Genomic DNA, 108,703 nt, shown 5'->3' with positions numbered 1-108,703 from the left:
GCGTTCGGTTGGCATAAAGAATCCTTTGGTTGAGACAAAGGTGGACCTGCGTCATTGAACGCGCAAGATGTGTGACGGTGCCGTCACGGGAAGGTGAGGAAATGCTGAAGGTTCTGGGGCGGGTATTGGTCGTGATGGCGGCGCTGGTTTTGGCGGCGTCCTTTGCAGGGGATCTGCACGGGGTTGGCGACAGTCTGGCGGTGTTTCGATTGGCCATTCTTGTTGGGGCATTTGTTGTTGCGGCGTTGGTCTGGCGGTGGCGTGGCGCACAGGTTTTGGCCATCGCGTCCTTGGGCATTGGCGGGCTGCAGCTGGCAGACGGAGCGCTTGCGCGGGTGCCGGATGCGCCTGATTTCGTTCTTTATCAGAAAAATTTGCTGTACCTTGAGCGGGACCGGACAGAGTTCATTGCAGATGTTTTCGCATCAGGTGCGGATGCTGTGACCTTGCAAGAAGTTGGCCCCGCCAATGAAAAGGTGCTTGAGGCGTTGCGGGCGGAATATCCGCATCAATTGCTGTGCAATGCCCGTGGTATGCGCAGGATGGCGATTGTATCGCGCACCCCGTTTGAGGTTCAGGAATGTTTTGAGAGTTCTGGTGCTGCGCGGGTTGTAACGCAGGTTGGCGGGCGTTCGGTGCAGGTATATTCGCTACATTTGTATTGGCCTTATCCGTACCCGCAGGCCCGTCAGGTCGCGGGGTTCACTCCCATTTTTGAGGCGCAAGATGCAGCGTTTACGGTTGTGGGGGGCGATTTCAACATGGCCCCTTGGGGCCGTAGTGTCGCAGCGATTGAAGCGGCGACGGGAACCGAGCGGGTCGGGCGACCGGTTGCGACCTATTACCTGTATGGATATCCGCTGGCGATCGACCATGTTTTGGCAACCGGCGGCATGGGCAGCCTGGAAGCACGTGCGAAGATGGGGTCCGACCATCTGGGGCTGGTCGCGTCTATCGTGTTTCCCTAACGCCCCATTAGCGCATCGTCATGAGGGTAGGTGGTCAGGTTTTCATATCCATCTTCGGTAATGAGCACCTGATCCTCGAGCTTGATTGAGAAATCACCGCCTTCGGGGGAGACCAAAGCCTCAACGCAGATGACCATGCCGACTTCAAGTTCGTGGTCAAACGCGCCTTCAACCATTTTGTCGGGGTAGGCGACCATAGGCCATTCATCGCACAGGCCGACGCCGTGCATCAGGCAGCCGTATTTCTGTTTCTGGTACTTGTCGTGCAGCACGTGGGTGTTGCGGGACAGATCTTGGATATTCACGCCGGGTTTTAGCATTTGCATATTGGTTTCAATATGTTCCACGGCGTGCTTCATCGCCTCAATCATATCAGGGCGGGGTTTTTCGTCGCCGATCCACCACGTGCGCGAGATATCGATGCAGATGCCGTAGGACCCGATGAGGTCGGTATCAAAGGCGAGGATTTCGTTGGGTCGCGTGATGCGTGGACCGCATTCTTGGAACCACGGGTTGGTGCGCGGTCCAGAGGCGAGGAGACGGGTTTCGATCCATTCGCCGCCGCGTTTGATGTTTTCGGCGTGCAGGATGGCCCAGATGTCGTCCTCGGTGGTGGTGCCGTTGCCGGAGTGGGCACGCGCGAAGTCTTCCATCGATTTACAGGCCGTTTCGCAGGCGTGATTGGCGCAGCGCATGGCGAGGATTTCATCTGGCCCTTTCACCGATCGCGCGTGTTCGGTGACTTCTTCGCCTTCCTCAACCGTGAAACCGCGAGTTTCCAGCGCACGCAGGCCGTCGACCATGATTTTGTCCACGGCGAGGCGCATGTTGCTGCCAGCATGGGCGCGCATGAGATATTTTACTTCGTCGGCAAAGCTGGAGGCGGCTTGCAAGCCTTTGTTGCCGTTAGAAAAGTAGAACATCGATGCGCCGGACCGTTGTTCTGCGACGAGGGGATTGAATTCGCTCAGGAACGGGGAGTTCTTGTAGTCCCAGATCACCATATGGCCGTCGGCGCAGAGCAACACCGCGCGAAACGGGTTGTGGGTGTTCCACAGCTGCATATTGGTGCTATCCGTGGCGTAGCGGATGTTGAGCGGGTCAAACATCAACAATCCGCCCAAATCGCGATCAACGATGTGTTGGGTAAGGCGTTTCCAGCGGTATTCGCGCATGGCCTCAAGGTTGGGGAGGGTCAGGCCAGCGGCAGCCCATTCGTTGAAGGCCAGTTGGGTTGGGCCAATTTCGACACGGTTGTTGTCGTTCGGGCTACCGTCGCCAAGCGTAACTCCGCGTGTGGGATCAATCTTTCGCGTGTCGCTATATCTGGAATCCAAGGCCATGCTCCTCTGTATGAGGCAAGCGTGACGAGGCATTTCGCGGCTGTCAGGTCAAAAAGCGACATGTTTCAGCGTGGCGTCGCGTGGGAGAATTAAAAGACGTAAGTAATAACCGCCATGCAAATGATGCCTGCGGCGGCAATTTTGCGTGGTTTGGTGGCCAAAGCACGATGAAACGGTGTGCTCACGATCTCGGCAAAACTTTTGGCAGGCTCGCCGTGCTGGAAACCACCATTTTTAGTGGGAACACCACGGGTTTGCCATGCGGGCGGCATGGTGCTGGCGCCTGCGCGGATCGCGGAGGCGGGAACGTCCATCTGGCGGTGTGTGCCAAAACTCATCGTGGATGAATTGCGGTTGGACGATTGGGCGGGTGTATAAACATCTGTACTGATCATGAGGGCATTTATACCCCCGACTTAGTCAACTAGACGTTAACGTAAGGGTAATTTCAGGCCGGAACTCGGGCAGGAATATGGCGAAGGGGCCGGGTGCCTCCCCCCGAACGCCACCGGAAAACGAAAAAGGGCGCCCCTAAGGACGCCCTTTCAATTTAGCTAAGCTATTGAATTAGCAGCTGTAGTACAGCTTGAATTCAACTGGGTGTGGTGTGTGCTCGTATTCGTACACTTCTTCCCACTTCAGATCCATGTAGCCCTGAAGCTGGTCTTTGGTGAACACGTCGCCCTGCAACAGGAAGTCCATGTCTTTTTCCAGCTCTTCCAGTGCTTCACGCAGGGATCCACAAACTGTCGGGATTTCTGCGAGTTCTTCTGGTGGCAGATCGTAAAGGTCTTTGTCAGACGCAGGACCCGGGTCGATTTTGTTTTTGATGCCGTCAAGGCCAGCCATCATCAATGCCGCGAAGCAAAGGTATGGGTTGGCAGCCGGATCAGGGAAACGCGCTTCAACGCGCTTGGCTTTCGGGTTTTCAGTCCACGGAATGCGAACCGCACCGGAACGGTTGGACGCAGAGTACGCGCGCAGAACTGGTGCTTCAAAACCCGGGATCAAACGCTTGTAGGAGTTCGTGGATGGGTTTGTGATCGCGTTCAGGGCTTTCGCGTGCTTCAGGATACCACCGATGAAGTACAGAGCTTCCTGAGAAAGGTCAGCGTATTTGTCGCCTGCGAACAATGGCTTACCATCTTTCCAGATGGACATGTTCACGTGCATGCCTGTGCCGTTATCGCCCGCGATTGGCTTTGGCATGAATGTTGCGGACTTGCCGTAAGCCTGTGCCACGTTGTGAACGACGTACTTGTACTTTTGAAGCTCGTCGGCCTGTGTTGTCAGCGTACCGAAGATCAAGCCCAGCTCGTGCTGGCAGGACGCCACTTCGTGGTGGTGCTTGTCGACCTTCATGCCGAGACGCTTCATCGTAGAGAGCATTTCAGAACGGATGTCCTGAGCGTCGTCAATTGGATTCACAGGGAAGTAGCCGCCTTTGATGCCAGGACGGTGGCCTGTGTTGCCCATTTCGTACTGGGTGTCGGTGTTCCAGGACGCGTCGATTGCGTCGACTTCGTAGGACACTTTGTTGATGCCGACGTTGTAACGCACGTCGTCAAACAGGAAGAATTCCGCTTCTGGACCCCAGAAAGACGTATCACCAATGCCTGTGGATTTCAGGTATGCTTCGGCGCGCTCGGCTGTGCCGCGTGGGTCGCGCTCGTAGCCTTCGCCTGTGTCTGGCTCAACAACGGAACAGTGAATGCAGAGTGTTTTTTCAGCGTAGAAGGGGTCGATGTAGGCGCTGTTCGCGTCTGGCATCAATTTCATGTCGGATTCGTTGATCGCTTTCCAACCAGCGATGGAGGAGCCGTCAAACATGAAGCCTTCTTCAAGGAAGTCTTCGTCAACTTCGTCATTGATAAGGGTCACGTGCTGCAGCTTGCCGCGTGGATCAGTGAACCGGATATCGACGTACTCGATACCCTCGTCTTTGATCATTTTCACAACATCTTTGTTGGTTGTCATATCATCAGTCTTTCGCTTGGTAGGTTTGAATTAGAATAAACTTGGTGCTGGTTTACAGCGCTTCGTCGCCTTCTTCGCCGGTCCGAATACGGATCGCTTGGCTTACGTCGGAGACGAAAATTTTGCCGTCACCGATTTTGTCTGTTTTGGCTGCGGTAATGATGGCTTCGATTGCGCCATCTACTTGATCATCGGCCAAGACGACCTCGATCTTTACTTTTGGCAGAAAATCCACAACGTATTCGGCGCCGCGGTATAGCTCGGTGTGGCCTTTTTGGCGTCCGAACCCTTTGACTTCCACAACGCTCAGGCCTTGAATGCCGGCGTCTTGCAGCGCTTCTTTCACTTCGTCTAGTTTGAACGGCTTGATGATCGCTTCGATCTTCTTCATAGCTGCGACTCCTCATTGCAGACGTGGTCTTGCATGCACCAACCACTTTTGCGCCTTGGCTACAATTCCAGACGCTGGATTCACCCCGCGACAAAATGGATTCAAAACGCACTGCCTAAAAAATAGGCAAAGTGACGCAAGAGTGAGCAGAATTGAATCGCACTCGCTTGATGGATGGCGCAGGTCGTAAGTGAGAGCCCCAAAAGGCGCCAAAGTACGCAGCTGCGACCAAAAACGGCGCCATTCGGCGTTCTGACTTGGGGATTGGTTTGGGTGCAGCGCACTGGAAGTATGAGGTTGGCTATGAACTGAATGAGGCGAACCTATCGGAGGCGTATCCCCGAACAACTGCCAGCGGTGTTTCGCGCGCTGGGCATTTAGGAATTGGTGTTTTCAAAGCAAAACGCAGCCCAGAAAAGAGCTGCGTTTGAAATGGCTTAAGAGCGTGCCGAACTGAGCGACCAATAATCGAATGCGCGGTAGCGCTCGATTAGGTCAATTCAGACTGCTGAGCTGGCGACTTCGAGGCCGTCTGCGTAGACGATGTGCTGTTTGTCAAAGATCAACTCATAGACAGTCATTGTTTTTGCTTCGACTTCAGAAACAAACTCGCCGTCGATCAGGCGCTTGGCCTTAACTGTTGCAACATCTGCGCCAAATAGAGCATTCGCGCGCCAGTCACGGATGTGAACCAATGTGTCTGGGCCAACGATCATGTCGTCTTCTGGGCGTGTATGGCCCAAAGAGCCTGCCTTGATTTGAATAGATGCCACGTGGACTTTTTGGCTTTTGACCTCACGCAGGATCGCCATGCCGCTGTCGCGGGTGATGATCCGGTCGCCGGCGTTCAGCGCTTCAACGGCTTTTTCGCCGTCCAGCGTCATGATTGTAGTTCCCTGCGCAAGCCCAGCAACATTTGCGGGCAGGGTGGATACCGCAGCGCGGTCTTTAAATTCTTGTGTTGTTCCCAGATGCATGGCGTTTCTCGCTCTCAGCTATTTGTCTGCCTCAGTGTATTGCCCTGAAATATGGCAACAAAAAGTTACGGATGGGACAATATTCGTATCTTTGCGCGGCATCGCTGAGATGTGAGTCTTTTTCGTCACGCCAGCCGTCGTTTCAGCCGTTCGTATGAAAGCCCTAAAAAATAACGTCACTTACCTGCGAAAGAGGTGCGTTTTCCTCTCGCATCCTCCAGAACACTTTGCTAGGAAGCGCCCAACTTAAGGGGAGGGCTATGCCTTCCCTTTATAACGAAATGCGGGTGTGGCGGAATTGGTAGACGCACCAGATTTAGGTTCTGGCGCCGCAAGGCGTGGGGGTTCGAGTCCCTTCACCCGCACCATTACTTGTCCCTTCGGGACTTATTGAGATCAAAAGATCGCCCCCTAGGGCGTTGTTGAAAAGGAAATACCATGTCGGTCAAAGAGACCCTGAACGAAGGCCTGAAGCGCGGCTATGAGATCACAATCACCGCTGCTGAGCTTGAAGCGACAGTAGATGGCAAACTCAAAGAGGCGCAGCCTGAAGTTGAGATGAAGGGTTTCCGCAAAGGCAAAGTGCCTATGGCGATGATGAAAAAGCAGTTTGGCCCAAAGGTTCTGGGCGAAGCAATGCAGGAATCAGTTGATGGTGCGATGAACAAGCACCTCGAAGAATCCGGTGACCGCCCTGCGATGCAGCCAGAAATGAAAATGGCCAACGAAGACTGGAAAGAGGGCGACGATGTTGTCGTGACTGTTTCTTACGAAGCGCTCCCAGAAGTTCCAGAGGTCGATTTCTCAGGCATCAAGCTCGAGAAGATGGTTGTGAAGGCGGATGACGAATCTGTTGACGAAGCCCTGACATCCCTCGCGGCGACTGCGCAGAACTTTGAAGACCGCAAGAAGGGCTCCAAGGCAAAAGACGGCGACCAAGTTGTGTTCGACTTCCTTGGCAAAGTTGACGGCGAAGCATTTGAAGGCGGCGCGGCTGAAGGCCACGCACTTGTTCTTGGTTCCGGCCAGTTCATCCCAGGTTTCGAAGAAGGTCTTGTTGGCGTCAAAGCTGGCGATGAGATCAACGTCGACGTGACATTCCCTGAGCAGTACAACGCTGAGCACCTTGCGGGCAAAGCGGCTGTGTTTGAATGTAAAATTCACAACGTTCTTGAGCCTAAAGCGGCTGAGATCAACGACGAGATGGCAAAGCAGTTTGGCGCTGAGGACCTTGCAGGTTTGAAAGGTCAAATCTCCGAGAAGCTGGAAGAAGAATACGCAGGCGCGTCACGTGCTGTTACGAAGCGTGGTCTACTGGATGCGCTGGACAAGAAGGTCTCCTTCGAGCTGCCACCATCCCTTGTTGAAGCTGAGGCGGGCCAGATCGCCCACCAGCTGTGGCACGAAGATAACCCAGAAGTTGAAGGCCACGATCACCCTGAGATCGAAACAACAAAAGAGCACACCAAACTGGCCGAGCGCCGCGTGAAGCTGGGCCTGTTGTTGGCTGAAATCGGCCAGAAGGCTGAAGTTCAGGTTTCCGACGCTGAGTTCACACAGGCTGTGATGAACCAAGCGCGTCAATACGGCGATCAAGCGCGTCAGTTCTTTGAATTCGTTCAGCAGAACCCACAGATGCAGCAGCAGATCCGCGCACCTTTGTTTGAAGACAAGGTTGTGGACCACGTTCTTGAAGCCGCTTCTTTGAAAGAAAAAGAAGTGTCCAAGGATGATCTGCAAAAGGCAGTTGAAGCGCTCGAAGACGAGTAAGTTTCAGCATCCTCACGATAATTGGGCCGCTCCTTATAAGGGCGGCCTTTTTCGTTGTCTGACGTGAACCGTGTAGGTCTGGGATACCTGACCACGATGGAAGTCATTTAAGCTGGAACTACCTCAAAGATCGGCTTACCCTTACGTCACATTGTTAAAGGGGAACGATATGAGACTTTTATTAATTGCAGTGATTGGTTTTTTTGGTTTTGCAGGGACGGCACAGGCTTGCCCGGATTATAGAATTTGGGGCAACGAAAGTTACAACGCCAGCGGTTCACAGTTGCGCCGCCGTCAGGACTTCCGCGTGGTTGCTGGGGGTGAGAACTACATTTGGAGCTGTTCTGGCATCAATCCGGGGACGGATCAGGGGGCTGGGTATTTTACCACGACGCCTGATTTCTCGTTTGATCTAAGCAACATGGGTGGCCTGCAACTGGTCATTTCCGTCACCAGCCGTTGTGATGCTGCGTTGTTGATCAACACTGCGTCCGTGAACTGGTACTATGACGATGATGACAACGGTAACCTTGACCCGCGTATCGTTCTGACGCGGCCAGCTAACGGGATCATCGACATTTGGGTTGGGACCTACGATGGAGAGTATTGTGATGCTGTCTTGTCGCTGGAGACTTTCAGCCGCTAAGTTCTGCGCAATAGAGATTTCTAAGGCCGCCCGATACGGGGCGGCCTTTTTTATTTGGCTGACAGAATTGTGTAAAGCGCGTGGGCGGGTGTCGCGCTAGGTTTGGTCTATGATCAGATTGTCCGTCTTACTTGCCCTGTGTGGTGCACCTGCCTTAGCGCAATGTCCTGACCCTTCATTGGACGCTGTGCAGTATGATGCAAGCGGACCTGAACTAATCACGCCGCAAACATGGGAAGTGCAGGTGGGGGGCGCATTCTTAGCGCCATGCCCGCAATGGGCCGTAGCGGGTATTGATGTACAGGATTTGGATGGCTTCCTGCCCGCCGCGCCGACGGCCGTGTTCGGGTTGGACGCAATGGCGCCGCACATCTTGATGGTTATGGCGCAGGCTGAGTGTACGCCTGTTTTGGCTGTGCGCAGCGGTGATGGGCAGTGGTTTTTCGGGAGTGACGCTAATGGTCGTCAGGAAGTTACCCTTTGGGGGGCGCCAAACGGGCCGTTGCAAGTTTGGGTTGGGGCGGCAACCCCAGATGGCTGTGCGGGGACTGTGACCCTAGAGACGTTCGATCGTTGAAATGAAAAGGCCGCCCCGATTGGAGCGGCCTTTGATTGCGTAACCAACTGGTCGTCAGAGGCTGATGCGGAACAAAGCAAACCCAGTGTCGCTGTCACCTGCGGGTTCGATCGCGACTCCTGGAACACCGTTCGCATAAGCTGCGCCCGCTGGGCCAGTTTCAAACAGGACTGATGTGCCTTCCATCGGGGCAAAGGTCCAGTTGCCATCAGCGCGGGGGCTGACGGTTCCTTGCTCTACAATATAGCGCACAATGACATCGCGGTTCGAATCCGGGGCCTCGAACACGATTGTGTCGCCCAAAGCACCTGGGAAAGAGCCGCCACCGCTGGCGCGGTAGTTGTTCGTGGCGATGATGAATTCCTGCGCGGGATCAAGGGGTGCACCGTCAAACATCAGGTTCACGATGCGCTGGGTGTCCGGATTGATGACTTCGCCGTCGCGGTTGAACATGGCAGGCTGGGTGAGGTCGATCTGGTACGTGACGCCGTCGATGACATCGAAATTATAGGACGGGAAGTCTGGATTGAGCAGGACAGCATCCGTTGCCCCAGCTTCGATCTGGTTGAACATACCGGCCGAGCGTTCCAGCCAGCCTTGCACCTGTGCCCCTGTGACGCGAACCGCGCGCACTGTGTTGGGGTAGAGGTAAAGATCCGCCACGTTCTTGATCGCTACATCACCGACGGGAACATCGGTATAGTAGTCCGGTCCACCGCGACCACCGGCCTTAAACGGGGCAGCGGCGGAGAGAATCGGAAGGCCTTCGTGCTCAGAGCCGACAAGTTGTTGTTCGATATACCAACGCTGGGCGTTTGAAACGATCTGCACGGATGGATCATCGGCAACCAACGCAAAGTAGGAGTGCAGGGCCGCATCGGTTTTACCGACGGCGCGGCGCACGTAATCCAGCGTTTCTTGGTGTTCTTGCGCGACACTGTCGAGGATGGACTGGTCGTCTTCCACCAGTGGCGTTATGCTGCGGTCTTCCTCGCGTCGTGAAATGGGGCGTGCTTCTGAGGTGTGAGAAAGGACGCGCCAACCCGCGCCGTCGCGTTCAAGCATCAGGTCGATCAGCCCCATGTGGCTGCCCCAGAACCCACCCATGACCGCAGGTTTGCCGTGGATCGTGCCAGCATCCACGTCCAGCCCAGCGAAGTCCGCGTAGGTTGAAGACGGGAACACAAGGTGGGAGTGGCCTGTCAGGATCGCGTCGATCCCGTCAACTGCGGCAAGCGGGACAGAAGCGTTTTCCATGCCGTCTGTTTCGTCCGCACTGCCGATACCGGAGTGGGACAGGGCGATGACGATGTCGCATCCCGCTTCGCGCATTTGTGGAACCCACGCGCGGGCGGATTCAAGGATGTCACGGGCCATCACGTTGCCCTCTAGATGCTGACGGTCCCAGTTCATGACTTGTGGCGGGACGAAACCGATCAGGCCGATCTTGATCGGGTGTGCGTCGCCCGCGCCGTCTGTCAGTTCGCGATCTAGGATCACGTAGGGCGGCAGCAGGGTGTCGTCTTCGGTCGGGGAGGCGCCCATTGATTTAGCGATGTTGGCGCAGACCACTGGGAAGCCTGCACCGGCCAAAGATTTGGTCAGAAATTCAAGGCCATAGTTGAACTCGTGATTGCCGAGGGTCGAGGCGTCATAACCGAGTGCGTTCATCGCCTGAATGACGGGATGGCTGTCACCCTCGGCCATGCCGCGCTCATAGGCGATGTAATCGCCCATCGGGTTGCCTTGCAGGAAGTCGCCGTTGTCGAGCAACAAGGCGTTCGTAGCTTCCGCACGGATGCCGTTGATCAGGGTCGCGGTGCGGGAGAGACCAACGGTGTCGACGGGTTTGTCGGCGTAATAGTCGTAGGGATGAACATGTACGTGCAGGTCAGTGGTTTCCATGATCCGCAAGTGCGCTTGATTGGTTTGGGCGCGCACCGAATATGGGTGCATTGCGATAAGGCTGGCTGTTCCGCTCGCGAGGAAACCGCGACGTGAGAGTTTGAATGACATGATGTGCCCCTTTCAATGAAATTGAATCCAGTCGTAAGGAAGTAATGCAACCAGAGTGTAACACCACGAAGGAGGAGTCGAGTATGGGGGGGGGTAGGCAGAAAAAAACCGCCCAAAGCACGTAGGCTAGGGGCGGTTTCTATTTGTTTATGATGAAGATTTAGTCTTCGTCAGATGCTTCTTCTGCAGGTGCTTCAGCAGCAGGAGCTGCGTCGTCATCGCCAAAGTCTTCCATGCCAGCAGCGCCGAGATCGTCAAAGAGCTCCTGAATTTCGAATTCAGCAGCTGCTTCTTCTTCAGCAGCAAGTTCAGCAACGGATTTACCAGCAGCCTGAAGTTCAGCTTCTTCAGCTGAACGTGCAACGTTCAGCTTGATGGTTGCTGTGACTTCTGGGTGCAGCTTAACCAGAACTTCGTGGATGCCCAGTTCTTTGATCGGCTCGATCAAAGCAACCTGCTTTTTGTCCACAGTGAAGCCAGCTGCTGTTGCAGCTTCTGCGGCGTCGCGTGTTGTTACGGAACCGTAAAGGTTGCCGCCATCGGACGCAGAGCGAATCACGATGAATGTTTCGCCGTCCAGTTTAGCGGACAGAGCTTCGGCTTCTTTTTTGGTTTCGAGGTTCGTTGCTTCGAGCTGAGCTTTCTGTGCTTCGAACGTCGCCATGTTGGCCGCGTTGACGCGCAGTGCTTTGCCTTGTGGAAGCAGGAAGTTGCGTGCGTAGCCCTGTTTCACAGAGACGACGTCGCCCATCTGACCCAGCTTCGCAACGCGTTCTAGAAGGATGATATCCATGATGTCTGTCCTTTACTTAACGGCGTAAGGCAGCAGAGCGAGGAACCGGGCGCGTTTGATCGCACGTGCCAAAGCACGCTGGTTCTTTGCACCGACTGCGGTGATGCGGGATGGAACGATTTTGCCGCGCTCAGAGATGTAGCGCTGCAGTGTACGTGTGTCTTTGTAGTCGATCTTTGGAGCGTTCTCGCCCTCAAATGGATCGGACTTACGGCGACGGAAAAATGGTTTAGTAGCCATGACTTATGGTCCTTTCTTGATCTAAATGATTAGCGGCGTTCGCGGCGTTCTGGACGCTCGTCACGCTTTTGCATCTGCACGGAAGGACCTTCTTCGTGTGCATCAACTTTAATCGTAAGAACGCGCATGACGTCTTCGTGCAAACGCATCAGACGTTCCATTTCTTGCACGGCGGTCGCCGGTGCATCGGAACGCAAGAAGGCATAGTGGCCTTTGCGGTTCTTGTTGATCTTGTAGGCCATCGTCTTGACGCCCCAGTACTCAGACATTTCGACTTTACCGCCGTTGTCAGCCAGCACTGTGGAGAAGTGTTCGATGAGGGCTTCTGCTTGCGTGTTGGACAAGTCCTGACGCGCAATCATCACATGCTCATATAAAGGCATGGGAACTCCGTTCATAGTTATCGGCGCATTTCATAGGGCGGGGATTGAACCTTGCGCTCCCGCCCACGAGAGACTGCGCAGTTCATAAAAAGCTGCGCAAGGTTGGGGGCCTTATACTCACAGCGCGGGTTTGCGCAAGTGAAACAAGCGTCGGAGGTGGATCGTGGTACGCGTAAACAGCGCTTCCGGTTTTTCGCAATGGTTAACAAAGGTTAACAAAAAGTTAAGATTCCCCGTATTCACCACTTGCTTGCCCTGTTTGTGCCTCAGTCCGCCGTGAGGTTGTACTCAACAAATGGAGCACATAATGACAGCACAACCTAACATCTCGGACTTTGCAAACACCGCAGCACCCGCATCAAAACAACCCGTTTTTATGCGCGCAAATGTTACAGAGCATTTTTGGGGCTTTGAGGTGCGTCCGAATGAACAGATTTTTGATCTGGCAGTTTTGACGCGCGCCGTGGCCGGTTTTTTCGCAGGGGCGGGTTTTATCGCGTCGCTGGGATTTTGGCTGCTTCCTTCAATGGCGTTCGTCGCCACTGCATTCACGTCTAAACTGACGGTTTCAGTTTTGCTGATGGTTGTTGCTTCGTTACTTGCGCGGTTTGCAGCGCGTGGAACACAGGTGCGGGTACAGTTTGATACATCTGCCGGTGAGTTACGCGAAGTTGTTGATGGGGCATTTGGCAGTACTCTCATTTTGGCGACCTATGGGCTGGATGCTGTTGAAGCTGTTGAAGTTGTCGAATCCACCGAAAACCGCGGTTTCGGTCAGGTTCACATATGCATGCGAGGTACGCATACCATTGCATCCGGGGATGGCGCAGTTTCAGCACTGGCCACGTTGCGAAACCGGATTGCGAATGAATGTGGTCTGGAAACTTCCGGCCAAGCGCGAGAAGCGGTTTGGGGCGGGCCGCTGGCTGCGTAATCCCACATCAAGATAAGAATGCGAATAGGCGGCTCCTTTTGGGGGCCGTTTTGCGTTTTGGGTTGCGGTTGGATTGCTGATCCCTTGTGTGCATAGCGCGGTCGGGATAATCGTGTTCAAAGCAGAGAACAGGGGCATCCATGAGAGCATTCGTATTTCCAGGCCAAGGCGCACAAACCATCGGGATGGGGCAAGCATTGGCTGAGGCGTATCCTGCGGCGAAGGCCGTTTTTGATGAAGTTGACGACGCGTTGAGCGAGAAACTTTCCGATCTGATCTGGTCTGGTGATATTGCAGACCTGACACTGACCAAGAACGCACAGCCGGCACTGATGGCGACGTCTTTGGCTGCTATGAAAGCCCTTGAGGCTGAAGGTGTTGGCATTGAAGCGGCGTCATTTGTAGCAGGGCATTCATTGGGCGAATATTCCGCATTGGCTGCGGCGGGGGCGTTTAGCATTGCTGATACGGCACGCCTTTTGCGCATTCGTGGAGACGCTATGCAGTTGGCGGTTCCTGTTGGGATCGGCGCGATGGCGGTGCTTTTGGGTATGGATTTTGAGGCCGCACAGGCGGTTGCGGCTGAGGCTGCGCAAGGTGAAGTTTGCCAAGCGGCGAACGACAATGATCCGTCCCAAGTGGTTGTTTCGGGCCACAAGGCGGCTGTTGAGCGTGCGGTGGAAATCGCTAAGGCCAACGGCGCGAAACGCGCGATGTTGTTGCCGGTGTCTGCGCCGTTCCATTCGTCGTTGATGGCGCCAGCAGGGGATATCATGGCGGCGGCTTTGGCAGATGTGTCGATGAGTGCACCGAAGGTTCCGTTGATTGCGAACGTGCGCGCAGAGGCCGTGGACGCGAGTGATATCAAGGATTTGTTGATCGAACAGGTCACAGGGTCCGTACGCTGGCGTGAAAGCGTGATGTGGATGGCTGGTGCTGGTGTAACCGAGGCATGGGAGATTGGCGCGGGTAAAGCGTTGTCTGGCATGGTGAAGCGGGTGGATCGCGCCATTGCGACGCGTGCGGTCGGTACGCCTGATGATGTTAAGGCTGCGGCAGAAGCGTTGGCATGAAACGACGCTATTGGATGATAGGCTTTGCAGCCTTGGTTGGGGTCGGGGCCTGTTCATCAGGTCTTTGGCAAGTGCCTGCCATCGCTCTGATGAACCTCACCGAACGCACCGAGTTTACCGTGCAAGGCGATACACTGCTGATGAACGGTGAAATCAACAGCAAGACTTTGGATCAGTTTGAAGCGGTCATCGCGGCAAACCCCAATGTCACAACGCTGCGTGAAGGGATCGTTCCAGGGTCACTTGATGACGATACGATGATTGCTTTGGCGTATCGTGTGCGTGAACTGGGTTTGGATACCGAGCTTTTGGCCAACAGTGAGATTGCCTCTGGTGGTGTTGACCTGTTCTTGGCTGGGGTGGAACGGCGCGCCGAACGCGGTGCAATTGTTGGCGTACACTCGTGGTCTGATGGGATCAAAGATGCGGCGGATTACCCGCGAGAAGCACCAGAGCACGAACAAAATCGCAAATACATCGAAGACATGCTGGGTGAGGATGCGTTTTACTGGTTCACGATTTACGCGGCATCTGCTGATGATATTTACAACATGACCGATGAAGAAATCATCGAATACAAATTGCTGACAGAGCCCTTCGCGGCCGCTGGCAGCCTAGAATAGGACTTAGAGATGTTTGATCTTACAGGAAAAAATGCACTGATTACAGGCGCTTCTGGTGGTATTGGTGGCGAGATCGCCAAGACGCTTCATGCAGCTGGCGCGACTGTTGGACTGTCTGGAACGCGGGTCGAGCCGCTTGAAGCATTGGCTGCTGAACTGGGTGAGCGTGCGCATGTCCTGCCGTGCAACCTGAGCGATGGTGAAGCGGTTGATGCGTTGCCAAAGCAGGCGGCGGATGCAATGGGGTCTGTCGACATTCTGGTGAACAACGCCGGTATCACGCGTGACCAGATTTTCATGCGGATGAAAGACGATGAATGGGATGATGTCATTAACGTTAACCTGACCTCAACGATGCGCCTATGTCGCGGTGTTATGCGTGGCATGATGAAAGCGCGTTGGGGCCGTATTGTGAACGTCAGCTCGATTGTTGGGGCGACGGGAAATCCGGGGCAGGCGAACTATGCTGCAAGTAAGGCGGGTATGGTCGGGATGTCCAAATCCATCGCCTATGAGGTCGCAAGCCGTGGAATTACTGTGAATTGCGTCGCGCCGGGTTTCATTGCGACGGCGATGACGGACAAGCTGACGGACGAGCAAAAAGACAAGATCAACGTGCAAATTCCGGCAGGGCGCATGGGCACTCCGGAAGAAATTGCAGCCGCTACGCTGTATCTTGCTTCAGAGCAGGCGGGCTATGTCACAGGCGCGACTTTGCACGTCAACGGTGGTATGGCGATGCTGTAAACCCTATATTGGGCGTGTTCGAAAGCGTTTGCCAAGCGGAGAATCTCTGCTAAAGGGGGCGCAGAATTGAGGATTGTGACCCTACGTCGCGAAACTCGGGGGTCCTGAGCAGGACCAAACAATAGCCTTAACTGCGCATGCAGGGCGGGTAAACAACGGGCCAATAGCCCTGAACTATGTAAGGAATTTAACATGAGCGATGTCGCAGACCGCGTACGTAAGATCGTTGTAGAGCACCTTGGTGTTGAAGAAGATAAAGTTGTTGATGGCGCGTCCTTCATCGACGATCTGGGCGCTGACAGCCTCGACACAGTTGAGCTCGTGATGGCGTTCGAAGAGGAATTCGGTATCGAAATTCCTGACGATGCAGCTGAAACAATTCAGAGCTTTGGCGACGCAACAAAGTTTATCACTGCAGCTTCCTAAGAGAGCCTACAGTTTGATTTGAGGAGGGCGGTGCCAGAGATGGCGCCGCCCTTTTTTGCGTCTTGGAGGTGGTGGTCGGGCTTATGCCCACATTACTCAGCTCTAAACCTGCCGCTGAATCGATCAACTTCACCGGAGTTTTTCATTAAATTCCTTAGTTCGAAGCAGCATTCCTCGCGGTCTTTTCACCTAAACAAAAGTGTGCAAGTTTGCGCGAATGCCGCCGAATCTCACATATGCAAGTATCATGTTCCTCGCTGGTGTCGGTGTCCCGTTGTTGGCTAGCCTGAATGCAGCATTGGGACAAAAGATTGGAAGCCCCGCAGCGGCGGCGCTTTGCTTGTTCCTAATCGCATTTACTGTGACGGCTATTGTGACACTTGCGACCGGACCAGCGGCACTGAAGCTTTTGCCATTGCAGCCCAAGCATCTGTTTCTAGGCGGTGTTTTGGTCGCGTTCTATGTGCTCTCAATCACATATATCGCGCCGCATTTCGGGCTTGGGAATGCGGTGTTCTTCGTGCTTCTTGGTCAGTTGGCAGCGGCCGCTATTATCGATCACTTCGGTCTATTTGGGTCGCAAGTGACACCTCTGACTTTCACAAGAGCTGCGGGCATAGCTCTAATGGCTGCTGGGGTCGCTCTTACCCAAAAAAGCTAATCCGACGTCTGGATTAAACCCGCAGGAACCTGGCCGCGTTATAGTAATTCATCACCTCCCCAAAGGGGTCGGCCTTTTCACGCCACTCGCTCTTGCCCCTATCCCCTTACGCGCGGTATCAGGGCTTCAATAAATGCAAACGTGAGGGCAAAGCCATGCGCAGAGTAGTTGTCACCGGATTGGGGCTCGTTACGCCACTGGCAGACGGTGTAGAAAAAAGCTGGGAACGGATTTTGGATGCGCAGTCGGGCGCTGGGCCGATCACGCGGTTTGACCCCGAAGGGTTTGCAACCACCTATGCCTGTGAAGTTCCCTATGGCGATGGCAGCGATGGCACGTTCAACCCAGACACCTATATGTCTGCAAAAGATGCGCGAAAGGTTGATACGTTTATCCTTTTCGCGATGGCGGCGGCTGAACAGGCTGTGGCGGATGCAGGTTGGAAGCCGGAAGATGTTGCCGACCTTGAGCGCACAGGCGTTTTGACGGGGTCTGGTATTGGTGGGCTTCAGTCCATCGCCGAGACTGCGATTATGATGAAGGAAAAGGGGCCACGCCGTGTGTCGCCGTTCTTTGTACCTGGTGCGTTGATCAACCTGATTTCCGGTCAGATCGCGATTAAATATGGCTTTAAGGGCCCGAACCACGCGGTTGTGACTGCTTGTTCTACAGGTGCGCATGCGATTGGCGATGCGACCCAGCTGATTAAGGCGGGTCGTGCGGATGTGATGATTGCTGGTGGGGCGGAAGCGACGATTTGTGAAATCGGCATCGCGGGCTTTAATGCCTGTAAAGCGCTGTCCACCAAGCGTGCGGATGATCCCAAGGCGGCGAGCCGCCCTTATGACGCGGATCGTGATGGGTTCGTCATGGGTGAGGGCGCGGGCATGGTTGTGCTGGAAGACTACGACCACGCCGTCGCGCGTGGTGCGAAGATTTACGCTGAAGTTCTGGGCTACGGTCTGACGGGTGACGCGCACCACATCACGGCACCGTCTGAGGACGGCGAGGGCGGTGAGCGGTCTATGCGCATGGCGCTGGGCGATGCTGGGCTTGAGCCAGCGGATATTGATTACATCAACGCACATGGCACATCCACGATGGCCGACACGATTGAGCTTGGCGCGGTTGAGCGCATGATGGGCGATGCTGCATCCAAGGTGACGATGTCGTCTACCAAATCCGCAACAGGCCACCTGTTGGGGGCGGCTGGCGCGATCGAGGCGATTTTCAGCATTCTTGCGATCCGCGATCAGGTGGCACCGCCGACGATCAACCTCGACAATCCGGCGGTTGAAACGAAGGTCGATCTGGCCGCCAACAAGAAGGTTGAGCGTAAGATTGATGTGGCACTGTCCAACTCGTTCGGGTTTGGCGGCACAAACGCCTCCGTGCTGTTCGGGAAAGTTAAATAAATGTGGAAACATATCGCGGCGAATGCGCTGACGTTTCTTATTGTCGCGATGTTCCTTTTTGGTGGTGTGATTGTTTGGGGAACCAATCAATACAGCGCTGAAGGGCCATTAGAGCAGGCCATTTGTTTGCAGGTGAACCCCGGTTCCAACATGCGGATCGTGAGTGAGAGCCTTGATGAACAGCAGGCGATTTCGTCGCCGTCCATTTTCCGTATGGGAGTGGATTATTCGGGCAAGGCGTCCCAGCTGAAGGCGGGTAGCTTTTTGGTGCCTGAAGGGACATCGATGTCCGAGATCGTCGATATCGTGACGCAGGGCGGGCAAAGCACTTGTGGGACGGAAATCGTGTACCGCGTTGGTGTGACCCGCGTTGTGGCGCAGGTGCGTGAGCTGGATCCGGCAACGGGGCGCTTTGTTGAATTGACGAGTTTTGAGCCCGCTGAAGAAGAAGCACCCACGGAATATTCAGAGACACGCGAGGCGAATGACACGCAATACCGTGTGGTGATTTCTGAAGGCGTGACCAGCTGGCAAATCGTTCAGGCGTTGAATTCATTGGAATTTATGGACGGTTCTGTGTCTGAAATTCCACCGGAAGGAATGTTGGCACCAAATTCATACCAAGTTCGCCCTGGGGATTCGGTGGGGGAATTGCTGGCCGATATGCAAGCCGCGCAGGAGCGTATTCTGGCGACGGCATGGGCCGAACGCGCGGATGGGCTGCCGTTGGCGTCCCCCGAGGACGCGCTGATTCTGGCGTCTATCATTGAAAAAGAGGCGTCCACATCTGATGAGCGATTTGACGTGGCTTCGGTGTTTGTGAACCGTTTGAACCAAGGCATGCGCCTGCAAACTGACCCGACGGTTATTTACGGTGTGACTGAAGGTAAGGGCGTGCTTGGGCGTGGTTTGCGCCAGAGTGAGCTTCGCGCGGAAAACCCTTGGAATACTTATGTTATTGATGGGTTGCCTGCGACGCCGATTGCCAACCCCGGTGCGGATACTATTCACGCGGCGTTGAATCCGGCTGATACGGATTTCATCTTCTTCGTGGCGAAAACGTTGAACCCGCGGGACGGGCACAACTTTGCTGTCACGCTGGACGAACATAACGCTAATGTGGCGATTTATCGTGAGCTTGAGGCCGCGCGCGCGGCGTCGGAAGGCAACTGATAAGTTAACAAAATGTTCGCGCTGCGTGCGCTAACATCTTGGTAATATTTGGTAAAATTACACGTTTGGCGTATCCCTGATGCCGCTGGACGAAAGCACAAACGGGCTTTGGACACACATCCAAGGCCCGTTTTCGTTTTTGGTATTGGGCGGAGCAACCCTTGAGAAGGGAACTTCGCAATGAGCAAGCAAAACGGTGGGACAACCACCGATCAGAAACCGGCCGCTGAACGTATCGAGGAGGCTAAGCGGCTTTATGAAACCATTGGCGAAACATTAAGCACGGTGTTGGAGCTTGTGAAAGCAGGCGACTTCAAGGACATCGATTTGATGCCCAAACAGATGACCCGTCTGACCGATGCAATCGCCGAAGTCCGTAAACGGGAGGCGGAATTCAATGACAGACATGGAACGGGACTTAACGAAGGGGAAGTCGATTTCGATGACCTCAGGCGTGAGATCGGGTGCCGCCTTGGTCGCATCCGCAGATGTTGCAGATCGTAAGGCGTTTTTGCGCGGGCTTTCGGGGCCGCAATTGAAAGCGCTGCCCTATCTGTTTGATTTCTGGGCATTGGACCATCAGCTGGCACCGGAGGGTGACTGGCGGACATGGGTTATTTTGGGCGGCCGCGGCGCAGGCAAGACGCGCGCGGGGTCTGAATGGGTCAGGTCAATGGTGGAGGGATCGCGTCCGCGCGATCCCGGCGTAGCGAAGCGTGTGGGCCTAATCGGTGAGACGATGGAGCAGGCGCGAGAAGTGATGGTGTTTGGGGAAAGCGGGATTTTGGCGTGTTCGCCACCAGATCGTCGCCCCACGTGGATTTCAGGGCGACAGATGCTGGTTTGGCCCAACGGGGCAGAGGCGCGTTTGTATTCTGCGTTTGACCCTGAGCGGTTGCGCGGGCCGCAGTTTGACGCCGTATGGGCCGATGAATTTGCGAAATGGCCGAAGGCGCAAGAGACTTGGGACATGATGCAGTTTGGGTTGCGTTTGGGCAAGAAACCCCGCGCGTGTGTGACGACAACACCCAAAAATGTTGAGATATTGAAAGACCTTTTGGCACGGAAAAGCACGGTTCAGACCCATGCGACGACGCTAGATAACCGCGCCTATCTGGCGGACAGTTTCCTGGAAGAAGTGCAGGAACGCTATGCCGGAACGCGGTTGGGGCGGCAGGAGTTGGATGGTGTTTTACTGGCCGATGTTGACGGGGCGCTGTGGACATCGGCGCGACTAGAAGGGTGTCGCATCAATAAGGCGCCGAAACTAGACCGGATTGTTGTGGCTGTGGATCCGCCAGCGGGGGCGTCGGCGAAGTCAGATGCCTGCGGGATCGTTGTGGCGGGTATCGTTAGCCAGGGGCCGGTGAAAGACTGGAAGATATACGTGTTGGAAGATGCGTCCGTGCAGGGGGTGTCGCCAAACGAATGGGCCGCAGCCGCGATTGCGGCGATGGATCGGCATGGGGCGGATCGATTGGTAGCTGAGGTGAACCAAGGAGGCGCGATGGTTGAGACCATTGTGCGTTCTATTGACCCGTCGGTTTCTTATCGCGGGGTACATGCGACGCGCGGTAAGGCCATGCGGGCGGAACCTGTGGCGGCACTGTATGAGCAGGGGCGTGTGCGTCACACATTCGGGCTGGGCGCACTGGAAGATGAGATGTGTCAGATGACGGCCGAAGGTTACGCGGGGTCGGGGTCACCGGACCGTGTCGATGCGCTTGTGTGGGCGTTGACGGATTTGTTTTTGGAACCGGCGAAACGTTGGCGTGCGCCTCAGGTGCGCGCACTTTAGTTATATAAATAAGGGCGTGCGCAATGTGTTGCGCAACCATCGAACGGTGGGTTTTCACCTTCGTAAGACATTTAGTCGAAATTGCATCGTGTTGGATCGGACGCCACTGAACAGGCGGCACCAGAGGGGATTTGAATGTTTGATTTTCTGAAGCGGCAAGAAGCGGCACAGGCTGATGTGCCTGAAGTAAAAGCGTCTGCCACGGGTAAGGTTGCGGCGTGGGGGTCTGTTGGGCGCTCTGTTTGGGGCGCGCGGGACAGTGCGACGTTGACGCGGTCTGGCTTTACGTCAAACCCAGTGGGTTTTCGTGCGGTAAAGATCATTGCTGAGGCTGCGGCGGCTTTGCCGTTGGTTTTGCAAGATGCAGAGCGCCGTTATGACACGCATCCTGTGTTGGACTTGATCCAGCGCCCGAATGGGGCACAGGGGCGGGCGGAACTGTTTGAAGCGCTGTTCGGGCAGTTGCTGTTGACGGGGGACGGCTACATTGAGGCTGTGGGCGGTGAGGACACTCCGCTAGAGCTGCATGTGTTGCGGTCGGACCGGATGACGTTGGTGCCAGGTGCTGATGGCTGGCCAGTGGCCTATGATTATACGGTTGGCGGGCGCAAGCATCGCTTTGCTGTGGGTGAAGGGGCGTCGTCGATTTGTCATGTGAAGTCGTTCCACCCGCAAGACGACCATTACGGGTTGTCCCCGATGCATGCCGCAGCGACGGCGTTGGATGTTCATAACGCGGCTTCGCGGTGGTCTAAGGCGTTGCTCGACAATGCGGCGCGACCCAGTGGGGCGATTATTTACAAAGGCGCGGATGGCCAGAGCCAGCTAAGCACGGATCAATATGATCGCTTGTTGATGGAGATGGAGACGCAGCATCAAGGGGCCAAGAATGCGGGCCGTCCGATGTTGCTCGAAGGTGGGCTTGATTGGAAGCCTATGGGGTTCAGCCCGTCTGACATGGAATTCCAGAAAACCAAGGAAGCGGCTGCGCGTGAGATCGCGATTGCCTTTGGTGTGCCGCCGATGCTGTTGGGGATCACGGGGGATGCAACTTACGCGAATTATCAAGAGGCGAACCGTGCGTTTTACCGCTTAACGGTGTTGCCATTGGTGACCCGTGTGGCGGGAGCGATTGCGGATTGGCTGGGTGATTTCAGCGGAGAGCGGTTTGATTTGAAGCCGGATCTGGACCAAGTGGCCGCGCTTTCTGTTGAACGGGATGCCCAGTGGAAACGTGTCGCGGGCGCTGCGTTCCTGACGGACGCCGAAAAGCGCAACCTGCTTGGCTTGCCGAGCCTTGAGGTTGGCGATGGTTGAGGGGCGCGAGACATTTGAGTGCGCGCCGAGCCTGCGGATGGATGCCCATGAGAGGGTGGCGGCGATACAGTTTGCCCAACTCAACACGCAACTGGGCAAGATTGAAGTGATGATGGAACGGCTGGAACGGCGGTTGTGGTTGACGGTTTATGGCGTGGTGGGCGTGATTTTGGCCCAAGCGTTTCAATCCGTCCTGACCGTGTCGCCCTGAAAGGAACAAAGATGACTTTGGAACATAAATTTATCGCTCTTGGCGACAGTGTTGCTGTTGAAAATGGCATTGAGATCAGCGGGTATGCCTCGCTGTTTGGCAAGGCTGATCAAGGGGGCGATGTTGTTGAGACAGGCGCATATGCGGCGTCTTTGGAGCGTCTTTCCGGTAAGGGTGGCCGAGTGAAAATGCTGTGGCAGCATGATCCGGCGCAACCGATTGGCGTGTGGGACGAAGTGCGCGAGGACGCGGCGGGCCTATACGTAAAGGGCCGCATTTTGCGCGATGTTGAGAAGGGCCGCGAGGCCGCTGCGCTGATTGAAGCAGGCGCGATTGATGGCCTTTCTATCGGCTACCGCACGGTGCGGGCCACAAAGAATACTACGGGCGGACGCCTGTTGTCAGAGCTGGAGCTTTGGGAGGTGTCGCTGGTGACATTCCCGATGCTTCCGGATGCGCGGGTGGGGGCGAAAGGGGACAACCCTGTAGACCAAACCATGCGTGAATTGGCGGGGGCGTTTGAGGATGCCCGCGCTGTGCTGGGCCACCACTAAGGCGCGGCGTTTCCACCCATAGATCAAAAGGATCGAATTATGACCAAACCTGAGTGCAAGGCTCGGGACGGGGAAGGTGCGCCCTCTCCGGCCCATGAGTTGAAGTCCGCGATGGCGGGCTTTGTGAGCGATTTCAAAGACTTCACGACTGATATTCAAACCAAGCTGAAAGAGCAGGACGACCGTATGACCAAACTTGACCGTAAATCCATGATTTCTGGCGCACGCCCTGCGCTGGCCACTGCTGCCTCGGAAGAAGCACCACACCAAAAGGCGTTTGAAGCCTACCTGCGTTCCGGTGAGGACGATGGTCTGCGCGATCTGCCGATGGAAGGTAAATCTATGTCCACGGCTGTGGCGGCTGATGGTGGTTACCTTGTGGACCCGCAGACATCTGCGACGGTTCAATCCACGCTGGCAGCAACGGCATCTATCCGTGCGATTGCCAATGTGGTGAACGTTGAAGCCACGTCCTATGACGTGCTGATAGACCACACTGAAATGGGTGCGGGTTGGGCGACCGAGAATGACCCGACATCTGAAACAGGTACGCCGCAGATTGACCGCATCACGATTGCCCTGCACGAGCTGTCTGCGCTTCCAAAGGCGTCTCAGCGTTTGCTGGATGACAGCGCGTTCAACATTGATGAATGGCTGGCTGGCCGTATCGCGGACAAGTTCGCACGTTCCGAAGCAGCGGCGTTTGTGAATGGTAATGGTGTTGATAAGCCAACGGGTTTCCTGACAGCGCCACAGGTCGACAATGATGTGTGGGTTTGGGGCAACCTTGGCTACGTTGTCACTGGTGCGGATGGTGATTTTAACGGTGCCGATAGCCTGATCGACCTCGTTTATGGCCTGGGTGCTGAATACCGCGCAAATGGTACATTCGTGATGAACTCCAAAACAGCGGGCGCTGTGCGCAAGCTGAAAGACAATGACGGCCGTTTCTTGTGGTCTGATGGTCTGGTCGCGGGTGAGCCTGCACGTCTGCTGGGTTATCCAGTACTGATCGCTGAGGACATGCCTGACATTGGTACAGACGCGACTGCGATTGCGTTTGGTGACTTTGGTGCGGGTTACACCGTGGCTGAACGCCCTGATCTGCGCGTCCTTCGTGACCCGTTCAGTGCCAAGCCACATGTCTTGTTCTATGCGACCAAGCGCGTTGGTGGTGCGGTGTCTGACTTCGCTGCGATCAAGCTACTCAAGTTCGGCCTTTCCTAAGGGCTGAGGGGGACGGGCGCGGGGATACCCCTCGCGTCCGTGGTCCGGGCGCGTGCATGACGTGAGTTAACCCTCGCGTTGTCCAGCTGCTTCCTTCCGTCCGAGCAATGCGAGGGCTGGCACGTGTCCGGACATTTTGACGAATTTTCAAGCCGATTTCGGAGTTAATCCATGATGTTGATCGAAGAAACCACAGTGCCAACGGGCGCCTTGCCGGTTGCCTTTTTCAAAGAACACCTGCGCCTTGGATCGGGGTTTTCCGATGATGGATTGCAGGACGACCTATTAGAAAACTTCCTACGTTCGGCGCTGGCCGCGATTGAAGCGCGCACTGGTAAGGCATTGATTGAACGTACCTTTAGTTGGAGCGTGACCCAGTGGCGGAACGCTGCGGCGCAGGCTTTGCCGATTGCCCCTATCAGCGCGATTGTTGATGTCGTTTTGGTGGATCGCGGTGGGGCCGAGAGCCCAGTTGATCGCGAAGCGTATTACTTGCGTGCGGATATGCAGCGTCCTGTGATGGCGGCGGTTGGTGCATCATTGCCGAGCATCGGCCAGACGGGTAGCGCACGTATTCGCATGCTTGCGGGCTTTGGTCCTGACTGGAGCGATGTGCCTGCGGACCTGCGCCAAGCGGTATTGCTGCTGGCGGCGCATTACTACGAATACCGCCATGAAGTTCAGTATGACGGAGGCTGCATGCCGTTCGGTGTGAGCGCGCTAATTGAGCGCCACCGCACGTTGCGTCTGCTGGGTGGGGGTGCCAACTGATGGCCCCGCGATTGAACCGCCAATTGGTGCTCGAAGCCCCGACGCAAGCCAGCGATGGCGCGGGGGGCTACACCCAAGGATGGATCGCGCTGGGCACGTTATGGGCCAGCGTGACGGCTCGCAGTGGGCGCGAGGCGGCGGGCATTGCCGCACCGCTGAGCCGCGTTGCCTACCGAATTATTGTACGCGCGGCCCCGACGGGATCAGACGCGCGGCCCCAAGCAAACCAGAGGTTTCGCGATGGCGATCGCACCTTCGTGATTTTGGCCGTGGCCGAAGACGATGCAGATGCGCGTTACCTGAATTGCACAGCGCAAGAGGAGACAGTGGCATGAGTTACGGAGTTTCAGCGGCGTTGCAAACGGCAGTTTATCAGGCGTTGGTGGCGGACAGTGTTTTGGCCGGATTGGTCGGAACTGACATTTATGACGCTTTGCCAACAGGCACGCTGCCATCGCTCTACGTGGCCCTTGGGCCTGAGCTTGTGAAGGACATGTCCGACAAAACCGGTAACGGCGCGGTGCATGAATTCACGGTGTCAGTTGTTACGGACAACGCAGGCTTTGCAACGGCGAAACAGGCGGCAACGGCGGTGTCGGATGTACTGGTGGATGCCCCTTTGGCGCTTAGCCGCGGCACGTTGATTGCCCTGAATTTCTACCGCGCAAAGGCGGTGCGCGTTGGCACGGCGGACGAGCGGCGGATTGATCTGACGTTCAAGGCAATCGTGCAAGACGACTGACGGGTTTCCGTCAATACGACTTATTTTCAAATACTTACGGAGTAATTCTCATGGTAGCGCAAAATGGCAAGGATCTGTTGATCAAGATCGACATGACGGGTGGTGGCCTGTTTGAAACGGCAGCGGGGCTGCGGGCGACACGTATCAGTTTCAACGCGGAAACGGTTGATGTGACATCGCTGGAAAGCACGGGCGGCTGGCGCGAAGTGCTGGGTGGTGCAGGTGTAAAAACCGCGTCCATCAGCGGGTCTGGTGTGTTCAAGGACGACAGCACGGACGAACGTGTGCGTCAGATTTTCTTTGATGGTGAGACGCCTGATTTTCAGGTGATTGTGCCGGATTTTGGCACGATTGAGGGGCCGTTCTTGGTCAGCTCGATTGAATATGCAGGTTCGCACAACGGTGAGGCCACCTATGAGATGTCGCTGACATCTGCGGGCGAAATCACCTTTGTGGCCTTCCCATAATGGACGTGAACGCGCCGCATAATCCTTGGGCTGGGGAGGTTTCCTTGGTTGTCGATGGGCAGGTGTATGCGTGCAAATTGACGTTGGGGGCCTTGGCGGAGCTGGAGGCGGCGTTGGGGACGGACACGTTGGTTGAATTGGTCAAACGGTTCGAAAGCGGCGCGTTTTCCACCCGTGATGTGTTGGTACTGATCGTCGCGGGTTTGCGCGGCGGCGGCTGGCAAGGGTCGGCGCGGGACATGGTTGGAGCGCAAATTGAGGGGGGCGTTGTGCGCGCAGCTGAGGCTGCGGCGCAACTGCTTGCCCGTGCTTTTGCCGCCTCATGACCGGTTTGGACTGGCCCGGTTTGATGCGTGCAGGGATACACGGATTGGGGCTGAAACCCCATGAATTCTGGGCGCTTACACCGGCGGAACTGTGGCTGCTGTTGGGGCCAGAGGCGGGCGAAATGCCGATGAATCGCGGGCGGCTGGATGATCTAGCCTCGCGGTTCCCTGATCAAGAAAGTGGAGATGAGGATGGATGATATTGACGGTTTGGACGCGCTGGAATCCGAGGCCAAGGCGCTTGAGCAAACGTTAGGGTCGGTCACGGCGATGACGGATGCGTTTGACGCGCAACTGGGACGCATGAAAGCGACCTTAGGCGATACAACGCGCGATTTGGGGAATTTGGAGCGCGGGTTTTCGGGCGGATTGCGCAAGGCGTTTGACGGGTTGGTGTTTGACGGACGGTCGTTGTCGGACGCACTGGCGACAGTGGGCGAGGCGATGTCGCGCACGGTTTACAACAACGCGCTGAAACCAGTGACGGACCACTTTGGCGGGCTTCTTGCGGGGGGCGTGAATTCGCTTGTGTCCAGCATGATGCCGTTTGAGCAAGGCGGCGCGTTCAGCCAAGGCCGCGTGACACCATTTGCCAAGGGCGGTGTTGTGTCAGGGCCGATGAATTTCCCGATGCGCGGTGGCATGGGGTTGATGGGCGAAGCGGGGCCAGAGGCGATTATGCCCCTGACGCGCGGCGCTGACGGCAGCTTGGGCGTGAAGGCGCAAAGCGGGCAGGCCGTGAACGTCACGATGAATATCAGCACGCCGGATGCGGCGAGCTTTAAGCGCAGCCAAAGCCAGATTGCTGCGTCCATGAGCCGTGCTTTGGCCAGTGGCCAGCGCAACCGTTAGGAAGGATTTTGACGATGAGTTTTCACGAGGTTCGGTTTCCGACGAGTTTGAGTTTCGGCGCTTTGGGTGGTCCTGAGCGGCGCACGGAAGTGGTGACGTTGGCCAACGGTTTTGAAGAGCGCAACACGCCCTGGGCGCATTCGCGTCGCCGCTATGATGCGGGGATGGGGTTGCGATCTTTGGATGATGTCGAGGTGCTGGTAGCGTTCTTTGAAGCGCGACAGGGGCAGATGTTCGGGTTCCGCTGGAAGGACTGGTCAGACTTTAAATCGTCGGTTCCGAGCCGCGCGATCACGGGGGATGACCAGTTGATTGGCATGGGGGACGAGGAACAGACCGAGTTCCAAATCGTCAAGAATTATTCATCTGGAACAGCGACTTATCCGCGACCTATCTCCAAACCGGTCTTTGGAACGGTGTTGGTGTCTGTCAGTGGCGATCCGCAAGTTGAAGGTGTAGATTACAGCGTTGATGCCAACACCGGCATCGTGACGTTCACCCATCCGCCTGATCATCAAGCAGAGGTGACGGCGGGGTATGAATTCGACGTTCCGGTTCGTTTCGATGCTGATAGTATTGTGACGTCAATGGCGACATTCCAAGCGGGCGAAGTCCCGGATGTGCCTGTCGTTGAGGTGCGGATATGAGTGCGTTTCAGGATCATTTGGACACCGGTGTAACTACACTGGCGCGATGTTGGGCTGTGGTGCGCCGTGATGGGCAGGTTTTCGGGTTTACCGACCATGACCGCGCACTCAGCTTTGACGGGATGACGTTTAAGGCAGATGCGGGCATGACCGCGCGCGCGATTATGTCGGGCACGGGCCTGTCGGTTGATAACTCTGAGGCGATGGGCGCGTTGAGCGATGCGGCGATCACAGAGGCGGACATTGAGGCAGGTCGGTTTGATGGTGCCGAGGTTAAGGCGTGGCTGGTGAACTGGGCTGACGTTGAAACCCGCACACTGCGGTTTGCGGGTACGATTGGTGAATTGCGCCGTTCTGGTGGGGCGTTTCACGCGGAACTGCGTGGGCTTACTGAACTGCTCAACCAGCCGCAGGGGCGGGTTTATCAAACGCCGTGTTCGGCGATTTTGGGCGATAGGGCCTGTGGGTTTGACACGGATACGGACGGGTATTCGGTTGAAGTGCCTGTCGAAGCGCTGATCGAACAGCGTCGCTTCACCTTTGCAGATATGAACACATTTGAACCTGCGTGGTTTGAACGCGGGCGTTTGCGCGTGATGAGCGGTGCGGCTGAAGGGCTTGTTGGCGTGATCAAGCGGGACAGGTTTGTTGATGGCGTGCGCGAGGTTGAAGTTTGGGAAGCGTTTCGCACGAGCATTGAAGCGGGCGATACGATCCGTCTTGAGGCGGGGTGCGACAAGCGGTTTGAAACCTGTCGAGCCAAATTCAACAACTTGCTCAACTTTCAAGGTTTCCCTGACATCCCTGGGGATGATTGGCTGGTGAGTGCGCCGGTTAGCAGTGGTCAGAATGCAGGTGGTAGTCTGCGGCGTTGGAGGTGAACGTGGCGCGGATTGTCACCGCAGCGCGTGCGTGGATTGGCACGCCCTACGTTCACCAAGCGGCGCGGCGCGGGGCGGGTTGTGACTGCCTCGGCTTGTTGCGCGGTGTTATGGCCGAAGCGAGCGGCAAACCGTTGCAATCGGTGCCGGCCTACACGCCAGACTGGTCAGAGCCGCAGGGCCACGAGGTGCTTTGGACGGAGGCGGCAAAGCAGTTAATCGCCAAGCCGATCGAGGACGTTCAGGCAGGCGACGTGTTGTTGTTTCGAATGCGGCAGGGCGCGGTCGCCAAACACGTGGGAGTGCAGGCTGAAACAGGTCTGCGCCCGACATTTATTCATTCTTATCAGGGGCATGGTGTGTGTGAAAATGCATTTTCCACGCCATGGCAACGTCGCCTAGTTGCGCGGTTCGCCATTCCTGATTTCACCTAGAACAAAGGCTTTTCATCATGGCAACGATTGTACTTTCAGCGGCGGGTATGGCGCTTGGCGGAACTATGGGCGGCACCGTTTTGGGGCTTGGGATGGGCGTGATCGGACGTGCTGCGGGCGCCACATTAGGGCGCGTGATTGATCAACGCATCATGGGCGCGGGGAGCGAGACCGTTGAAACAGGTCGCGTTGATCGCTTTCGTTTGACGGGGGCCAGCGAGGGAGCGGGCATGTCACGCCTTTACGGGCGCATGCGCGTTGCGGGTCAGGTGATTTGGGCGACGGAATTTGTGGAGACAACCACGACAACGGGTGGTGGGAAAGGTGGTGCAAGCAAGCCTGCGACGAAAACGTACAGCTACTCTGTTTCTTTGGCGATTGCCCTGTGTGAGGGTGAGATTTCGCGCGTTGGTCGCGTATGGGCGGACGGAGTCGAGATCGCGCGTGATGATTTGAACATGCGCGTTTATTCCGGTGCGGACGACCAGCTGCCAGACCCGAAAATGGAAGCGGTTGAAGGGGCAGGTCAGATTCCGGCGTATCGTGGGACGGCCTATGTGGTGTTGGAAGATCTTGATCTTGGGCAATTTGGCAATCGTGTACCGCAGTTCTCGTTTGAGGTGATGCGGCCCGGGCAAGGGGACGACGCGCTGCATTCTGACCTCGCGTCTTTGGTGACGGGCGTGGCGTTGGTCCCCGGAACGGGGGAGTATTCGCTTGCGACGACGCCGGTGACGATTTCCAAAGGGTTCGGGCGGGTTGAATCAGCTAACGTTAACACGCCGTCCGGCAAGAGTGATTTTTCAGTAGCTGTTGAGACGTTAGAAGAAGAGCTACCCAATTGTGGGTCCGTCACGATGGTGGTGTCGTGGTTCGGCGATGATCTGCGCTGTGGAGATTGCACGATTAAGCCGAAGGTCGAGCAAACGGCGGCTGATGGCACGGAAATGGCGTGGTCGGTGTCTAGTATTGCGCGTGCGGCGGCCGAGGTTGTGCCGATGGAAGCTGATCGCCCGATTTATGGTGGTACGCCTGCGGATGACGCGGTTGTGGAAGCATTGCGCGACTTGTCTGCACGTGGGCAGAAGGCGGTGTTCTATCCGTTCATCCTCATGGAGCAACTCGATGGAAATACGTTGACCGATCCGTGGACCGGGAACGTAGGGCAGCCACGTCTGCCGTGGCGTGGGCGGATTACCACATCATTGGCAGCAGGTTTGGCGAACACGCCGGATCAAACCGCTACGGCGGATGCCGAAGTCACGGCGTTTTTTGGGGCGGCGCAGGTCAGTGATTTTGCGACAGTCGGCGACAAGGTTACGTATAGCGGTCCGAACGAGTGGTCCTATCGCCGCTTCATTTTACACTACGCGCATCTGTGCGCATTGGCGGGCGATGTGGACGGGTTTTGCATTGGGTCCGAGATGCGGTCATTGACCCAAATTCGCGGGGCATCGGGTTTTCCAGCGGTGCAGGCGATGATTGATCTTGCTGCAGATGTTCGCGCAATTTTGGGCCCAGATGTTAAGATCGGCTATGCGGCGGATTGGTCGGAATATCATGGCTATCAACCCAGTGGGACAGCAGACAAACTGTTCCATTTGGATGCGCTTTGGGCGGATCAAGATATTGATTTCATTGGTATTGATAATTACATGCCGCTGTCTGACTGGCGCGATGGCGAGGATCATTTGGATGCTGAGTATGGTTCTATCTATAACCTCGACTACCTTGGTGCGAATGTTGAAGGGGGTGAGGGCTATGATTGGTATTATCACTCGCCCGAAGCGGCCGAAGCGCAGTTTCGCACGCCAATTACGGACGGTGAAGGAGAGCCGTGGATCTGGCGTTATAAAGACATGCGCAACTGGTGGCTAAATGCGCACCATGAACGTATTGGCGGAGTTCGCGCAGCACTTCCGACGGCTTGGCAGCCCGGTTCAAAACCAATTTGGTTTACCGAGGTCGGTTGTGCAGCAGTTGACAAGGGCACCAACGAGCCCAACCGATTTGTTGACCTGAAGTCGTCAGAATCCGGCTTGCCTAGAGCATCAAACGGCATCCGTGATGATTACATTCAGATGCAATATTTGCGTGCGTTGTTTAGCCATTATTCTGACCCAACTTTGAACCCGACGTCCCCTGTGACGGGCCTGCAAATGGTTGACCCTGAACGTATCCATGTTTGGGCGTGGGATGCGCGGCCGTTTCCGGCGTTTCCAGGCAACGGGGCGCTTTGGTCTGACAATGTGAACTATTCACGTGGGCATTGGATCAACGGACGTGCGGCGTCGCGGCCTTTGTCGTCCGTTGTGGCGGAGATATGTGAAGATGCGGGTGTAACAACCTATGACGTAAGTGCGCTGCACGGCGTTGTGCGTGGCTACGGTGTTGAAGACGTCTCAACTGCGCGGTCTGCGCTGCAGCCGCTGATGGTGGCCTATGGCTTTGATGCGATCGAACGCGACGGTGTGTTGGTGTTCCGCAGCCGTGGTGCGCGACTGGACGCTGAGATTGATGCAGGGCAATTGGTGTATGAAGACGACGCCGAGGGCGCGATTGAGTTGACGCGCAGCCAAGAGGCCGAAGTGTCTGGGCGTGTGCGTGTGGGGTTTGTTGAGGCCGATGCGGATTACGAAGTTCGCAGTACAGAGGCCACATTCCCTGATGAAGAAGGGCAAACAACGTCCACATCCGAGCTTCCATTGGTTCTAACCAGCGCTGAAGGGCAACGCATTGCTGAACGCTGGCTGTCTGAAGCGCGTGTGGCGCGGGATACGGCTCGGTTCACGTTGCCGCCGTCCTTGATGAACGTTGGCGCGGGCGATGTTGTCCGACTACCGGATGAACATGGGGATGGGCTGTTTCGTGTCGATCAGTCAGACCAGACAGATCGTCAAGCGCTTGAGGCCGTTCGGATTGAGCCCGCAATCTATGAACCGCAAGACGTCACTGAACGAACCTTTGACCTTCGTAGTTTTGTTGCGCCTGTTCCGGTGGAGCTCATGTTGATGGAGCTGCCATTGCTGCGCGGGGACGAAGACCCTGTAGCGCCTTACGTCGCGGCCTCTGGTGTGCCGTGGCCGGGCAGTGTGGCGCTGTATTCTGCCACACAGGACGCCGGTTATGGGCTGAACCGTTTGGTGACATCGTCATCGACCATGGGGATAACGCAGACAGCGTTGCCTATGGCCTGTGCTGGGCTGTACGATCGTGGGCCTGCGTTGCGGGTTCAATTGATCCGCGGGGATTTGCAATCGGTTTCGGTTGAACAGCTTTTGGGCGGCGCAAACCTTGCTGCAATCGGGGATGGCAGCAGTGACAACTGGGAAGTGTTCCAGTTTGCAGAGGCCGAGATCGTTGATGAGAACACTTTCGAGGTACGAATGCGCCTGCGCGGGCAGGCGGGGACGAACGGGTTGATGCCAGATGAATGGCCGGTAGGTTCGGTGTTTGTGTTGCTCAATAGTACGCCCGAGCAGATCGAGCTGGCCAGTTCCGCACGAGGGGTCACGCAGCATTTCCGCTACGGACCCGGAACACGTCCGTTGAGCGATCCAAGCTATCAGCACCGCGTCGAGGCATTTTCAGGCGCTGGTTTGCGTCCCCTTAGCGTTGCACATTTGCGGGCAACGCCTGATGGCGGGGCGTTGGACATTTCATGGGTACGCAGGACACGCGTGGGTGGCGACAGTTGGGATGGTGATGATGTGCCGTTGTCTGAGGCGTTTGAACGCTACCGTGTTCGTGTGTTCAAAGATGGCGCGCAGGTGCGACAGGTAACGGTGAGCCAACCGAGCTGGACCTATTCTGCAACGCTGCAAGCACTGGATGGCGCGGGGGAAACTTATGTTGAGGTCGCTCAGATTTCGGAAACCTATGGGGAAGGGCTCTATAATGGTATTGCGCTGGTGGCGTGATGCGCAGTGTCGGGTTGAGTGATCTAGACATTGCAACACGGGTTCTCTTGGCTATGCCACGCGAACATTGGTTCCAAATCGCCGCGAAGTTGATCGAGGATGCACATACCGCAGACCTTTGGCGCAAGCGGCAGGGGTGTACCCACCCGAACGGTGGAACGGGCTCGCTTTATGCGCAGGCGAGCCTACATCAGAGAGCCGGAACACCCCGCAATAGTGCGCGTTACTGTGCCGCGTTAACCACGCTTTTGTGCGCGCTTGATGCGTGGCGCAATCGCGTTCATTCGGAAACGTGATGTTTCATTTCACGGGTTTATTCTTGGAGATTTCGCACTAAATAGCGTATGAGAAACATGAAAGTGAGGTGCGCTATGGCCCAGACGAACCCAAAATTGACGACAGTTGATCCCGTTTGGCAGCGTATTTGCACCGAAGCCGAGCAAGCGATTATTGACGAGCCGCTGATTGGTGGATTCGTTCACAGTTCCGTTTTGCACCACACGTCGCTTGAGAATGCGCTGGCGTATCGTATCTCTATGAAATTGGCGTCCTCGGAAATGTCCGACCAGATGCTGCGCGAAATTGCGGATCGTGCATATGATGCGGAACCTGCGCTTGCAGATGCTGCACGTGCGGACATCGTGGCAATCTATGACCGTGATCCTGCGTGCCTGCGGTTCTTGCAACCTTTGTTGTTTTTCAAGGGGTTCCAAGCGGTTCAGGCGTTCCGACTTGGTAATTTCCTCTGGAAGGAAGGCCGCAAGGATTTGGCCTATTACGTTCAAATGCGCGTGTCCGAGATTTTCGGCATCGATATTCACCCGGGCGCGAGCATCGGGAAAGGCCTGATGATCGACCATGCCCATTCTATCGTGATCGGCGAAACGGCTGTCGTGGGTGATAACGTATCGATGCTGCATTCCGTGACGCTGGGCGGTACCGGCAAGGAAGAAGAAGACCGCCACCCCAAGATCGGCGACGGTGTTCTAATCGGCGCTGGTGCGCACGTGTTGGGTAATATCAACATCGGCCATTGCAGCCGTATCGCTGCGGGTTCCGTGGTGCTGGCCGACGTTGAGCCGATGAAAACAGTCGCCGGTGTGCCAGCGAAAATCGTCGGAGAAGCCGGGTGTTCGCAGCCGTCGGTAACTATGGATCAACTGCTGGTAGGATGCGGCGGGAATAAGTAACGATCTGAAACCGTTCGAATAACCGCCGCGTTTTCGTTACGAAAGCTGGTCGTAGGCTTCCATTGCTTTTGCGCCATACATGTAGCCCGGGCCACCGTTCATCAACACAACAACGTTGACTGTTTCCGCGATTTCGTCGCGCGTTGCACCCGCACGAATGGCGGCTTTGACGTGAAAGCCGATGCAATCGTTGCACTGCTTTGAAATCCCAATTGCAAGCGCAATAAGTTCTTTATGTTTGGTTGAAACGGCACCCTCGGCGAGGGCTGCGTTGTGCAATGCTCCAAATCCTTTTGCTGTGTCTGCTTGTTCGGCGCGCATTGGCTTTAAAATGCTACCCGTGTGCGCGAGCGTTTCTTTCCAGTCCATTTTCGTCATCCTTTTGAATTTGATCCATTGTTTGATATTGTCGGTGGCGCCTTGGGGCTTTGCGTTGGATCAAAGAGACGCAAGGTCAGTATTGACGGAGGCCCGTCAGACCACTGGGATGGGCACAACCAAAGGGGGCAGTATGAGCGATTTGATTTGTGTAACCGGGGCTGAAGGGCCGATCGCAGAGGTGCGCATAAACCGCCCTGAAAAGAAAAACGCGGTGACGCTTGGAATGCTGGCGGAGTTGGTGAGCGCAGGTGAGGCGTTGAAAGGGCAGGTCTGGCAACAACTTGGCGTGCCAGTGATCGCAGCGATTGAAGGTGTTTGCTTTGGTGCTGGTCTGCAAATTGCTCTTGGCGCGGATTTTCGCATTGCAGCGCCTGATGCCAGTCTGTCAATCATGGAGGCGAAATGGGGCCTGATCCCGGATATGGGGATTTCGCTATCCTTGCCGAAGTTGATGCCTGTAGATCGCGCAAAGGCGTTGATCATGACCGGGCGGGTCTTGTCAGGGGGCGAAGCACTGGGTGAAGGGCTGGTGACGCGTGTTGAGGCCGATCCTTTGGCCGAGGCGAGAGTATTTGCAGAAGAGCTTTGTGGAAAAAGCCCAGACGCTATACGCGCAGGCAAGGCTTTGAGCGATGCGATCTGGGGTGGGGTCGAGGCCGAGGGCTTGAAGGTGGAAGCGGAGCTGCAAGCGCAACTGATGGGCGCACCGAACCAGATCGAAACTGTTATGGCACGGATGCAGAAACGGGCGCCAAAGTATTGATCCGTTTCGGATCGAATGGGCTGCGCCCATCCGATCCGCTGGAGGGCTAGCCCTCCAGACCTCCCAGAGTATTTTTCAGCCAAAGAAAAGGGGCGCGTCTAGGTGTGAAAAAGGCCGCCCAGTGCTTTGGCGGCCTTTTGTCTGTTCTACGGTTTGGATGCCCTAGGCGAGCATGCCAATCGGGTTTTCGAGATTGGCTTTGATCGCGTTCAACAGGTTCGCGCCCAGTGCTCCGTCGATCACGCGGTGATCCACGGAGAGCGTTGTCGACATCACTGTCGCCACGGTCAATTCGCCATCGGCCCCGACGACGGGCTTTTTCGTGCCTGCACCAACGGCCAAAATCGCGCCATGTGGCGGGTTGATGATCGCGTCGAAGTTGTCGATGCCGAACATACCCAAATTGGAGATCGCAAAGCTGCCGCCGACATACTCATGTGGTGCTAGTTTGCCATCACGGGCACGTCCAGCGAGGTCTTTCATCTGTGTGGACAACGCGGAAAGTGATTTCGTTTCAGCGTCTTGGAGGACTGGTGTGAACAAGCCACCTTCAACCGCAACTGCAACAGCCACGTCAGATGCCGAGAACTTCAGTGTGCGATCACCTGCCCAGACAGCGTTGGCCTCGGGCACCTCTTGCAGCGCCAAAGCGCAGGCTTTGATGATGAAGTCGTTCACCGACAGTTTGATCCCGCGCGGTTCAAGCGTCTTGTTGATTTGGCTGCGGAATTTCAGCAGCGCGTCCAGTTGGATGTCGCGGCGCAGGTAGAAGTGCGGCACGCTTTGCTTGGCTTCGGTCAGGCGGGCGGCAACTGTTTTGCGCATCCCGTTGAGTGAGACTTCCTCAAACTCACGGCCGTCATACATCTTGAGGACCTGATCGGTGCTTGGGCCGGAGGCGAGCGCGCCACCTTTAGCGGCTGGCGCAGAGGAAGCAGCAGCGGCGGCAGGCTGTGCAGTCGCATTTTCAACGTCGGCTTTGATGATACGACCATGCGGGCCTGAGCCCTTGATGGTCGAAAGGTCGAGGCCTTTGTCAGCCGCGATGCGGCGTGCCAATGGTGTTGCAAACAAGCGAGAGCCATCTGAAGCTGCGGGTGCGGCCGGGGCAGCAGGCGTTGCCACAGCTGGGGCGGGTGCCTCAGCCGGTGCTGCAGCAGCGGTAGCAGGGGCAGGCGCAGCGGATGCCGCGCTCATGTCTTCGCCTTCTTCACCGATAATCGCGATGGCTGTGTTAACCTTAACGCCCTCGGTGCCTTCAGCGACGAGAAGTTTCCCAACGACACCTTCGTCGACCGCTTCAAACTCCATCGTTGCTTTGTCTGTCTCGATCTCGGCCAGTAGGTCCCCGGACTGGACCGTGTCGCCCTCTTTGACGAGCCATTTTGCCAGCGTGCCTTCCTCCATTGTGGGGGACAGCGCGGGCATGAGAATTTCGATAGCCATAGTCTGTACTCCTTAACGGTAGGTGACTTGTTTAACAGCGGCGATCACTTCGTCAGTCGTGATTAGTGCGTGTTTTTCAAGGTTGGCAGCATAAGGCATTGGTACGTCTTTACCGGTGCAGTTGATGACCGGTGCATCGAGGTAATCAAACGCCTCTTGCATGATGGTCGCGCTCAGGTGGTTGCCGAGTGACCCGACAGGCCAGCCTTCTTCAACGGTGACACAACGGTTTGTTTTCTTTACAGATTCAAGGATCGTCGCGTAGTCAATCGGACGCAAGGAACGCAGGTTGATGACCTCGGCGGATATCCCATCCGCTGCCAGTTTTTCAGCCGCCTCAAACGCGTATTGCATGCCGATACCAAAGGACACGATTGTGACGTCAGAGCCGACGACTTCAACCTTGGCTTTGCCGAACGGAATGGTGAAATCATCCATGACAGGCACTTCGAATGACCGGCCATAAAGGATTTCGTTCTCAAGGAAGATAATCGGGTTGTTGTCACGAATGGCGGTCTTCATCAGACCTTTCGCATCAGCAGCCGAATAAGGCATCACGACCTTAAGGCCGGGAACCTGTGCATACCACGCGGCGTAACATTGCGAGTGCTGCGCACCCACGCGCGCGGCGGCACCGTTGGCGCCACGGAACACCATTGGTGCCCCCATCTGACCGCCGGACATATACAATGTCTTGGCCGCAGAGTTGATGATGTGATCAATCGCTTGCATCGCGAAGTTAAATGTCATGAATTCAACAATCGGGCGCAGACCACCGAAGGCCGCGCCAACTGCGATGCCGGTAAAGCCGTGTTCTGTAATGGGTGTATCGATGATGCGTTTGGAGCCGAACTTGTCCAGCATGCCTTGGGAAATCTTGTAGGCGCCTTGGTATTCGCCAACTTCTTCACCCATCAGGAAGACGTTTTCGTCGCGTTCCATTTCCTCGGTCATGGCCTCGTTCAAGGCTTCGCGGACCGTCATGGACTTCATTTCTGTGCCTGCGGGCCAGTCTGGGGAGGTGTCAGACGGTGCGAATTCAATCGCGCTGGCGGTTGCGACGGCTGGGGCGGCAGGTGCAGCCTCGGTCGGGGCCGCAGACGCAGACGCAGCAGCGGGGGCAGGGGCGGCGGACATGTCCTCGCCTTCTTCACCGATGATCGCAATAGGTGTGTTCACCTTGACGCCCTCAGTGCCTTCAGCGACCAGAATTTTGCCAACGATACCTTCGTCAACGGCTTCAAATTCCATTGTTGCTTTGTCAGTTTCAATCTCGGCGATGATGTCGCCGGATTTTACTTCGTCGCCTTCTTTGACGAGCCATTTTGCGAGTGTGCCTTCTTCCATCGTTGGAGAAAGCGCGGGCATGAGTAGTTCAGTCGCCATTATGCTGTCTCCTGCGATGTGTTTTCGGCGTAAATATCTGTCCAAAGCTCATCGAGATGCGGCTCAGGGCTTTCTTTCGCGAACTCGGCGCTCTCGTTGACGATTGCTTTGATCTCTTTGTCAATTGCTTTGAGATCTTCTTCTGTAGCGTGCTTGCCGGTGAGCAGTGTGGCGCGAACCTGTTCAATCGGATCACGCTCTTCGCGCATTTTCTGCACTTCGTCGCGGCTGCGGTACTTGGCAGGGTCAGACATTGAGTGACCACGGTAGCGGTATGTTTTGACTTCCAAAACATACGGGCCTTTGCCCGCACGACAGTGCGCAACGGCTTTTTCAGATGCTTCTTTGACGGCTAGAACGTTCATGCCGTCAACGATTTCACCCGGGATACCAAAGGCTTCGCCGCGTGTATACAGATCTGGCGTGGATGTTGACCGCGCTTGGCTGGTGCCCATAGCGTATTGGTTGTTTTCGATTACGAAGATCACTGGCAAGTCCCAAAGGGCCGCCATGTTGAACGTCTCATAAACTTGGCCTTGGTTGGCAGCGCCATCGCCGAAATAGGCGAACGTAACATTGTCATTGCCGCGATATTTGTCGCTAAACGCGAGACCCGCTCCGAGCGGCACCTGAGCGCCAACAATACCATGGCCGCCATAGAAATGCTTTTCAGCAGAAAACATGTGCATCGAACCGCCCTTACCAGCGGAGTACCCACCTTCGCGGCCAGTCAATTCTGCCATCACGCCTTTCGGGTCCATGCCGCAGGCCAACATATGGCCGTGATCACGGTAGGATGTTATGCGCTTGTCGCCCTCTTTCGTCGCGGCCTCTAGGCCAACAACAACGGCCTCTTGGCCGATATAAAGGTGACAGAAGCCGCCGATGAGACCCATGCCGTATAATTGGCCGGCCTTTTCTTCGAATCGACGGATTAGAAGCATTTCACGGTAGTACCCGAGCAATTCTTCTGCAGAAACGTTTGGTTTCTTTGATGTTTTCTTGGCGGCCATAGGTCCTCCCTAGGGTGGCGAAAATATAGTTTAGTATTAAACTATCTCTTACAGTGGTAAACCTGAAAAATCGATGAGGATATTGACGCTGGGGCAGGTTTGAGCTGGTTTTCCGACTTGCGCTGAGCGCATGGGAGGTGCAAGTTTTTGATATGAAATATAAAATACGACAAGAGCAAGAGGGTGATGAAGCCGCGATTGTCGACGTCATCGCCCGTGCATTCGCGGGAAAGTCCTATGCCGACGAAGGAGACGCGACACTCGTTGACCGGTTGCGTGAGGCTGGCGGGTTGATTTTGTCACTCGTCGCGACGCAAGGCAAAGAAATCGTCGGGCAGGTTGCTCTATCCGCTGCGCGGGTCGGGGACGGCAAATACTTGTGCGTCGGCCCATTGGCCGTGGCTCCACACCAGCAACGAAAAGGGATCGGGTCAGATTTGATGGGGCATGCTCTGGGGATCGCTCAAGCCTATGGGCGCGACGGCGTCGTGCTGCAGGGGGACCTGCACTACTACAGCCGTTTTGGGTTTAAAGTTTTCGATACCGTCACCTATGATGGAGACGGAGCGGAGTATATTCAATTGATACCGTTTGAGGACACACCGACCGGGGCTGTGGTGTTTCACCGCGTGTTTAGCGAATAACGATCTCGTCGGCGCGGACCATGCCAAGCATATCGCGGGCCTGTTCATCAAGAAGGTCCAGATCAAGGTAGGTGTCAGACAGGCGGCGTGTCAGGTTTTCCATCCGCGCGACTTCTGCCCGCAGTACAGCCAGTTCAGCGGTAAGCGCGCGGTTCTCGGCATCAATCTCTGCACGTTTGAAAACACCGTAGTCGCCTTGCACAGCAGCAAAGGTGAAGTAGAGGCCAAGCATCAATGCGCCAGCGAAGTAAAGAAGAACGCCCAAAGGCGCGCGTTTTGCTCTGTTCATGTGTCTGCCTCACGTTACGGTTTCTGACGAACCGCTTTGAGAGAGAATCGCACATCTGATTCGCAAAGGGAATCCCCTTTATATAGGGGGCGATATTTTTGCCGACGCAGATTGCAGACTTTCATTGAAAGTCTGTTCACAAATCCTCAATTAGGATTTGTGGTCACGCCACAGATGCCGCGTAGATGCTGTCGATCGTGCGGGCGAGGGTGGTTTCAAACGCGCCATCAGATTGCGTGGCTGTCAGCCCTTCGGTCAAAGCGCGGCTGAAGCTGGCGATGATGGACGGGTTTTGGGACAGGCGTTCATTGGCCTCCTCGCGGGAGTATCCGCCGGAAAGGGCAACAACTTTGAGGCAGGCGGGATGGTCTGCGACAGCTTTGTAATGGCCAGCAACCTCAGGCAGGGACAGTTTCAGCATGACTTGCTCGCCCTCAGGCATCGCGTCGAGGTGACGCAGCAGTGCGTCCCGCAGCATGTCTTCCGCTTCGGCTTTGTCGGAAATTGTGATGTTGGTTTCAGGCTCAAGGATCGGCATCAAACCGTGGCTTTTCACCTGCGCGCCTAGTTCGAATTGCTGAGCAACGATTGCCTCAATACCCGTAGCGGATGCGGCGTTAATCACTGAACGCTCTTTTGTGCCATAAACGCCATGGGCAACAGCGCGTTCCAGCAGGTTATCGAGGTTCGGGATCGGCTTAAGCAGTTGCACGCCGTCGACCTCGTCTTCCAAGCCTTTGTCGATTTTCAGAAATGGCACTACGCCGTTGTCTTCCCACAGTGCGGCAGCAGATGGCTTGCCGCCAATCTCGCGTTCCATGGTCATTTCAAACAGGATCGCGCCGATGACCTTTTCACCACTAAAGCTAGGAGCATTCACGATGCGAGCACGCATTTCGTGGATCAGGTCAAACATTTGATCGTCGTTTGAATATGCGTCCTCGGATACCCCGTAGGCTTTCAGCGCTTTAGGGGTGGAGCCGCCCGACTGGTCCAACGCTGCGATGAATCCCTGGCCGTTTCGGATTTGGTCTGTCATCGCGTTGGTCATTTTGAGCGTCCTTATTGAGGGGTTTCAATGCGTCTTACGGGACGCCAGCTGGGGCGGCAATTCTGGTTGCGCTAACGGTTGTCGCTAACGCCCAATCAATCCAGCTACTTTTGATGGATTAGCTTTCAAGGGCCGCAACGCCTGGAAGGGTTTTGCCTTCCATCCATTCCAGAAACGCACCGCCAGCTGTAGAGATATAGGTGAAATCATCCGCCGCATCTGCTTGGTTCAGTGCGGCAACGGTGTCGCCGCCACCCGCAACGGTGATCAGTTTGCCTGCCTTGGTCAGATCAGCCGCAGCTTTGGCCGCGGCGAAGGTCGCAGTGTGGAAGGGGTCTATCTCAAACGCGCCGAGGGGGCCGTTCCAGATCACTGTTTTAGCTGTTTCAAACAGCGCTTTGATCTGGCCCACTGATTTTGGCCCCGCATCAAGGATCATCTTGTCGGCAGGGCAGGCGTCCGCTGCAACGGTTTCATTGGCGGCCCCGGCTTTGAACTCAGCCGCGACAACAACGTCGACAGGCAATAGCAATGTGCAGCCTGCAGCTTCGGCCTTGGCCATGATATCACGTGCAGTGTCCGCGAGATCGTGTTCGCACAGGGATTTACCGACATCGACGCCCTGCGCTGCAAGGAAGGTGTTGGCCATGCCGCCACCAATCACAATCGCATCAACTTTGGCGATCAGGTTCCCGAGCAGGTCCAGCTTGGTGGATACTTTCGCGCCCCCCACAACAGCCACAACAGGGCGCTCAGGCGCGCCAAGCGCCTTTTCAAGCGCGCTCAGTTCTTCGGCCATCAGGCGACCTGCGCAGTTTGGAAGCAGCTTCGCGACACCCTCGGTTGAGGCGTGGGCGCGGTGGGCGGCGGAAAACGCATCGTTGCAGTAAATGTCACCCAAGGACGCGAGGAAGCCCGCCATTTTGGGGTCATTGGCTTCTTCCATCGCGGAAAAGCGCGTGTTTTCGATCAGGATGACGGAGCCAGCAGGGGAGGCATCAATGGTTTCACGGTCTGGGCGTTCAATGAATGTCACCGCATGGCCCAAGACCTTTTCCAAGGTCGGCACGGTCACTTTCAACGACATCTCAGGGACGAATTGCCCTTTTGGGCGGCCAAAGTGGGCCAGCATCACAGGTTTACCACCCGCGGCAAGAATATCGATCACAGTCGGCTTGATCCGCTCAATGCGTGTGGCGTCGGTGACTTCGCCGTTTTCAACGGGAACATTGATGTCCACCCGCGTCAGCACAACTTTGCCGTTCAGGTCCATGTCGTCGAGTGTTTTCCAGCCCATGATCGTCTCCTTATTTTGTCCTGTTCATGGGCAATCCCGCTTATGGGGTCAACCGCGTCTTGGAATCCCGCCGTTTGCGCATTAGTTGTCGCGCAACGCATTTAGTTAAGGAGCCGACAGATGGCTGATATCAAAGACCCGGAAAACACGATCCTGATGGAATTGACTGGTGGCACTGTGACCATCGAGCTGCTGCCAGACGTTGCCCCAAAGCACGTTGAGCGCATGAAAGAGCTTGTGCGCTCTGGTGCATATGACAACGTTGCTTTCCACCGTGTGATTGACGGCTTCATGGCGCAGACAGGCGACGTGGCGAATGGCAACATGGAAAAAGATTTTAACATCGGTCGTGCTGGCACGGGTGGTTCTGACATGCCGGACCTTCCTGCTGAGTTTTCCAAGATCCCACACGCACGTGGATCTATCGGTGCGGCGCGTTCTGCGAACCCGAATTCTGCCAACAGCCAGTTCTTCATCAACTTTTCCGACAACGACTTCCTGAACGGCCAGTACACCGTTTACGGCATGGTTTCTTCCGGCATGGAACATGTTGACGCGATCACCCGTGGTGAGCCGCCAATGAACCCGGATCGTATGATTTCCATGAAGGTTGCTGCAGATGCTTAAATCAGCGACGCTGGCCGCGACACTGTTTGCAGGCGCTGCGAGCGCCAATGGCATCGAGATTGTGATCGAAGGCGAAGCCAACGGCACTGTTGTCATCGACCTGTTTGAAGACATCGCACCAAAGCACGCTGAGCAAATCAGCGCGTTGGCTGCATCTGAAGCCTATGACGGCGTGGTGTTCCACCGCGTGATCGACGGTTTCATGGCGCAAACGGGTGACGTGGAATTCGGCAAGGTCGGCATGGACATGCGCCGCGCGGGGACAGGTGGTTCCGAGCTGCCTGACATCCCGCTTGAAGCCACAACCGAGCGTTCCTTCACACGTGGCATGGTCGGCATGGCACGTTCACAGAACCCAGATTCCGCGAACAGCCAATTCTTCATCATGTTTCAGGACGGCGCGTTCCTTGATGGGCAATACACCATCATCGGTGAAGTTGTGTCCGGTATGGATGTCGTTGACGCGATCAAGCTTGGCGCTGGCGCCAACGGTGCCGTTATCGGTGCACCTGATGTGATGACAGACGTAAACGTGGTTGAACTGCCGTAGTACCACGCGACGTTCACAATACAGTTGGGGGGCTATGCAGCGATGCATGGCCCCTTTTACGTTGGAGGGTGAAGAGGAGACTTTCATGCTGCGCCTTGCTGCCATTCTGACGCTTATCGCGAACACCGCCGTTGCTGACCCAAATTTCTGGAAACATGAATGGCCGAACACAGACTTTGAAACCACCAGTGTTGAGAACTGGGTCGAGGTTCTGTCAGGTGGCCCCCCGCGTGACGGTATTCCCGCGCTGGATGATCCGACGTTCATAGATGTGGCTAATGAGGGCCGCATTGAAGAACGTGAGCCCGTTATCACTTTGGAATTACAGGGCGAAGTCCCACGCGCCTATCCGATCCGCTATTTGATGTGGCATGAAATCGTGAATGACGAGGTGGCCGGACGCCCGATTGCCGTGACCTTCTGCCCGCTCTGCAATTCCGGAATCACGTTTGATCGCCGTGTCGGGGATCAGGTCTTAACGTTCGGCGTATCCGGTAAGCTGCGCAATTCGGACATGATTATGTTTGATCGTGAAACCGAAAGCTGGTGGCAGCAGGCGATTGGCGAAGGGATAGTTGGGGAATTGACGGGGGTTGAGCTGCAGACCCTTCCAAGTTGGATGGAAAGCTGGGCTGAATTTAAGGCGCGTAATCCTGACGGGCTGGTCATGGATCAACCCAACCAACGCCGCAACTACGGCGCCAATCCTTACGTGCAATACGACAGTTCGCACCGCCCGTTTCTATATTCAGGCGAGGTGCCACCCCACGGGATTGAGCCGCTCGCCCGTGTTGTGCGTGTCGGGGAAGTGGCTTGGCCAATGACGCGGATCGCGCAGGAAGGTGAGATTTCCGAGAACGGTGTGGTTCTCAGCTGGACGGCAGGACAAGCCTCGGCTTTGGATACACAAAACATCTGGCAAGGGCGTGATGTTGGAACTGTGCGGGTGCGCGACGGTGCGGGCGTTGATCTGGCCCACGACGTGATGTTTGCCTTTGCGTTCCATGCCTTCTGGCCCGATGGCGTTTGGATGCTTGCGCAGTGAAATGAGTATTTTTGAGCCAAAGAAAGGTTAGGTTCCGCAGAACGTTTGATGGACTTTCTCAGCCTCTTTGGGCGGTAGCGCGTAAGCGTCGTTTGGCGTGAACGGGGCTTTCACGGCGTCGAGCATATCGTGGAACGGATCGAAATCGCCACGCGTGGCGGCTTGGATCGCTTGTTCAATCTTATGGGTGCGCGGGATGATGGCTGGGTTGGTCTTGCGCCACAAAGCATCGTCAGGGGCGGCGGCGCGCCAACGGGCGTGCCAGTCCGGATAGAGGGTTTGCGTTTCATCCAAGGTGTTAAATGTATTGGTGAAATCAGAACTCGACTCAGCCATAAGCGCAAGCAGCTCCTTTGCAAGCAGGGTCGTTTCATCTGAGTGCGCGAGGCCGAGTTTGGGGGCGAAGGCTTTGGCCCATTCAGCCTCAAACAGCGCGGGGAAACGATCCAGAATTGTGGTGAAATCGGCAATTGCTTTGTCTGTATCGGGCAAAATTTGCACCAAAGACGTCGCGAATTGCGCTAAATTCCAATGTGTTATCGGCCCTTGGTTGGAATAGGCATATCGACCCTGTCGATCGATAGAGCTGAACACGGTGTCAGGGTGGTAGGCATCCATAAACGCACAAGGGCCGTAATCGATGGTTTCGCCGGCAATTTGCACGTTGTCCGTATTCATCACCCCGTGGATGAAGCCAACGGACATCCATTTGGCGACCAACGTCGCTTGTTTCTGCATCACCAGCTTGAACAGCTGCAACGGGTCAGCGGCGTCAGGGTAGTGGCGGTTTATCGTGTAATCAGTAAGCAACTGTAGAGCTTCGACATCGCGCTGCGCTGCGAAATACTGGAACGTGCCGACGCGGATATGAGACGCCGCAACGCGGGTCAACACGGCACCGGGAAGGCGGCCTTGTTCGCGCAGAACGGGGTCACCGGTCAGTACCGCCGCGAGCGCCTTTGTTGTCGGGATATCAAGGGCCTGCATTGCGCAGCTCATCAAGTATTCACGCAGCACTGGGCCGACCCATGCGCGCCCATCACCATTGCGCGAATAGGGTGTCGGGCCTGAGCCCTTTAGCTGGATATCAAAGCGGCCCGCTGGCCCAACGACCTCGCCCAGATGCAATGCACGGCCGTCGCCAAGGCGGTGTGAAAAGCCACCAAACTGATGACCTGCGTAGACTTGTGCAAACGGAATCGCATTGTCGGGAACATCGTTGCCCGAAAAGATGTTCGCGGCTTCGGTGTCCGACATTTCATCAATGTTCAACCCCAGCTCAGCGGCGAGATCACGGTTGAAAGCAATGAGCTGAGGGGTGCTTGCGTGCGCGGCGGCCAATTTGGAGTAGAAACGGTTGGGCAGGGTTAGGTAGGTCGTCTCAAAAGGGATCATTAGGGGCATGTCGTGACCTTTCGATTCAACAATTACAGAGCCATGGGCAAGATATGGGTCAGAGAACCCGAGTCATCAAGCTGTAGCGGTCTCGCAGTTCGAAATGCGCGCGCGAATAAAGTCGTTGGGTGGCTTTGTCTTCGCGGTCCACTTCAAGGTGAAGTGCCTGCACGCCAACGTCAGATAGGCTTGAGGAAATCGCGAGCAGCACTTCTGACGCAATACCGCGTTTGCGTACCGTTGGGCGGATAAACAACTCGTCCACGAAGGCATCCATCCCGCCCAATTCCATCGACCATCCAAAGGTGATGATCGTGTATCCTGTCGGTGCCTTTGCGGGGCCAAATAGCCACACAGCCCCTAAGGGGGAGCCCTGCAACAGAGGCATCAAGGCTGCTTCACGCTGCTCATCGCTGCGCTCGATCCCGTATTCAGAATGAAATGCTGCAATTAAAGGCAACAGGCGCGGGGCGTCTTCGGGCGAAGCGAGGTGGATGGCTGTTGTCATGAAAGAGGCGGCCTTTGGATGTGTATGCAACCTTCATAGGAGACTTGGCCTATGAAAGTACAGATGTCGCGAACGATGGGATTGAGCCCACACCTTTGGAACCTAGAATTGATCAGTCAATGATACGTAGGGTATCGTAGTTCTCTGAAAATTCCACGTTTTCGCAGTGTAGTTTCTGCTGTTCAGTCGTCAAACTGGAAAGCCTAATGGACGCTGCTGTAAAATAATGGTCGTAGGCTTCGTTGAACTTCCGCTGATTCTCTCGATCAAAATCGTACATCCCAGATATGGCGTCAAATCCATGGTAAGTAGGTGTAAGGTTGCAGAGAACTCTTTCAGCGATCACTTCCGCCAAAGCCTTCGCATTTCTTTCCAAACGGCTTTTAGAAGTCATTCCCAGCGCGAATCCGACTATCACAATCAACGCGAACAGAGAACTTTTTATGTCGTTGGCCCAATCACAGCATCTACGGGCAGTCTTCTCATGGCTCTAGGATTCACACAACGGTTTTGTGACAAGCACAAATAAACTGGACGACCACTTCGTGCCGACCAATGAACCTTACCCCAACCGCGCCAGCCGTTCCGTAAGCAACGCAAAGAACCCGTCCGCATCGATATCGCCCATAAAGGTACAGTTAGCTTCGCGCCCTGAAACACGCCACCAATCAGCGACTGTCATACCCAAAGTCAGGTCAGATTGGGTTTCGATTTCTACGTTGATGTGTCGGCCGTTGAACAAGTCAGGCTTGATCAAGTAGGCAATGACAGTCGGATCGTGCAGCGGCGCGCCTTCAGAACCGTACTTTTCCTTATCAAACCGCTCAAAAAAGTCAGTCCATTCGGCGGTCATACGACCCACTTCGGTGCCCATATTGCGGAATGCTTCAACGCGTGGTCGTGTGGTAAGAGCTTTGTGTGTTACATCCAGCGGCATTACGGTCAGGGGCACACCAGCCGTAAACACAATATCCGCAGCCGCAGGGTCTACGTAGATATTGAATTCAGCCGCCGGGGTAATATTGCCACCCTCAAAATAACCGCCGCCCATCAGGACAATTTCTTCGATCGCATTCTTGATCTCAGGTGCGCGGGTTAGTGCGGTGGCGATATTTGTCAGTGGACCAATCGGGCAGAGTGTGACCGATCTCTCAGGTGCCGCGCGCAAGGTTTCGATGATCCAATCCACAGCGTGCTGTTCCTGCAATGGCATCGTTGGGTCGGCCAGTTGCGGTCCATCAAGGCCGGTTTTGCCATGAACATGCTCCGCCGTCACCAGCGGGCGGCTCATCGGTGCATCGCACCCCGCAAATACCAGCGTTTCTGGCTTACCTGCCAGTTCACACACAATACGCGCGTTCTTTTGGGTTAGCGCCAAGGGCACGTTGCCCGCCACGGCTGTGATACCTAATACATTCACCTCAGGCGAGGCGAGCGCCAACAAGATTGCGACCGCGTCGTCTTGGCCGGGGTCGGTGTCGATAATGATATTGCGCGCGCTCATACTCAGTCCTGTCTCAGATCATGCTTATCGAACACCTAGCGGGGCCAGCGTGAAAGGGAAAGCCGACATGCATTTGCCTCTGTTTCTCAAATATCCCGGGGGAGCGAAGCGGGGGCTGGCCCCTAAAAACATCAATCCTAGACGCGCCCGTGTTCAGAAAGGCGGGCACGCAGTTTCGGCACATCTGCATGCCCCAGTTCCAGCCCAAAGATATAAGCGTGGGTTAGATAGAAACAGGCCGCGTCAATGTCATCGGCTGCATCAGCGGCTTCGGCATATAGCGTGACCAAAGCTGATTTGTCGCCGCGTGCGTGTGCCGACAAGAGTTTCGCGTCAAGTGCGCTCACCCGTCGGCCTGTACGCCCAATTTCGCGGCGACCCAATCGTGAAAGCAATGTGTGGGGCTGTCCATCACGGGCGAGAACCGCCCGCCATCAAAGCCCGGTGCTGATCGGCCCTTTTGCATGCCTTCAACGACACCAATGTCTTCTTCAAAGATTTCCTTCCACTGCGCGGTGTTCTTGCGCCGTAGGGCGTCGTCGGTATTTGGGGATGCGTAGTAAATGTGGACGTGTTCAATCGTGCGATCCGTGCCTGCGGGTTCCAGCAGAATAGCGTAGGCATGTTCGCGCTGCGCCGCGAGCAGCACGTTTGGATAAAGGCAGACGTATTCAGCGCCCTCATCCCATTTGTCAGACAGACCTTCAAAGTCCGGGAACGTTTCGCTGTTCTCACCAGTGAGCTGGCGGTAAACCAATGTGCCTTGACCACTAAACGCACCCTTTTGGGGGACAGTGACGGGGTGTTCGATGTGATAGTGATCTTCCAGCCGCGAATAGCTGTTCAGGCCGGGGTGGATCCACGGCAGGTGGTAGCTTTCGGCGTAGTTTTCGACCGCGAGCTTCCAGTTGCAGTTCACATCCAGCGAAAACTGGCTGTCCGCGCCGCCGTGATACATCGGGGCGGTGTTTTCGCCCCAACGCGCCATTAGGTCTGCGTTCACCACTTCAAATGGGTCGGCTTTGCCGTCGAGGTTAATGAAAACCACATCGCGCCAGATATGGCTGCGCACTTCAATCAGCCCAAGGTCATCACGGACGATGTCTTTGTGCGTGTTATGACCCGGCCCGCCTACGTGTGGCGTAGAAACCAATGCACCTTTGGTTGAGTAGCACCAAGAATGGTAGGGGCAGCGGATCGCGCCTTCGATCTTTCGAGGCTCTTCGACCAAGATCATACCGCGGTGACGGCAGATGTTCTGGAACACGCGCACATCGCCGTCTTTGTCACGCAGCAGTAGCAGCGGGATGCCAAGGAATTCGATCGGTTTGGCGTCACCGTTCTCAGGAACATCCGCGCCAACACCAAGACCTGCCCATGACGCTTGCAAGACCGCTTTGCTTTCAGTTTCAAAGACATCAGGGTCCGTATAGTGCGCATTGGGCAGCCCGTTCGCTGTTTCGACGGGGCGGCGAACGCTCGCGAGGTCTGAGACGGTGTGATCCTTGGCCATTAGACGAGTCCCTTGCTTGTGATGGCTTAAGCTTAGCGCCTTCTGAGGGATGATTCCGGTAATTTGGCGACACTGACTTTTCTCACCACGACATAACAACGGGGGGTGAACGGCGCATTTGCGCGGGCCATTGCCAGTTCGTGGCGTGGCCGTGCGCTAGGATCAGCGCACGTTGAAAAGGCGGCGTTGATCTGCCGAAGTCGGGGGGCAAAACACGCGCTCGATTGCGCAATTTGGCCACTATTGCCGGGCGCAATAGAACGCTGTACCGCGTAGCCTTATTCCTAGTATCACGGGACGCCAACGTGCATCCCTCCATGTCCAAAGGAGACAAACTATGTCGAAGATTACAAAGCTGAGTGCAGCAGTTTTCGTTCTGATCGCGGGCGCGGCGAGCGCGCAAGAAGCAGATCCAAACATCGATGTGAATGGTGACGGGTTCTACAGTTTTCCCGAAATCGGCAGTGTATACCCTGACCTGACCGATGCTCAGTTTACCGTAATGGATACAACGGGTGATGGCCTGCTTGATATGGCCGAAGTCATGGCTGCTCAGGACGCCGGACTAATGCCAGCGTCCTAACGGGCATCCATTCACTACCCTTATCCCTAAATGTCGAAACTTGCGTTTTCGGGTGAGCTGAACGCTCCGCCCAGCCCGATGCGCTTGCGCCAAGGCGCGTTCCCCAAGCGTGCTTTGGTATTGCCCTCCAGTTTCGTTAACTGGGGGGCTTTTTTGGGTTAGTCCGCGTTGCGCAGCTGCCGTGCCGTGACAAAGGACACCAAACGACGGCTGCCAGTGTCCCACAGGTTCAAGCGTGCTGACTTAAAGCTCTGGCGCAGGGTCAGGCGGCTGCAATCGACCAGCTCTTCGTGGTCATCAAGGACTTCGCGAAGGCGGTAAAACGGGATGCGGCTGTAAAGGTGGTGCACATGGTGGATGCCGATATTGGCTGTGAACCAACGCAAGATCGGCGGCAGGTCATAGTGTGAGCTTCCGTGAAGGGCGGCATCGTGGAGCTGCCAGTCCTCGTGGTCGTCCCACTGTGTGGTTTCAAACTGGTGCTGAACGTAAAACAGCCAAACTCCGATGGACGCGGCGATAATCGTCGTGGGGAGGAAGACCAAGAACAGGGCTTGCCAACCACCAAAGTAAACGATGGCCGTTAGGATCGCAGCAAGGGCGGCATTGGTGCCCATCGCCGAAATCCAATACTTGCGGCCTTGGTCCATGCAGCTGACGGGCAGGCGGTGCTGTAGCAGGAACAGATAGGTCGGGCCGATGCCGAACATCACGATCGGATGGCGGTAGGCACGATAAAGGAATCGGCCAAACGGCGTGCGCTGGTGATATTCCTCAGTCGTGAGGGTCATCACATCGCCGATGCCGCGAAATCCAAGGTCGCCCGCGTGGCTGTGGTGGATGGAATGGGTGCGGCGCCAAACGTCGTAAGGCGTTAGCGTTACGACACCCAAGACACGGCCAACCCAGTCTGACACATTGCGGTTGTCGTAAAATGACCCATGGCCGCAATCGTGTTGAATGCAGAAAAGTCGTAGCAAAAACATACCATTAGCCGCTGAAATCGCGAAGGCTGCAAGGTAGCTGTATTGCGCGACATAGCAGGCCAAGACCCAAAGCATGATGAAGGGAACCGCGCTGACGGCCAGCTCAAAACTGCTGCGCATGGCATCCGGTTCACGGTATTTCGCTAAAACACGCACCCAATCGCGGGCAGCCATATTGGTCGAGTCAGTCTCGGGGAGAAGGTTTGTCATCTAAGGGTATCGCGCCTGTTGGTTTTGTTGGTTGCGACGTAGCTATAGCAATGCACTCGTTAAGCAAATGCGCATTTGTCGCAGGACAGGGTTGATTTTTCGATAATTTCGCGGTGGGCGGGCTTGGCGCTAGGGTGCAATCAGCGTCAGGTTGTGTAGGCGGTCTTTGGGCCGCTGTGGTCGATTCCCGCCAAAGGCTTTGCGCGGCCATGAAACCGCGAAAAGCAGTGTTGTTGGAGTGGCGCGCTTACACTTCGCCGCGTGACAGAGCCGCGATACCTGTGCGGGCCATTTCGACCAGACCGATCGGGCGCATCAGGTCGGCGAAGGCGTCGATTTTCTCGGATGTTCCTGTGATCTCGAAGGTGAAGCTTTCCAGTGTGCTGTCGACCACGTTGGCACGGAAAACATCGGCCAAACGCAGCATTTCCATACGGTCATCGCCTTTGCCTGCAACCTTGAACAAGGCCAGCTCACGCTCAACCGCGCGGCCTTCAACCGTTAGGTCGTGGACTTCGTGAACTGTTACGATGCGGCCAAGCTGCGCACAAATCTGGTTGATGGTTTGCGGCGTGCCGATGGTGACAATCGTGATGCGTGACTGGTGGCCTGTGTGGTCAACTTCGGCAACCGTCAGGCTTTCGATGTTGTAGCCGCGCCCAGCAAACAACCCGATGACGCGTGCCAGAACACCCGGCTCGTTTTCGACCAGAACGGCCAAGGTGTGGCGCTCTTCGACGTCGCTAAAGTTAGGGCGCAGATTGTAAGCGGAGTGCGACGTCGCACCTTTTTTGATTTTCAAAGCGGACATGAGTTTTCCTTCAGGCGTCGGGGCAGGTGGTCGTGGCGTAGTAGGTGTTTGTGATGCCGTCTTTGACAATGGTGTCGACAGTGCATCCGCTGACCTGTTCTGCCGCGATTTGCGCGTTTGTAAGTAATGCTGCGGGCGACGTGCGCCCAGTTTCGAAATTCTGGATTGTCAGGCCGTGCTCAGTTCGTTTGACTGTGAATGTGTTGCCATTAACCGTCGTGACCTCTCCAGGCATCATGTTTGCCACCATGCCGCCTGAACAGGCAGCAAGGGGCAGTGTTGCTAACAAGATGAGCGTGCGCAGTGTCATTAGACCAACACCGATCCCTTCGCGTCGATCACGCCTTGGGTGTCTGCGTCACCAAGCAGCATATCGTTGTGGGCTTTGCCTGACGGAATCATCGGGAAGCAGTTTTCGTGCTTCTCAACGAGGCAATCAAAAATCACTGGACCGTCGTGGTTGATCATTTCCATGATCGCATCGTCCAGATCAGCAGGATCAGAACACAGGATGCCCTTCGCGCCAAAGGCTTCCGCCAGCTTTACAAAGTCGGGCAGGCTTTCGGACCAAGACGAACTGTAGCGTTCACCGTGCAGCAGTTCCTGCCACTGGCGTACCATGCCCAGACGTTCGTTGTTCAGGATGAACTGTTTGACGGGCAGGCGGTATTGAACGGCCGTACCCATTTCCTGCATATTCATCAGCCAGCTGGCTTCGCCTGCGATGTTGATAACCAGCGCGTCAGGGTGTGCCATTTGCACGCCAATGGACGCGGGGTGGCCGTAGCCCATTGTGCCCAGACCGCCGGACGTCATCCAATGGTTCGGGTCTTCAAAGCCAAGGTATTGCGCTGCCCACATCTGGTGCTGGCCCACTTCGGTGGTGATGTAGCGATCCTTGCGGTCCTTGGTCAGGGCCTCAAGGCGAGCAAGGGCGTGCTGTGGTTTGATTGTCTTTTTGTCTTGGGTGTAGGCCAAGCAGTTGATCTTCTTCCACGTCGTGATTTCATCCCACCACTTGCCAACCTTTTCGGCGTTGGTTTTGCGGCCACGGGACTTCCAGACCTTCAGCAGGTCTTCCAGAACATGGGCTACATCGCCAATGATCGCGATATCCGTGCGGATGACCTTGTTAATAGAGCTTGGGTCAATGTCGATGTGGGCTTTGATGGAATTCGGGCTGAACTTTTCAATGACCCCTGTGATGCGGTCATCAAAACGCGCGCCGATGTTGATCATCAGATCGCAGTCGTGCATCGCCATGTTCGCTTCATACAACCCGTGCATGCCCAGCATGCCGATCCATTTGTCACCGGACGCGGGGTAGGCACCCAGCCCCATCAGTGTGGATGTGATTGGAAAGCCTGTTGCCTCAACCAGTTCACGCAACAGCTGGCTCGCTGCAGGACCAGAGTTAATGACGCCGCCGCCTGTGTAGAACAGGGGTTTCTTTGCTTTTTCAATAGCCGTGACCAGATCGGTGATACCATCGATGTCGCCCTTAACCTGCGGTTGATAGTGGGATTTCGCAGGCTGTGCTTTGTTGTAGGAACCAGACGCAAACTGAACGTCCTTAGGGATGTCCACCAAAACAGGGCCGGGGCGGCCGGACGTTGCAACGTGGAACGCCTCGTGGATAACGCCGGACAGCTGGTCGGTTTCTTTGACCAGCCAGTTGTGTTTGGTGCAGGGGCGGGTGATGCCAACGGTGTCGGCCTCTTGGAACGCATCAGAGCCGATCATAAATGTCGGAACCTGACCCGTTAGAACGATAATCGGAATGGAATCCATCAGCGCGTCTGTCAGGCCAGTGACGGCGTTCGTCGCGCCAGGGCCGGATGTCACCAAAGCAACGCCGACCTTACCCGTGCTACGCGCATAGCCTTCGGCAGCGTGAACCGCGCCTTGCTCGTGACGGACAAGGATGTGCTTGATCGAATTCTGCTGAAATATCTCGTCATAGATCGGGAGGACAGCGCCACCGGGGTAACCAAAGACTGTGTCCACACCCTGATCAATCAGAGCTTGAACTACCATTTTTGCACCGGTCATCGTCTTAGCTGACATTGTCTTTGTATCCTTGTTTCAGCGTTGTCGTCGTCATTGTTGCATCGCATAAAAAAGCCCCCGAAAATTCGGAGGCGCATGGGAACCAATATGGTCAACCGTTACCGGCCCATGCGCGTTTTTCCCACCACTAGAAGAATGCTGAGCATTCGAAGTCTCCTTTTGCGTTGGAGGGTTTATGCCTTTGCTTTCAAGGGTGGTCAACAGTCAGAATCGCAAAAATGTCGTTTGAGGGCGATTTTTCGCAACTTTCTTTCTGGGACCGGCTTGACGAAAGTCTGGAGGTTTCCGGATCGTCGTTTTTGTTTGCAAAGTAAGCTAAAAAGGACAATCCGACGATTTCTCCCTTTTTGGCGCTCTTACTCATCGTTGCAAATTGTGATGGCTTTGGTGTGAAGGAACATGTGCATCGGTTAAACCTGCCCAGTCCCCTGCAGCACACCATGTTCCATCGCGTATCGGGTTAAGCCGGCGGTGGAGCTGATTCCCAGTTTACGCTTAATGTTCTTACGATGGGTTTCCACCGTCCGCACAGAAATATCCAGCGCGAGGCCGACCTCTTTATTGGATTTGCCTTGCGCCAGTTGCAAAAGGATCTGCTGTTCGCGACTGGTCAGCGGTTCGCGCCCGTCGGCAATTCGAGGCTTCAATGACCTTTTCGCGCCGGTGCACAGGTATTCGCCGCCCTGCATTAGCCGATCAATGGCCGTTTTTATTTCTTCTGTCGGCACATCTTTAAGGAGGTAGCCTTTGGCGCCGTGGCTCAGTGCCGTCGAAATATATTCGGGACTGTCGTGCATCGAAAGAATCAGGATGCGGGTTTCGGGGCGGCGTTCGAGGATGATCTCGGTGGCCGACAACCCGTTGACGCCGGGCATATTAAGGTCCAACAGGATGACATCTGGCTGCAATTCTTCAACGCGGTCAATGGCTTGTTGGCCGTCGGTTAACACACATGCGATTTCTATGTCGTCGTAGGTCTCTAAAATCGCTTCAATGCCTTCGGCGACCATCGGGTGGTCGTCAACGATGATGATGCGGGTCGGGGTGTTTGTCATGCTGAATCCTCGTCGGTGCGGGGCAGGCGTGGGCCCGATGTTGTTGTGTTGTCGGGTTGTAACATATGCGTAAGCGGAATCTGAGCCTCAATCACGGTGCCTCCCCGCGACGACAGCACCCGAAGAGTGCCATCCAACTGTTCTATCCGTTCGGCCATGTTTCTCAAGCCAAGGCCGCGGTCATCGCGTTTGCGCTGCGGCAGGCCCGTACCATTGTCCGCGATGCGCATGATGCCCCCTCGGCGGCTGCCCTTCAGGGTCATCGACACTTCGGTCGCCCCAGAGTGGCGTTCGATATTGGTAAAGGCTTCCTGCGCCACGCGATAAAGCGCGATGCGGGCATCTTCATCAAGCCGGCCTCGAAACACCACGGTCTCGAAGTCCACCGGGATGCCCGTCCGGTCGCTAAAATCTGCGGTGAGCGCCTGAAGAGCAGGGCCAAGGCCTAGATCATCTAGCACGCCGGGGCGCAGGTCGCGGCTGATCCGGCGGACCTCTTGAATGGCCTCGCCCAGACTGTCGATGCCCTTGTCGAGGGATTGTCCCGCACGGTCGTCGCCCGTGCTTTGCCGTCGCCGCGCCAGTTCAAGTGCATAGCGCACAGAGACGAGGATTTGGCTGATCCCGTCGTGCAACTCACGCGCGACGCGTCCGCGCTCTTCTTCCTGAGTGTCGATGATGCGTTCGGTGAGTTCTTTCAGCTTCGCATCCGCCAGCCGCCTTTCGCGGATGTTTAGAACGATGCCAGAACCGAAAACCGCGAGAAGTGCTGCGATAGTGATCAGAAGAATATAGAAAGTCGTCTGCTGAATGCGCTCTTCCACTTCGGCGCGGGCGGCAGCAACGGTGCTGCGTACGTCGTCGACGAAGATGCCTGTACCGATCGCCCATCGCCAGTCCTGGAGGCCGTTGACATAGACAATCATCGGTGCGGTTTCGCGCGTGGTTGGCTTGATCCAGTTGAATTCATGATAACCGCCACCGGTGCGCGCAAGGCGGATAATTTCGTCGGTGATAGCAACACCTTCGTTATCTTCAAGGCCTGTCCAGTTGCGTCCGATCAGAATGGTCTGACGCGGGGCCACCAGATTGTTGCCTTCGTAATCGAAAACAAAGAAATAGCCATCCTGCCCATAGAGCATTGATGAGAGTATGCGGGACACTTCAAGTTTGGCTTGCTCATCGTCTGGTGCCGCACGGCCGTAGATATTCACAAAGGCAGTGCGGGCAATGGATAGGTAGTTGCGCAGTTCGTCGCGCTTGGTGTCGATCAACTGGGTTTCCAACGCGCGGATTTCGCGCTCGGCAAGGGCGCGCGATTGTGCGCCCACAATTAAAGAGATCACCAATACGGACAGCAACAAAGGTACTGTTGCCAGTAAAAAAAGCTTTTGGCCGTAGCTAAGGCGCAAAGTATCGCGCAGCCCAGCAAACACGTTTTTGATGGTCTCCCTCATGGGCGAATCGTTAACGGGGAATCAGGGGGAGGCAAAGGACTTGTTTCGAACATCGCGGGAACCAACGGCGTTTGAGAGCGCTAACAACGGCTGAAATTGGTAAGGTGGGCTGACAATTCAGTGAAAACTACGGGGGAGTGGGTATTCCGGGTCAAGAGCCGAAAGGCTAACGTTTGCCCACTTGTCATGATGTTCCACCCTCGTCAGAGTGGTGGCCTATCAATTTCCATGGGAGGAAAACATTACATGGACCGTCGTTCTTTTCTTAAAAATTCTGCTCTCGGTGGCACTGCTGCTGCGGCGACTACACTGGCTGCCCCAGCATACGCACAGGGCAACCGCACGCTGACATTGGTCACAACGTGGGGCCGTGGCCTTGCAGGTGTACACGACGCAGCACAGCGCGCTGCTGACACAATCACAGCCATGTCCGATGGATCGCTGACAATCGACCTGAAAGCAGCTGGTGAACTCGTTGGTGCGTTTGAAGTGTTTGACGCTGTAACGTCCGGCCAAGCTGACATGTACCACGGTGCCGATTACTACTTCGTCGGTCAGCACCCAGGTTATGCGTTCTTCACATCCGTACCATTCGGCATGTCCCCACAGGAATTGATGAACTGGTATTACAATGGCGAAGGCCACGACCTGCACTCCGAGCTGGGCGAGATCTTCGGTCTGAAGTCATTCCTTGCTGGTAACACAGGCCCACAGGCTGGTGGCTGGTTCTCCAAGGAAATCACTGGTCCAGAAGACTTCCAAGGTCTGAAGTTCCGCATGCCGGGTCTTGGCGGTCAGGCGCTGGGCAACATGGGTGCATCCATTCAGAACCTTCCAGGTGCTGAAGTGTACCAAGCCCTTGCATCCGGCGCCATCGACGGCACCGAGTGGATCGGCCCATGGGCTGATGAAAAGGCTGGCTTCCAGGAAATCACCAAGTTCTACTACACAGCTGGTATGCACGAGCCTGGCGCAGGCCTGTCCCTCGCGACAAACCTTGATGTGTTCAACGAGCTTTCCCCAGCACACCAGAAGATCATCGAGATCGCTGCTGGCGAAGCACACCAGTGGAACCTTGCTCAGTTCATGAACAACAACGGTGCGGCGCTTGAGCGTCTGCAGGCCGGTGGTGTTAAGGTTCTGGAATTCCCTGACTCTGTTTGGGATGCCATGGGCGTTGCTGCGACTGAGACAATGGATCAGTACGTTGGCGACGAGCTTTATGACAAAATTCGTGCGTCTTACAACACGTCTATGGCGGCTTCTTCTTCTTGGATTTCCAAGTCCGAAGGTGCGTACCGTACTCAGCGTGACCGCGTAATGGGCGGGTAATCCAGCCCTGAGTTCTCTTTGAACTTTGCATATAACGATAGGGCCTTACCGAAATAGTGGGGCCCTATACGTCCATCCCTGAACCGAGGAATGGATCGAATTAAAAACGCCTTTGGGGGGCAGGGACATGGAAGAAGACGCCGTAGAAACTGGTGGGTTCTGGTCACAATACGAAAATGGATTTACGCGCTGGTTTGAGCGGCTTCAGGGCAATGCGCCCGAGGGAGCCGATCCCATCGTACCCGCAGAGGGCTTTTTTGGTGGACTCTGGGAGAGTCTGCTTTGGGTTTTCTCAAACATCATCGAAGCGTTTTACAACATCGCGTTTGTTGTCACGCATCCGAACGTTTGGCTGGATTGGCTGAGCTGGGCCAATACGACCGAAGACAAAGAAGCCTTGATGCGCTTCATTTATTACGGCGGCTCGGTTGAGCTGTTCTTTGCAGTCTTCACGCTGTTTCTTTTGGTGACGATCGCGGCGTTCCTCTACCGCCCCTTTATGTGGGGATGTGTTCGGGTCCTGGAAGGGATCGCCAACAAGATTGGGCGCACGTTTGCTTGGGCGGGCCTCGCGATGGTGATGATCCAGATTGTGATCATCTTCATGCAGCGGATTTTCGCGGTGTCTGAGCTGTCATTGGGCTTCGGTATGGCCGTGACCCACGACGTCAGTTGGTGGGCAGAATCCCTTAAGCTTTACAATGCGATGATCGTTTGCATGTGCGTTACTTACACGTTCGTGCAGGGCGGGCACGTGCGTGTTGATCTGGTGTATTCCGCGGTTGGCCACCGCACTAAGCGCATCATCGATATGGTCGGTTCAATCATCTTTATGGTGCCGGCTGCGATCCTGACATGGATGTACGGTTGGTATTTCTTGTGGCGCCATTTGGTCGTGCCCAAACCATCCGCGTCTGACAGTCTGGACAGGCTAATCACCAAGGCCCGCGCGCTGCGCTGGAATGTCGAAACCATCGGGTTCAGCCCGAACGGGTTCAACGCCTATTTCCTATTCAAAATCCTGCTGGTCACCTTCACTGCTTTGGTTCTGTTGCAGGCGGTCGCGTTCTTTTACCGGTCCTACCTAGAACTGGTTGAGGGCGAAGAAAGCGTGGGTAAAAACCTCGACAAGGATTCCTTGGGCGAAGGCGAAGAAGCATACGAGGGAACACACTAATGTTTTTCGGACTAGACGGCGTAGAAGTCGGCCTCATCATTGTCTTCCTGTGCCTATTCGCAGGTATCTTGTCCGGCTTTCCGGTGGCGTTTGCTATTGGTGGTTCGGCGATCATTTCATTCACAATCATCGCGGCTTTGGACAGCGGCGGCTATTTGATCCACCAAGCGATTGATAAATCTTCGGCTGAATATGCGGCCTTGATCGCGGAAGGGGTGCGGGTCGACGCCATATCGGTCTTCCGATACCCTGACTTACCGCGCATCGCTGAAAGCGTCTTTGTCGGCGGTTGGGAAACCGCGATTGACCGCAACCTATCCTTTGTCGTGAACCGCATGAACGAGCGTGTTCTAGCTGGCCAATCCATCGAAACACTTCTGGCTGTGGCCATGTTCGTTTTGATGGGAATTACGCTTGAACGCTCGAAAATCGCGGATGATTTGCTAACCACAATGAGCCGCGTTTTCGGTGGTCTTCCTGGTGGTTTGGCTGTGTCTGTTGTTGTTGTAGGCGCATTTCTTGCGGCCTCAACTGGGATCGTGGGCGCGACTGTGGTGACCATGGGCTTGCTGTCATTGCCGACCATGTTGCGCGCTGGCTATTCCAAAGAGCTGGCGACAGGTGTGATTGCGGCGTCCGGCACATTGGGGCAGATCATTCCGCCCTCAATCGTGATCGTTTTGCTCGGAACCTTGGCGGGTGATTTGTATTCAGCCGCCCAAGAAGAACGCGCCCAGCTTGTCGGCTGTTCTGATGCGTTGACCTATCTGGGTGAGCCTGCGGTGGTCTCCGTGGGCACCTTGTTCCAAGCGGCCTTGTTGCCGGGCATTATGCTAGCGTTCCTTTATGCGGCCTATGCGTTTGGCTATGCATTGTTGAACCCGTCCAAAGCACCCGCTGTCGAAATGGGTGCGGCGAACGACGAGCCAATCACACGCAATGAAAGCCTGACATGGTTCCTTGCCGTTCCCGGTGGGTTGGTCATTCTGCTGGTGTTCTTGATGAACCTTGGCGTTGTGGGCAGCCAATCCGTGATCGTGGACAGCTTTACGGATGCGGGCCAAACATCAAGCCTGCGCACCAATGTGTCACCAGACTGTGCTGCTGCTATGCAAGACCTGCACGGCGAAGACGCATGGAACACTGCACTGGCAGAACAGGCGGCAATCGACGAAGCAGGGGGCGTTGAACAGGCCCGCGCGCTGAGCGACGAAGAACGCGCTACGCTGGTGACCGAAAAGGTTGCAGATGCACCCGTGATCGGCACAGGCATCGCCGTGATGGCACTGCTTTTGGCGCTGGTACTAACAACTGCGCGTGGCGTGTCGCCTAGCTCGAGTGCTGCTCCGTTGTTGATGGGCGCAGTCGGGATTTTGTTGATCCTGCTTGCGGACATTTTGCTGATCAATCCGCTGACCACGCCGGGAGTGACGACGTTGATTGTAATTCTGCCGCTATTGCTGGTGGTCTGGGCGATGCGCCCTGCATTTGCGCGACTGGCCAAGAATGACCTGCTGCGGGTTGTCTTCCCGCCGCTGGTGCTGATCGTTGCGGTTCTTGGCTCGATCCTCGGAGGCATCACCAACCCGACGCCCGCCGCGGCGCTTGGGGCAGGTGGTGCGATCATGCTCGCGGCCTATCGCAAGCTGGCGGATCAAGAAAAGTCGGGCAAGATCATCTTGTTAGCAACCGGCGCTGTGATGTTGATGCTGATTGTCGGCGTTAACTTTGACATGCGTGTCGGGCAAGAAGATGTAGCATTTGAAGACTATCTCGCCTTCATCTTCGCGTTCTCGATGTTCCTGTTTTCGATGTTCGGCCTGTTTTACGCCTGTGCGGTTCTGTGGCTTGGCGGTGTTCTGACACCTGTCGTGCGCGAAACGGCCAAAGTGACGAGCATGGTGTTCACCATCCTCATCGGCTCGCAATTGCTGAACCTCGTGGTGATTTCCTTTGGCGGGGAACATTACATCCAGCAGTTCCTGCGCAGCTTTGACGAAGAATGGACTGTGTTCCTGATCGTGATGCTGGTGCTGTTCGTGCTCGGCTTCGTGCTCGACTTTCTTGAGATCATCTACATCGTGATCCCGATTGTCGGCCCCGTCATCTACGGCGGTACGTTTGACCCGAAATGGGTAACGATCATGATCGCGGTGAACTTGCAGACGTCGTTCTTGACGCCGCCATTTGGCTTTGCGCTGTTCTATCTGCGCGGTGTTGCGCCGCCAGAAGTCACAACAGGGCATATCTATCGCGGTGTGGTTCCGTTCGTGTTGATCCAAGTGGTGGGCATCGGCATCCTCGCCCTGTTCCCAGCGATTGTGACAATTGTTCCGAACCTGCTGAACTAAACCTTAGCAGTTTGAAATAACAAAAGGGCGGCCCGTTGGGGTCGCCCTTTTTGCATTTCGGTGTCTATTGAGGTGTTAACCTTCGCTACCTGGTAAGGTGATACGTGCGACTTGCTCGGCGATTGGAGGCACAGCGAGCGGTCCTGTCTCCGCATTATAGTCATCCGGGTTGCCAAGTGGCTTCCATGCGCCGTCGCGGTAGATCTCGACGCCTTTGAAGTTCGCTTTGTATCCCATTTTGTCGGACCCGGGGACCCAATATCCTAAGTAAACATAGGGAAGTTCAAGCTCACGGGCGATCTGGATGTGATCAAGGATCAGGTAGGTCCCGACAGAGGATTTCATCAGTTCCGGCGCGAAGAACGAATAGACCATCGATAGCCCGTCATCCAAAATGTCCGTCAAGCTAACGGCACGCAGACCCTCATAGGGGTCATCCAGCACTGTCGCTTCTGCATGGGCAGAGCGGTATTCAATCAAGCGGGTGCGGATCGGGGTTTCTTCAACCATCGCAGCGAACTCAAACAGGTCCATATCCGCCATGCCACCTGTCGCGTGGCGGCTATCGAGGTAGTCGCGAAACAGGGCGTATTGCGCCTCAGTCGCCCAAGGCGAGGATGCGCTGCGTGTGAGATCTGTGTTGCGCTTCAACACCCGCTTTTGGCTTTTGGACGGCGCGAAGTCGGCAACCTTAATCCGCGCTGAAAGACAGGCCGCGCAGTCCGCACAAGACGGGCGATACAGCACGTTTTGCGAGCGGCGAAAGCCCTGTTTGGAAAGTGAATTGTTCAGCTGTTCTGCGGCGTCCCCTTGCAATGCTGTGAACAGCTTACGCTCCATCCGGTCTGCCAAATAGGGGCAGGGCTGGGGGGCTGTCACATAAAATTGTGGCGCTATGGGCAGGCTATGACGCATGGGGTCTCTGTCGGCTTGGGTTTCCGTAAGCGTAACAAACCCGTGGCCCTAGCCACAACCCGCGAATTACGTGCGATTTAAATGTCATTGGTGGTGTAAAAAGGTGGCCGACCGCAGAGTTGGGAACCTCGGTCGGCCACGGGGTGGCACGGGCAGGGATAGGCCAGTGTCAAGGGGGGCCTTAGGTGTCTGCGTCAAGACGCGCTGCGCGATCATCCATGAAGTCATCAAACTCGGACTGGTCTTTGGCCGTGCGTAAACGGGTCAAAAAGCCTTCAAAGTTCTCCTGCTCTGTTTCCAAACGTGCAAGCATATCATTGCGGTAGGCGTCAAAGCTCGCGTTGCCGCTGCTTTTTTGTGCCGTGGTCGGCATGAGGGATTTGACGGCCTCATCCATGTCGCGCGGTGCGGGAGACGGACGCCCTGTTGGGACAAAGCCGCCGCGCCATGCAAGGATCATGGCAATCACAACGCCTGCGGGCCAAAACACGTTCAGCGCTACGATTGTGACGGGAATGGCGAAGGCTGCGAATGTCAGTGTGGCAATTATTTGTACCGCAACATGCATTTCTGGCTGCGCGGAATTGGCGGGGGGATCGGTCATAAACTGGGTGTGGGCCGTCATCGTCATTATCTTGTGTCCCTTTTCGGATGAGTGTTGAAAGCGCCCCGAGTGATCGGGGCGCTCTGGTTTTACTTGGCTGGTTTTGTGTCCGGCTCATCAGCGGCGTCATCAACAACGCTGCGCTCAGCACGGTCTTCCATGAACTGGTCAAACTCTGCCTTGTCCTTGGCATCACGCAGACGCTTGAGGAACTCTTCAAAGTTGGACTGCTCTTCTTCCAAACGGCTCAGCGTGTCGGCTTTGTAGGCGTCAAAGGCTGAATTGCCTGAGGAAGACATTGCCGCTCGCATTGTGTGGCGGGAGTGGTGGCGCTTGGACGCGCAATTTCCAGAAAACATGCGTTTGCTCCATATCATATAAGCGAGAAGGGCGAGGCCGACAGGCCACACGAAGATGAACCCGAGGACCATCGCGGCGATCCATGCACCTTTGCCGCGCTCATCGAGCCACGCCTCGCTGCGTTTAAACCAGTTCCCTTCGCGGACAGGCCGCGCATAAGGGGCGTTGTAATCAATGTTGGTGGACGAGGTGGTCATTTCGGGTGCTCCGTTGGTTGGTTATGTTTGATGTGAATGCTTTTCACATTACCAAGATGGGGTGAGCGAGCGGTCACCGCAAGACATAATGTAAATGTTTTTTACATTTACATAGTAAGGTATTGATTTTTAAATTTATTAAGTTGCTTTACTTGGCGGTTTAGAGGGTAAAATTCGCCACTGAAGCGCCCGAAAGGCCTTGCATGGTCTCTGGTGCAATTGGAAAAATATGGCGCGGCGTGCCAGCCGCGGCGTAGACGGTGTCGAATTCCGACAGCCGCGCATCCCAGAAGGCGCGGATGGGGTTTAGGTGGCCAATGGGGGATACGCCGCCAATGGCGAAGCCCGTTTGGGCGCGGATCAGGGCGGCGTCGGCTTTGCCCAATGGTTCGCCTGCAACCGCGCTGGCTTTGGCCGCATCCACTTGGTTGCCGCCTGCGGTGATGAACAGGATGGCCTTGCCGGATGTTTCGCCCTGAAAGATGATCGATTTGGCGATCTGGTCCAGATGGCAGCCCGCAGCATCCGCTGCTTGCTGTGCGGTGCGGGTTTCACCGGGCATTTCTAGCGGGGTGATATCATGGCCTGCATCGGCCAGCGCACGGGTGACTCGTTTCAAACTTTTGCTCATGTTTTCAAGATGCCAAGGCGGGTTGCGATTGACCAGACCGAATGGGCGGACCAATGTCGGCCCATGACATTTTCATCCCGTATCACCCGCACCCCCACACCGTTTGACGCCGCCCTTGGCGCTGATGCTGCCAGCGCGTATGGCGATTTTGACGCGTCGCTGCGCGAACTTGTGGCAGGGGCGGCGGGGTGCAGCCCCTATTTGAACGGGTTGCTAACCCGTGATGGCGACTGGTTGCGTAGCGCATTTGAAGCACCAGAAGATGCGCTTGAGGCCGAACTGACAGCGATTGCCGCGCTGCCATTGCCCGATCTTGCGACGGGTTTGCGCCAAGCCAAGCGGCGCATTGCGTTGCTGACGGGGCTGGCAGACTTGGGTGGAATTTGGACGCTTGAACAGGTAACCACCGCCTTGTCACGATTGGCGGACGGAGCGGTTGATGTGGCGCTAAAGCGGCTTGTGGGCGCTGAAATTGCACGTGGCAAAATCCCCGGTCAGGTTGAGGCCGACGCCGAAACCGCCGCGGGCATGTGTAGCATCGCCATGGGCAAAGGCGGCGCGTTTGAGCTGAACTATTCCAGCGACATCGACCTGATTTGCCTGTTTGACGAAACCCGTTTCGACCCTGACGATTTCCACGACGCCCGCGCGGCATTCGTGCGTGTCACGCGCAAGATGGCGGCGCTTCTTAGTGACTTAACCGAAGGGGGCTATGTCTTTCGCACCGACCTGCGCCTGCGCCCTGATCCATCTGTAACGCCTGTTTGCCTGAGCATGGAAGCCGCCGAACGGTACTACGAGAGCGTCGGGCGCACGTGGGAGCGCGCGGCCTATATCAAGGCGCGGGCCTCGGCGGGGGATATCGTTGCGGGTGAAGGGTTCTTAAAAACCCTCACGCCATTTGTGTGGCGCAAGCATCTGGATTTCGTGGCAATTCAGGACGCCCATGACATGCGCCTGCGCATTCGTGAACACAAGGGGCTTGGCGGGCCGATTTCACTGCCGGGGCATAATATGAAGCTCGGGCGGGGCGGGATACGCGAGATCGAGTTTTTCACCCAGACGCGCCAGTTGATTGCTGGCGGGCGCGACCCCCAATTGCGCTGTCGTGGGACCGTTGACGGGCTGGCCGCACTTGCGGGCGCGGGGTGGGTGGAACAGTCGGACGCGGATGTGCTGACTGACCACTATCGCTACCACCGCGAGGCCGAACATCGTTTACAAATGCTCAATGACGCGCAAACCCATGACCTACCCAACACGGATGAAGGTTTTGCCCGTTTGGCGGCGTTTATGGGGGTCGAGGACAACGCGTTACGCGCAGACTTGCACGACCGCCTTGAGGAGGTCCACATGTTGACCGAAGGGTTCTTCGCCCCGACCGAGGCTGCGCCTGTTTCAGACTTCGGGGAAAACATCACAGAGCGCTGGCTGACTTATCCGGCTCTGCGTTCCGACAGAGCCGTGGCGATCTTTGATCGGGTGAAACCACGCCTGTTAGAGGCCTTGCAGGATGCCGCCAAGCCGGACGAGGCGCTGTTGGCGTTTGATGGATTTCTGGCAGGGCTTCCGGCGGGGGTGCAGGTGTTTTCCCTGTTTGAGGCCAACCCGCAGTTAACGCAGTTGATGGTTGATATTGCCGCGACAGCACCAGCGTTAGCACAGTATCTTGGGCGGAATGCAGCCGTGTTTGATGCCGTGATCGGCGGTGATTTCTTTTCGGACTGGCCAGGGCCTGAGGCGCTATTAGCGATGTTGCGTGGTGTGCTGGAACGGGCAGGCGATTATGAAACACGCCTAGATGCCGCGCGTCGTTGGCAAAAAGAGTGGCACTTCCGCGTTGGCGTACATCACCTGCGTGGGCTGGTGGATGCAGAATCGGCAGGTCGTCAATATGCCGATCTTGCACAGTCCGTGCTGAGCGCGGTTTTCCCGATTGTCGTCGACCATTTCGCAACCAAGCACGGGCCACCACCGGGGCGGGGTGCGGTTGTTGTCGGGATGGGCAGCCTTGGTGCGGGCCGGTTACATGCGGCGTCTGATCTGGATTTGATTGTTATTTATGATGGGCTGGGTATCGACAGTTCTGAAGGCAAACGCCCGCTCGCCACGCGCCCCTATTACGCCCGTTTGACGCAGGCGATGGTGACAGCAATTACCGCGCCAATGGCGGAAGGGCGGTTGTACGAGGTGGATATGCGGTTGCGTCCGTCTGGGGGGCAGGGACCTGTCGCGACCGCGTTTTCGGGCTTTGAAGATTACCAAATGAATGAGGCGTGGACGTGGGAGCACCTTGCGCTGACCCGTGCGCGGGTTGTAGCGGGTGCTTCTGATTTGGCCGCAGATGTTGAAGCCGTGCGTGCACGCGTGCTGGCGGCCAAATCGAACGGCGAAACCATCGCAGGTGATGTGGGTGACATGCGCCGACGGATTGCCGATGCAAAAGCGCCGGACGGCGCGTGGGATGCCAAAATCGGGGCAGGGCGTTTGCAAGATGTCGAACTTTCCGGCCAAATGGTTGCGCTGCAAGCCGGTCAAGTTGCGCGGGATACGGCGCATCAGGTCGTCAGTGGCAACCTAAGCGCCGCAGACAGCGCAGCTTTGTTGGACGCGGCGGCATTGTGTTGGACCGTTCAGGCGGCCGCGCAACTGCTGTTGGGGTCCGGGCTGGACGCAGAAAAACTGGGCGAAGGCGGCAAGCGCTTTGTCTTGCGCGAAACAGGGGCAGATAGTCTTGAAGCTTTGATCGCGCAAATGGATGAGGTATCGCGCAAAGCGGCGACAGTGGTTGCGCGATTGGTAGGAGACGAGAATGGCGAAGGGTGATGATCTTGATCCGAAAGGATTGATCGAAGAATCCTACAAGATTGAGGGCATCAGCACGGCAGAGTGTCGCTCGATTTTTCTTGACTGGGCCCTCAGCTATCAGGGCGTGAGTGCCGTAGGCATTGCCGCACTTTTGGCGCGTCACGGATTGGGAACAGATCACCATCCAATGACAATTACGCTGCGCGAAGGTCTCTTAGCGCCACATGCTCCCAAACGGCGCGGTGGGCGGCGCGGAAGGGTCGTTGACTGACGCGGAAGCGGCCATTTAGCGAACGCGGTCGATTAGGAACGACACGTTGTGCGTCCACGTGCTAGATCTGATTTTTTGCGCGGCACGAGCCGTTTTCCCGTCAGATTTCTAACGTTCCAGCGCTGCGGCTTCTGATGCGAGCGCAGTAATGCCAGCCCAGTCGTTTGCATCAACAAGATCCTTTGGTGCAACCCATGATCCGCCCACGCACAACGTGTTGGACAGGCCAAGGTACTGTGGCGCATTGGCAAGGCTAACGCCACCGGTCGGGCACCACTTCACAGCCAACAATGGGCCACCGATGCCTTTCAGCGCCGCAGCACCGCCGTTTGCTTCGGCAGGAAAGAACTTTTGCACGGTGTAGCCGCGTTCAAGCAATTTCATGGATTCCGAAGACGTCGCCGCACCGGGAAGCAAGGGTAGGTCATTGGCTTCGCAAGCATCCAGCAAGCGGTCCGTGGCACCCGGTGAAACACCGAACGTCGCGCCTGCGGCCTTTGCGTTTTCGACATCCTTTGACGTCAGCAAGGTTCCGGCGCCTACAACGCCGCCTTCGACCTTCGCCATTTCGCGGATCACGTCGAGGGCCGCAGGCGTGCGCAGAGTCACTTCGAGGGCGGGCAGACCACCGGCGATAAGCGCTGTTGCGAGATCGCCAGCAACTGCTGCGTCATCAACGACAAGAACGGGAACAACTGGGGCCAGAGCGCAGACCTTTGTGGCGAGTTCGGAAGCGTGTTCGGGGGTCATGGGAATTTCCTTAGAAGTGACGCGTTTGGCCCGTTTTGGAGCCTCCGGCGGGGATATTTATGAAACAAAAGCAAGATCAAGAGAGCGTTATAGCACCACCGCAGCGCCGTCAGTAGACGGACCAACAGAGCGGCGGAAGATTTCAAACAACTCACGTCCGACGCCGTTGCCATTGCCGGAGAGATCAGCGGTGGCAGGGGTGCGACCTGTCAGGTCGGTGAGGCATTCAAGTGTCCCATTCTTGGCGTCCAGACGCACGATGTCACCGTCGCGAAGCAGCGAGATCGGGCCGCCGTCTGCGGCTTCGGGGGCCACGTGGATCGCGGCAGGGACCTTGCCGGATGCGCCAGACATACGCCCGTCGGTCACCAAGGCAACCTTTAGGCCGCGGTCTTGTAGGACTGACAGGGTAGGGGTCAGCGAGTGCAATTCAGGCATACCGTTTGATTTCGGCCCCTGAAAGCGCACGACGACGATCGTGTCTTCCGTCAGCTCACCCGCTTGGAAGGCCGCTTTGCAGTCGTGTTGTTCATGGAAGATGCGCACAGGTGCTTCGATCACGTGGCGGTCTTCGGCGACGGCGGAAATCTTGATCACGCCGCGCCCGATGTTGCCGCTAAGCTGGACCAAGCCACCTTGCGGGGCGAACGGGTCAGACGCAGGGCGCAGGATCTTGTCGTTGTGGGTTTCTTTTGGGCCCTCGCGGTAATGAAAGCCACCATTCAGAATTTCGGGCTCAAACGTATAAAGCCCCATTCCAGAACCCGCGACGGTCTTGACGTCTTCGTGCATCAGGCCAGCGTCTAGCAGGTTGCCAATCATGAATTGCAAACCACCTGCCGCGTGGAAGTGGTTCACGTCCGCCAGACCGTTTGGATAGACCTTGGCCATCAGCGGCGTCACAGCCGAAATGTCTGAGAAATCTTCAAGATCAAGGATCACACCAGCAGCGCGTGCCATAGCAGGGAGGTGAAGGACGAGGTTGGTGGACCCACCCGTCGCCATCAACCCGACAAGGCCGTTCACAAATGCCTTTTCGTTGAGGATATCGCTGACAGGGGTGTATTCGTTGCCAAGAGCCGTGATCTGCAACGCGCGTTTCGTCGCCTGAATGGTCAGTTCTTCGCGCAGATCGGTATGCGGGTTCACAAAAGACGCACCGGGCAGGTGCAGCCCCATGAATTCCATCAACATCTGGTTTGTGTTGGCGGTGCCGTAGAACGTACAGGTGCCCGGACCGTGGTAGGACGCCATTTCGGCCTTCATCAGTTCGGCGCGGTCAATGTTGCCCTTGGCGAACTCTTGGCGGACCTTTGCCTTTTCATCGTTGGGCAGGCCGGATGTCATAGGACCGGCAGGCACGAACATCCCCGGAATATAGCCAAAGGTCGCGGCGGCCATGATCAGACCGGGAACGATTTTGTCGCAAACCCCAAGATAAAGCGCGGAATCAAACACGTTGTGGGACAGGCCAACACCCGCAGCGAGCGCAATCACATCGCGCGAAAACAGCGATAGTTCCATCCCAGTCTGGCCTTGAGTCACACCGTCACACATGGATGGCACCCCGCCTGCAACTTGGGCCGTACCCCCAGCCGCACGGGCGGCGGCGCGGATTTTTTCGGGGTAGGTTTCAAACGGCTGATGGGCCGACAGCATGTCATTGTAGGCGGTAATGATGCCGATGTTGGGGGCTTTCTCAGCCACAAGCACGTCTTTGTCTTCACCCATGGGGGCGTAAGCGTGGGCTTGGTTGCCGCAAGTTAAATGCGCACGGCGCGGGCCTTCGGCTGCGGCGGCGGCCATGCGGTCAAGGTAGATACGACGAGGGCCTTCGGAACGGGCGATAATGCGGTCCGTCACGCGGGCGATGGTGGAATTAAGGGCCATAGTGTCCTGCTAGATTCAGTTTTCGAGTATCGCATAGCATATATGGTTAGCGCTAACAATGCGCGTTCTGCCACGCCTTCTTCATGCAACTTCCCCTCAATAACCTTTTGTTAACCACATTTCTGCCTCAACTCGCGGGCCATATAAAAGGTGCCTCGTGGGGGGCAAATAACTGGGCAAAGCCCCGGAGGATATAATGAAACTACTACTGAAAACCGTTGCATTTGGCGCAGTTGCCGCCGCCCTTACAGCCTGTTCCGGTGTGGACACCGTTACACGAAACGCCCCACTTGAGACTCCCCGCATCGCCGCGGTTGAGCAAGTTGAGGTTGTTCGGAACTATTCCTTGGACGCGATCCGCTTTGCGGCGCCGTCTGATTTGCGTGTCTCGGAAGCAAACTCCTATTACCCAATCGCCGACATTGTTTGGCGTGGTGACCCGCTTGGTAATCGCTTGGAGCAGATCTCCGCGATATTCCAGACATCCATTCAGGCTGCAGGTACCAACCTGTCCGGCGAGACCCCAGTGATCGTTGATGTTGATCTGGTGCGCTTTCACTCCTTGACAGAACGCACACGCTATTCTGTGGGTGGTGTACACTCGATCAAATTTGATTTGACGGTTCGTGACGCTGCTACAGGTGAGGTTCTGGAAGAAACGCGCCGTATTAATGGCGATTTGCCAGCTCTTGGTGGTTACGCCGCCCTTGCAGCAGACAACGCAGGCCAAGGCCAAAAGGTTCGCATCACCGCGCACCTGACGCAGCTGTTCACGGATGAGCTGTCAGGTTTGACCAATGTTGTGTCAATTGAGCAAGCAGGCAGTTGATCCGCTTTCCAACCTAAGATGAACCGTTTAAGGGGGCTGTTATGACACAGCCCCCTGAACACGCCCCCGCCCCTTATTCAATCGTTCGCCTGCTTCCAAAAGCAAAACCGCAAGTAATTCGCCATGGTTTCCCGTGGGTCTTCGCCAACGAATTGGTGATGGACCGTCGCACGAAAGGGGCCACACTAGGCAGCCTTGTCGTGCTGGAAGATGCGGAACGTCGCCCGCTGGGGCTTGGCACGATCAACCCGCTTTCCAAAATCGCCGTGCGTATGCTGGATTTCGACACCGATGCGGTGATCGACCAAGCGTGGTTTGAGGCCAAGCTGTCCCGCGCGTTGCAGCACCGCGAAACGCTATACCATGAGTCCTATTACCGCCTTGTCCACGCCGAAGCCGACGGGCTGCCCGGTATTATCATTGACCGCTTTGGCGATCTGGCGGTGATCCAGCCGAATGCAGCCTACGCCGAAGTCATGATTGAAGTGATCGTTGCAGCACTGGTCGCTGTGACGGGTGTTTCAACCGTGGTCAAGAACGGCACAGGCCGCGCGCGCAGCCTTGAAGGTTTGGATGAAGAAATGGTGGTCGTGCATGGCACGGCCCCTGATGGCCCTGTGCCTGTGCAAATGAACGGCGCTACCTATATGGCAGATATCATGGGCGGCCAGAAGACGGGCCTGTTCTTTGATCAACGTCCCAACCACGCCTTTGCGGCGGGTCTGGCCAAAGGCGGCAAGGTGCTGGATGTGTTCAGCCATGTCGGTGGGTTTTCATTGGCGGCTTTGGCCAATGGCGCGGCGTCTGCGGTTGCAGTGGACGGATCAGCGCCAGCTTTGGAACTGGCACAGAAGGGGGCTGAGGCTGCTGGCGTGTCCGACAAATTCACCACCCGCCAAGGCGATGCCTTTGATGTTTTGGAAGCCTTGGGCGCTGAGGGCGAAACCTTTGACGTTGTGATCTGTGATCCACCAGCCTTCGCGCCGTCCAAACAAACTGCGGAAAAAGGCCTGCGGGCTTATGAACGTGTGGCGCGTTTGGCGGCCCCGCTGGTGAAAGAGGGCGGCTACCTGGTGCTGTGTTCGTGTTCCCACGCCGCGGACCTCAAGCGGTTCCGCGATGCATCTGCCCGCGGCATCGGCCGTGGTGGGCGTCGCAGCCAATTGGTTTACACAGGTCAAGCTGGACCAGACCATCCGTTGCTGCCGCAATTGGCAGAAAGCGGTTATCTAAAGGCGCTTGCCTTTAGACTATGAGAGTACTGATCGACGCCTGCGTTTTGTACCCGACCGTGATGCGGGAGGTCGTTCTGGGCGTGGCGGAGCAGGGGTTGTTTGAGCCCCGCTGGTCGCCGCGCATCTTGGAAGAATGGGCGCGGGCGGCGCGCAAGATCGGGCCTGAGGGTGAGACGATTGCACGCGGCGAGATCGCGGGCGTTAAAGCCCGCTTTCCCCGAGCTGAGGTGAAGATCCCGCAAGGGGTCGAAGCGCGGCTTTGGTTGCCGGACCCGAACGACATTCATGTGCTTGCAGCCGCCGTTGGCTGTTCTGCGGATGCGATCATGACGGTGAATGCCAAAGATTTTCCACGGGGCGAACTGGCGGACGAAGGTCTGGAACGTGTTGACCCTGATGGATTTTTGATTGGTTTGGCCGTCTCAAACCCCGAGGCGGTTCGCGCTGTTGGCGAGGCTGTGTTGAACGAGGCGCGGCGTTTGTCCGGTGAGCCATGGGAGATGCGCAAACTTATGCGTAAAGCCCGCTTGCCACGTCTGGGAAAGCTACTTGGGTAGTTTCGAATTGGCTGCGCCAATCCGATCAAGGGGGGCTAGCCCCCGTCCTTCGGACTCCCCCAGAGTATTTGAGAGCCAAAGAAAGTAAGGGTTATGCGCCCCATTTGGCCTCGTTTGCCTCGATCGCGGCGATGCGTTCGGGCGTTTTGGGGTGACTGAGGAGCCAAGCTGGTTGGGACGCGCCGCGTGCCCCCGTGAGGTGTTCGAGTTTCTCAAACAGGTCTTTTTGCGCCTGCACGCCGATGCCTGCCTTGATGAGAAGGGCGGAGGCGTAAGCGTCGGCCTCGTATTCATCCGAGCGCGACAGGCGCGCCATGAGCATGGACATCGCGGCGTTTGCGATCATCGGGCCGACGCCAGGTAAAAAGCGTGACAGCACCATCGCGAGGGCCGTGCGCAGCGCGTTTTGGCCGGAAAAGTCGATCATGCGGCGGCGCGAGTGGCCCAGAGCGACGTGGCCAAGTTCATGAGCAATGACGGAGGCCATTTCATCGGCGGTGACTTCACCGTCTTTGTATTTGTTGAAGAAACCGCGGGTGATGAAGATGCGCCCGTCAGGGGCGGCGAGGCCGTTTACCGGTTCGATTTCGTAGATGTAGACCTTGATGCGGGGCAGTTCGACCACGTCCGCCATTTGCGCCGTCAGCTGGCGCAGTTTGGTGTCTGCCAGTTCGGTGGATTTTTCATCCAGTTCCCGCGTCGTGCGCCATGCGGACAGGCGATACATGACGATACCGTATCCAAGGGCGAGCAGGATGGGGAGAAACTTGAGCATGGAGTAGATATGGGGCCAATAGCGCGAGGCGGCAAGGCGCTACGGCGTTTGTTTCTTTTTGCTTGCACGGATCAGCCAGTACCCGAGGGCGATTACCGCGACGAGGGCGGTGATGAAGCCGGAGGCGTTGCCGAGCAAGCTGGCGATGCCTGAGATGTTGTCGGCAAAGGTGTGGCCAAGCCCGACATAGAGGCTGACCCAAACGGCTTCGCCCGCCATGCCCCAGAGCGCAAAACGCAGCCAGTCATACCGCGTGATGCCACAGAAGTAGTTCATGTAGGGGCCAAGAGGCGCGACCAGCCAGCAGGAGAAAAACACAGACGAGCCGCCGCGTTTTTCCATGAAGGCTGCGCTGCGGGCGCGAAGCGCGGCGCGTTTGGGATGGCGGGCCAGCCAATCATCCAGCCGTTTGCCAAATTTGCGCGCGATCCAGTAGCCGGAGTTGTCGCCCAAGACCGCGCCGCTAAATGCGCCAAGGCCAACGGCCATCAACGACAAATCCCCAGCCGCCGCAAAGCCACCAGATGCCAGCATCAGCAAGGACGAGGGTATCGGGATCGCGAGGCAACTTAGGAACGTTACAAAGAACACGATGGTTGCGCCGTATTCCACCAGCAGTTCGACGATAAAATCAGTCATTGTTGCGGGCTTCTTTGTCCGCTTCTAAACGTGCGGTTGCGGCGTCGATGCGGGCCTGTAGCTCGGCCAATGTCACGTTGTTTTCCTGCGCGATGGTTTCGAGGGAAACGCGGTGGGGCGGTGCGTCAGGGCCAATGAACAGGGCCTCAAGCACGTATTCACGCGGCAATTTGTAGGAAAGCGCCACATAGCGGGGCGTCATCCAGCCTGCGAGGGGCTGTTCTTGATGGGCGGGGTCCATCCAATAAATCGCAGAGCTTATGGTCTTTCCGCCAAAATAGAATAGCGCGCCGAGCGCGACGACAAACGCCATGAGCGCCAATCGGTTCGTCTGCCAAAGGTGTTTGATCATGTCAGCAGTTTCATACCGCGTGTAATGCCGTCCAGCGTCATAGGGACCATTCGGCCCGGACCAAATATTTGGTCGATCATTTGGATAGATTGTGTGTATCGCCAGTAGCGTTCATCAAGCGGATTAAGCCAAAGATGATTGGGCCACTGATCGCGTGCGCGTTCCAGCCATGTTTGGCCCGCTTCCTGATTGTAGTGCTCATTCGCGCCGCCAACATAGGCGATTTCGTAGGGCGACATGGAAGCATCGCCGACGAAAATACATTTATAATCAGATCCGTAGGTGCGCAGTATCTCCCATGTTGGGGTTTGCGCGTCCCAACGGCGGCGGTTGTCGCGCCACACGCCTTCATACAGGCAGTTGTGGAAATAGAAGTGTTCGAAATGTTTGAATTCGGACTTTGCGGCGCTGAACAATTCCTCAACCAGTTTGATGTGCGGGTCCATGGAACCGCCGATATCGAGGAACAACAGGACCTTCACCGCGTTGCGCCGTTCGGGGCGTGTTTTGACATCCAGATAGCCGTGTTCGGCGGTGGCGCGGATAGTGCCGTTCAGGTCCAGTTCTTCGGCAGAGCCATCACGCGCCCAATTGCGCAGACGTTTCAGCGCGATTTTGATGTTGCGGGTGCCGATTTCGACACTGTCATCGAGATTGCGGAATTCGCGTTTGTCCCAGACTTTAACCGCGCGTTGGTGGCGGGATTCGTTCTGGCCGATGCGCACGCCTTCGGGGTTATACCCATAGGCGCCAAAGGGGGAGGTGCCAGCCGTGCCGACCCATTTGTTGCCCCCTTGGTGGCGGCCCTTTTGTTCCTCAAGCCGTTTCTTGAGGGTCTCCATAAGCTTATCAAAGCCACCCAGCGCTTCAATCTCGGCCTTTTCCTCGGCGCTGAGATGCTTTTCGGCCATTTTCTCAAGCCAATCTTGCGGGATATCCACGGCCTCCATGACGGCCTCAGCTGGAATTGCCTCAAGGCCCTCAAACGAGGCGGCAAAGGCACGATCAAACTTGTCGATGTTGCGCTCGTCCTTGACCATGCAGGTGCGGGCAAGGAAATAGAACGCCTCAATATCATAGGTCACAAGACCCGCGCGCATGCCTTCAAGGAAAGTCAGATACTCGCGCAGGGAGACTGGCACTCCACCTCTTCGAAGCTGGTCGAAGAAGGGTAAAAACATCAGGCGTACATGCGTGTGATGATGATCATGATGAACAGGCCGATCACGCCAAGGATCATGGCGTAGACGGCACCATATTGCGCCATGTCAGCGGTGTTCCCACCCCGGGATTTCGCACGATATGCCCCCAGCAGTGCCCCTAAAACCAGACCGCCGAGTGGAAAAATCATGTGTTAGATCCCTTTGAGTGGATTAAGCGAAGCGATTTCCCGCAAGCGCGCGCGAACATTGGCGTTCGCGCCAAATCCGTACCGCGCCCAGCCTAAAGAGTCCATGCGTACAGCACTCGCTTCGGATGTTCGCCCGGTCATTTCTAACGCTTCCGCTTTGAACATCATCAAGGTCGCGAGAAGGGCTGCGTTTTCATGGGCGGCCGCGATGGGCATGGCGCTGTCTACGAGGTTCAGGACTGCTGCGCCATCTCCTGCTGACAGAGCGAATGCTGCCAGTTGAACAGACACGTGTGCGGCATGCAGGCGGGTTTCAGAAGAGCGGTTATAGATACGCAGGGCTTCGTTGAAGGAGGCGAGCGCGATATCGCTGTCATAGCCGACGTTCAGGCGGCCAAAGGCGTAATGCGCAAATCCGTCACGCGGGCCAGACCAGTTCATCGCGCCAGCAAGGCTGACAGCCTGAAGGGCGGCGCTGCGGCGGCGGTTGGCAGAGGAACCGGCGGTTAGCGCGGTCTCGATATTCTCGATCCAATCGCGCGTCGTGTCATTGCGTGGCCGTGGCATTTGGGTATCGCCTGCAGGGTTGAGGCGGGACAAGATCGGATCAAGGCGCGCCGCTACTTCGCCGCGTGACATGCCGTTGCGCAGAGCAGGGTCGTAGTATGCACGCAAAACCAGCATGTCGAAGGATGTCAGAACAGCGTGGATGTTGTCGTCGTTGAAGACGGAGTCCGATAGACGGTAAAGGTCGTTCAGCGGGCCAAGGGCTTGGGCCAGTTCTTCGTGCAAACAGTCGCGGATTTCTTGGGGTGCGACGTCAGAGGGCACAAAAACAGCGGCACGGTCGCGGCGTTCAAGCGTGGTCCAGTCAACAGTCGGCGTGCGGCGCACGGTTTTAAATTCTTCCCAGGATGACACGCGCGGAACCACAAAACAGGCGGCACGCGGTACGGCAGCGTTCAAAACAGAACGCGGAATTGCTTCGACGGTAATGGATGCGGAACCTGCACCCGTCATAAAGATATCAATGTCAGCCTCATTGCGAAGGCGTCCAAGGAGGGCGCGCAGGTCAGGTGTCAGGCTTGGCGGTACATCGCCGGTGACACGAACTGAGATCGGGGCCTCAAAACGTGTCAGGCGGGCAACAACACGGCCGCTTTCCATGCGGAATGCAAGGTCCATGAAATCCTTGCCGATTTCACGGTTGGACCGTGTCGGCGTGTTAACGCGGCTGCCAGCGAAAGAGCGCATTGGCGGCAAGCTGTCTTGCAAGCCCATTGTACGGGTCGGCAAGGTCGGTGATTGGGGAATAGGGGTACAGGCGGTCATAAACATGACCGAAAGCGCCAGCATGCGACGGAACGTACGGTTCATGTGGTTCCCCACGATCTCGCACGGCCTGACGGGCCGTAAGGATCCATTCCGGAAGGATCAACGCAATCTGCGCTGGCCTTAATAAAGGTCAGTTCTTCGGTCCACACCTGTCGCGCCCGGACATCTTCGGTCCGTGACATGCGGTGCTTTGAGACCGGCATTTTTGCCTTGGTCAACTCTGCTCTCCTTTTAACTCAGTCCTGAACCTGCCAGCGGACTGAGGCCCGAGTGGGTGCGAAATTGGGCAATTCCGCGACGCAACGTCGGACTTCTTATTTAAAGGGGAAAAAAGGGTGGAATAGCGCCATAAATCTGCACACCATGGGCAAATGCTGGCATGGTGTGATTCAAAAGACTCAATAGGTTAGTGCCCATGGCGCGGGCTGCTACTAGATGTAGGTAGAGAAAAATGTGGGCATGGTATTTGCTGCTGGTTCCGATTTTCGGAGTGATTTACCGGGCGTGGTCCAAACGCCGGCGACGCATGCAATTGCTGGTATCAAAACTGTCGGCGCAGGACTGGGCCACTGTCATCGATTGGGTCCCACTGGTTGCGAAACTACCACCAGAGTTGCAGGGGCGCTTGCAGGGCAAGATGAACTTGTTCCTCAGCCAAGTGCGGATTTACGGAAAGAACGGCGTGGTTGTAGATCGCGAAGTGGAATTGTCGCTGTCCGCGCAGGCCTGTTTGCTGATCGTTAATTCGGATGTGTGGTACAATACCCTTCACACGGTTTTACTCTATCCCGGTGCGTTTCATTCAAAACAACAAAGGCAGGACGGCTATTTGGTCACGGAAACCAAAGAAGTGCGCCTTGGAGAAAGCTGGCGACATGGGCCGGTCGTTTTGTCGTGGCCCCATGCGGAACAGGGTGGTGTGAACGACGAGGACGGCCACAACCTTATTCTCCATGAATTCGCGCATCAGCTGGACGCGCTGTCAGGTGACACGAATGGCGTGCCGATTTTGGCGAAAGGGCAAAGCCACCAAGACTGGGAAGCGGCCATCATGCGGGGGTATGAGGCCCATGTTGCGAATGTGGGACGTAATCGAAAGACGGTTCTAGATTCATATGCGGCCACCAATTACGTTGAGTTCCTGGCCGTTTCGATCGAGGTCTTCTTTGAGAAACCCGAGAAGTTCCACGAAGAATACCCCGAGGTCTACAAGCAAATTTCGATTCTGTTGAACCTCGACCCGCTGGCGTGGGGGTAGGCGGTGTTTAACGCCCGCCGCGCGCCATAAACGCCAAACGTTCAAACAAATGCACATCCTGTTCGTTCTTCAACAAAGCACCGTGAAGTTTGGGAAGCGCTGTGGTGCCGTCACTTTTCAGGTCTTCCGCCGTCAGGTCTTCTGCCAACAGCAATTTCAACCAATCCAAAACTTCAGATGTGCTCGGCTTCTTTTTGAGGCCTTGTTGCTCTCGCACATCGTAAAATTGCGTCAGCGCTGCGGTTAGCAATTCGTCTTTGATGCCAGGATGGTGGACCTCAACGATTTTGCGCATCGTGTCGATGTCAGGAAAGCGGATGTAGTGAAAGAAACAACGGCGCAGGAAGGCGTCTGGCAGTTCTTTTTCATTGTTGGATGTGATGATCATGATCGGGCGCTGCTTAGCTTTCACGGTCTGGCCCGTTTCGTAGACGTGAAATTCCATCCGGTCGAGTTCTTGCAATAGATCGTTTGGGAATTCGATATCGGCTTTGTCGATCTCGTCGATCAACAGCACGACGCGGCCTTCGGCCTCAAAGGCCTGCCAAAGCTTGCCGCGTTTGATGTAGTTGGCCACGTCGTTGACCTTTTCGTCACCCAGCTGGCTGTCACGCAGGCGGCTTACGGCGTCATATTCGTAAAGGCCTTGTTGGGCCTTGGTCGTGGACTTGATGTGCCATTCAATCATCGGCAAACCGAGCGCCGCACTCACCTGTCGCGCGAGTTCGGTTTTTCCAGTGCCAGGTTCGCCCTTCACCAGCAACGGACGTTCAAGCGTAACGGCGGCGTTCACCGCAACTGTAAGGTCATCTGTCGCGACGTAAGAATCTGTTCCGGTAAAACGCATAAGTGGCCTGCTTGTCATGAATTTCTTTGAAAATTACGGTATCATTCCACCGCCCAGCTTCAACCCATGAATAGTTGATCTTCTTGGGGGGTGACACTATGCCCGCGAGGGAGTAAAGGAAGCGCAAAGAGGGGGTATCTTTAGTGTCAAACGAGAAAAATCTATCTGCGTCGCCCGCCTCTAAGGAGGCGAAAATGAAGGCAGAAGCATTCTTGCCGGACGACTATGTTCCGGCCGATTCCGAACCATTCATGAACGAAAAGCAGGTGGAATATTTCCGCCGAAAGTTGATGAACTGGCGTAATGAAATCCTAGAAGACAGCCGCGACACGATCGAGGCGATGAAAGATGGCACACGCAACATTCCTGATGTTGCAGACCGCGCGTCTGAGGAAACTGACCGCTCGCTAGAGTTGCGCACGCGCGACCGTGAGCGCAAGCTGGTTGCCAAAATCGATAGCGCCCTGCGTCGTATCGAAGAGGGTGAATTTGGATATTGCAGCGTAACGGGTGATCCGATCAGCCTGAAACGTCTTGATGCACGTCCGATCGCAACCATGAGCCTTGAGGCGCAAGAGCGTCACGAGCGTCGTGAGAAAATTCACCGGAACGACTGATTGGGGTAATTCCTTGCTAAACAGTGATGAGATATTCAGCGGCGGCTCCAACAGGGGCCGCCGCATTTGCGTTGTGGGTGGCGGCATTGGGGGGCTGACGGCGGCGTTGGCCTTTGCCAAGTCCGGCGCCAAGGTGGAACTGCATGAGCAAGCGCCAAAACTTACGGAAGTTGGAGCAGGGCTGCAGATTACCCCGAACGGTGCCCGCGCCCTTGAAGCATTGGGCTTAGGGGACGCGTTGGATGCGGTTGGCGTTACCGCGATGGCTGTTGAGCCAATGGATGCCGTGCGCGGCCAAGCCGTCACGCGGTTTGACCTGACGGGGATGGCGAGGCCGCCGTATCGGTTCTTTCACCGCGCGGATTTGATTGAGGTGCTTGCCGAAGGATGCCGTCAATCAGGCGTTGATATTCGTCTTGGGTCTAAGGTGAATGCGGCGGATATGGATGCGGACCTTGTTGTAGGGGCGGAAGGTATTCATTCGCAAACGCGGGTCGCACTGAATGGTGTGCAAGAACCGTTTTTTACAGGGCAGGTCGCGTGGCGCGCTTTGATCGATGCGCCCGATGCTGACCCCGTGGCACGTATTTGGATGGCACCGGGGCGTCATGTCGTGACCTATCCTGTGTCGGGCGGGCGGCTTAACGTTGTGGCTGTACAAGAACGCCAGCAATGGGCTGCCGAAGGATGGGCGCACCGCGACGAAGCAGGCAATATGCGCCAAGCGTTCCGTAACACGTCCGGCCGATTGAAAGGCATTCTGGGGCAGGTGGATGAGGTTCACCTGTGGGGTTTGTTCCGTCATCCCGTTGCTGAAACATGGGGGCGGGACGGAGTTTGTATTCTCGGGGATGCGGCGCACCCGACGTTGCCGTTCCTTGCGCAAGGAGCAAACCTAGCGATTGAGGATGCGTTCGTGTTGGCACGGTGCTGTAGTGAAGCGCCCGACGTCGCCGCAGCGTTGGGAAGCTATGAAAGCCTACGAATACCCCGTGTCACCCGCGCGATAAACGCGGCGAATGCGAATGCACGCAACTATCACCTTTCAGGTGTTGCGCGAACTGTGGCGCATACTGGCTTGAAAGTAATGGGAAAAGTCGCGCCAAGTGCTTTCATGGGGCGAATGGATTGGCTGTACGGGCATGACGTGACCAAATAGGTCAGGCGTCCAGTTCGACCCAGACAGGCACGTGGTCTGATGGCTTTTCGCGGCCACGAACTTCACTTTCGATCCAACAGTCCTTCAGCAGGTCAGCACATTGATTTGACAGTAAAAAGTGGTCGATGCGGATGCCGTCGTTGCGGTCCCATGCACCGGCTTGATAGTCCCAGAACGAATAATGCCCGGCGCCTTGATGGCAAGCGCGGAAAGCCTCGGTCAGGCCAAGGTTCAACAGGCGGCGAAACGCGGCGCGGCTGTCGGGGCGAAACAGGGCGTCATCTGTCCATGCTTCGGGGCATTTTGCATCTTCTGGTTGCGGAATTATGTTGTAATCTCCGGCCATTAGGAAGGGTTCTTCAAGTATCATGAGCTCTTCGGCGCGGGCCTTTAGGCGTTCCATCCAGCGCAGTTTGTAGTCATATTTCGGGCCCGGTGCGGGGTTGCCGTTGGGCAGGTACAGTCCGCACACGCGTACGGGCTTATCACCGATAACGGTGGCCTCAATGTAGCGGGCTTCGATGTCGTCGACCCCTTCACGGCCCGCGCCCTCGGCGCCGGGTAGACCGCGGCTGATATCTTCGAGCGGGAGTTTGGACAGGATCGCGACGCCGTTGAAACCTTTTTGCCCGTGGGTTTCGACGGTGTAGCCGAGGTTTTCAAAGTGTTCGCGGGGGAAGCCTTCGTCGACGGATTTGATTTCCTGCAACAGTGCGACGTCAGGCTTGGACGTTTCCAGCCACTCGGTCAGAGCGCCGATGCGGGCTTTAACGCCGTTGATGTTGAATGTCGCGATTTTCATGGATCACCCCCGATTTACGTCGTGTTTGTGGACGGGTTTGCGGGCGAAAACAAGCGTGTGGGCTGCATATGGAAACCGTATGGGATCCATATGAGTTTGATATGGGTTCAAATTACATCGAAAAGCTAACGCCACAGCCACATGAACTGCTGGCGTTGGGGTTTTCGATCACGAAACGCGCACCGATGAGTTCTTCGGTGAAGTCGATGGTAGCGTCTGCGAGAAACGGTAATGACACCGTGTCGATGATAACCTTTTCGCCAGACCCTTCGAGGACAAGATCGTCATCTTTGGGGGCGTCGAGATCAATTTCGTATTCAAAACCGGAACAGCCGCCACCCTTAACGCCGATGCGCAAGGCTTTGCCGCTCTCGTTGGCGCCGATTTCGGCGAGGCGTTCGAATGCGCGTGGGGTCACTTTGGGCGGGAGGGTCAACATGATTGCGGCCTTTAGGTTGGGCGTTGGGTTCAATATAGGAAGGGGAGGCAGAGGCGGCAAGGTAGTGTCGCCGGAATATACGAGGGACAGAGATGACGGCAGCATATGCATGCAGTCCGGCGGAAAGCCGTGGGCGGTTGTATTCCGAGGAGGAAAGCGAATTTCGCTCTCCGTTTCAGCGGGACCGTGACCGGATCATCCATGCCAGCGCGTTTCGACGCCTGAAACATAAAACCCAAGTGTTCGTGGAACATGAGGGCGATTACTTCCGCACGCGCCTGACCCATTCCATTGAGGTCGCGCAAGTGGCGCGTACGATTTCGGGTGTGCTGGGTTTGAACGCTGAGCTGACCGAGGCTGTCGCGCTGGCCCATGACCTTGGGCACACGCCGTTTGGTCATACCGGTGAGGATGCGTTGGGCGCGCTGATGCAGCCTTACGGTGGGTTTGACCACAATGCGCAGGCGATCCGGATTGTGACTTCGCTTGAACGCCACTACGCGGACTGGGACGGGCTGAACTTGACGTGGGAGACCTTGGAAGGGATCGCCAAGCACAACGGGCCAGTTGATGTGCCTGTGCCCTATGCGTTGGAGGAATATAATGCGCGGCATGATTTGGAGCTAAGCACCCATGCCAGTGCCGAGGCGCAGGTTGCGGCGCTGTCAGATGATATTGCCTATAATCACCATGACATTCACGACGGGCTGCGCGCTGAGCTGTTTGGTACGGATGATTTGCTGCAATTGCCTATCGTGGGTGATTGTTTTCGTGAGGTTGATGCAAAGTATCCGAACCTAGATACCGACCGGCGCCGCCACGAAGCGCTGCGGCGTTTCTTTGGGGTGCTGGTTGAGGATGTGATTGCCGTGAGCCGCGCAAACCTTGAGGCCCTAACCCCTAAGACCTGCGCGGACATTCGCGGTGCGGGGCGGATGATGGTGCAGTTTTCGCCTGCACTTTGGGCTGACCTTAAGGTGGTGCGTAAGTTCCTGTTTTCACAGATGTATCGCGCGCCAAGCGTTGTGAAAATGCGCACGGAAGTGACCCAAGTTGTCGAAGACCTATTCCCGCTGTTCATGGCCGATCCAAGCCATTTGCCTAAGCAATGGCGCAAGGATGTGGCGGACGCTGACGGAGAAACCGCGCTGGCGCGGATCGTGTCTGATTACATCTCAGGCATGACGGACCGCTTTGCACTGGAAACCCACAAGCGGTTGGCGGGTTAGGCGCGTTTGCGGCGAAAGTCCGCTTCGAGCCCAGAGTCACAGATGCTGCAATCTGCACCGATGTCCGCTATTGGTTCTTTAGGCTTTAGAAGGTTTTGAACGAACATGCTGTCAATTCTCAGAATACTGCGACCCATGGCGATACTAATGGTTTTCAGCGGTTCACGGTTGCTTGCTCAAGGCGAAGGAAATCTGCTTTCATGCTCGGCTCACTTTCAAGCTAGGGCAAACTGGCTTCAGACACATGGTGCTGACCCAGCCGCAGTCGAATTTATGGCGGTCCGTGCAAAAGCGCTTTGGCACAGCGTGCCGCGTGATTGTGGAATGCAAACGGGGTTCGGAAACCAAGATTGTAAGTACGATTCTCGGCGTGTGTCGGTTACCGATATTATTGTCACTTGGGCCAATGATAGACAAATTTACCAGACTTTACCCAACTGTATGGAAGACAGTTTTTGCACCCAGTGCTTGGAAATCACCGATCCATAGCAAATTAGCAATGCTCTCTAGGCTGCAGATCATTTTGCGAGCCACACCGGAACTTCGCATAGTTAGCAGACATTGCAGCAATCGTATCCGATGCCGGCTCTGTCCCGCAGAGCCGACTTTGGTGTGAACCGGAATGCTGGTTTTTCCTGATTTGTGTTTAGGGTATTGATGTACGTCGCGGCTGACTGGTCATTGTGGGAGAGAATGCGCAACCAATCGAGAGGTGCGTTTGCCCCAAGTGGAACGCGCGTTGACGTAGGATGCGTAAGTGCTAAACGGGCAGTTCGCAGAAGGAAAGAACCATGAACCTGTTTGCCGACATACGCGCGCTTGTAATCGACTGTTTGACTGAGCTGACCACCGAAGGGGTTTTGCCCGCTGGGTTGGCCTTTGACAACGTTGCCGTTGAGCCGCCACGAGACGCGAGCCATGGCGATATGGCGACCAATGCGGCGATGGTTCTGGCCAAGCCTGCGAAGGCAAAGCCACGCGATATCGCGGATGCGCTGGCGGCGAAACTTGCGGCAGATGCTCGTATTGTCAGTGCCGAGGTCGCAGGTCCGGGGTTTTTGAACCTGCGCCTGAAGGATGATGTTTGGGCGGGCGTTGTGCGCTCAGCGCTGACGGATGCGACGTTCGGGCGCTCAACCTTGGGTGCGGGCAAAAAGATGAACGTGGAATATGTTTCCGCGAACCCGACAGGGCCGTTGCACGTGGGTCACACGCGTGGGGCCGTGTTTGGCGATGCTTTGGCGTCCCTGCTGGATTACGCGGGCTATGACGTGACGCGGGAATATTACATCAATGATGGCGGCGCGCAGGTCGATGTTTTGGCGCGCTCTGTCTATCTGCGGTATCTTGAGGCCCACGGCCAAGAGGTCACGTTTGAGGACGGAACCTATCCCGGTGATTATCTGATCGCTGCGGGTGAGGCGTTGAAGGCCAAGGTGGGGGATGCCTATGTAGGTGAGGGCGAGGACGTCTGGCTTGAGGATGTGCGCACATTCGGCACGGACGCGATGATGGACATGATCCGCGATGATCTGGCGTCAATCGGCGTGAAGATGGACGTGTTCTATTCCGAAAAATCGCTCTACGGCACGGGCCGGATTGAAGCGGCGATTGCGGATCTTGATGCTAAGGGCCTGATCTACCGCGGCACGCTTGCGCCGCCGAAGGGCAAGCTGCCTGAAGATTGGGAAGCACGGGAACAGACGTTGTTCAAATCCACGGAATTTGGCGATGACGTTGATCGGCCGATCCAGAAGTCTGACGGTGCATGGACCTATTTCGCGCCAGACATCGCGTACCATTTTGATAAGGTTACCAGAGGCTTTGATGAGCTAATTGATGTGTTTGGTGCGGATCACGGCGGCTATGTGAAGCGGATGAAGGCGGCGGTTGCGGCACTGTCTGGCAACAGCGTTCCACTCGATATCAAGCTCACGCAATTGGTGAAACTGTTCAAGAACGGTGAGCCGTTCAAGATGTCCAAACGGGCAGGCACGTTCATCATGCTGCGCGATCTGGTTGAGCAGGTCGGCGCAGATGTGACGCGGTTCCATATGCTGACGCGCAAGAATGACGCGCCGCTTGATTTTGATTTCGACAAAGTCACAGAACAGTCCAAAGACAACCCTGTGTTCTACGTTCAGTACGCGTCTGCGCGGATCCACTCGGTCCTCCGTAAGGCGGCTGAGGCGGGGATTGATACGTCTGATCTGGCGAACGCCGATCTGTCGCTCGCGGCACATGAAGCTGAACTTGCGCTGGCAGCCAAGCTTGCTGAATGGCCGCGTTTGGTTGAGATCGCAGCCAAGGGTCATGAGCCGCACCGCATTGCGTTCTACCTCTATGACCTCGCGTCAGAACTGCACGGGTTGTGGAACCGCGGCAACGACGATACGTCGCTGCGTTTCCTTCAGGAAGACAACATCCCAGCATCACAGGCGAAAATCGCCCTGATCAAGTCCGTAAGCGTTGTAATTTCTCACGGTTTGGGTATCTTGGGCGTAACTCCAGCGGAAGAGATGCGCTAAAGCGCACGTGTCTGGAGCCAAGAGGCGTTAAAATTGGTGGCGGGGTAAACTCGTCCAGTGAGGCAGACACATGGCAGATTTTACAGCAGGCCCTAATGGGGGCGGTGTAGGGATTCCGGCAGGCAAATACGTTAACGTTGCGGCGGCGGCCATTTCGGTGGCGCTGATCGGTGGTGTTGGCATCTGGGGTTACAAGCTTTTGATGCGCGACGTAACAGGTGTTCCGGTTGTTCGGGCGCTTGAGGGTGAGATGCGTGTGGCACCAGAAAATCCCGGTGGCGAGATTGCCAATCATGTCGGGTTGTCAGTGAATTCGGTGCCCGCAATTGGCGGTGCTGCTGAACCTGAGGACCGATTGGTGCTGGCGCCGAGCAATGTGTCCTTGCAAGCAGAAGATTTGGAAGTAACGCCAACTGCGGAAGCGGTTGAGGTTGTGGCTGCAGAGGATGCGCCGCAAGACCGTTTGGGCCAAGCGGTTGAAGCGTCCTTACCGATTGACGAAACACTCGAAGAAGAAAGCGCGGTGGCAACAGAACAAGTGGCCGCACTTGCCACACCTGTTGACCCATCCACGCCTTTGACAGTGGAAGATGTGCTTGCGTTGGCCGACCAGATTGCAGCCGGTGTAGCGCCGATGACCGACCTGTCCGAGGGCGAAACTGCGCCGATTGAAGTGGCGGTGAATGGTGTTGTTGTAAACCCAGATTTGATCCCTGATGCGGTGCCTGGTGTGCGCCGCTCACCACGTCCTGCATCGCGTCCGGCCAACCGTCCGGCGGTGGCGGCAGTGGTGCCAGCAGCGGCGACAACGACCAATGTCGCAACGCCTATTACAGGGCAGGTGACGACAGCGACCCTGCCAGTTGGTACAAAACTGGTTCAGCTTGGCGCGTTTGACAGTGCGGATATTGCAGCAACCGAATGGGTGCGCATGACGGCACGGTTCCCCGATTTCTTTGCAGGAAAAGAACAGGTTATCCAACAGGCGACATCCGGCGGGCGCACGTTCTTTAGGCTTCGTGCGACTGGGTTTGCGGACCTTAGCGATGCGCGACGTTTCTGCGCGGCGATGTCGGCTGAAGGTGCGGCCTGTATTCCGGTTGTGGTGCGTTAAATGAAATTCGGTGCCGCGATCTTTGGGCCAGAAGGCCCCGAGATTACAGATTGGGAACGCGCCTATTTTCGTGAGTATTCGCCGTTCGGGTTTATCCTGTTTGCACGCAATGTTGAAAACCCTGATCAGCTAAAACGCCTGACGGATGATCTGCGCGAAGCGGCAGGACATGACGCGGTTATCACCGTGGACCAAGAAGGCGGGCGTGTGCAGCGCTTGCGATCCCCGCATTGGCGTGAATGGTTGCCACCCCTTGATCAAATGGATACTGCGTCTGATCCGATGCGGGCGATGTGGATACGTTACCGTTTGATTTCCCAAGAACTCCGCGAGGTCGGTATCGATAGCAACTGTGCGCCTTGCGCTGATATCACCGCACGGCTGACGCACCCGTTTCTGCGCAATCGCTGCTATGGTGGTGACGTTGAAACCGTAATGGATGCCAGCCGCATGGTTGCTGATGCGCACTTGCAGGGTGGGGTGCTGCCTATTGTAAAACATATCCCCGGGCACGGGCGTGCGACGGTAGATAGCCACAAAGATTTGCCCACCGTGACGGCCTCCCGTGAAGATCTGGAACGCGAGGATTTTGCGCCGTTCAAGGCGCTAGGTGACATGCCGCTGGGGATGACTGCGCATATTGTCTTTGAAGATATTGATGACAGCGCACCGGCGACGACAAGCCGGATGATGATGGATGTCATTCGAAATGACATTGGTTTCAAGGGCTTGCTGATGACCGATGACATCGGAATGGAGGCGCTATCGGGGGACGTAGCGCAGCGCAGCCGCGCATCTATTGCCGCTGGCTGTGATGTGATTTTGCATTCCAGTGGCAAAGCGGCGGAAATCGTTCAGGTCGGCGAAGCGGCGGGACAGATGACCGACGCAGCACAAGCCCGCGCAGAAGCGGCTCTTGCGATGCGCAAAACGCCTGTGCCCGTTGACATTACCGCCTTGTCAGAGGAATTTGACGACCTACTGAACTAGGCTCCCTGTGTGGGCCTGACTTTAAGGGTTTCATGTCTGACGCGACCATCTTTTCAACCGACGTGAACGAGCGCCTCGCGGCGGAAGCGTTGATCGTTGATGTGGACGGGTTTGAGGGGCCGCTTGACCTGCTGTTAACCCTGTCGCGCACCCAAAAGGTTGATTTAAGACAGATTTCGGTGCTGGCACTGGCCGAACAGTACCTTGCGTTTATTCACAAAGCCCGCGATCTGCGTCTTGAATTGGCGGCGGATTATCTGGTGATGGCGGCGTGGCTGGCGTTTCTGAAGTCCCGCTTGTTGTTGCCCCCTGACCCATCAGAAGAGGGGCCATCGGGTGAAGAACTCGCTGCGCACCTTGCGTTTCAGTTGGAACGACTGGCCGCCATGCGCGATGCGGCGGCGAAATTGATGGCGCGGGATCAGCTGGGGCGTGATTTCTTTGCCCGTGGCATTACTGAGGACGTCACACGTACACGGCGCGTCACCTATACGGCGACGCTGCTGGACTTGATGCAGGGTTATGCCCGCATTCGCACAAAGGACGAGTTCCGCCCCTTCGTGATGGACCGCGAAAAAGTCTTCACGATGGAGGAAGCCTTGGGCCGGATGCGCGGGCTGATCGGGTTCGCTGGAGAGTGGACCGATATCCTGTCCTATCTGCCGGAAGGCTGGGAATTGGACCCCGTTAAGCGGCGATCCGCCACCGCATCGACCTTTGCGGCGTCACTGGAATTGGCCAAAGAAGGCAAAATTGAAATACGTCAGGGCGATATATTCGCGCCCATTCAGATCAGGAACAAAGAGCGATGAGCGAGCAAGCCACAGACGCGCCAGAGAGCGAAGAAAGCCTGTTTGAAGCGCCGCCCATGGGCGAGCAGGAACGCATGGTTGAGGCGATCCTGTTTGCCACAGCGGACCCGTGTACGGTGGCTGAATTGGCGGGCCGGATGCCCCATGGGTGCGATCCTGCTGAGGCGCTGGTGCATCTGCGTAAACGTTATGAAGGGCGCGGCGTGTCTTTGGTGAAGGTTGGCGATGCTTGGGCGTTGCGAACAGCGCCTGATCTTGGATTTCTCATGCAAAAAGAAACGGTTGAGACACGCAAGCTTAGCCGTGCTGCTGTCGAGACCTTGGCGATTGTGGCCTATCATCAGCCCGTCACCCGCGCGGAGATAGAAGAAATTCGCGGCGTGTCCGTCAGCCGCGGCACGATTGATCAGCTTATTGAATTGGAATGGATCCGCTTTGGTCGTCGCCGTATGACGCCAGGCCGTCCGGTGACGTTTGTTGTGACGCAGGACTTCCTTGACCACTTCGGCCTTGAGAACGCGCGCGATCTGCCGGGTCTTAAGGAGTTGCGTTCTGCTGGCTTGTTGGAAAGCCGTCCTGCGCCGCTTCTGGCGGAAGCAGGTGAGGAGGAGGGTGACGAGGACGATACGGATCAGACAGAGATGTTTGACGAAAGTTAAGCGTTTGCCCTCAATTTGCCGGAATTTTCGCAGATACATTGGGAAATAAGCCCGCGATACTATATGGTAGGGCAAACCGAGCAAAGGACGATCCCGATGGAACGCATCTTGAATATGATCATTCGACGCCTTGTGAATAAGGGCGTGAACTCCGGCATCAAAGCCGCGAGCAATCTTGGCAACAAGAACCGCGAGCAGAGCCCCGAGGAGCGTCAATTGAACAAGCAGGGTCAGAACGGGACACGCCAATTGCGCCAAGCAACCCGCATGATGCGCCGCTTCACCAAGTTCTGAGACGCGCCCTTAGGACTTGAAATGTTTGGATAATTTCAGGCCTTGGCCTTGGTAATTTGACTTGATATCTTGGCCATATAGGGCAGCAGGGGTCTGTGACATATGTTCATAGACTAAGCGGCCGACCACTTGCCCATGTTCCAGAACAAACGGTGCTTCGTGGCAACGTACTTCCAACACGCCGCGTGAGCCTGCGCCACCTGCGCTATCCCAACCAAAGCCCGGATCAAAGAAGCCCGCGTAATGGACGCGGAATTCGCCGACCATCGCGATGTAGGGCGCCATTTCAGCGGCACAATCCGGCGGGATGGCAATCGCTTCGCGGCTGACGAGGATATAAAACGCGCCGGGATCGAGGATGATATGCCCGTCTTTGGTGCGCACTTCTTCCCAGTATTCCGCCGGATCATAGGCCGCAATTTGCGACAGATCGATGACGCCCGTATGGGGTTTGGCGCGATAACCGACCAGATCACCGCTGGTCGGCTTTAGATCAACGGAAAACCCCAATCCGTCGGAAATAACCGCTTCGCCGTCCACGATTGGGGTCTTGACGTGCAGCGCCTTGAGGTCTTCGTCATTGATGAAGGTCTTGCCGTTGCGAAAGATGATTTGGTTCAGCATCAGGCCCGGCTGCACGAGGACCGAGAAAGAGCGCGGACAAATTTCGACGTAAAGAGGGCCGGAATACCCTTCGGGCACACGGTCAAACTCAACGCCGTTGTCCGTGATGATGCGCGTCAGCAGGTCGAGGCGTCCTGTCGAGGACTTGGCGCTGGCGGCGGCAGTCATGCCCTTGGGCAGGACTAGGGCCTCCATCAGGGGCACGACGTAGACGCAGTTCTTTTCCAGCACGGCACCACCCTGAAGGTCGATTTCGTGCATGGTGAATTGATCAAGGCGGTCGGCGACAGATTGACCGCGACCCGTCAGAAACGAGGCCCGTACGCGATAGGCGCGGTTGCCAAGGCGCAGATCAAGGGAGGCGGGCTGTACTTGGCCATCCTCAAACGGAATTGTGGCGCTGATCGCCCCGCTTGTAATAAGGGCGCTGATCTGATCGTCTGAAAGAACACCGTTTTTCATTCTAAACCTTTGATCCTAGGTGTAAAAACGCCCACCTGCGCAGGGCGCGGCGGGCGTATTTTAGTGGTCGGGCTAGCAGGACTCGAACCTGCGACCTTCCGTCCCCCAGACGGACGCGCTACCAGGCTGCGCCATAGCCCGACTTGTGGGATGTCATATCGCAAATGCGTGGCAGGGCAAGGCGAAAAACGCACGGGGCTGCGGGTCTTTAGCGCAGATTGATGCGGTCGCGCAGAACCTGCATCCGGTCAAGCAGCGGCGCGATGGCCTGTGCTTGGGCTGCGATTTTGTCGTGCGGGGCTTTGTGCAGCAGATGGAACAAACGCGCAGGGGCTTTGCTGTCTGCATCGGATGGGTCCGCTGGGACGTCCGGCATTTCTGGCGTCGCTGTGGGTGTTTCAGTTGCAGCGGCAACGGGCTCGGCTGGCTCTGCTTTTGGCGCGAGGTTGAGCGTCAGGGCAGGGCCGGGGGTTTTGGTCAATGGCACAACGTTGGCGATTTCGACGGTCGCTTCTGGTTCTACCTTTGGCTCAGCCACGACTTCAGGCTCCTGCACGGGGGCCACTTTCGGCGCTTCAGCTTCTACAGGTTTGGTTTCAGCTGGTTCAACAGTCTCAGCAGGGGCCTCCGCCAGTTCGGTTTGCGCTTCCAGAACGCCAGCGCCAAGGGCGGCCACGTGTTTAACGCCTTGTTCACGCAGTAGTTTTTGCGCGCCTTTGATGGTCATCCCATCGTCGTGCAGCAGCTTTTTGATACCCGCAAGCAGGTCAACATCCGTGGGGCGATAGTAGCGCCGGCCACCAGCGCGTTTGACGGGTTTGACTTGGTTGAACTTGCTTTCCCAAAAGCGCAGCACGTGCGCTGGGGTGTCCAGCGTATCGGATACTTCTGAAATCGTGCGGAAAGCGTCGCGGGATTTGGACATCCCGGCGGTCCTTATTTATTGCCCGCTGCGACGCGGTCTTTCATCAGGTGGCTTGGGCGGAAGCTCAGCACGCGGCGGGGCGTGATTGGCACTTCTTCGCCTGTCTTGGGGTTACGACCGATGCGGGCAGCTTTGTCGCGAATGGAGAATGTTCCGAAGGAGGAAATTTTAACGCTGTCACCGCCAGCAAGGGCGTCAGACATTTGCGTGAGAACGCTTTCAACGAGGTCTGCGCTTTCGTTGCGTGATAGGCCTACTTCTTCGTGAACGGCGTCTGCTAAATCCATGCGTGTCAAAGTCTTATTTGTCATTATATCCCCCTGAGTTCTCGCGAGCTTAGGCCAAGGGTAAAAACAGAGTCAATAACAAGGACTTGAAGGGCGACATTGAAGGCGTGTTGTCGCTACCAGCGCAGAACGACTGCGCCCCATGCCAAGCCGCCGCCGATGGCTTCGGTGACGACGAGGTCACCTTCTTTGATTTGGCCACGCTCAACCCCGACTGACAGGGCGAGGGGGATGGAGGCCGCGGAGGTGTTGCCGTGGTCTTGTACTGTCACAACAACCTTATCCATGCTCACGCCGAGCTTTTTGGCGGTGCCTTGGATGATGCGGATGTTGGCTTGATGAGGTACGATCCAGTCAACGTCGTCGTGCCCTAAGCCTGCCTTCACAAGGGCCGCATCCGCGGTTGACGCAAGCTTTTCAACGGCTTGGCGGAAAAGTGCGTTGCCTTGCATTTTGACAAAGCCGGTCTGGTTGCTAATCATTCCGCCATCGACATACAGCATATCGCGGTAACGGCCGTCTGAATTGAGGTCGATGCCCAAAACGCCACGATCGCGCGTTGTGCCGTCGGTTTCTTGCGCCTCAAGGACGAGCGCACCAGCCCCGTCACCAAACAAAACGCAGGTTCCACGATCTGAGAAATCCAAGATTCGAGAGAAGGTCTCAGCGCCAATAACCAACACTCGCTTCGCTTGTCCGGCGACGATCATTCCGTTGGCATTTGCCAGCGCGTAGACGAATCCGGCGCAGACGGCTTGGATGTCAAAGGCGAATCCCTGCGTCATTCCAAGCTTTTGCTGAATCATTGTCGCCGCAGACGGGAACGTCAGGTCAGGCGTCGATGTGGCAACGATCACCGCATCGATGTCATCAGGCGCGAGGCCCGCCATCTCAAGCGCTTTTTGCGCGGCTTTCGTGCCCAAATCGGAGGTGAATTCGTCTTCTGCGGCGAAGTGACGTCGCTCAATACCGGAACGTGTCGTGATCCACTCATCCGTCGTTTCGAGCGTTTCTTCGAAATAGGAATTCGGAACGACCCGTTCGGGGAGGTAGTGGCCGACGCCACGAACGATTGCGCGAATGGTCATATGGTTTTCTAGTCCTTTGTCGCGCTGTCGGTTTGGGCATCTTGGGCAAGCACTGCGGCTGATGCAACCCGTGCGGCCAGCTTGTCAGAGAAACCCGAACGCCCGAGCTGTGCGGCAAGTTCAATAGCTGCTGCAACACCTGTCGCATCCGCACTACCGTGGCTTTTGATGACGGTTCCGTTAAGGCCGAGGAAAACCCCACCGTTTACACGGCGCGGGTCGATCTTTTTCTTGAGGCGAGACAGCGATGTCATTGCGAGGAGGGCGGCAATCCGCGAGAACCACGTCGTCTTGAAGGCAGCGCGTAGGGATTCGGACACGAAATTTGCGGTCCCTTCGCCAGTTTTAAGCGCAATATTGCCGGTAAACCCGTCTGTGACGACGACATCGACCCGCGAACCGGGCAAATCGCCGCCTTCAACGAATCCCACATATTCGAAATCACCACGCGGTGCGGCAGTGGCGATCATGTCATGGGCGACCTTCAGTTCGGCGCGGCCTTTGTGCTCTTCGGTGCCAACATTCAGCAGACCAACGCGCGGCTTTGTCAGGCCCAGACCGTTGCGTGCGTAAGACGCGCCCATCAGCGCATAGGTCAAAAGGTCTTCCTCATCGGCGCGAATGTCAGCACCCGCATCCAGCATGACGTTAAAACCAGCTTCATTGCGGGACGGCCATAGGCAGGCGATGGCAGGGCGATTAACACCTTCGGCTTTGCGAAGGCGGATCATCGACACAGCCATAAGGGCGCCGGTGTTTCCGCAAGACACACAGACGGACGCTTCTTTGTTGCGCACGGAATCGATCGCAGACCACATAGATGTGGACTTACCGTGGCGCATGACGTGGCTTGGTTTGTCCGTCATCGTAACGACATCAGGGGCATCAACGAACGTAATGGATTCGCCAATTTTCTTTTTCGTTACAAGTGGTTCGAGTTCGGCCTTAGGGCCGTGTAGCAGAATGTGCGTGTCAGAGTTGGCCCCCAAGAAACGCGCAAGACCCGCGACAATTGGCGCGGGTCCTTCGTCGCCGCCCATGGCGTCGACAGAAATTACAAGTGCGGCAATGGATTGATCAGTGGCGGACATACGTTCCCCTTCTGAGCGACCCTAGTGCTTATGCAGCGTCGTCGTCCAGATCGATTTCATCAGCTTGCGCGATGACTTCACGGTCTGCGTAGTGACCGCAGGACGGGCAGATGTGGTGTGGACGCTTCAGTTCACCGCAGGACGGGCATTCGTTCGGGTTCGCACCATCAAGAGCGTGGTGGGACCGACGGTTGTTCCGGCGGGACGTGGAGATTTTATTCTGTGGGACAGCCATTGTGACAACCTCGGATAGTGGGCCCTTGCGTGTTAAGTGGACCGCGTGAATTTCGTGCTTTCAGGAAAGCGTTTGTGGGGCTTTAGGGCATAACCTAACGCCTGTCGAGACGTGATCTGAAAGAAGCCGCGAACATACGGCCATTTTGCTAATAAGCAACCTTTTTTAGACCTCTCGATTAGTCGTCAGTTTCTTGCTTGTTTTCGAGGCCAGCACGCAATGCAGCAAGGCCTGCAAAGGGGCGTGCGTCTTCGTCCGTCATCACGGCTTTGCCCGGCTCGGTAACGCCGATGGTTTCTGCCGTTGCGCCGTCTTTGCGCGGGTAGGCGGGGATGGCCAAAACCAGTGCTTCTGTAAGCACATCAATTAGATCCAGCGTTTCTGGCAGTGGATCAGCTGAGTCGTCTTCACTGATTTCGTATTCATCCTCGTCGGGAATATCGATTTCGGCGGCAAATGTGCGCGTCACGTCTTCGTCAATGCGGGTGGTGACCGGTTCCAGCGTCACAACACAGGCTTGGCTGACGGTTGCGCCTAACGCCGCCTCAATACGCCAGTCACGCTTGCCCGTGGGAATCAGTGCGCCGTCAAAGCGTAGTTTGGGAATTTTCAGCACATCAATTACGTTCGCGATCGCTTTGCGGCCGTTGGCGTCGGGCTCAATTGTGAAATGAGAACGCTTTCTCCCAGGAAGGTCGGCAAAGCGAATGGGATGTGTCGGCAGATCAGACATTTGTGGGCACCCTTGAATAACGTCGCGTGTTGGCTGTAAATGCGTTAAAAGCCGATAGAAGCCAAGGCGAGATATAAAGGTTGAGGGTCACTATGAACATCACAGGTCGCAAGTCACGCGCCATACTAGCCGGATGCGTGCTGTTGATGTCAGTGGGTTGTACCACTTTATATCGCAATCATGGCTATGCCCCAACGGATGACCAATTGGCTGAAGTGCTGGTTGGCGTTGATACCCGCGACACGGTTGCGGATGTCGTTGGCCCACCAACCGCAAGTGGCGTCACAAACGGCGGTGGATTTTTCTACGTCCAATCTCGTTTCCGTTTCTTTGGCCCGTTTGAACCAAAAGAGATCGAACGCGAAGTTGTCGCGATCCGTTTCGATGAAGAAGGTGTTGTCAGCAATGTTGAACGTTTCGGCCTTGAAAACGGCAATGTTGTCGCGCTGTCGCGTCGTGTGACGCAAGACAACGTTCGCGATACGACGTTCATTCGCCAGTTGTTCGGGTCTATTGGTAACTTCAGCGCTGGTGACTTCCTGGGTGACGGGTGAGGGCGAAAGCCGCTCTGAGGTCGATCCTTTTGGGGCCAGTTTGAACATGGCCAAAGACACCCATGCACTTGGTAGTATCGTGCTTGAACGCGGCGGCTATGTGGCGCGGTTTGCTGTTACCTCAGATAATCTTGAACGATGCCAACGTCTGCGCCATCGTTGTTTTATTGAGCATGCAGGCGGGGCCGCCCGCAGTAATGGTCTTGAAACGGACGAATTCGATTCGCGCAGTGATCATGTGCTGATCGAAAACAGCGTAGGCGACATCGTATGTAGCTTTCGCACGATATTTGCTGCATCGGGTGCGGATTTGGCGGACAGCTATACTGCGCAGTTTTATGGTCTTGAACGCCTCGCTGAATACACCCAACCGGTTCTTGAGCTTGGGCGGTTTTGCATCTCGTCTGACGTTCAAGACCCAGACGTGCTGCGGATTGCCTGGGGGATGATTGCGAAAATTGTTGATGCGCGCGCGATCGGGTTTTTATTTGGGTGTTCCTCATTCATGGGCATGGACGCCGCGCCATACCGAGATGCCTTTGCGCTGTTGTCGGCCAACCACCAAGCACCCGCATCATGGGCGCCGACTGTGAAGTCTAAGGACGTCGTTCCGCTTGATAGTTTGGGTGGTATTACGACACGAAAAACGGCGATGGAGCAGTTGCCTCCGTTGTTGAGAACCTATCTCAGCATGGGGGGATGGGTCAGCAATCATGCTGTGGTCGACCCACAGATGAACACGCTGCACGTATTCACAGGCCTCGAGATCGAAGCAATTCCATCGGCTCGTGCCAAAGCCCTTCGTGCTATTTTGAATGGTTGATGGCCCTTGCGCCTAGGCCTCTGCGAAGTTAGCAGACCCCATGGCACGCGCACCCCTTTTACAACTCACCGATATCGCCCTCACATTTGGCGGCGATCCTGTTTTTGAAGACCTGTCATTGGTCGTGCAACCGGGAGACCGTGTTGCGCTTGTTGGGCGCAACGGGTCCGGCAAATCGACGCTGCTTAAGGTGATGGCCGGATTGGTTGAAGTCGACACAGGCGGTGTTGTCGTAGCACCCGGAATGTCAGTTGGTTACATGGAACAAGACCCCAGCATGGAAGGCTGCGCCACATTGGGTGATTACGCGACCAGCGGCATGGACCCATCTGATGCGTGGCGCGTTGATTCCGTGGCTGAGGGGCTGAAATTTGATCCGGCCCGCGACGTGAATGTTGCATCCGGTGGTGAACGCCGTCGTGCAGCCTTGGCAAAACTGATGGCCGAGGCGCCGGGTTTGATGCTGCTGGACGAGCCGACGAACCACATGGACATTGAGGCGATCCGTTGGCTGGAACGCGAGTTGTCCCAGACCCGCACGGGATATGTTCTGATTTCCCACGACCGCGCATTCCTGAACGCGCTGACCCGCGCGACATTGTGGATTGACCGCGGGCAGGTGCGCCGCCAAGAGCAGGGGTTCGAGCATTTCGAAGCGTGGCGTGATAAGACCTGGGAAGAAGAGGACATGCAGCGCCACAAGCTGAACCGCAAAATCAAGCAAGAGGCGCGGTGGGCTGTTGAAGGTATTTCCGCCCGTCGTACCCGCAACCAAGGCCGTCTTCGCGCGTTGCAAGATTTGCGTGCTGAAAAGGCGGGGCAGATCAAGCGCCAAGGCACGGCGGCGATGGCGCTGGATGCGGGGCAGTCGTCCGGTAAACGCGTGGTTGAGGCCGTTGGGTTGCATAAATCTTTCGCTGGCAAAGACATCGTTAAAGGGTTCGATCTAACGGTTAATCGCGGTGATCGGATTGCATTTGTCGGGCCGAACGGCGTTGGAAAGACGACTCTTATCAAGATGTTGCTGGGTGAAGTTGAGCCAGACAAGGGCAGCGTAAAGCACGGCACCAACCTTGAGATCGCGGTGTTTGACCAAGCGCGTGCCAAGCTGAACCCGCAAACCACGCTTTGGGATAACCTGACCACAGACCCGAGCATGGGCGTGAGCGGCAAGGCCGACCAGGTTATGGTACGCGGGCAACCAAAGCACGTTGTTGGCTACCTGAAAGAATTTCTGTTTGACGAAGCGCAGGTGCGTGCGCCTGTGCATTCGCTGTCAGGTGGTGAAAAGGCGCGGCTGTTGTTGGCGCGGCTCATGGCGCGGGAATCCAATGTGTTGGTGTTGGACGAACCGACCAACGATCTGGACATCGAAACGCTGGACCTGTTGCAAGACTTGCTAGGGGATTACCCCGGCACTGTGCTGCTGGTCAGCCACGACCGCGATTTCATTGACCGCGTGGCGACGACGACCATCGCGATGGAAGGCAATGGACGCGCCGTGACCTACGCGGGCGGCTGGACGGATTACCGCAACCAACGCGCGGAAGATGAAGTTGCAGCCCCCAAGGTTTCCAAGGCCAAAACGAAGGCCGAAGCACCTAAGGAGGAGGCGCAAGAGGGGCTGAGCTTTACTGAAAAACACCGTCTGGAAGAACTGCCGAACGTGATAGCACGCCTTGAGGCCGAGATCGCCAAGCTGGGAGAGCTAATGGCCGACCCCGCGCTATTCACCGACCATCCGGTGAAGTTCCAAAAGGCGACGGATGCCTTGCTGGAACGGCAAGAAAAGCTGGATGCTGCGGAAGAAGAGTGGATGATGCTGGAAGAGAAGGCGGCGGGGTAGATTCGAGCCGCCAACTCTCCAATGCGTCAAAATGGACGTCGTCTGAACACCTTTAGATTTTGGTAACTTGTTGCGGTGCTGCTCAGCCGAGAACGCACTGGCCACTTACGACTTGGCCTCCATCTAACACGAGGATTTGAAAGTCAGCGATGTCCGCGCCATCGCAAAAGGATGCAGAAATGTGAGTATACAGTTCTTGCGATGTCCAACCAGCGCCCGCTGACCCACTGAAGCGACCATTTCCGTCATTATCCAAACGCAATTCGTTGGGTGCAAGCGGACCGCCACATGCGGTGAGGCCAAGAAGAACCGCTAGCGCAGCGCTTGTTTTGATCACTCGGTTGAATGGGTCAGAAAGTACAGTTGTCATCTTTTTTCCAATTACATGATTTTAATAAGAATATGTTCACAGTTCCATTTGCGTTTCAACCTAGGATTTAGTGTTTTTCTCTGCCGCCTTTACTGCATCCCACAGCGCATCCATTTCTTCCAGATCACTGTCGGCGGGTGTCTTGCCCCGTGCGGCAAGCAAGTCTTCTACCCCTTCAAAGCGCCGTGTGAATTTGGCGTTGGCAGCGCGTAGGGCGTCTTCGGGGTTCACGTTTAGATGGCGGGCGAGGTTGGCCATGACGAAGAGCAAATCGCCGACTTCCTCGGTCAGTTCTTCGTGGGAAAGGGTGTCGCGGGCCTCGACGACCTCGGCGGCTTCCTCAGAAATTTTGTCGATGACGAACTTCACATCAGGCCAATCAAATCCGACCCGCGCAGCGCGTTTTTGCAGCTTTTCAGCGCGCAGCAGGGCGGGGAGGCCGATGGCGACACCGTCAAGCGTACGGGTTTCGTCACGGCCCGCGCGTTCAGCGGCTTTGATTTTTTCCCAATCAGCGGTTTGCTGTTCAGGAGATTTCGCGTTGCTTTCATCGCCAAACACATGGGGATGCCGCGCGACCATTTTGTCTGACATGGTGCGGGCCACGTCGCTGAAATTGAAATGCCCCGCATCATCCGCCATTTGCGCGTGGAAGACGGATTGAAACAGCAGATCGCCCAGCTCGCCGCGTAGATCATCCATATCGGCGCGCTCAATCGCGTCGGCGACCTCATAGGCTTCCTCAATCGTATAGGGCGCGATGGTTGCAAACGTTTGGTCTATATCCCACGGGCAACCGGTTTTAGGATCGCGCAGGGCCCGCATGATTGCCAAAAGGCGGTCCATTTGTTGGGCGGGATCGGTGGAATGGATTAGGGTGTCGTTGGCCATATTGTGGGGCGGCTCCTTTGGTGTCACAGTCACGCTATTGTCCCCGCCAACTAAGGTCCAGCCATGCCAGTCATTAACAGAATTTCCGCCTTCGCCGATGAGATGACAGAGTGGCGTCGCCATCTGCATCAGCACCCTGAATTGGGCCAGCAATGTCATGAAACGGCGTCCTTCGTGGTTGAACGTTTGCTCGAGTTCGGGATTGAGGAAATCCATGAAGGCATCGCGATTTCTGGCGTGGTTGCGATAATTAACGGGCAGGAGGATGGGCCGACCATCGGGCTGCGTGCGGATATGGATGCGCTGCCGATTACGGAAAGCACGGGTGCTGAATGGGCGTCCTTGAACGAAGGCAAAATGCACGCCTGTGGGCATGACGGGCACACGACGATGTTGCTTGGAGCGGCGAAGTATTTGGCCGAAACGCGCAACTTCAAGGGGCGGATTGCGTTGATTTTCCAACCGGCTGAGGAAACTGGCGGCGGTGCTGAGCTGATGGTTGAGGAAGGCATGTTGGAACGTTTTGACATCAAGGAAGTCTATGCGCTGCACAATATGCCGGGCACGCCAGTTGGACAGTTTTACACCACGCCGGGGCCGATCATGGCGTCGGTGGATACGTTTCATGTTGATATCAAAGGGGTCGGTGGGCACGGGGCCTATCCGCACGAAACACGTGACCCCATCACCGCTGCACTGTCCATTGGGCAGGCGATGGCCACAATCGTCAGCCGCAATCACTATGCGCTGAATGATCTGGTGGTGTCGGTAACGATGATCCACGCGGGGACGGCGGATAACATCATTCCCGAAACGGCCTATCTTGGCGGCACGGTGCGCACGTTTGATAGAGACGTCAAAGCGATGGTGAAGAAACGCATGGCAGAGATCGTCGCGGGGCAGGCGGCGTCTTTCGGGGTTGAGGCCGAGCTGCGCTACGAAGAAGGGTTTCCAGCGACGATTAACGCGCCCGCGCAAACCGAGTTCGCGGTTGAGGTTGCACGCGAAGTCGCCGCCGAAGGGCGCGTCGTTGATGATGCCACGCGAGAGATGGGTGCCGAGGATTTCGCTTATTTCCTTGAGAAAACACCGGGGTCGTATCTGTTTGTTGGAAACGGGGATACGGCTGGATTGCACCAGCCAGACTTTGACTTTGATGATGCGGCAGCGCCTTATGGGGCCTCGTTTTTTGCCCGCATCGCTGAGCGGGCATTGCCGTTGGATACTGCTGGGGAGGGTTCGTAATGGCGCTGGAAGATGCAAAGGGCCAAGTCGATTTGGCGTTCACACGGGACGATCTAAAGGGGTGCGCGTTTGAAAACACCTTTGGCGGGGCTACATCGTTCCTGCGGCGCAAATATACCAAGGATTTGAAGGGGGTAGACCTTGCTGTTACTGGCGTGCCCTTTGATCAAGCGGTGACAAACCGCCCTGGAACGCGCTTTGGTCCGCGTGCCATCCGCGAGGCCAGCACGCTGCAACCTTACGATCCGCCCTATGGTTGGGGCTTTGATCCGCTGGGCGATTTCGCCATCGCGGATTACGGTGATCTGGCGTTTGATTATGCCAATGTCGCAGGCACACCTGCCGCGATTGAAGCGCATATAGCGGGCATTTTGGCGGCGGACGTGGGGGCGGTGACGCTGGGTGGCGATCATTTTATCACCTTGCCGATTTTGAAGGCCTACGCCGCGAAGATTGGCCCGCTGAGTGTCATTCAGTTTGATGCCCATTCTGACCTTTGGGCGGATGATGATATGGACCGCGTCGATCATGGCACGTTTATGTATAAGGCGGTGAAACTTGGTTTGGTTGACCCAAAACGATCTGTGCAGATTGGAATTCGAACGGAATGCGACGACTATCTTGGCATGGAATATATCGATGCGCGGACTATGCATGAAAAGGGAGCGGCGTGGGCTGTGGCGCGTGCCAAAGAAATCGTCGGCGATGCGCCGACCTATGTGACCTTTGACATCGACGTGCTGGATCCGGCTTTTGCACCGGGGACGGGGACGCCGGTTTGGGGTGGCCTTGCGAACTGGCAGGCGGCGGCGGTGCTGCGCGATTTGGCGGGGATCAACATGGTTGGTGGCGACGTGGTTGAGGTGTCGCCGCCCTATGACGCATCAGGAATTACCGCAGTGGCCGGCGCGCATGTGGCGTTTGAACTGTGCTGCCTTCATTTGTGGAACAAACGATGAGCGATTTTAACCAACCCGTATCCGGCAATGATTTGGCCCGTTTCGCGGGCTTGCAAACATTTATGCGTTTGCCTGTTGCGCCGAGCGCTGACGGCCTAGATGTGGGCTTCATCGGGATCCCGATGGATATCGGGACAAGCTGGCGGTCCGGCACACGGTTCGGCCCCAAACAGCTGCGCCAAGAAAGCGCGATGATCCGGCCTTATAATATCCAGACAGGGGCGGCGCCGTTTGACAGCCTGCAATGTGCGGACGTTGGCGATATTTCGATCAATACGTTCTCGCTGGCGGACTCGCTGAAAATCATTGAGGCGAAGTACGACGAGATTTTAAAACACCCGATTATTCCGATGGGGCTTGGGGGTGATCACTCGCTGACCCTGCCGGTTTTGCGGGCGATGGCGAAGAAACACGGACCCGTTGCACTGGTGCATGTGGACGCCCATGCGGACGTAAACGATGAAATGTTCGGGGAACGTGAGACACATGGCACCGTGTTTCGCCGTGCATATGAAGAGGGTTTGATAAAGCCTTCAAAAGTATGGCAAATTGGACTTCGAGGTACGGGCTACACGGCTGAGGATTTCACTGAGGCCGCTGGTTGGGGTTTCAACCAACGTTTAGCATCAAGTTTGTGGCACAAGCCATTGGATATGCTTGGAAAAGAGATCGTTGCGTCCATTGGCGATCAGCCGTGTTACATCACCTATGATATCGACAGCCTCGATCCTAGTTTTGCCCCTGGAACCGGCACGCCCGAGATTGGCGGGCTGACCACAATGCAGGCGATGGAGCTGATCCGCAATCTGCGTGGCCTCAACATCGTTGGCTGCGATCTGGTTGAGGTTTCGCCCCCCTATGATACGACGGGGAACACGGCGCTCACGGGGGCCAATATCATGTTCGAGATGTTGAGCATTTTGCCGGGCGTTAAGGTCCGCTAAGACGCTGAGCGCTGAGGGGAATAGATGCTGAAGTATTTGGTTTTGGGCTTGCTGGGGGCCGTTGTTGCGCTGTCGGTTTATGTGCGTCTTGCGCCGAGTACGGCCACACAATGGCACAAAACATTTTACCCGCAACCACCCGGTCAACGTCAATCGGCGGGAGGGTTCCAAATTGTGTTGAAGGCCCCCGCGCCTGAGGCCACGCTTTCCCAGTTGGATGAGCTGATCATGGCAACGCCACGCACCACGCGTTTGGCGGGTTCTCCGGATGAGGGGATGACGACCTATATCACGCGATCCCGCCTGTTCGGCTTTCCCGATTACACGACGGTCTGGGCAGGGCCGGACGACACGGCAGAGGGCGGACATGGGCCGCTGTTAAAAATTGAGGGCCGTCTGCGGTTTGGCAAATCCGATATGGGGGTGAACCGCGCCCGGATCGAAGGATGGCTGACACAGCTGAGCGAGGCACAGACATGATACCGAATGAACGCCTGTTGCAGATCACTGAACGCTTCGAATTCCTTGAGGCCCGCATGGGCGAGGGGATCGGCGGGGACGAGTTCGTCGCCGTCAGCCGCGAATACGCCGAGCTGCGCCCCGTGGTCGAGGTCGTGCAAGAGTACCAATCATTGGTGAGCGAGATCGAGGGGGCCGAAGCGATGCTGGCCGACCCCGAGATGAAAGAGCTGGCTGAGATGGAACTGCCAGACCTGAAGGCGCGTTTGCCGGATGCCGAACAGGCCGTGAAGCTGGCGTTGATCCCGAAAGATGCCGCCGATGGGAAACCTGCGTTGATCGAAATCCGCCCAGGAACTGGTGGCGACGAAGCGGCGCTGTTCGCAGGTGATTTGTTGAGAATGTACAATCGCTACGCAGAAAACATGGGCTGGAAGTTCGAAATTATTGAAGAAAGTCAATCCGAACTTGGTGGTATCAAGGAAGCGACCATCCGTGTGTCTGGCCAAAACGTGTTCGCGCGGATGAAATATGAAAGCGGTGTGCACCGTGTTCAGCGTGTCCCTGAGACCGAAAGTGGCGGGCGTGTGCACACATCCGCAGCCACGGTCGCGGTGTTGCCCGAGGCGGAAGACGTGGACATTCAGATCAACGCCAATGACATCCGCATCGATACAATGCGCGCGTCAGGATCGGGCGGGCAGCACGTGAACACCACGGATTCGGCGGTGCGCATTACCCATATGCCGTCGGGCATCGTGGTGACGTCATCCGAGAAATCACAGCACCGCAACCGCGAGATCGCGATGCAAGTGCTTAAGACGCGGCTTTATGATGCCGAACGCCAAAAGGTGCATGATGAACGAAGCGCGGATCGTGCGGCGCAGGTGGGGTCCGGGGACCGGTCTGAGCGGATCAGAACCTACAATTTCCCGCAAGGCCGCATGACAGACCACCGCATTAACCTCACGCTGTATAAACTGGATGCGGTGATGCAGGGCGACTTGGACGAAGTCATTGATGGCTTGATCCAAGATGCGCAGGCGACAGCTTTGGCGGAGATGGGTGAGTGAGTGAGGCCGATCTGCTGGCTGAGGCCAAAGAGATATTAAAGTCAGCCGGCATCGAAAACCCTGTGCGGGAGGCACGCCAGCTTTGGGAGGCCTCTTTTCCACGCCGCTATGTCGACTATGAAAAGGCGATGAGTGGCGGCCGCGTGGAAGATTTTCGCGCCTTGGTAGCACGCCGTGCGCAAAGAGAACCTATGTCGCACCTCACAGGGTGCCGCGATTTTTATGAGCACCGTTTTGAAGTGAGCGCCGATGTTCTTGACCCTCGGCCAGACACAGAAGCACTTGTGATAGCAGCGTTGGAGAAGCCTTTTGAGCGTGTCCTCGATTTGGGAACTGGTTCGGGATGTATCCTGCTTAGCCTGTTGGCCGCGCGTAAGAATGCGATTGGATTTGGAACCGACCTATCTGAGGCCGCTTTGAATGTTGCGAAGCGCAATTTTGATCGGTTGGAGCTTGCGGTCGAAGATCGCGCAAACTTTCTGCGCTCTGATTGGTTCCAAAATGTAGAGGGCACATATGATCTGATCGTATCGAACCCGCCCTATATCGCGTCGGATGAAATGGCAGGGTTGGCGCCGGAGCTATCCTACGAGCCCCGCATGGCGCTCACGGACGAGGGCGACGGGCTGTCGTGTTATCGTATCATTGCCGCTAGTGCGCCGGAGCATTTGAACGCAGGTGGCTGGTTGATGGTGGAAATCGGGCTGACCCAAGGCGCGGCCGTGAGAGCGATGTTTGAGGCCGCTGGATTGCAAAATGTAGAGGTTCGTCCCGATTTGGACGGGCGTGACCGTGTCGTAGTGGGCCAAAAACCGCTCTAAACACTATAAATGCGCAAAATTGTGTAGAATCACTTGCGATTAATACCTTGTACGGCATAGTCATATGTGTCGGATGGAGTATGACCGTTTGGTCCCGTCTCCGACAAACGCCAGAACATCACTGCTTTTGTATTTGATAGGTCCCGCATGAGGTGAGGCCGGGCAGCGACAGAAAAAACAGGCTGGATATACCTTCATGAAGTCTTCTCGATCCCGTTCGCGGAACAAGAACCGCAACAACAACCGTCCATCAGGTGGCAACATCGTCAACCGCGTGTTTGACAGCTCCGGTCCTGAGGGAAAAGTGCGCGGCACACCGCAGCAGATCGTTGAGAAATATACCCAACTTCACCGCGATGCGGTTTTGTCGAATGATCGTGTAAACGCAGAGAACTTTGCGCAACACGCTGAGCATTACACACGTATGCTTGCTGAGGCGCAAAAAGAGATCGACGCCAAGCGTGAAGAGCAAGAAAAGCAACAGCGCGAGCGTCAGGCGGAGCAGGACAAGCAAAACCGCGAACGCCAAGCAGAACGTGACCGTGAACGCGCCGAACGTTTGAAAGCGCAAGAAGAAGCAGCGGCAGCAGGGGGCGTTGAGGCCGAAGAGGTTGGGTCCGGTTTGGTGGAAACACCTGAAGAGGCACCCAAGAAACGCCGCACACGCAAACCAAAAGCGCGACCGGACCAACAGCCAGAGGGTGAGGAGGTTGCCCCGGAGGGTGGCAGCGCACCAGAAGCAGCGGAATGATTTTGAGGCCCTCGGAAACGGGGGCCTTTTCGTTTTGGGTGTGTGTCGAATTGGCTGGGCCAATCCGACAAAGGGGGGCGCTGCCCCCGTCCTGCGGACTCCCCCGGAGTATTTTTAAGCCAAAGAAAGGTTAGGCCGCTTTTAGGCTACGCGCGAGGGCGCAAAAGCGTTCCACGTCGATCTGTTCGGCGCGGTCCGTTGGTTTGATGTCTGCAGCGATCAAGTGATCTTCGATGTCCGAGCTGAGGGATTTCAGTGAAGAGCGCAGCATTTTGCGGCGTTGGTTGAAGGCCGTTGCGGTGACGTGTTGTAGCATTGCGGCGTCTGCCGCGAAGCGGGGTTCTGGTAGGGCTGCTAGGTGGACCACGGCGCTGGAGACTTTGGGTGGCGGTGAGAAGGCCTCCGGTGGGAGGTTCATCACGATTTTCGCGTCTGTGCGCCATTGGCTTAGGATTGCGAGGCGGCCATAGGCCTTTGAGCCCGGTTCGGCGGTGATGCGTTGCGCAACTTCGCGTTGGAACATCAGGGTCAGGCTGTCCCAGAAGGGGGGCCAATCTGGTGGCGTAAGCCAGCGCACCAGAAGTTCGGTGCCAATGTTGTAGGGCAGGTTGGCGGCAATGCGGATTGGGCTTGTGAGGTGGTCGAGCGGGTTGATGTCGAGGGCGTCGCCGCTCATGACTTTCAGGCGGTCGGGGTAGGCGTCGGAGATTTCGGCCAGTGCTGGCAGGCAGCGTTCGTCTTTTTCAATCGCGAGGACTTTGCGGGCGCCTTCCGAGAGGAGGCCGCGTGTGAGACCACCTGGGCCGGGTCCGATTTCGAGGACGTCGTGGTCTTCGTTGCGCCCAGAGAGGCGGGCGATTTTGGCTGTGAGGTTCAGATCGAGCAGGAAGTTTTGGCCAAGGGATTTCTTGGCGGCCAGCCCGTGGGTGTCGATGACCTGTTTAAGCGGCGGGAGATTGTCGATGCTCATGTGCGGGCCTGTGCCATTTTTGCGGCCATGCGCAGGGCTGCGATCATTGATGTTGCGTCTGCGGTTCCGGTGCCAGCGATGTCAAAGGCGGTGCCGTGATCAGGTGAGGTGCGCACGAACGGCAGGCCGAGGGTGACGTTCACACCACCAGAGAAATCCAGCGTTTTGATCGGGATCAGGGCTTGGTCGTGGTACATGCAGATCGCCACGTCGTAGCGGGCGCGGGCGGCTGGGTGGAACATGGTGTCAGCGGATAGGGGGCCCGCGATATCGAGCCCTTCGGCGCGCAGGGCGTCCAGCGTGGGGGTGATCATTTCGATTTCCTCATGGCCCATTTTGCCGCTTTCGCCGGCGTGAGGGTTTAGGCCTGCCACTGCGAGGCGGGGTTTGGCGATGCCGAAGTCGCGGATCAGGGCGGCGTGGGTGATGAGGATCGTGTCTGTCAGGGTTGCCGCCGTGAGCTGTTCGGGGACATCGGCCAGCGGGATATGGATGGTAGCAGGCACAACGCGCAGCATTTCACTGGCCAGCATCATAACAACCGATGAACGCCCTGCGAGCGCTGCGAGGTATTCGGTGTGACCCGGGTAGGCGAATTGTGCGCCGTCGATGAGGGCCTGTTTGTGGATCGGGGCGGTGCAGATCGCCGAGGCTTCACCGGATTGAACCAGTGAGACAGCGTCCGCGATGGAGGCAATTACACCTTCGGCATGTGCCGGGTTTGTGGTGCCAGCAACGCGGGGGGCGCCGAAGTCGCGCACAAGGACGGGAAAGGCGCTGGCTGTTGCTGCGTCAGCTGCGCGGGTGATGGCCTGCCATTTGGTGCCTGTTGGCAAGTGGGTCGGGTCGCCGATCCAGACCATCGGAATGTCTTTGCCCACGGCGTCCCATGCGGCGACGGCGATTTCGGGGCCGATGCCAGCAGGTTCGCCGCAGCTAATAGCAACGGGTTGCATCAGGGGTAGGAGATAGTGGCGGCTGCGCGCAAATCGGCGAGCAAGGCATCGGCGTAGGTCGTTAGACGCTGGGACACAAGTTGTGAGCGGATCGTTTCGCGATCAACACCTTCACCAAGCGTTGGTGAGCGGCCACACATCATCAAGAACACCAGCGTTTCGCCATTCGCGCGGGTGAGCGTGTAGTTGGTTTCGCCCGCATCCAACGACGCAAGAACGAGCGCCACATCTGCAGGGATTTCGGCGGGTGGAAGGACATCGCGTTGAAGCTGGTCTTCTGGCAATCCGCGAGCAACGCCGTAAAGGTCGTCACAGGTGTCAACGCGGGCATCGACACGGGCGGCTTCGCGCAAGCCTGCTTCAGACAAGCCGCCGGCGATGTAAAAGGCAGCGTATTCAATGGCGGCGGGTTCTGGTGCGGCGCTTGGCACTTCG

The 108,703-nt window shown here is 56.4% G+C and carries 120 protein-coding genes, 2 tRNA genes and 1 pseudogene (2 of these 123 running past the window's edge); 66 read left to right on the top strand and 57 right to left on the bottom strand.

The features are described 5' to 3' along the window. Nucleotides 1–15, bottom strand: the start of a protein-coding gene (locus tag OCA8868_RS03365) for a bifunctional alpha/beta hydrolase/OsmC family protein (RefSeq protein ID WP_093995104.1). It extends 1,194 nt beyond the left edge of the window; the window shows 15 of its 1,209 coding nt (coding positions 1–15); its start codon is at nt 13–15; its stop codon lies beyond the left edge, outside the window. Nucleotides 16–101: 86 nt separating this feature from the next. On the opposite strand from OCA8868_RS03365, the gene OCA8868_RS03360 reads away from it, so the two are divergent. Further along, nucleotides 102–968 (top strand): endonuclease/exonuclease/phosphatase family protein, encoded by an 867-nt coding sequence (locus OCA8868_RS03360; RefSeq protein ID WP_143849482.1) that lies wholly within the window; start codon nt 102–104, stop codon nt 966–968. On the opposite strand, the gene dddP is transcribed toward OCA8868_RS03360, so the two are convergent. The 5 genes from dddP to OCA8868_RS03335 all read right to left on the bottom strand — a co-directional run bounded on the left by dddP (nt 965) and on the right by OCA8868_RS03335 (nt 5,656). Beyond that, the gene (gene dddP / locus OCA8868_RS03355; RefSeq protein ID WP_093995510.1) at nt 965–2,305 is read right to left on the bottom strand and encodes a dimethylsulfonioproprionate lyase DddP; all 1,341 of its coding nucleotides are present in this window, start codon (nt 2,303–2,305) and stop codon (nt 965–967) included. The two genes, OCA8868_RS03360 and dddP, sit on opposite strands and share 4 nt — an antisense overlap. Before the next feature lie 95 nt (nt 2,306–2,400). Next, nucleotides 2,401–2,706, bottom strand: coding sequence for a hypothetical protein (locus OCA8868_RS03350; RefSeq protein ID WP_093995102.1), 306 nt, complete (start codon nt 2,704–2,706; stop codon nt 2,401–2,403). Nucleotides 2,707–2,878: 172 nt separating this feature from the next. Further along, a complete protein-coding gene (gene glnA / locus OCA8868_RS03345) occupies nt 2,879–4,288 on the bottom strand; it encodes a type I glutamate--ammonia ligase (protein WP_093995101.1) in 1,410 nt (469 codons plus the stop codon). A 52-nt stretch (nt 4,289–4,340) separates the two neighbouring features. Beyond that, the gene (locus tag OCA8868_RS03340) at nt 4,341–4,679 is read right to left on the bottom strand and encodes a P-II family nitrogen regulator (protein ID WP_049834814.1); all 339 of its coding nucleotides are present in this window, start codon (nt 4,677–4,679) and stop codon (nt 4,341–4,343) included. Between the two features lie 500 nt (nt 4,680–5,179). Beyond that, nucleotides 5,180–5,656 carry a Hint domain-containing protein gene (locus tag OCA8868_RS03335; RefSeq protein ID WP_093995100.1) on the bottom strand — a complete coding sequence of 159 codons (477 nt, stop codon included), beginning with the start codon at nt 5,654–5,656 and terminating at the stop codon, nt 5,180–5,182. 283 nt (nt 5,657–5,939) lie between these two features. Here OCA8868_RS03335 and OCA8868_RS03330 point away from each other — a divergent pair. The 4 genes from OCA8868_RS03330 (at nt 5,940) to OCA8868_RS03315 (ending at nt 8,649) form a co-directional block, all read left to right on the top strand. Further along, nucleotides 5,940–6,024, top strand: a tRNA-Leu gene (locus OCA8868_RS03330). 70 nt (nt 6,025–6,094) lie between these two features. After that, on the top strand, nt 6,095–7,426 hold the full coding sequence (gene tig / locus OCA8868_RS03325; protein WP_093995099.1) for a trigger factor: 1,332 nt from the start codon (nt 6,095–6,097) through the stop codon (nt 7,424–7,426). A 169-nt stretch (nt 7,427–7,595) separates the two neighbouring features. Next, the gene (locus OCA8868_RS03320) at nt 7,596–8,072 is read left to right on the top strand and encodes a hypothetical protein (RefSeq protein WP_093995098.1); all 477 of its coding nucleotides are present in this window, start codon (nt 7,596–7,598) and stop codon (nt 8,070–8,072) included. A gap of 109 nt (nt 8,073–8,181) precedes the next feature. Next, on the top strand, nt 8,182–8,649 hold the full coding sequence (locus OCA8868_RS03315; RefSeq protein WP_093995097.1) for a hypothetical protein: 468 nt from the start codon (nt 8,182–8,184) through the stop codon (nt 8,647–8,649). Nucleotides 8,650–8,703: 54 nt separating this feature from the next. Here the strand turns inward: OCA8868_RS03315 and OCA8868_RS03310 are convergent, their stop codons facing one another. The 4 genes from OCA8868_RS03310 to rpsF all read right to left on the bottom strand — a co-directional run bounded on the left by OCA8868_RS03310 (nt 8,704) and on the right by rpsF (nt 12,081). Then, nucleotides 8,704–10,665 carry a bifunctional 2',3'-cyclic-nucleotide 2'-phosphodiesterase/3'-nucleotidase gene (locus OCA8868_RS03310; RefSeq protein ID WP_093995096.1) on the bottom strand — a complete coding sequence of 654 codons (1,962 nt, stop codon included), beginning with the start codon at nt 10,663–10,665 and terminating at the stop codon, nt 8,704–8,706. Nucleotides 10,666–10,825: 160 nt separating this feature from the next. After that, on the bottom strand, nt 10,826–11,458 hold the full coding sequence (gene rplI / locus OCA8868_RS03305; protein ID WP_093995095.1) for a 50S ribosomal protein L9: 633 nt from the start codon (nt 11,456–11,458) through the stop codon (nt 10,826–10,828). A gap of 12 nt (nt 11,459–11,470) precedes the next feature. Continuing rightward, nucleotides 11,471–11,698: a 30S ribosomal protein S18 gene (gene rpsR, locus OCA8868_RS03300; protein ID WP_049834805.1), complete on the bottom strand. Its 228-nt coding sequence runs from the start codon at nt 11,696–11,698 to the stop codon at nt 11,471–11,473. Between the two features lie 29 nt (nt 11,699–11,727). Beyond that, nucleotides 11,728–12,081 carry a 30S ribosomal protein S6 gene (rpsF, locus tag OCA8868_RS03295; protein WP_093995094.1) on the bottom strand — a complete coding sequence of 118 codons (354 nt, stop codon included), beginning with the start codon at nt 12,079–12,081 and terminating at the stop codon, nt 11,728–11,730. Between the two features lie 307 nt (nt 12,082–12,388). On the opposite strand from rpsF, the gene OCA8868_RS03290 reads away from it, so the two are divergent. From OCA8868_RS03290 to cysE, 27 genes are all read left to right on the top strand, one after another. Then, nucleotides 12,389–13,015: a hypothetical protein gene (locus tag OCA8868_RS03290; protein ID WP_093995093.1), complete on the top strand. Its 627-nt coding sequence runs from the start codon at nt 12,389–12,391 to the stop codon at nt 13,013–13,015. Between the two features lie 140 nt (nt 13,016–13,155). Further along, the gene (fabD, locus tag OCA8868_RS03285; protein ID WP_093995092.1) at nt 13,156–14,088 is read left to right on the top strand and encodes an ACP S-malonyltransferase; all 933 of its coding nucleotides are present in this window, start codon (nt 13,156–13,158) and stop codon (nt 14,086–14,088) included. Then, entirely contained in the window at nt 14,085–14,711 is a 627-nt protein-coding gene (locus OCA8868_RS03280) for a hypothetical protein (RefSeq protein ID WP_093995091.1), read from the top strand. The genes fabD and OCA8868_RS03280 overlap by 4 nt, the downstream gene beginning before the upstream one ends. Nucleotides 14,712–14,720: 9 nt before the next feature. After that, nucleotides 14,721–15,458, top strand: a complete 738-nt coding sequence (gene fabG, locus OCA8868_RS03275; RefSeq protein WP_093995090.1) for a 3-oxoacyl-[acyl-carrier-protein] reductase — start codon at nt 14,721–14,723, stop codon at nt 15,456–15,458. Nucleotides 15,459–15,650: 192 nt separating this feature from the next. Then, nucleotides 15,651–15,884 (top strand): acyl carrier protein, encoded by a 234-nt coding sequence (locus tag OCA8868_RS03270; RefSeq protein WP_049834799.1) that lies wholly within the window; start codon nt 15,651–15,653, stop codon nt 15,882–15,884. Nucleotides 15,885–16,101: 217 nt separating this feature from the next. Next, entirely contained in the window at nt 16,102–16,545 is a 444-nt protein-coding gene (locus OCA8868_RS03265) for a DMT family transporter (protein WP_245848013.1), read from the top strand. Nucleotides 16,546–16,700: 155 nt separating this feature from the next. Continuing rightward, nucleotides 16,701–17,960: a beta-ketoacyl-ACP synthase II gene (fabF, locus tag OCA8868_RS03260; protein WP_093995089.1), complete on the top strand. Its 1,260-nt coding sequence runs from the start codon at nt 16,701–16,703 to the stop codon at nt 17,958–17,960. Further along, entirely contained in the window at nt 17,961–19,133 is a 1,173-nt protein-coding gene (gene mltG / locus OCA8868_RS03255; RefSeq protein ID WP_093995088.1) for an endolytic transglycosylase MltG, read from the top strand. It begins immediately after the preceding gene. A gap of 180 nt (nt 19,134–19,313) precedes the next feature. After that, nucleotides 19,314–19,637: a hypothetical protein gene (locus OCA8868_RS16590; RefSeq protein ID WP_179214759.1), complete on the top strand. Its 324-nt coding sequence runs from the start codon at nt 19,314–19,316 to the stop codon at nt 19,635–19,637. Next, nucleotides 19,588–20,931, top strand: a complete 1,344-nt coding sequence (locus tag OCA8868_RS03250; protein WP_370737981.1) for a DNA-packaging protein — start codon at nt 19,588–19,590, stop codon at nt 20,929–20,931. The genes OCA8868_RS16590 and OCA8868_RS03250 overlap by 50 nt, the downstream gene beginning before the upstream one ends. Nucleotides 20,932–21,066: 135 nt before the next feature. Beyond that, nucleotides 21,067–22,248 (top strand): phage portal protein, encoded by a 1,182-nt coding sequence (locus OCA8868_RS03245; protein ID WP_093995086.1) that lies wholly within the window; start codon nt 21,067–21,069, stop codon nt 22,246–22,248. Further along, complete coding sequence (locus tag OCA8868_RS03240) at nt 22,241–22,459, top strand: GTA head formation protein, RCAP_rcc01685 family (RefSeq protein ID WP_093995085.1); 219 nt, start codon at nt 22,241–22,243, stop codon at nt 22,457–22,459. Before OCA8868_RS03245 ends, OCA8868_RS03240 begins: the two co-directional genes overlap by 8 nt. 11 nt (nt 22,460–22,470) lie before the next feature. Then, nucleotides 22,471–23,013: an HK97 family phage prohead protease gene (locus tag OCA8868_RS03235; RefSeq protein ID WP_093995084.1), complete on the top strand. Its 543-nt coding sequence runs from the start codon at nt 22,471–22,473 to the stop codon at nt 23,011–23,013. A 39-nt stretch (nt 23,014–23,052) separates the two neighbouring features. After that, entirely contained in the window at nt 23,053–24,240 is a 1,188-nt protein-coding gene (locus OCA8868_RS03230) for a phage major capsid protein (RefSeq protein WP_093995083.1), read from the top strand. A 171-nt stretch (nt 24,241–24,411) separates the two neighbouring features. Further along, entirely contained in the window at nt 24,412–25,011 is a 600-nt protein-coding gene (locus tag OCA8868_RS03225; protein WP_093995082.1) for a head-tail connector protein, read from the top strand. After that, nucleotides 25,011–25,346 carry a head-tail adaptor protein gene (locus tag OCA8868_RS03220; protein WP_093995081.1) on the top strand — a complete coding sequence of 112 codons (336 nt, stop codon included), beginning with the start codon at nt 25,011–25,013 and terminating at the stop codon, nt 25,344–25,346. Before OCA8868_RS03225 ends, OCA8868_RS03220 begins: the two co-directional genes overlap by 1 nt. Beyond that, nucleotides 25,343–25,753 carry a DUF3168 domain-containing protein gene (locus OCA8868_RS03215; protein WP_093995080.1) on the top strand — a complete coding sequence of 137 codons (411 nt, stop codon included), beginning with the start codon at nt 25,343–25,345 and terminating at the stop codon, nt 25,751–25,753. The genes OCA8868_RS03220 and OCA8868_RS03215 overlap by 4 nt, the downstream gene beginning before the upstream one ends. Nucleotides 25,754–25,803: 50 nt before the next feature. Next, nucleotides 25,804–26,220 (top strand): phage major tail protein, TP901-1 family, encoded by a 417-nt coding sequence (locus OCA8868_RS03210; RefSeq protein WP_049834786.1) that lies wholly within the window; start codon nt 25,804–25,806, stop codon nt 26,218–26,220. Next, nucleotides 26,220–26,546: a gene transfer agent family protein gene (locus tag OCA8868_RS03205; protein ID WP_093995079.1), complete on the top strand. Its 327-nt coding sequence runs from the start codon at nt 26,220–26,222 to the stop codon at nt 26,544–26,546. The genes OCA8868_RS03210 and OCA8868_RS03205 overlap by 1 nt, the downstream gene beginning before the upstream one ends. Next, a complete protein-coding gene (locus OCA8868_RS03200) occupies nt 26,543–26,746 on the top strand; it encodes a rcc01693 family protein (protein ID WP_093995078.1) in 204 nt (67 codons plus the stop codon). Before OCA8868_RS03205 ends, OCA8868_RS03200 begins: the two co-directional genes overlap by 4 nt. After that, a complete protein-coding gene (locus OCA8868_RS03195) occupies nt 26,739–27,398 on the top strand; it encodes an RcGTA-type gene transfer agent tail tape measure protein (protein ID WP_093995077.1) in 660 nt (219 codons plus the stop codon). The genes OCA8868_RS03200 and OCA8868_RS03195 overlap by 8 nt, the downstream gene beginning before the upstream one ends. Nucleotides 27,399–27,412: 14 nt before the next feature. Then, the gene (locus tag OCA8868_RS03190; RefSeq protein WP_093995076.1) at nt 27,413–28,045 is read left to right on the top strand and encodes a DUF2460 domain-containing protein; all 633 of its coding nucleotides are present in this window, start codon (nt 27,413–27,415) and stop codon (nt 28,043–28,045) included. Continuing rightward, nucleotides 28,042–28,926: a phage/gene transfer agent baseplate hub protein gene (locus tag OCA8868_RS03185; RefSeq protein ID WP_093995075.1), complete on the top strand. Its 885-nt coding sequence runs from the start codon at nt 28,042–28,044 to the stop codon at nt 28,924–28,926. Before OCA8868_RS03190 ends, OCA8868_RS03185 begins: the two co-directional genes overlap by 4 nt. Before the next feature lie 2 nt (nt 28,927–28,928). Continuing rightward, nucleotides 28,929–29,360 carry an NlpC/P60 family protein gene (locus tag OCA8868_RS03180; protein ID WP_093995508.1) on the top strand — a complete coding sequence of 144 codons (432 nt, stop codon included), beginning with the start codon at nt 28,929–28,931 and terminating at the stop codon, nt 29,358–29,360. Between the two features lie 17 nt (nt 29,361–29,377). Then, nucleotides 29,378–33,280: a baseplate multidomain protein megatron gene (locus OCA8868_RS03175; RefSeq protein WP_093995074.1), complete on the top strand. Its 3,903-nt coding sequence runs from the start codon at nt 29,378–29,380 to the stop codon at nt 33,278–33,280. 14 nt (nt 33,281–33,294) lie between these two features. Further along, nucleotides 33,295–33,576 carry a DUF7742 family protein gene (locus OCA8868_RS03170; protein WP_143849480.1) on the top strand — a complete coding sequence of 94 codons (282 nt, stop codon included), beginning with the start codon at nt 33,295–33,297 and terminating at the stop codon, nt 33,574–33,576. A gap of 75 nt (nt 33,577–33,651) precedes the next feature. Beyond that, nucleotides 33,652–34,470, top strand: coding sequence for a serine O-acetyltransferase (cysE, locus tag OCA8868_RS03165; RefSeq protein ID WP_093995072.1), 819 nt, complete (start codon nt 33,652–33,654; stop codon nt 34,468–34,470). A 36-nt stretch (nt 34,471–34,506) separates the two neighbouring features. Here the strand turns inward: cysE and OCA8868_RS03160 are convergent, their stop codons facing one another. Further along, a complete protein-coding gene (locus OCA8868_RS03160) occupies nt 34,507–34,839 on the bottom strand; it encodes a carboxymuconolactone decarboxylase family protein (protein WP_093995507.1) in 333 nt (110 codons plus the stop codon). Between the two features lie 142 nt (nt 34,840–34,981). On the opposite strand from OCA8868_RS03160, the gene OCA8868_RS03155 reads away from it, so the two are divergent. Beyond that, nucleotides 34,982–35,614 carry an enoyl-CoA hydratase-related protein gene (locus OCA8868_RS03155; RefSeq protein WP_179214758.1) on the top strand — a complete coding sequence of 211 codons (633 nt, stop codon included), beginning with the start codon at nt 34,982–34,984 and terminating at the stop codon, nt 35,612–35,614. A gap of 162 nt (nt 35,615–35,776) precedes the next feature. On the opposite strand, the gene OCA8868_RS03150 is transcribed toward OCA8868_RS03155, so the two are convergent. Genes OCA8868_RS03150 through pdhA form a run of 3 tightly spaced genes read right to left on the bottom strand, consistent with a single transcriptional unit; the run spans nt 35,777 to nt 39,459 of the window. Next, a complete protein-coding gene (locus OCA8868_RS03150; protein ID WP_093995070.1) occupies nt 35,777–37,060 on the bottom strand; it encodes a pyruvate dehydrogenase complex dihydrolipoamide acetyltransferase in 1,284 nt (427 codons plus the stop codon). Between the two features lie 12 nt (nt 37,061–37,072). Next, a complete protein-coding gene (locus OCA8868_RS03145; protein WP_093995069.1) occupies nt 37,073–38,446 on the bottom strand; it encodes a pyruvate dehydrogenase complex E1 component subunit beta in 1,374 nt (457 codons plus the stop codon). After that, a complete protein-coding gene (gene pdhA / locus OCA8868_RS03140) occupies nt 38,446–39,459 on the bottom strand; it encodes a pyruvate dehydrogenase (acetyl-transferring) E1 component subunit alpha (RefSeq protein WP_093995068.1) in 1,014 nt (337 codons plus the stop codon). Before pdhA ends, OCA8868_RS03145 begins: the two co-directional genes overlap by 1 nt. Nucleotides 39,460–39,611: 152 nt before the next feature. On the opposite strand from pdhA, the gene OCA8868_RS03135 reads away from it, so the two are divergent. Continuing rightward, nucleotides 39,612–40,103: a GNAT family N-acetyltransferase gene (locus tag OCA8868_RS03135; RefSeq protein ID WP_093995067.1), complete on the top strand. Its 492-nt coding sequence runs from the start codon at nt 39,612–39,614 to the stop codon at nt 40,101–40,103. Here the strand turns inward: OCA8868_RS03135 and OCA8868_RS03130 are convergent. The 3 genes from OCA8868_RS03130 to OCA8868_RS03120 form a co-directional block, all read right to left on the bottom strand. Further along, entirely contained in the window at nt 40,093–40,392 is a 300-nt protein-coding gene (locus tag OCA8868_RS03130; protein ID WP_093995066.1) for an FtsB family cell division protein, read from the bottom strand. The genes OCA8868_RS03135 and OCA8868_RS03130 overlap by 11 nt on opposite strands. Nucleotides 40,393–40,555: 163 nt before the next feature. Next, nucleotides 40,556–41,443, bottom strand: coding sequence for a fructose bisphosphate aldolase (locus tag OCA8868_RS03125; RefSeq protein WP_093995065.1), 888 nt, complete (start codon nt 41,441–41,443; stop codon nt 40,556–40,558). 118 nt (nt 41,444–41,561) lie between these two features. Further along, nucleotides 41,562–42,740, bottom strand: a complete 1,179-nt coding sequence (locus tag OCA8868_RS03120; RefSeq protein WP_093995064.1) for a phosphoglycerate kinase — start codon at nt 42,738–42,740, stop codon at nt 41,562–41,564. A gap of 120 nt (nt 42,741–42,860) precedes the next feature. Here OCA8868_RS03120 and OCA8868_RS03115 point away from each other — a divergent pair, with 120 nt between their 5' ends. From OCA8868_RS03115 to OCA8868_RS03105, 3 genes are all read left to right on the top strand, one after another. Then, nucleotides 42,861–43,367 (top strand): peptidylprolyl isomerase, encoded by a 507-nt coding sequence (locus OCA8868_RS03115; protein WP_093995063.1) that lies wholly within the window; start codon nt 42,861–42,863, stop codon nt 43,365–43,367. Next, nucleotides 43,360–43,917 carry a peptidylprolyl isomerase gene (locus OCA8868_RS03110; protein WP_093995062.1) on the top strand — a complete coding sequence of 186 codons (558 nt, stop codon included), beginning with the start codon at nt 43,360–43,362 and terminating at the stop codon, nt 43,915–43,917. The genes OCA8868_RS03115 and OCA8868_RS03110 overlap by 8 nt, the downstream gene beginning before the upstream one ends. 85 nt (nt 43,918–44,002) lie before the next feature. Next, the gene (locus OCA8868_RS03105; protein WP_093995506.1) at nt 44,003–44,962 is read left to right on the top strand and encodes a DUF3179 domain-containing protein; all 960 of its coding nucleotides are present in this window, start codon (nt 44,003–44,005) and stop codon (nt 44,960–44,962) included. A gap of 27 nt (nt 44,963–44,989) precedes the next feature. Here OCA8868_RS03105 and OCA8868_RS03100 read toward each other — a convergent pair whose 3' ends face one another. The 5 genes from OCA8868_RS03100 to OCA8868_RS03075 all read right to left on the bottom strand — a co-directional run bounded on the left by OCA8868_RS03100 (nt 44,990) and on the right by OCA8868_RS03075 (nt 49,882). Beyond that, nucleotides 44,990–46,366: a protein adenylyltransferase SelO gene (locus tag OCA8868_RS03100; protein WP_093995061.1), complete on the bottom strand. Its 1,377-nt coding sequence runs from the start codon at nt 46,364–46,366 to the stop codon at nt 44,990–44,992. A gap of 49 nt (nt 46,367–46,415) precedes the next feature. After that, the gene (locus tag OCA8868_RS03095) at nt 46,416–46,865 is read right to left on the bottom strand and encodes a GNAT family N-acetyltransferase (protein WP_093995060.1); all 450 of its coding nucleotides are present in this window, start codon (nt 46,863–46,865) and stop codon (nt 46,416–46,418) included. Between the two features lie 562 nt (nt 46,866–47,427). Beyond that, a complete protein-coding gene (locus tag OCA8868_RS03085; protein WP_093995058.1) occupies nt 47,428–48,369 on the bottom strand; it encodes a nucleoside hydrolase in 942 nt (313 codons plus the stop codon). 137 nt (nt 48,370–48,506) lie between these two features. Beyond that, nucleotides 48,507–48,716: a hypothetical protein gene (locus OCA8868_RS03080; protein WP_093995057.1), complete on the bottom strand. Its 210-nt coding sequence runs from the start codon at nt 48,714–48,716 to the stop codon at nt 48,507–48,509. Next, nucleotides 48,713–49,882, bottom strand: coding sequence for an aromatic ring-hydroxylating oxygenase subunit alpha (locus tag OCA8868_RS03075; protein ID WP_093995056.1), 1,170 nt, complete (start codon nt 49,880–49,882; stop codon nt 48,713–48,715). Before OCA8868_RS03075 ends, OCA8868_RS03080 begins: the two co-directional genes overlap by 4 nt. Nucleotides 49,883–50,219: 337 nt before the next feature. Here OCA8868_RS03075 and OCA8868_RS03070 point away from each other — a divergent pair, with 337 nt between their 5' ends. Then, complete coding sequence (locus OCA8868_RS03070) at nt 50,220–50,465, top strand: hypothetical protein (protein ID WP_093995055.1); 246 nt, start codon at nt 50,220–50,222, stop codon at nt 50,463–50,465. Nucleotides 50,466–50,623: 158 nt separating this feature from the next. On the opposite strand, the gene OCA8868_RS03065 is transcribed toward OCA8868_RS03070, so the two are convergent. The 7 genes from OCA8868_RS03065 to OCA8868_RS03040 form a co-directional block, all read right to left on the bottom strand. Further along, nucleotides 50,624–51,661, bottom strand: coding sequence for a fatty acid desaturase (locus tag OCA8868_RS03065; RefSeq protein WP_245848012.1), 1,038 nt, complete (start codon nt 51,659–51,661; stop codon nt 50,624–50,626). Between the two features lie 247 nt (nt 51,662–51,908). After that, nucleotides 51,909–52,472, bottom strand: coding sequence for an acetolactate synthase small subunit (ilvN, locus tag OCA8868_RS03060; RefSeq protein ID WP_093995053.1), 564 nt, complete (start codon nt 52,470–52,472; stop codon nt 51,909–51,911). Nucleotides 52,473–52,482: 10 nt separating this feature from the next. Further along, nucleotides 52,483–52,782, bottom strand: a complete 300-nt coding sequence (locus OCA8868_RS03055) for a hypothetical protein (protein ID WP_093995052.1) — start codon at nt 52,780–52,782, stop codon at nt 52,483–52,485. After that, on the bottom strand, nt 52,782–54,539 hold the full coding sequence (locus tag OCA8868_RS03050; RefSeq protein WP_093995051.1) for an acetolactate synthase 3 large subunit: 1,758 nt from the start codon (nt 54,537–54,539) through the stop codon (nt 52,782–52,784). The genes OCA8868_RS03055 and OCA8868_RS03050 overlap by 1 nt, the downstream gene beginning before the upstream one ends. A 190-nt stretch (nt 54,540–54,729) precedes the next feature. Then, nucleotides 54,730–54,906 carry a DUF6500 family protein gene (locus OCA8868_RS16755; protein ID WP_245848010.1) on the bottom strand — a complete coding sequence of 59 codons (177 nt, stop codon included), beginning with the start codon at nt 54,904–54,906 and terminating at the stop codon, nt 54,730–54,732. A 46-nt stretch (nt 54,907–54,952) separates the two neighbouring features. Continuing rightward, nucleotides 54,953–55,597 carry a response regulator transcription factor gene (locus OCA8868_RS03045; protein ID WP_093995050.1) on the bottom strand — a complete coding sequence of 215 codons (645 nt, stop codon included), beginning with the start codon at nt 55,595–55,597 and terminating at the stop codon, nt 54,953–54,955. Beyond that, nucleotides 55,594–57,054 carry a cache domain-containing protein gene (locus OCA8868_RS03040; RefSeq protein ID WP_093995049.1) on the bottom strand — a complete coding sequence of 487 codons (1,461 nt, stop codon included), beginning with the start codon at nt 57,052–57,054 and terminating at the stop codon, nt 55,594–55,596. The genes OCA8868_RS03045 and OCA8868_RS03040 overlap by 4 nt, the downstream gene beginning before the upstream one ends. 246 nt (nt 57,055–57,300) lie before the next feature. On the opposite strand from OCA8868_RS03040, the gene OCA8868_RS03035 reads away from it, so the two are divergent. The 3 genes from OCA8868_RS03035 to OCA8868_RS03025 all read left to right on the top strand — a co-directional run bounded on the left by OCA8868_RS03035 (nt 57,301) and on the right by OCA8868_RS03025 (nt 61,914). After that, nucleotides 57,301–58,386, top strand: coding sequence for a TRAP transporter substrate-binding protein (locus OCA8868_RS03035; RefSeq protein ID WP_093995048.1), 1,086 nt, complete (start codon nt 57,301–57,303; stop codon nt 58,384–58,386). Between the two features lie 127 nt (nt 58,387–58,513). Continuing rightward, on the top strand, nt 58,514–59,563 hold the full coding sequence (locus tag OCA8868_RS03030; protein ID WP_093995047.1) for a TRAP transporter small permease subunit: 1,050 nt from the start codon (nt 58,514–58,516) through the stop codon (nt 59,561–59,563). Beyond that, complete coding sequence (locus OCA8868_RS03025; RefSeq protein ID WP_093995046.1) at nt 59,563–61,914, top strand: TRAP transporter large permease; 2,352 nt, start codon at nt 59,563–59,565, stop codon at nt 61,912–61,914. The genes OCA8868_RS03030 and OCA8868_RS03025 overlap by 1 nt, the downstream gene beginning before the upstream one ends. 75 nt (nt 61,915–61,989) lie before the next feature. Here OCA8868_RS03025 and OCA8868_RS03020 read toward each other — a convergent pair whose 3' ends face one another. From OCA8868_RS03020 to OCA8868_RS03005, 4 genes are all read right to left on the bottom strand, one after another. Next, a complete protein-coding gene (locus OCA8868_RS03020; protein ID WP_093995045.1) occupies nt 61,990–62,829 on the bottom strand; it encodes an arginyltransferase in 840 nt (279 codons plus the stop codon). A gap of 181 nt (nt 62,830–63,010) precedes the next feature. Further along, complete coding sequence (locus OCA8868_RS03015; RefSeq protein WP_093995044.1) at nt 63,011–63,460, bottom strand: DUF2852 domain-containing protein; 450 nt, start codon at nt 63,458–63,460, stop codon at nt 63,011–63,013. A 62-nt stretch (nt 63,461–63,522) separates the two neighbouring features. Beyond that, a complete protein-coding gene (locus OCA8868_RS03010) occupies nt 63,523–63,990 on the bottom strand; it encodes a DUF2852 domain-containing protein (protein WP_093995043.1) in 468 nt (155 codons plus the stop codon). Nucleotides 63,991–64,150: 160 nt separating this feature from the next. Next, the gene (locus tag OCA8868_RS03005; protein WP_093995505.1) at nt 64,151–64,621 is read right to left on the bottom strand and encodes a YbaK/EbsC family protein; all 471 of its coding nucleotides are present in this window, start codon (nt 64,619–64,621) and stop codon (nt 64,151–64,153) included. 63 nt (nt 64,622–64,684) lie between these two features. Between OCA8868_RS03005 and glnE the strand changes: the two genes are divergently transcribed. Both glnE and OCA8868_RS02995 read left to right on the top strand, forming a co-directional pair. Next, nucleotides 64,685–67,447 (top strand): bifunctional [glutamate--ammonia ligase]-adenylyl-L-tyrosine phosphorylase/[glutamate--ammonia-ligase] adenylyltransferase, encoded by a 2,763-nt coding sequence (gene glnE / locus OCA8868_RS03000; protein ID WP_093995042.1) that lies wholly within the window; start codon nt 64,685–64,687, stop codon nt 67,445–67,447. Next, nucleotides 67,434–67,700, top strand: coding sequence for a hypothetical protein (locus OCA8868_RS02995; protein WP_093995041.1), 267 nt, complete (start codon nt 67,434–67,436; stop codon nt 67,698–67,700). The genes glnE and OCA8868_RS02995 overlap by 14 nt, the downstream gene beginning before the upstream one ends. Nucleotides 67,701–67,808: 108 nt before the next feature. On the opposite strand, the gene eda is transcribed toward OCA8868_RS02995, so the two are convergent. Together eda and edd are read right to left on the bottom strand one after the other, a co-directional pair. Next, nucleotides 67,809–68,450 carry a bifunctional 4-hydroxy-2-oxoglutarate aldolase/2-dehydro-3-deoxy-phosphogluconate aldolase gene (gene eda, locus OCA8868_RS02990; protein ID WP_093995040.1) on the bottom strand — a complete coding sequence of 214 codons (642 nt, stop codon included), beginning with the start codon at nt 68,448–68,450 and terminating at the stop codon, nt 67,809–67,811. Between the two features lie 87 nt (nt 68,451–68,537). After that, nucleotides 68,538–70,340: a phosphogluconate dehydratase gene (gene edd, locus OCA8868_RS02985; protein WP_093995039.1), complete on the bottom strand. Its 1,803-nt coding sequence runs from the start codon at nt 70,338–70,340 to the stop codon at nt 68,538–68,540. Nucleotides 70,341–70,536: 196 nt separating this feature from the next. On the opposite strand from edd, the gene OCA8868_RS02980 reads away from it, so the two are divergent. Genes OCA8868_RS02980 through OCA8868_RS02970 form a run of 3 tightly spaced genes read left to right on the top strand, consistent with a single transcriptional unit; the run spans nt 70,537 to nt 72,961 of the window. Continuing rightward, on the top strand, nt 70,537–71,169 hold the full coding sequence (locus OCA8868_RS02980; protein WP_245848009.1) for a DUF6778 family protein: 633 nt from the start codon (nt 70,537–70,539) through the stop codon (nt 71,167–71,169). 41 nt (nt 71,170–71,210) lie between these two features. Then, on the top strand, nt 71,211–72,425 hold the full coding sequence (locus OCA8868_RS02975; RefSeq protein WP_093995038.1) for an RSP_2647 family RNA methyltransferase: 1,215 nt from the start codon (nt 71,211–71,213) through the stop codon (nt 72,423–72,425). Continuing rightward, nucleotides 72,422–72,961, top strand: coding sequence for an RSP_2648 family PIN domain-containing protein (locus OCA8868_RS02970; RefSeq protein WP_093995037.1), 540 nt, complete (start codon nt 72,422–72,424; stop codon nt 72,959–72,961). Before OCA8868_RS02975 ends, OCA8868_RS02970 begins: the two co-directional genes overlap by 4 nt. A 91-nt stretch (nt 72,962–73,052) precedes the next feature. Here the strand turns inward: OCA8868_RS02970 and OCA8868_RS02965 are convergent, their stop codons facing one another. The 6 genes from OCA8868_RS02965 to OCA8868_RS02940 are packed head-to-tail and all read right to left on the bottom strand — an operon-like array spanning nt 73,053 to nt 77,455. Beyond that, the gene (locus OCA8868_RS02965) at nt 73,053–73,736 is read right to left on the bottom strand and encodes a M48 family metallopeptidase (RefSeq protein WP_093995036.1); all 684 of its coding nucleotides are present in this window, start codon (nt 73,734–73,736) and stop codon (nt 73,053–73,055) included. Between the two features lie 39 nt (nt 73,737–73,775). After that, nucleotides 73,776–74,375, bottom strand: coding sequence for a DedA family protein (locus OCA8868_RS02960; RefSeq protein ID WP_093995035.1), 600 nt, complete (start codon nt 74,373–74,375; stop codon nt 73,776–73,778). Then, complete coding sequence (locus tag OCA8868_RS02955; protein ID WP_093995034.1) at nt 74,368–74,727, bottom strand: hypothetical protein; 360 nt, start codon at nt 74,725–74,727, stop codon at nt 74,368–74,370. Before OCA8868_RS02955 ends, OCA8868_RS02960 begins: the two co-directional genes overlap by 8 nt. Continuing rightward, the gene (locus OCA8868_RS02950) at nt 74,724–75,908 is read right to left on the bottom strand and encodes a vWA domain-containing protein (RefSeq protein ID WP_093995033.1); all 1,185 of its coding nucleotides are present in this window, start codon (nt 75,906–75,908) and stop codon (nt 74,724–74,726) included. The genes OCA8868_RS02955 and OCA8868_RS02950 overlap by 4 nt, the downstream gene beginning before the upstream one ends. Then, nucleotides 75,908–76,078: a hypothetical protein gene (locus OCA8868_RS16585; protein WP_179214757.1), complete on the bottom strand. Its 171-nt coding sequence runs from the start codon at nt 76,076–76,078 to the stop codon at nt 75,908–75,910. Before OCA8868_RS16585 ends, OCA8868_RS02950 begins: the two co-directional genes overlap by 1 nt. 3 nt (nt 76,079–76,081) lie before the next feature. Beyond that, nucleotides 76,082–77,455: a DUF2927 domain-containing protein gene (locus OCA8868_RS02940; protein WP_093995502.1), complete on the bottom strand. Its 1,374-nt coding sequence runs from the start codon at nt 77,453–77,455 to the stop codon at nt 76,082–76,084. A gap of 409 nt (nt 77,456–77,864) precedes the next feature. Between OCA8868_RS02940 and OCA8868_RS02935 the strand changes: the two genes are divergently transcribed. Then, nucleotides 77,865–78,671 carry a M90 family metallopeptidase gene (locus OCA8868_RS02935; RefSeq protein ID WP_093995032.1) on the top strand — a complete coding sequence of 269 codons (807 nt, stop codon included), beginning with the start codon at nt 77,865–77,867 and terminating at the stop codon, nt 78,669–78,671. Nucleotides 78,672–78,678: 7 nt separating this feature from the next. Here the strand turns inward: OCA8868_RS02935 and OCA8868_RS02930 are convergent, their stop codons facing one another. Beyond that, nucleotides 78,679–79,518 (bottom strand): AAA family ATPase, encoded by an 840-nt coding sequence (locus tag OCA8868_RS02930; protein WP_093995031.1) that lies wholly within the window; start codon nt 79,516–79,518, stop codon nt 78,679–78,681. A 194-nt stretch (nt 79,519–79,712) separates the two neighbouring features. Here OCA8868_RS02930 and dksA point away from each other — a divergent pair, with 194 nt between their 5' ends. After that, nucleotides 79,713–80,135, top strand: a complete 423-nt coding sequence (dksA, locus tag OCA8868_RS02925; RefSeq protein ID WP_093995030.1) for an RNA polymerase-binding protein DksA — start codon at nt 79,713–79,715, stop codon at nt 80,133–80,135. Beyond that, nucleotides 80,110–81,294, top strand: coding sequence for an FAD-dependent monooxygenase (locus OCA8868_RS02920; protein WP_306456098.1), 1,185 nt, complete (start codon nt 80,110–80,112; stop codon nt 81,292–81,294). Before dksA ends, OCA8868_RS02920 begins: the two co-directional genes overlap by 26 nt. A gap of 1 nt (nt 81,295) precedes the next feature. On the opposite strand, the gene xth is transcribed toward OCA8868_RS02920, so the two are convergent. Both xth and OCA8868_RS02910 read right to left on the bottom strand, forming a co-directional pair. Then, nucleotides 81,296–82,096: an exodeoxyribonuclease III gene (gene xth / locus OCA8868_RS02915; protein ID WP_093995029.1), complete on the bottom strand. Its 801-nt coding sequence runs from the start codon at nt 82,094–82,096 to the stop codon at nt 81,296–81,298. Nucleotides 82,097–82,208: 112 nt separating this feature from the next. Then, a complete protein-coding gene (locus OCA8868_RS02910) occupies nt 82,209–82,535 on the bottom strand; it encodes a HesB/IscA family protein (RefSeq protein WP_179214756.1) in 327 nt (108 codons plus the stop codon). Nucleotides 82,536–82,627: 92 nt separating this feature from the next. Here OCA8868_RS02910 and OCA8868_RS02905 point away from each other — a divergent pair, with 92 nt between their 5' ends. The 7 genes from OCA8868_RS02905 (at nt 82,628) to OCA8868_RS02870 (ending at nt 90,161) form a co-directional block, all read left to right on the top strand. Next, nucleotides 82,628–83,764, top strand: a complete 1,137-nt coding sequence (locus OCA8868_RS02905; protein WP_093995028.1) for a deoxyguanosinetriphosphate triphosphohydrolase — start codon at nt 82,628–82,630, stop codon at nt 83,762–83,764. A gap of 791 nt (nt 83,765–84,555) precedes the next feature. Then, nucleotides 84,556–86,292, top strand: a complete 1,737-nt coding sequence (gene argS, locus OCA8868_RS02895; protein ID WP_093995026.1) for an arginine--tRNA ligase — start codon at nt 84,556–84,558, stop codon at nt 86,290–86,292. Nucleotides 86,293–86,362: 70 nt separating this feature from the next. Next, nucleotides 86,363–87,406: an SPOR domain-containing protein gene (locus tag OCA8868_RS02890; protein WP_093995025.1), complete on the top strand. Its 1,044-nt coding sequence runs from the start codon at nt 86,363–86,365 to the stop codon at nt 87,404–87,406. Further along, a complete protein-coding gene (locus OCA8868_RS02885) occupies nt 87,407–88,396 on the top strand; it encodes a glycoside hydrolase family 3 N-terminal domain-containing protein (protein WP_093995024.1) in 990 nt (329 codons plus the stop codon). A gap of 32 nt (nt 88,397–88,428) precedes the next feature. Continuing rightward, nucleotides 88,429–89,208 carry a segregation and condensation protein A gene (locus OCA8868_RS02880; protein ID WP_093995023.1) on the top strand — a complete coding sequence of 260 codons (780 nt, stop codon included), beginning with the start codon at nt 88,429–88,431 and terminating at the stop codon, nt 89,206–89,208. Then, nucleotides 89,205–89,867, top strand: a complete 663-nt coding sequence (gene scpB, locus OCA8868_RS02875) for an SMC-Scp complex subunit ScpB (protein WP_093995022.1) — start codon at nt 89,205–89,207, stop codon at nt 89,865–89,867. The genes OCA8868_RS02880 and scpB overlap by 4 nt, the downstream gene beginning before the upstream one ends. 96 nt (nt 89,868–89,963) lie before the next feature. Continuing rightward, nucleotides 89,964–90,161: a hypothetical protein gene (locus OCA8868_RS02870; protein ID WP_093995499.1), complete on the top strand. Its 198-nt coding sequence runs from the start codon at nt 89,964–89,966 to the stop codon at nt 90,159–90,161. 9 nt (nt 90,162–90,170) lie between these two features. On the opposite strand, the gene OCA8868_RS02865 is transcribed toward OCA8868_RS02870, so the two are convergent. From OCA8868_RS02865 to OCA8868_RS02830, 8 genes are all read right to left on the bottom strand, one after another. Next, nucleotides 90,171–91,247 (bottom strand): 2'-deoxycytidine 5'-triphosphate deaminase, encoded by a 1,077-nt coding sequence (locus OCA8868_RS02865; protein ID WP_093995021.1) that lies wholly within the window; start codon nt 91,245–91,247, stop codon nt 90,171–90,173. Between the two features lie 64 nt (nt 91,248–91,311). Next, nucleotides 91,312–91,388, bottom strand: a tRNA-Pro gene (locus OCA8868_RS02860). Between the two features lie 67 nt (nt 91,389–91,455). Continuing rightward, nucleotides 91,456–92,172: a MerR family transcriptional regulator gene (locus OCA8868_RS02855; RefSeq protein ID WP_093995020.1), complete on the bottom strand. Its 717-nt coding sequence runs from the start codon at nt 92,170–92,172 to the stop codon at nt 91,456–91,458. 11 nt (nt 92,173–92,183) lie between these two features. Beyond that, nucleotides 92,184–92,483: an integration host factor subunit alpha gene (ihfA, locus tag OCA8868_RS02850; protein ID WP_049834710.1), complete on the bottom strand. Its 300-nt coding sequence runs from the start codon at nt 92,481–92,483 to the stop codon at nt 92,184–92,186. A 92-nt stretch (nt 92,484–92,575) separates the two neighbouring features. Further along, nucleotides 92,576–93,547: a beta-ketoacyl-ACP synthase III gene (locus tag OCA8868_RS02845; protein ID WP_093995019.1), complete on the bottom strand. Its 972-nt coding sequence runs from the start codon at nt 93,545–93,547 to the stop codon at nt 92,576–92,578. Between the two features lie 8 nt (nt 93,548–93,555). Further along, nucleotides 93,556–94,638 carry a phosphate acyltransferase PlsX gene (gene plsX / locus OCA8868_RS02840; protein WP_093995018.1) on the bottom strand — a complete coding sequence of 361 codons (1,083 nt, stop codon included), beginning with the start codon at nt 94,636–94,638 and terminating at the stop codon, nt 93,556–93,558. Between the two features lie 28 nt (nt 94,639–94,666). After that, the gene (rpmF, locus tag OCA8868_RS02835; protein WP_093995017.1) at nt 94,667–94,873 is read right to left on the bottom strand and encodes a 50S ribosomal protein L32; all 207 of its coding nucleotides are present in this window, start codon (nt 94,871–94,873) and stop codon (nt 94,667–94,669) included. Nucleotides 94,874–95,051: 178 nt separating this feature from the next. Then, nucleotides 95,052–95,606, bottom strand: coding sequence for a YceD family protein (locus tag OCA8868_RS02830; protein ID WP_093995016.1), 555 nt, complete (start codon nt 95,604–95,606; stop codon nt 95,052–95,054). A gap of 92 nt (nt 95,607–95,698) precedes the next feature. On the opposite strand from OCA8868_RS02830, the gene OCA8868_RS02825 reads away from it, so the two are divergent. The 3 genes from OCA8868_RS02825 to OCA8868_RS02815 are packed head-to-tail and all read left to right on the top strand — an operon-like array spanning nt 95,699 to nt 98,829. Further along, complete coding sequence (locus tag OCA8868_RS02825) at nt 95,699–96,160, top strand: outer membrane protein assembly factor BamE (protein ID WP_093995015.1); 462 nt, start codon at nt 95,699–95,701, stop codon at nt 96,158–96,160. Nucleotides 96,161–96,206: 46 nt separating this feature from the next. Continuing rightward, the gene (locus OCA8868_RS02820) at nt 96,207–96,983 is read left to right on the top strand and encodes a GNAT family N-acetyltransferase (protein ID WP_093995498.1); all 777 of its coding nucleotides are present in this window, start codon (nt 96,207–96,209) and stop codon (nt 96,981–96,983) included. A gap of 40 nt (nt 96,984–97,023) precedes the next feature. Beyond that, nucleotides 97,024–98,829 carry an ABC-F family ATP-binding cassette domain-containing protein gene (locus OCA8868_RS02815; RefSeq protein WP_093995014.1) on the top strand — a complete coding sequence of 602 codons (1,806 nt, stop codon included), beginning with the start codon at nt 97,024–97,026 and terminating at the stop codon, nt 98,827–98,829. Nucleotides 98,830–98,911: 82 nt separating this feature from the next. Here the strand turns inward: OCA8868_RS02815 and OCA8868_RS02810 are convergent, their stop codons facing one another. Beyond that, entirely contained in the window at nt 98,912–99,199 is a 288-nt protein-coding gene (locus OCA8868_RS02810) for a hypothetical protein (RefSeq protein WP_093995013.1), read from the bottom strand. 60 nt (nt 99,200–99,259) lie between these two features. After that, the gene (gene mazG / locus OCA8868_RS02805; protein WP_093995012.1) at nt 99,260–100,090 is read right to left on the bottom strand and encodes a nucleoside triphosphate pyrophosphohydrolase; all 831 of its coding nucleotides are present in this window, start codon (nt 100,088–100,090) and stop codon (nt 99,260–99,262) included. A 63-nt stretch (nt 100,091–100,153) separates the two neighbouring features. Here mazG and OCA8868_RS02800 point away from each other — a divergent pair, with 63 nt between their 5' ends. From OCA8868_RS02800 to OCA8868_RS02770, 7 genes are all read left to right on the top strand, one after another. Continuing rightward, complete coding sequence (locus OCA8868_RS02800; protein ID WP_093995011.1) at nt 100,154–101,335, top strand: M20 aminoacylase family protein; 1,182 nt, start codon at nt 100,154–100,156, stop codon at nt 101,333–101,335. Further along, complete coding sequence (gene speB, locus OCA8868_RS02795) at nt 101,335–102,294, top strand: agmatinase (RefSeq protein ID WP_093995010.1); 960 nt, start codon at nt 101,335–101,337, stop codon at nt 102,292–102,294. The genes OCA8868_RS02800 and speB (OCA8868_RS02795) overlap by 1 nt, the downstream gene beginning before the upstream one ends. Then, nucleotides 102,291–103,238, top strand: a complete 948-nt coding sequence (speB, locus tag OCA8868_RS02790; RefSeq protein WP_093995009.1) for an agmatinase — start codon at nt 102,291–102,293, stop codon at nt 103,236–103,238. The genes speB (OCA8868_RS02795) and speB (OCA8868_RS02790) overlap by 4 nt, the downstream gene beginning before the upstream one ends. A 24-nt stretch (nt 103,239–103,262) precedes the next feature. Beyond that, nucleotides 103,263–103,718 carry a DUF1499 domain-containing protein gene (locus OCA8868_RS02785; protein ID WP_093995008.1) on the top strand — a complete coding sequence of 152 codons (456 nt, stop codon included), beginning with the start codon at nt 103,263–103,265 and terminating at the stop codon, nt 103,716–103,718. Continuing rightward, nucleotides 103,715–104,770 (top strand): peptide chain release factor 1, encoded by a 1,056-nt coding sequence (gene prfA, locus OCA8868_RS02780; RefSeq protein ID WP_093995497.1) that lies wholly within the window; start codon nt 103,715–103,717, stop codon nt 104,768–104,770. Before OCA8868_RS02785 ends, prfA begins: the two co-directional genes overlap by 4 nt. Next, nucleotides 104,767–105,591 (top strand): peptide chain release factor N(5)-glutamine methyltransferase, encoded by an 825-nt coding sequence (gene prmC, locus OCA8868_RS02775; protein WP_093995007.1) that lies wholly within the window; start codon nt 104,767–104,769, stop codon nt 105,589–105,591. Before prfA ends, prmC begins: the two co-directional genes overlap by 4 nt. A gap of 196 nt (nt 105,592–105,787) precedes the next feature. Then, complete coding sequence (locus tag OCA8868_RS02770) at nt 105,788–106,342, top strand: DUF4167 domain-containing protein (RefSeq protein WP_093995006.1); 555 nt, start codon at nt 105,788–105,790, stop codon at nt 106,340–106,342. 130 nt (nt 106,343–106,472) lie between these two features. Here OCA8868_RS02770 and rsmA read toward each other — a convergent pair whose 3' ends face one another. The 3 genes and pseudogenes from rsmA to OCA8868_RS16990 form a co-directional block, all read right to left on the bottom strand. Then, nucleotides 106,473–107,312, bottom strand: a complete 840-nt coding sequence (rsmA, locus tag OCA8868_RS02765) for a 16S rRNA (adenine(1518)-N(6)/adenine(1519)-N(6))-dimethyltransferase RsmA (RefSeq protein WP_093995005.1) — start codon at nt 107,310–107,312, stop codon at nt 106,473–106,475. Beyond that, a complete protein-coding gene (gene pdxA, locus OCA8868_RS02760) occupies nt 107,309–108,268 on the bottom strand; it encodes a 4-hydroxythreonine-4-phosphate dehydrogenase PdxA (protein ID WP_179214755.1) in 960 nt (319 codons plus the stop codon). The genes rsmA and pdxA overlap by 4 nt, the downstream gene beginning before the upstream one ends. Then, nucleotides 108,268–108,703, bottom strand: a pseudogene (locus OCA8868_RS16990) (peptidylprolyl isomerase) (its annotated part continues 779 nt past the right edge of the window); the annotation flags it as partial. The gene pdxA and the pseudogene OCA8868_RS16990, both read right to left, overlap by 1 nt.

This window comes from Octadecabacter ascidiaceicola (assembly GCF_900185015.1).
Taxonomy (GTDB): domain Bacteria; phylum Pseudomonadota; class Alphaproteobacteria; order Rhodobacterales; family Rhodobacteraceae; genus Octadecabacter; species Octadecabacter ascidiaceicola.
The sequence above is the reverse complement of the archived record's forward strand: the minus strand, read 5'-3'. Positions and strand labels throughout refer to the sequence as shown.

Bases quoted from the DNA above. Each gene is read 5' to 3' on its own strand.
- OCA8868_RS03360 (WP_143849482.1), top strand. From the start codon at position 102: ATGCTGAAGGTTCTGGGGCGGGTATTGGTCGTGATGGCGGCGCTGGTT.
- OCA8868_RS03350 (WP_093995102.1), bottom strand. From the start codon at position 2,706: ATGATCAGTACAGATGTTTATACACCCGCCCAATCGTCCAACCGCAAT.
- glnA (WP_093995101.1), bottom strand. From the start codon at position 4,288: ATGACAACCAACAAAGATGTTGTGAAAATGATCAAAGACGAGGGTATC.
- OCA8868_RS03340 (WP_049834814.1), bottom strand. From the start codon at position 4,679: ATGAAGAAGATCGAAGCGATCATCAAGCCGTTCAAACTAGACGAAGTG.
- OCA8868_RS03335 (WP_093995100.1), bottom strand. From the start codon at position 5,656: ATGCATCTGGGAACAACACAAGAATTTAAAGACCGCGCTGCGGTATCC.
- tig (WP_093995099.1), top strand. From the start codon at position 6,095: ATGTCGGTCAAAGAGACCCTGAACGAAGGCCTGAAGCGCGGCTATGAG.
- OCA8868_RS03320 (WP_093995098.1), top strand. From the start codon at position 7,596: ATGAGACTTTTATTAATTGCAGTGATTGGTTTTTTTGGTTTTGCAGGG.
- OCA8868_RS03315 (WP_093995097.1), top strand. From the start codon at position 8,182: ATGATCAGATTGTCCGTCTTACTTGCCCTGTGTGGTGCACCTGCCTTA.
- OCA8868_RS03310 (WP_093995096.1), bottom strand. From the start codon at position 10,665: ATGTCATTCAAACTCTCACGTCGCGGTTTCCTCGCGAGCGGAACAGCC.
- rplI (WP_093995095.1), bottom strand. From the start codon at position 11,458: ATGGATATCATCCTTCTAGAACGCGTTGCGAAGCTGGGTCAGATGGGC.
- rpsR (WP_049834805.1), bottom strand. From the start codon at position 11,698: ATGGCTACTAAACCATTTTTCCGTCGCCGTAAGTCCGATCCATTTGAG.
- rpsF (WP_093995094.1), bottom strand. From the start codon at position 12,081: ATGCCTTTATATGAGCATGTGATGATTGCGCGTCAGGACTTGTCCAAC.
- OCA8868_RS03290 (WP_093995093.1), top strand. From the start codon at position 12,389: ATGACAGCACAACCTAACATCTCGGACTTTGCAAACACCGCAGCACCC.
- fabD (WP_093995092.1), top strand. From the start codon at position 13,156: ATGAGAGCATTCGTATTTCCAGGCCAAGGCGCACAAACCATCGGGATG.
- OCA8868_RS03280 (WP_093995091.1), top strand. From the start codon at position 14,085: ATGAAACGACGCTATTGGATGATAGGCTTTGCAGCCTTGGTTGGGGTC.
- fabG (WP_093995090.1), top strand. From the start codon at position 14,721: ATGTTTGATCTTACAGGAAAAAATGCACTGATTACAGGCGCTTCTGGT.
- OCA8868_RS03270 (WP_049834799.1), top strand. From the start codon at position 15,651: ATGAGCGATGTCGCAGACCGCGTACGTAAGATCGTTGTAGAGCACCTT.
- OCA8868_RS03265 (WP_245848013.1), top strand. From the start codon at position 16,102: ATGCCGCCGAATCTCACATATGCAAGTATCATGTTCCTCGCTGGTGTC.
- fabF (WP_093995089.1), top strand. From the start codon at position 16,701: ATGCGCAGAGTAGTTGTCACCGGATTGGGGCTCGTTACGCCACTGGCA.
- mltG (WP_093995088.1), top strand. From the start codon at position 17,961: ATGTGGAAACATATCGCGGCGAATGCGCTGACGTTTCTTATTGTCGCG.
- OCA8868_RS16590 (WP_179214759.1), top strand. From the start codon at position 19,314: ATGAGCAAGCAAAACGGTGGGACAACCACCGATCAGAAACCGGCCGCT.
- OCA8868_RS03245 (WP_093995086.1), top strand. From the start codon at position 21,067: ATGTTTGATTTTCTGAAGCGGCAAGAAGCGGCACAGGCTGATGTGCCT.
- OCA8868_RS03240 (WP_093995085.1), top strand. From the start codon at position 22,241: ATGGTTGAGGGGCGCGAGACATTTGAGTGCGCGCCGAGCCTGCGGATG.
- OCA8868_RS03235 (WP_093995084.1), top strand. From the start codon at position 22,471: ATGACTTTGGAACATAAATTTATCGCTCTTGGCGACAGTGTTGCTGTT.
- OCA8868_RS03230 (WP_093995083.1), top strand. From the start codon at position 23,053: ATGACCAAACCTGAGTGCAAGGCTCGGGACGGGGAAGGTGCGCCCTCT.
- OCA8868_RS03225 (WP_093995082.1), top strand. From the start codon at position 24,412: ATGATGTTGATCGAAGAAACCACAGTGCCAACGGGCGCCTTGCCGGTT.
- OCA8868_RS03220 (WP_093995081.1), top strand. From the start codon at position 25,011: ATGGCCCCGCGATTGAACCGCCAATTGGTGCTCGAAGCCCCGACGCAA.
- OCA8868_RS03215 (WP_093995080.1), top strand. From the start codon at position 25,343: ATGAGTTACGGAGTTTCAGCGGCGTTGCAAACGGCAGTTTATCAGGCG.
- OCA8868_RS03210 (WP_049834786.1), top strand. From the start codon at position 25,804: ATGGTAGCGCAAAATGGCAAGGATCTGTTGATCAAGATCGACATGACG.
- OCA8868_RS03205 (WP_093995079.1), top strand. From the start codon at position 26,220: ATGGACGTGAACGCGCCGCATAATCCTTGGGCTGGGGAGGTTTCCTTG.
- OCA8868_RS03200 (WP_093995078.1), top strand. From the start codon at position 26,543: ATGACCGGTTTGGACTGGCCCGGTTTGATGCGTGCAGGGATACACGGA.
- OCA8868_RS03195 (WP_093995077.1), top strand. From the start codon at position 26,739: ATGGATGATATTGACGGTTTGGACGCGCTGGAATCCGAGGCCAAGGCG.
- OCA8868_RS03190 (WP_093995076.1), top strand. From the start codon at position 27,413: ATGAGTTTTCACGAGGTTCGGTTTCCGACGAGTTTGAGTTTCGGCGCT.
- OCA8868_RS03185 (WP_093995075.1), top strand. From the start codon at position 28,042: ATGAGTGCGTTTCAGGATCATTTGGACACCGGTGTAACTACACTGGCG.
- OCA8868_RS03175 (WP_093995074.1), top strand. From the start codon at position 29,378: ATGGCAACGATTGTACTTTCAGCGGCGGGTATGGCGCTTGGCGGAACT.
- cysE (WP_093995072.1), top strand. From the start codon at position 33,652: ATGGCCCAGACGAACCCAAAATTGACGACAGTTGATCCCGTTTGGCAG.
- OCA8868_RS03160 (WP_093995507.1), bottom strand. From the start codon at position 34,839: ATGGACTGGAAAGAAACGCTCGCGCACACGGGTAGCATTTTAAAGCCA.
- OCA8868_RS03155 (WP_179214758.1), top strand. From the start codon at position 34,982: ATGAGCGATTTGATTTGTGTAACCGGGGCTGAAGGGCCGATCGCAGAG.
- OCA8868_RS03150 (WP_093995070.1), bottom strand. From the start codon at position 37,060: ATGGCTATCGAAATTCTCATGCCCGCGCTGTCCCCCACAATGGAGGAA.
- OCA8868_RS03145 (WP_093995069.1), bottom strand. From the start codon at position 38,446: ATGGCGACTGAACTACTCATGCCCGCGCTTTCTCCAACGATGGAAGAA.
- pdhA (WP_093995068.1), bottom strand. From the start codon at position 39,459: ATGGCCGCCAAGAAAACATCAAAGAAACCAAACGTTTCTGCAGAAGAA.
- OCA8868_RS03135 (WP_093995067.1), top strand. From the start codon at position 39,612: ATGAAATATAAAATACGACAAGAGCAAGAGGGTGATGAAGCCGCGATT.
- OCA8868_RS03130 (WP_093995066.1), bottom strand. From the start codon at position 40,392: ATGAACAGAGCAAAACGCGCGCCTTTGGGCGTTCTTCTTTACTTCGCT.
- OCA8868_RS03125 (WP_093995065.1), bottom strand. From the start codon at position 41,443: ATGACCAACGCGATGACAGACCAAATCCGAAACGGCCAGGGATTCATC.
- OCA8868_RS03120 (WP_093995064.1), bottom strand. From the start codon at position 42,740: ATGGGCTGGAAAACACTCGACGACATGGACCTGAACGGCAAAGTTGTG.
- OCA8868_RS03115 (WP_093995063.1), top strand. From the start codon at position 42,861: ATGGCTGATATCAAAGACCCGGAAAACACGATCCTGATGGAATTGACT.
- OCA8868_RS03110 (WP_093995062.1), top strand. From the start codon at position 43,360: ATGCTTAAATCAGCGACGCTGGCCGCGACACTGTTTGCAGGCGCTGCG.
- OCA8868_RS03105 (WP_093995506.1), top strand. From the start codon at position 44,003: ATGCTGCGCCTTGCTGCCATTCTGACGCTTATCGCGAACACCGCCGTT.
- OCA8868_RS03100 (WP_093995061.1), bottom strand. From the start codon at position 46,366: ATGCCCCTAATGATCCCTTTTGAGACGACCTACCTAACCCTGCCCAAC.
- OCA8868_RS03095 (WP_093995060.1), bottom strand. From the start codon at position 46,865: ATGACAACAGCCATCCACCTCGCTTCGCCCGAAGACGCCCCGCGCCTG.
- OCA8868_RS03085 (WP_093995058.1), bottom strand. From the start codon at position 48,369: ATGAGCGCGCGCAATATCATTATCGACACCGACCCCGGCCAAGACGAC.
- OCA8868_RS03075 (WP_093995056.1), bottom strand. From the start codon at position 49,882: ATGGCCAAGGATCACACCGTCTCAGACCTCGCGAGCGTTCGCCGCCCC.
- OCA8868_RS03070 (WP_093995055.1), top strand. From the start codon at position 50,220: ATGTCGAAGATTACAAAGCTGAGTGCAGCAGTTTTCGTTCTGATCGCG.
- OCA8868_RS03065 (WP_245848012.1), bottom strand. From the start codon at position 51,661: ATGACAAACCTTCTCCCCGAGACTGACTCGACCAATATGGCTGCCCGC.
- ilvN (WP_093995053.1), bottom strand. From the start codon at position 52,472: ATGTCCGCTTTGAAAATCAAAAAAGGTGCGACGTCGCACTCCGCTTAC.
- OCA8868_RS03055 (WP_093995052.1), bottom strand. From the start codon at position 52,782: ATGACACTGCGCACGCTCATCTTGTTAGCAACACTGCCCCTTGCTGCC.
- OCA8868_RS03050 (WP_093995051.1), bottom strand. From the start codon at position 54,539: ATGTCAGCTAAGACGATGACCGGTGCAAAAATGGTAGTTCAAGCTCTG.
- OCA8868_RS16755 (WP_245848010.1), bottom strand. From the start codon at position 54,906: ATGAGTAAGAGCGCCAAAAAGGGAGAAATCGTCGGATTGTCCTTTTTA.
- OCA8868_RS03045 (WP_093995050.1), bottom strand. From the start codon at position 55,597: ATGACAAACACCCCGACCCGCATCATCATCGTTGACGACCACCCGATG.
- OCA8868_RS03040 (WP_093995049.1), bottom strand. From the start codon at position 57,054: ATGAGGGAGACCATCAAAAACGTGTTTGCTGGGCTGCGCGATACTTTG.
- OCA8868_RS03035 (WP_093995048.1), top strand. From the start codon at position 57,301: ATGGACCGTCGTTCTTTTCTTAAAAATTCTGCTCTCGGTGGCACTGCT.
- OCA8868_RS03030 (WP_093995047.1), top strand. From the start codon at position 58,514: ATGGAAGAAGACGCCGTAGAAACTGGTGGGTTCTGGTCACAATACGAA.
- OCA8868_RS03025 (WP_093995046.1), top strand. From the start codon at position 59,563: ATGTTTTTCGGACTAGACGGCGTAGAAGTCGGCCTCATCATTGTCTTC.
- OCA8868_RS03020 (WP_093995045.1), bottom strand. From the start codon at position 62,829: ATGCGTCATAGCCTGCCCATAGCGCCACAATTTTATGTGACAGCCCCC.
- OCA8868_RS03015 (WP_093995044.1), bottom strand. From the start codon at position 63,460: ATGACGATGACGGCCCACACCCAGTTTATGACCGATCCCCCCGCCAAT.
- OCA8868_RS03010 (WP_093995043.1), bottom strand. From the start codon at position 63,990: ATGACCACCTCGTCCACCAACATTGATTACAACGCCCCTTATGCGCGG.
- OCA8868_RS03005 (WP_093995505.1), bottom strand. From the start codon at position 64,621: ATGAGCAAAAGTTTGAAACGAGTCACCCGTGCGCTGGCCGATGCAGGC.
- glnE (WP_093995042.1), top strand. From the start codon at position 64,685: ATGACATTTTCATCCCGTATCACCCGCACCCCCACACCGTTTGACGCC.
- OCA8868_RS02995 (WP_093995041.1), top strand. From the start codon at position 67,434: ATGGCGAAGGGTGATGATCTTGATCCGAAAGGATTGATCGAAGAATCC.
- eda (WP_093995040.1), bottom strand. From the start codon at position 68,450: ATGACCCCCGAACACGCTTCCGAACTCGCCACAAAGGTCTGCGCTCTG.
- edd (WP_093995039.1), bottom strand. From the start codon at position 70,340: ATGGCCCTTAATTCCACCATCGCCCGCGTGACGGACCGCATTATCGCC.
- OCA8868_RS02980 (WP_245848009.1), top strand. From the start codon at position 70,537: ATGAAACTACTACTGAAAACCGTTGCATTTGGCGCAGTTGCCGCCGCC.
- OCA8868_RS02975 (WP_093995038.1), top strand. From the start codon at position 71,211: ATGACACAGCCCCCTGAACACGCCCCCGCCCCTTATTCAATCGTTCGC.
- OCA8868_RS02970 (WP_093995037.1), top strand. From the start codon at position 72,422: ATGAGAGTACTGATCGACGCCTGCGTTTTGTACCCGACCGTGATGCGG.
- OCA8868_RS02965 (WP_093995036.1), bottom strand. From the start codon at position 73,736: ATGCTCAAGTTTCTCCCCATCCTGCTCGCCCTTGGATACGGTATCGTC.
- OCA8868_RS02960 (WP_093995035.1), bottom strand. From the start codon at position 74,375: ATGACTGATTTTATCGTCGAACTGCTGGTGGAATACGGCGCAACCATC.
- OCA8868_RS02955 (WP_093995034.1), bottom strand. From the start codon at position 74,727: ATGATCAAACACCTTTGGCAGACGAACCGATTGGCGCTCATGGCGTTT.
- OCA8868_RS02950 (WP_093995033.1), bottom strand. From the start codon at position 75,908: ATGTTTTTACCCTTCTTCGACCAGCTTCGAAGAGGTGGAGTGCCAGTC.
- OCA8868_RS16585 (WP_179214757.1), bottom strand. From the start codon at position 76,078: ATGATTTTTCCACTCGGCGGTCTGGTTTTAGGGGCACTGCTGGGGGCA.
- OCA8868_RS02940 (WP_093995502.1), bottom strand. From the start codon at position 77,455: ATGAACCGTACGTTCCGTCGCATGCTGGCGCTTTCGGTCATGTTTATG.
- OCA8868_RS02935 (WP_093995032.1), top strand. From the start codon at position 77,865: ATGTGGGCATGGTATTTGCTGCTGGTTCCGATTTTCGGAGTGATTTAC.
- OCA8868_RS02930 (WP_093995031.1), bottom strand. From the start codon at position 79,518: ATGCGTTTTACCGGAACAGATTCTTACGTCGCGACAGATGACCTTACA.
- dksA (WP_093995030.1), top strand. From the start codon at position 79,713: ATGAAGGCAGAAGCATTCTTGCCGGACGACTATGTTCCGGCCGATTCC.
- xth (WP_093995029.1), bottom strand. From the start codon at position 82,096: ATGAAAATCGCGACATTCAACATCAACGGCGTTAAAGCCCGCATCGGC.
- OCA8868_RS02910 (WP_179214756.1), bottom strand. From the start codon at position 82,535: ATGTTGACCCTCCCGCCCAAAGTGACCCCACGCGCATTCGAACGCCTC.
- OCA8868_RS02905 (WP_093995028.1), top strand. From the start codon at position 82,628: ATGACGGCAGCATATGCATGCAGTCCGGCGGAAAGCCGTGGGCGGTTG.
- argS (WP_093995026.1), top strand. From the start codon at position 84,556: ATGAACCTGTTTGCCGACATACGCGCGCTTGTAATCGACTGTTTGACT.
- OCA8868_RS02890 (WP_093995025.1), top strand. From the start codon at position 86,363: ATGGCAGATTTTACAGCAGGCCCTAATGGGGGCGGTGTAGGGATTCCG.
- OCA8868_RS02885 (WP_093995024.1), top strand. From the start codon at position 87,407: ATGAAATTCGGTGCCGCGATCTTTGGGCCAGAAGGCCCCGAGATTACA.
- OCA8868_RS02880 (WP_093995023.1), top strand. From the start codon at position 88,429: ATGTCTGACGCGACCATCTTTTCAACCGACGTGAACGAGCGCCTCGCG.
- scpB (WP_093995022.1), top strand. From the start codon at position 89,205: ATGAGCGAGCAAGCCACAGACGCGCCAGAGAGCGAAGAAAGCCTGTTT.
- OCA8868_RS02870 (WP_093995499.1), top strand. From the start codon at position 89,964: ATGGAACGCATCTTGAATATGATCATTCGACGCCTTGTGAATAAGGGC.
- OCA8868_RS02865 (WP_093995021.1), bottom strand. From the start codon at position 91,247: ATGAAAAACGGTGTTCTTTCAGACGATCAGATCAGCGCCCTTATTACA.
- OCA8868_RS02855 (WP_093995020.1), bottom strand. From the start codon at position 92,172: ATGTCCAAATCCCGCGACGCTTTCCGCACGATTTCAGAAGTATCCGAT.
- ihfA (WP_049834710.1), bottom strand. From the start codon at position 92,483: ATGACAAATAAGACTTTGACACGCATGGATTTAGCAGACGCCGTTCAC.
- OCA8868_RS02845 (WP_093995019.1), bottom strand. From the start codon at position 93,547: ATGACCATTCGCGCAATCGTTCGTGGCGTCGGCCACTACCTCCCCGAA.
- plsX (WP_093995018.1), bottom strand. From the start codon at position 94,638: ATGTCCGCCACTGATCAATCCATTGCCGCACTTGTAATTTCTGTCGAC.
- rpmF (WP_093995017.1), bottom strand. From the start codon at position 94,873: ATGGCTGTCCCACAGAATAAAATCTCCACGTCCCGCCGGAACAACCGT.
- OCA8868_RS02830 (WP_093995016.1), bottom strand. From the start codon at position 95,606: ATGTCTGATCTGCCGACACATCCCATTCGCTTTGCCGACCTTCCTGGG.
- OCA8868_RS02825 (WP_093995015.1), top strand. From the start codon at position 95,699: ATGAACATCACAGGTCGCAAGTCACGCGCCATACTAGCCGGATGCGTG.
- OCA8868_RS02820 (WP_093995498.1), top strand. From the start codon at position 96,207: ATGGCCAAAGACACCCATGCACTTGGTAGTATCGTGCTTGAACGCGGC.
- OCA8868_RS02815 (WP_093995014.1), top strand. From the start codon at position 97,024: ATGGCACGCGCACCCCTTTTACAACTCACCGATATCGCCCTCACATTT.
- OCA8868_RS02810 (WP_093995013.1), bottom strand. From the start codon at position 99,199: ATGACAACTGTACTTTCTGACCCATTCAACCGAGTGATCAAAACAAGC.
- mazG (WP_093995012.1), bottom strand. From the start codon at position 100,090: ATGGCCAACGACACCCTAATCCATTCCACCGATCCCGCCCAACAAATG.
- OCA8868_RS02800 (WP_093995011.1), top strand. From the start codon at position 100,154: ATGCCAGTCATTAACAGAATTTCCGCCTTCGCCGATGAGATGACAGAG.
- speB (WP_093995010.1), top strand. From the start codon at position 101,335: ATGGCGCTGGAAGATGCAAAGGGCCAAGTCGATTTGGCGTTCACACGG.
- speB (WP_093995009.1), top strand. From the start codon at position 102,291: ATGAGCGATTTTAACCAACCCGTATCCGGCAATGATTTGGCCCGTTTC.
- OCA8868_RS02785 (WP_093995008.1), top strand. From the start codon at position 103,263: ATGCTGAAGTATTTGGTTTTGGGCTTGCTGGGGGCCGTTGTTGCGCTG.
- prfA (WP_093995497.1), top strand. From the start codon at position 103,715: ATGATACCGAATGAACGCCTGTTGCAGATCACTGAACGCTTCGAATTC.
- OCA8868_RS02770 (WP_093995006.1), top strand. From the start codon at position 105,788: ATGAAGTCTTCTCGATCCCGTTCGCGGAACAAGAACCGCAACAACAAC.
- rsmA (WP_093995005.1), bottom strand. From the start codon at position 107,312: ATGAGCATCGACAATCTCCCGCCGCTTAAACAGGTCATCGACACCCAC.
- pdxA (WP_179214755.1), bottom strand. From the start codon at position 108,268: ATGCAACCCGTTGCTATTAGCTGCGGCGAACCTGCTGGCATCGGCCCC.